Below are 115,343 nucleotides of genomic sequence, written 5' to 3'. Positions count from 1 at the left end.
GCTCTTCGCGGCCTGGTGGCGTGGCCATACCTTCGCGCCGGCAGTCGAATCGCGACTTGGGGTCGCCCCCTGGCCCGTCGTGCAAGGGCAGGTCGAGCCGCTCGATTGCGACGAGGCCGCCTACGGCTACATGGCTCGGAAGCTGGTGCAAGGTGATCGTCTCTACGCGGACCTGAGCGAGAACAAGCCCCCGCTGGGTTACTGGCTGTATGCGGCCTCGGTCGCGATCGGCGGGGCGAACGAATTGGCAATCCGACTGTTGCCGATACCGCTCGTGTTGCTCACGGTTTTAATGGTCTGGTGGATCGGTTCGAGGCTCGGTGGGCCGGTCGCCGCCGCGATCTCCGCATACCTGTATGTCTTGCTGAGCACGGATCCTTATGTCTACGGCAATGGCGCGCAACTCGAGCAGGCGATCAACTGTTTCGCCCTGGCTGCATTGGCGGCCGTCCTGAAGGCGGAGCAAGCGACGAATCGCCGGCTCGCGTGGCTCGTTCTCGCGGGAATCGCGGTGGGCCTGGCAACCGCGGTGAAGCAGGTGGCGGCCCTGCACCTCCTCGTGCTCGGACTGGCGATCGTCGCGATGCCCGGCCAGGCCGATGAGGGCCGGTCCCGGTCCTTCCAACGGTTCCGATCGCTTGTTGGTTTCGTCGGCGGATTCGCGGCGGTTGCCCTGGTGCTGATCGGGACGCTCGCGGCACAAGGGGTCCTCGACGACGCCTACGACGACATCGTCCTGGCCGGTCGAGCCCTGGCGACCGATGTCGAGCCCGAGCCGAACGCGCCGTCACCCGCGATCCGATGGCTCACGGGCAATGCCGACCCCTCGGGAACCCTGCCGCCGCCCTTCGGTTCGACCAGATATCTGGTCTGGTGGGGAAGCGGTTCCTGGCCGATCTGGCTCGTGGCCGTTCCGTCCTTGCTGCAACTCGCCGTCCGCCGACCCGGTTTCGGTCGCCTGGTCCTGATCGGCTGGACGATCTCGGCGATCATTCAGGTCGTGGCGCCACGATTGTACTGGGCCCATTACTACCTGCTCCCGACTCCTGGCGTGGCGCTGGTGGTGGGGATCACCCTGGCCGACCTGATGGCCGCAAGCCGCAAGACCTGGCGATCGCGGCTCGTCATCTTTGGAATGGGAATGGCAATCTTCGGGTTCACATTGATTCAAGTCAAAGACTATCTGCTCGTTCCCGCCGAGCAATTGACGATCCGCCATAAGGGGGGAGGCCAATGGGTCCAACTCCGAACGATCGGCAAGGACCTGGGCGAGCGAACCGCCGATTGGAGCGATCCCACCCTCCTGGTCTGGGGATGGCAAAGCCCCTTGAATTTCTATTCAAACATGGACGCCCCATCGCGACACTTCTTCACGAATAATCTGATGCGGGACTATGCCGATCGTCCCCACTCGGTGGTCACACCGAAGATCACCGAGCTCATGAGCGATCTCCGCGCAAATCGGCCGGAAATCGTGATGGTGGCGTATCCTCCATTTCCCGAGCTCAAGGAGTTCCTCGAAGGCGATTACCTCCCTGCGAGCCTCTACCGGATCCCGGTCTCGCCCGATGGACGAGGGCTCTGGGTGCGCAGGGACCGCTTCGCGGAACTCAGTCGAGCGGGCTCAATGCTCGGCCAACAGGGGTGACCGTCGGGACCGGCCCCTCGACGATTCGGGCATAACGCTCGCGGAGCGTCCCCATGATCTGCTCCCAACTCTGGGAGCGGGCATACTCGCGGGCGTTTTCCGCGAGCCGATGGCGGAGGGGAGCATCTTCTGCCAGGGTCAGCAGGGCGTCGGCGAAGCGAGACGTCGGAGCATCGGGAGGGATCGCCAGGCCGGTTTCACCGTGTTGCACGATCTCCGCCGGGCCGCCATCGGCCAGGACGACCGCGGGAAGTCCCGACGCGAGCGCCTCGAGCACCACGTTGCCGAACGTCTCGGTGCGGCTGGCGAAGGCGAAGAGATCGGCGGCGGCGTAGTGATCGGCCAGTTCCTCGCCGGATCGAAATCCGACACAACGCGCCATCGTTCCCAGCCGAGCTTCCACGAGCGATCGACTCGGGCCGTCTCCCACGATGAGCAGCCGAATCCGGGCACACTCAGACGCCGATTGGCGGAGCACCTCGGCCAGGTAGTCGATGTTCTTCTCGGCGGCGAGACGCCCCACGTAAGCGATGACCACGTCGTCCGGCCCGAATCCCAACGCCTTGCGCACGGCCGCACGGCCCGGACGGTCCGGGCGAAAGAGGTCGGCGTCCACCCCCCTGGGCCAAAGCACGAGGTTCTCGAACTCGCGATCCTTCAGGGCCTCGATGCTGGAACGGGAGGGAACATACGTTTCCCGAGTGCGATTATGGAACCAGCGAAGGTACCGCCAGATCAATCCCCGGGCCCAACCGACCTGGTAGTGGTCGGAATACTGATCGAAATTGGTGTGGAAACTGGAGACGACCGGCAGGCCATCCGCCAGGGCCCGTTGCAGGACCGCCAGCCCCAGCGTCGCCTCGGTCGCGATATGGATGAGATCCGGCCGAAATGTCCCGATCGCCCGGCAAACCGCCCGATAGGGGGGGCGAGGGAGACGGACCTCGGGGTAAAACGGGACTCGGAGCGAGGGGACCCGATAGCTGCCGCAGCCATCTTCTGAGACGGAGGGCGTCCCGTAATCCGGGTGAATCAGCTGAATCGTATCGCCCGAGGCAGTCAAGACCCGCACGAGTTGAGAGAGCGTCCGGGAGACGCCATTGACTTGCGGGAAATAGGTCTCGGTGACGATCGTGATCCGCATGCCCACGCCTCGCGTAACCCTTTTATTCAGAGGACAACCCGGACGCTGGCCCGTCTCGAGCGCCTCGATTCTCGGGGCTCCGGTATCATCGCATTCCATCGAGAGGGACGCCATGCCATCCGGTCGTTTCCGGAAAAAATCTCAATTAACATGTCGGCAATGATTGATAAAGTTGGCCGTCGGCAATCGGTGACTCCGCGTGGCGTTCGAGTCGTATTCTCGTCGTCGAGGCGGAGGGGTTCCGGGGAGCGTCCCCTCGAATCGTGGGACCGCCTCGGGTGGGCCGGGCCATCAACGGCTTGCCCGCCCAGGGGTACCGTGACAGACTGGTGCCTGATCCCCCGGCCGGTCGCCTCCTGATCGGCCCTGGGCACCACTTCGATCCTTCCGATTGGGGAGCAACGATCCGTGAAGCCTAACCCCGTCAAGCGGGCGCTTCGTGAGGGGAAGCCGCAGGTCGGTACCTGGTTGTCTCTCGGAAGCACCTTCGCCGCTCGATTCCTGGCGCGTACTGGACTCCCCTGGCTGACGGTCGACCTCGAGCACACGCATACCGACATCCAGACCGCGGCCTTGATGTTCGGCGCGATCGCTGACGCGGGTTGCACTCCGCTGGCGCGTGTTTCCTGCTGTCGGCACGACCTGATCAAGTCCGTCCTCGATTGCGGGGCCATGGGGATCGTCGTCCCCATGGTCATGACTCCCGAGGAGGCCCGGGTCGCGGTGGCCGCCTGCAAGTACCCCCCCCTGGGCAATCGGTCACTCGGCGGCTCGTTGCATGCCTTGAATTACGGCACGACGGCCGATCAGTACTATTCAGGGGCCGATGAGGAAGTCCTCGTCGTCATCCAGACCGAGCACATCGAGGCCGTCGAGCGCGCCGACGAGATTTACGCCGTTCCCGGCATCGACGCGATCTTTGTGGGTCCGAACGACCTGGCTGCCTCGCTCCGAGACGCGAAAGGGGTGACTCCCACCCCGCAGCGGGTCGAGGAGGTGCTCCTCCGGATCCGAGAGGCCGCGGCTCGACATCAGGTCCCCTGCGGGATTCACGTCAAAAACCCCGAGGATGCGCAGCGTCGGATCGACGAGGGGTGGCGCTTCATCGCCGTCGGGAGCGAACTGGCCATGATGCTCCAGTATGCCACTGCGCTGGCAGATCGATTCAACCAGGGAGAGGCCGCTTCGGCCCTGGCAAACTACTGATTCCGGGCCTGGCTCGCTCGCGAGGCGTGAGCTCACCGCGACCGGTGCCCGGGCGGGCCTTTTAGAATCCGGAAGCCTGGGAGATCGGTTCTTCTCAGAACCGGACCCCATTGGGGTTCGTTTGGTCTCGGGACCGATTTTGGGTTCGTTTGGTCTCGGAATCGATCAACGCCGGGAGTGTTGCGATGGCGGTCCTCCTGATCGGTACGCTCGACACGAAGGGCCGGGAACTGGGAGTCCTTCGTGATCGGCTCCGATCGGAGGGCATCAAAGTCCTGGTCATCGACGCGGGGACGGGCGATCCCGAAGCAATCGAACCGGATATCCCCCGACATCGCGTGTTCGAGGCCGCAGGATCGTCGATCGACGAGGTGCGTCGGCATCGCGATCGGGGCCGAGCGGTGTCCGCCGCGGCTCAAGGGGCCGCTCGCCTGGTCGAACAGTTCCTTTCAGAAGGAGGCATCGAGGGGATTCTTGCGATCGGAGGATCGGCGGGGACGACCATCGGCACCACCGCGATGCGGGCCGCCCCCTTCGGGCTTCCGAAGCTGATGGTCAGTACCCTGGCGAGCGGCGAGACCCGTCCTTATGTCGGCGGCAGCGACCTCATGATGCTCCCGTCGGTCGCCGACCTCGCCGGCCTGAATCGGATCACTCGCCGGGTCCTGATCAACGCTGCCGACGCCATGATCGGCATGGTCCGGGGTCAAGCCCGTCCCCGTCCCGATTCTACGCCTTCTGAGGCTCCTCTGATCACGGCCACCATGTTCGGTGTCACGACACCGTGCGTCGATCGGGCTCGGACTCGGCTCGAAGCCCAGGGGGCCGAAGTGATCGTCTTCCACGCGACCGGGGTGGGCGGCCAGGCGATGGAAGGCTTGATCCGTGACGGGCAGGTCGACGGGGTGCTCGACCTCACCACGACCGAACTGGCCGACGAGCTGGTCGGGGGCGTTCTCTCCGCCGGGCCAGACCGGCTGACCGCCGCGGTCGACGCGTCGATCCCGCAGGTTGTCAGCGTCGGGGCGCTCGACATGGTGAACTTCGGCCCCCTGGAAACCGTTCCCGAACGCTTCAAAGGCCGAACCTTCCACGTCCACAATCCGACCGTCACCTTGATGCGGACCCTGCCCGACGAATGCAGGGCAATCGGGGAACGAATGGCTCAGGCGCTCTTCAACGCTCGCGTGGAAACGATCGTGTTGATCCCGGAACAGGGGGTGTCCGCGCTCGATGCTCCTGGACAACCCTTTCACGACCCTGAAGCAGATGCAGCCCTGTTCTCGGCGATCCGGGACGGGCTGCGTGGAGCGACTCACACGAGGGTCGAATCGCTCCCCTTGCATCTGAACGATCCCAGGTTCGCCGATGCCGCGGTGGCTCGACTCTCGGACGCAAATACGAGGTACCGATCCAGTGACTCGTCAGAGCATCCTTGACCGCTTCCGGCAGAAGGTTGCCGAGGGGCGGCCCATCATCGGGGGGGGGGCCGGCACCGGTCTGAGCGCCAAGTGTGCCGAGGCGGGCGGAATCGACCTGATCATCCTCTACAACTCGGGCCGATTTCGGATGGCCGGGCGTGGGAGCCTTGCCGGACTGATGCCCTACGGCGACGCCAACGCCATCGTCATGGAGATGGCACGCGAGGTCTTGCCGGTGATCGATCACACGCCGGTCCTCGCGGGAGTCTGTGGGACCGACCCCTTCCGGATCATGGACCGGTTTCTCAAGGAGATCCGAGACGCCGGTTTCGCCGGGGTGCAGAATTTCCCCACCGTCGGATTGATCGACGGCCAGTTCCGGAGAGGGCTTGAGGAGACCGGCATGGGCTACGACAAGGAGGTCGACATGATCGCTCGGGCCCATCAGCTCGGCCTCCTGACTTGTCCTTATGTGCACAATCAGGACGAGGCCTCCGCGATGGCGAGCGCAGGGGCGGACGTGGTGGTCGCTCACGTCGGGCTGACCACGAAGGGGATGATCGGGGCGCAATCCGCTTTGGGCATCGACGAGGCGATCGGGCGCGTTCAAGCGATGGCCGACGCAGCCCACGCGAGACGGCCCGATGTCCTGGTCCTGTGCCACGGCGGGCCGATCGCCGAGCCTGCCGACGCGGCCGAAGTGCTGGCACGGACCCGAGGTGTCGTGGGCTTCTTCGGAGCAAGCAGCATCGAGCGGCTCCCGACGGAACCGGCGATCGTCGATCAGGTTCGGGCCTTCTCGGCGTTGCGATTGCCCGAGTCGTGAGCCGAGAGGACCGGCGGCTCTTGTTGGAGAAAGTCAGGACGCATCGCCGTCGTCAGCGGTCGGGCTGGGGCGGCCCCGGACCAGGGTTCGCGTCTGCCCTTCCTGCACCACCTCCCCCCGCTGGTTGAGAACCTGGCGGTTCCAGGTCACGACGCCTCGACGCCCTTTCGCGCGAGGTTCAAGCGACTCGACGCGGGTGATGACCCGGATTGTGTCGCCAATCGCGATCGGATTCCGAAACGACCAGGAGACGATCTCCAGGAATGCCATCGTCTCGACTCGGGGTGCGGTCGTCCCGAGCCCGCTGGCGATCGCCAGTCCGAGCAACCCATGAGCAACCGGCTGCCCGAACGGCCCCGTTCGGGCCGCTTCGTGGTCGACATGGAGCGCATTGAAATCGCCCGAGAGCCCTGCGAATAGCGAGATTTCCGCCTGAGTCACCGTTCGGGAGACACTCTCCCAGGACTCTCCAACACGCAAATCCTGGAAGTACAACACCTGGGGGACGTGGACGTTCACGGATTTCAAGCTCTTGGGTTTCGGCGGATCGGGCTCCAGGCGCCGTCCTCTCACCGCCGGGGGTGGGGACGCTCACGGTAGCGAGGCCTGGGATGAACGTCCAGCGACGGCCGATGACGGCCTATCTGGGCGCGTGATGAACGGTCGAACTCGAAGAATTCTGTCGAACGTCTCTTTGGCACGAGGATTGTACCGTGGTACGATCCTTCTTTGCAGCCTCGACTCAATCTCGTGACGAGCGACGGCGACCGACGAAGGGAGCTCATCGCAATGAAGGTGCTCATCGCCGATGATGATCGGAAGGTGGGGGCAAGCCTCCAGCAGATTCTGAGCAGAATGGGATATAGCGTCGCCGCGGTCGCAGAAGATGGCCAGCGTGCGATCGAGATGTGCCGCCGTACCTTGCCAGATGTGGCGATTCTCGACATCGAAATGCCCGGCCTTGACGGACTTTCCGCGGCTCGCCAGATTGCCCAGGACCCCGGAACACCCGTCATCATCCTGACCGCACACGGTCAGCCCGAGCTGGTCGAGGCTGCGATCCAGGAAGGGGCCATCCAGTATTTGCTGAAGCCGGTGACCGGCCCTGCCCTCAATGCTGCCATCCAAATGGCGGTCGCCAAGGCCCGGGAGCTCGATCAATACAAGAAACGGAGCGAAGAGCTGGAGGCGACCCTCCGCGACCGGAAGATGATCGAAAAGGCCAAGGGAATCATCATGTCTCGCAAGAACCTGACGGAGGCCGAGGCCTTCCGATTCCTGCAGCGCGAGAGTCAGGATCGCCGCATCGCCATGGCCAAGCTCGCCGAAACGATCGTCCATGCGCATGAATTGATTTGATCGCCCGATGATTCCGCCGAGCGGTCGGCCCGAAAGTCGTGATGCTCGACCCCGCGATGGTTGACACGACGGTCGGACCGACTGTAGCCTGACCATCGCAAGGGATCGAGGATTCCCGTCCGAGTGCTCACCGCTTGCCCCCCGTCGGACAACGTGAACCCCCACGTCCTGGGTGTTCCTCGAACGCGTCGCTGAGTCGCGATACCCGATCGATCCGCCCTCCCAGGCAATTGTTATGCATGGATGTGCTGACCCCGCCCCCTTGGATTTCGGAGGGGCCTTCAGGACGGTTCATGATGTTCCCGAGTTACGCGAGGTTCTTGCGGCGATCGGCGAACACCTCGAAAAACCCCTGATTGAGATTCGCAACGCGGTCGAGTCGCTCGGCCTCGACTCGACCGTGCCGGAGAGCGTCCAGCCCCACCTGGCCACCGCGGCGAGCATGTGTGATGACGTTGCGGTCCTGACCCAGCGCTATCTCGACTACCTCGAACAGGTGCAGGCGCTCCCCTCGCCGCGCTTCGAGGCCGTCCGGCCCGACGAACTGTTGATCGAGATCGACCGGCAAGTCATGCCCGAGGCGTTCGGGCGAGGCGTCGCCTGGAACTGCACGCTCGAAGGAGCGATCCGGCCGATCGTCACGGACCGCATGCTCTGCCTGGAGGCCTTGCTCGAATGGGCCGCCCTGGCGGTCGGATCGGCGAAGCCCGGCGACTCCGTGTCGTTGATCCTGACGTCCGAATCCTCGAAGGACCCCAAGATCAGCCGCCTCTCGATGTCCTCGACCTCCGAGGAATTGATCACGAACCTCACGAGTCTTCGCGAGGATCCCCTCTTCAGTCGGCTCGTCTGCCTGGAAGAAGTCGGGACCGACCCCGGTTCCCGGATTGCCTTGAGTCTGGAACGACTCGAAATGCTTGGGGCGAAACTCCGCGTCCAGGCATCGCCAAGAGGACTGATCCGCGCCGCGGAGTTCGTGTTTCCGGAAGCCCCTGTTCGTTCCCGGGACGAGCCGTTCGACGCCCGCGCCGATCGGTCACCCGAATGACCGTGACCGCCTATGAGCGGCGCTGGTTGCTGTAACTCATCCGCAGTACGGTTCCCTGGCCAGGCTTGCTGCGGATGGAGAGCGTGCCCCCGTGCCGTCGCCAAATGCTGTTGGCCAGACAAAGCCCGATCCCCAGGCGGCCGGGTTTCGTCGAGAAAAACGGGTCGAGCGCCTGCTCCTGGATCATCGCATCCATGCCGAGACCATTGTCCTCGATGATCAGGCTTGTCCACTCGGGCTCCTCGAACTGAGATCGGACCGAAATCTGGCCGCCCGTCGGGCGGAGTGCCTCGATCGCGTTCAGGAGCAGATACGCGAACATGGATCGTAGCTGGGCAGGATCTCCGGGGAGGGTCGCGACCGACTGACACTCGCAGACCCAGGAAACCTCCGGATAGGACGGCGAGAACTCGGACATGACTTCCCGGAGGATCTGGACCGGATCGACCGGCTGCTCCAGGGGCTGCGTCGAAGGACGAGTGAAATCGATCAGCCGACGGGCAACCCCCGAGGCCTTGACCGAGACGTTCACGATCACGTCCACCGTCTCCGCAAGCTCGGGATCCGCGTGTGAGTCCGAAGGGCTGGGGAGCTTCAGGATCTCGGCATTGCTCACAACCGCGCTGAATGCGTTGATGAGATGGTGGCCCACGCTCGACGCGAGGTGCGCGAGCTGGCGTTCACGATCGGGTCCATAGGGTGTCGGTATATTCTCTCGCATGGACCGAAGCATAATCGAACGTGAGTTCAGTTTCCAGCGACCGGAGGCTCCTCGTCGCCCAAGTTGCGGATCAGGCGAGCGTCGATCCAGGCGGCGTAATCACGAATGCCGCCCCCCTGCCCGAACTCGGTCGCAAGAATCAGGAACTGCCCCCCCGACACGTCGACATCGACCGCGATGGGATCGACGCCTGAGGTCACCGGTGGCGACGCATAACGCTCCTCGCCATCCACGAGGACGCGAAACACGACGTTCCCCAGCGGCCCGGCCAGGTCATCCAGGGCGATTCGGGCCTGGAAGCGTTGATCACTCGGCTGCAGCGGAAATGCCAGCAGGGATCGGCTTTGCGTCCCGAGCCCCCGGACGTAATGTCGGCCGTTGACGGTAATCGGGTCGCCGAAGACCGATCGATTGCTCTGGACGGGGCGGGCCGGGCCCACGTAGGGAACGGAGACCTCCCGGGCCGCTTCCTGGCCCGAGAGGTAGACGATCCGATCGTTCAACGCGTAGCAGGTGGCGATCCGGTCGATCGGAGCATCGATCTCGACGCCGAAGAGCGTCGTTCCCTTCAATCGACCGGCCTGGAGGGTCGGGTCGACCAATCGAAGCCGGCTCGCGTCGGTAAACAGGAAATCGAATGAACGATCCGGCACCTCGGGGACCTGGAGCAATCCCGGGTCGAGTCCCACCGCCTGGACCATTTCCTTGGGCAGTTTTTGCAAGCGATTGGCATCCAGGTAACTCACGTCCGACTCACCAAGTGCCGAGAACGTCACATCGCGCGCATCGCCATTGACCAGGAAGATGCGGTCGGATGCGAGTGTCGTGTCTCGAAGACTCTCGGCCGTGGCTGCCTCTGCCTGAGGATTGGGGGCGGGCAGGACGGAAAACCCCAGGATGCCCTCGAGCGGAATGGTCAATTCGCCAAAAACGGCCGACCTTAGCGCGAGGTCGCGTTCGTCGGCCTCATCAAGCTGTCCTCGGATCTGGTCGCCGAGCGGAAGGATGACCAGCGGGGCATCCGGGACCGATTGCGTCGGGACGGACCGCGACCTGGTCAGCTTGACCAGATCCTCGCCCGGGAGGATGTGGTCACGTCCCTCCTCGTCGACCAATGCCAGTTGGCCATCGGGGGCCATCGAGCGAATCCGACCCGTGATGATCGTGCCGTCGCCCAGGAGGGCATCGAAGATCGGGTCCGAGGGGAGCGGGTCGGGCGCGTCCTGCCGGGCCTCGGCGAGCCCGGCGGTTCCCAGCCAGCCTCCGATCGAGAGTATCAGCAACAGGATCGAGGGTCGGGTCGCGATCGTCATGGTCACGGTCATGCCTTTGGCAACGATCTCGCGATGCGATCGCGGCAGAGAATCGCGCGATCGACGAGATGCACGATGCGGAGGGGAGCATCTCCTACCGCTGGAAAATCGGCAGGCAACTGAACGGGAGCTGGAGGATGATGAGGGCCATGGCCGTCCCATAAGCCGGGCCGAACCCATCAGACCAGGACCCATCGGGTTCCTGGTCATTGAGCAGTTCGTCCCGGATGGCGGGGTACCATCGGTTCCAGTCGTCGCCCCCCCGGATCCACATGGCCTGGGCGGCATAGTAATGGCCGTAGAAGTAGTGGGGGAGCCGGCGGAGGAAGCGGTCATCGGGGCGGTGCTGCTTGAGATACTCGATCCCGTCGTCGACCGCCTGATCGTTGTAAACGGCGGCACTGTAGAGCGCGACGACTCCCGCGGCCGATCGAGGGAAGGCGCTGGAACCACCCCTCAACATGTAACGGAAGCCGCCATCGGGGTTCTGCGCCTGATTGACGTAGTCGATGCACTCCTCGACCGTCTCCTTGGGCACGAAGAGGCCGGCGTTCCGGGCGGCGCGCAGGGCGTTGATCTGACAGATCGTCACGGACAAGTCCGCGTCGTCCGGGACCGGCTGGTAGCGCCACCCTCCTTCGTCATTCTGCGTATCGATGATGAGGCGGACCGCCCGCTCCAGGATCGGTCTCAGTTCCGATCGGCGCGACATGCCGTAGGCTTCGGCCAGGAAGAGGGTGGCGAACCCGTGGCCATACATGGGATTGTTCGAGGGCGGCGGGCTGGAGACGAACCCGGACGCATCGGCACACGACATGACATAGCCGAGGGCCTCGTCGATGTTCCGGCCGTAGGGGCCTCTCCCGGGCGATGAGCCATTACCCATGAAGGCCAGGCCCGCAAGGCTCGAAATGGCAGCCCGATACGAACCGCTGCCGTAAGAGCCGTCGGGAGCCTGGTTCGCGGCGAGCCAGGAAAGCCCGTCATCGATCGCCCGAATCGTCCGGTCATCGACCAGCGCGGCCGAACCCTCGGGCACCTCACCGGTTCGGCCCTCCCGGAATCCCGTCTCCTGACGGCCGGAGACCGACGAGAGCGGGCCCGCGACCGATGCCCCGAACCCGAGCAAGGCGAGTCGAGCGAACCGCCGGCGCGACAACGACGTCGATCGCTCTGAGGGGTGATGACCCATGGTCGAGACTCCAATATCACGCGAGGTCACGGGACCTTCGGGTGAATCACCGTTCCACGCCCTTCTTCGCCACCGACAGGAAATAACGCTCGATCAATTCGCGGCGCTGGTCAAGCGGCATCATCCGGCTCACGTTGCCCATGACCTCCCGGAGCGATTCCTGGAGGTGGCCCCAGGAGTCCTTGGCGTTGACCAGCGCGGGATTCTGCTCGGGAGTTTTCGGAGGGGCACCGGTCTGCTCGCCGTTATTCTCGCCGTTCTGGTCTTGCCCCTGGTCCTGGGGCTGTTGCCCGGCCATCTCGGTTTGTTGCTGCTGCTGTTGCTGTTGTTGTTGCTGCTGCTGTCGAATGCGGCGGAGCAACTCGTCGAAATCACGGACGATCTGCTCCTGCTGTTCCCGGGTCTGGTCACCGGTGTCGAGTTCCGAGAGGCGTTTCTCGACCTCCCGCATCTTCTCCATGGTTTCCGAGAGCGGACCGCCTTCCTCGGAGGACTGCTGCCGCTGGTCGTCTTGCTTGGGCGGGTCGATGCGGCCGAGGAGGCGCCTGAGGTAATCATCGAAGGCTTGTTCTTCGCGATCAAGGTCGTCGCGGGCGTCGTCGCGGAGCTGGTCGGGACGCTCGGGCATGACGTCGAGCCCCAGGTCGGAGGGAGCCTGGCCGGCGGCATCGGGCCGATCGGACCGGGGACCGATCAGGCCTTCGAGGAGCTTGTCGACATCGGCCTCGGCGTCTCCCAGCGGGGTCGATGAGGGTTTCTCGGAGTCGCCCCGGGAGGGTTTCTCCGCCGGTTTCTCGCCCTCGGACGGCTTGGTTCCTTGCTGGATTTCGTCCAGCAGGCGATCGAGCGCGTCGTCCTGGGCGGAGGCCGTCAGGCCGATCCCGAGGACCAGGGCCAGCGTCGGGATCGAACATCGCATCGCGGGCATGAGTTAGTCCTCCAGACCGTCGGGTCGTCGGGGCCGAATGAGGTCTCGAAGCAGGTCGGCAATGGTGTGTTGGTCTTCTTCCAGGCGGACGAACTCCTGCTCCTGGGCTTCAGACAGGGGTTCGTCCTGCCGCTTCAGTTCGTCCAGCTCCTGGGTACGAAGATTGATATCCTCTTGCATCGCCTTGAGCATGCGGATCTGGGCCTCGGCGGGGATGCCGTCCCCCTGCCCTGCCTGGCCCTGGCCGCCTTGCATCGGGCGTCCCTCACCCTCCTGGCCGTTCTGAGGGTCATCGTCATCGCCGTCCTCGCCGGCAGGATTGAGCGATGCGACCAGGCGATCGAGCCAGCGAATGGCCTCTTCCTCGGCCCGTTGGGTCTCGACCCCCGTCTCGATCTCGGCGAGTTGGTCCGCCGCCTCGACCATCCGGGCCATGGCTCGTTCCAGGGAAAGCTTGAAGACCGGGGCACCATCGAGTCGCTCGGCCAGGGACGCGGTCTCATCCTTCAGGCCGGCCTGAGCACGCCCGAGGTTGCGGACATCGAAGCTGTCGGCCCGGGAGAGGCGCCCACCCCCGGCCTTTCGGCGGGCCTCGAACGCCTCGGTCTCCTCGAGCAGTCGCTTCTGCCGATCATTGTACGCGCGGAGCTGGTCCCGGATCTTCGCAAATTGCTCCATCAAGAGCCGATCCTCGGCCTCCTGAATGGCCTGATCGGTGTCGGCGATGGCCTGTTCGAGGTCTTTGAGGGCCTCTTCCTCGTCTCGGATCGCGGCTTCGCCCTCCCCTTCGTCGAGGTTCTGGCCGGCGTTCCCCATCCGGGACGCGGCCCGTGATCCGGCTCGGGCGGCCTGATCGGCCCGCAGTTTCCTGAGTTTCTGCAACTGACGACGCAGCTCCTGTTCCAGTTGCTCTTGCTCCTTGGCGAGTTCCTGGAGTCGGGCACGATCGCCTTCACCCTGATCCCCTTCTCCGGCTTGCTCTCCTCCCTGGGGCTGCTCGCCGCCCGGCTGCTGTTGACCGCCCTGGGGCTGGCCCCCCTGCTCTCCCTTCGCGCCCTGTGCCTGGCGGGTCCGTTCCAGCAAATCACGCTGCTGGCGCTGTGCCTGTGCGAGTTCCGATCGGGTTTCCTGGAGTTGCTTGAGCAGTCGTTCCAGGTCGTTCTCCCGGCGGTTTTTCAGGGTGTCGACGAGATCCTGCATGGCCTCCCGGGCCTTGTCCTGCGTCTGGCCCGCCGGCCCCATCTGATTCCGGTCGATCTGATTTGCGGCCTGGCCGAGCTCGGAGGTGGTGGCCTCGCGTTGAATCTGTTGAAGGGCGTCCTTCAACGCCTCCGCCGCGAGGGGATCCGTCTCGGCCAACCCCTCGGTCAACTCGCTCATCCGATTGGTCAGATCTTGCAACTCTTTAGAAACGTCACGCTGGCGATCGGCCAGATTCTGGAGATCGGCCTTTTGTTCGGCGTTCAGCTGGTCGGGGGTCTTGCCCATCAGGCCGGGGTCCGTCGCCCGCTGCTCGGTCTCCTTTTTGACGGCGTCCTGATTGTTCAGCAGTTGCTCGGCCTCGCGAGTCACCCCTCGGAGCGTCTCGAATTCGCTCAGGCCCTGAAGCATCGCTTCGAGTTCCCTGGCGATCGCCTGCTGACTCTGGCGCGATTCGTCGAGAGACTGGCGTGATCCGGCCGTCGCCGGATCGCCCTCGGGAGAGGGCTGGGCGTCACCTTCCGTCGAGGGGTTCGGCGAGGGCTCCTCGCCGGGCGGGGATTGTTCGGTCGGCTCCGCCGGGGGTTGTGAAGGTCGCGCCTCGGCCGCACCCTCAGGGGACTGGCCGGGATCCGCCCCTTCAGGGGCCGCATCACGAGGTTCCGCACCCGAGGGATTGCCGCGATTCTGCGCATCGAACTGGGGTTCCAGTTCGCGGATCGCCCGGGATAATCCCTGCTCCGCCGGCCGGAGGTGCTCGGCCCTGATGCGATCGACGGCCGCTTTCATCTGCTCCATCTGGTCGGTGACTTCGGGGTCGGGCATCCGAGCATTGTCCATGTCATCCAGGAAGCGCTGGATGCGATCGCCGAGCCCATTCCCGGATTCGTCGAGCCGACCGCCGACCTGGCGCTGCATGACGGACGCTTCTCGGAGCCGATCGCCGGTTTCTTGCTCAACCTGGCCGGCGGTGTCGAGTTCGTTGATCGCCTCTCGGACCGGCGGCATGGCCAGTTTCTGCATCTCGAAGATGCGTTCGATCTCTTCTCGGAGCTCGCGCCTGCGGTCATCGAGTTGCCCGCGATACTCGTCCTCGGAGATGACCCGAATTCGCACCGATCGGCTCCGGGTCAGATGAGGGCCGGCGTCATCGGCGCTGCTGAAGAAGTCTCGGGCCTCGCCGGTCACCGTGATGATTGAACCCGGGGTCACGTTGAGCGGTGCGAGTTCCAGCCGATGTTCGACTTCCTGGGCGAGCGAACGGCCGCCATCGATCTCGGCCTCCGCCGACCAGAGGGGGACCACGTGATCTTCCGCCTCGGCGGAATCGGGCTTGGTCACCGTGTAAAGCAGGCGGATCAGCTGCAGCCCGAAGTCGTCTTCGGCCCGAATCCGGAGTGGGACGGTCGCGGAGGCCGGCACCGAGACGTCGAACTGGGGCTCGACGATCAGGGCGAGCGGGGGGGTGTCGACAACCGTCCGCAATTCGTATCGGGTCGCCTCGGGGTTGGAGAAACCGTCCCGATCCCGGAGCGAGAACCAGTACGAGCCCGCCCCCTGGGCGTCGATCGACGCCAGAAGCCGCGCCCCATCCTCCTCGATCGAAACCGGGATGTCGGTCGACTCATCATGGACCATCAAGCTCGCGGCCTGGATGGGCTTGTTCGCCCGAGCGTTGAACCGGACGACCGAGCCTTGTAGTGCCCGGATCTGGGTCTGATCGGAGGCGAGCGTCTCGATGTTCGCCTCACGCTCCTCGTCGCTGGCGAAGGGCCGAGTGTAGGCGGGGGGGACGAGCTGGACCTGGACCTCGTCGAGCGAAGGCGGGGGCACGACGTCCACCTCCAACCAGTCGGTCGTGTCGTCTCCCGCGGCGACGTAGAAGCGGAACGACTGGTTGACCGAGTCGAGTCGGCCGTGGAACGTCCCCCGATCGTCCGGCCGAAGGGCCGAGTCGATCGTCTCGCCGTCCTCGAAGCGGTAGATGATCCGAGCCGATCCGGGCGGACGGCCCCTCAAGGCACCGTCGAACAGCTTCAGCGGCGGGGCGACGTGGCTCAGGACCTCGAACCAGGATCGGGGGGGGACCACCGGCAATTCTCGGCCGAGGCCGGCCTGAGCGGTGAGCTCGAAGGGCATGCCCCGAGCGAGCCTGGTCGGAGACTCGGCGATCTCCAGCTCCGTGCGCTTCGGCCAGGCAACCTCATCGAGGAAGAACCGCCGGGCGGCGATCGCCTGGAATTCCGGCGCGACGACCGATTCGAGCAGGAGCACCGCCACGACCCACCCCGCCATCGTCGCGGCGAGCCGGACCGGCCTCGGGTCGAGAATGCTCCGGAAATCCAGCGCTTCGATCTCGCGCATCGCTTGCGCGATGGTGAGTTCCCTCAGCGCCTCGGAGCCGTACCGACCGTCGGCGACGTCCGAGGCCCCTCGGGCCCTGAGGAACTCGATGGTGCTCGAGAGACGGTCATTGAGGTGAGGCCATCGACGCTCGATCAACAACGCGAGCCGAAGATCGTCGAATGGGATGAGCAGCGGCCGGACCAGTTCTTGCCAGGCGACCAGGGCGACGACGCTCCCCGCGAGGGCCAGGACCACGGCGCGGACGTTCCAGGTGAGCGGGACGAACCAGTCGATCCAGGTGACGGTGATGAAGGCCATCACCGCGGCGAAGATCGTCCAGCAGAGGCCTCGCAGGACAAGGACCCGGCGCAGGCGGCCTCGGAGTCCGGCGATCCGGTGATCGAGTGGTTCCATCATCGCGCCGCTCCTCTGACGTGGGAAAAGATCCGAATCGGGATTCCTGGGCCGCGTCGAGCCGTACTCATATCATTTGTTTGCGCTTACGCAAGACCCATTCCGTGGTCAACAGCCCGAGGAACAACGAGAGCACTCGCCAGTCGTTCCAGAGCGGGATCGGCGGGTCCGTGTCGAGTGGAATTTTACGGGCGGGGGGCAGGTCGTCGAGGAGATTCTCGGCCTCAAGAATCGAACGATATTCCCCGCCCGAGAGGGAGGCGGCCCGGACAAGCTCGGCCTTGTTGAGCTGGACCCGATCGCGTTCGTCGGCCGGCGGCTCGATTCGGAACTCGGCGGTCGGGATTTCCCCTTCCAGGACCGGCGGGGGAAGCAACCGCACGCGATAGTCGCCGGGGACCGGATTGGACAGGATTCCTTCGAAGGAATCGGCCGCGTCGCCGGTCGATCGCAGGACCAGGCGCTCCGGCGGGCGATCGCCGCGCTCCACCTCGACCGAGACTTCTCCCGACCGGGGGGCCAGCCCGGCGCTCAGGAATCGGGCGCGAACCAGGACGGGCTGATCGGATTGATACGTCGACCGGTCGGTCGCCAGCTCCGCGGGGCGGTCTCGACTCAGGCGAGAGCGGGCCATGAAGCGGATCATCTGGACCCAGAAGCGGCCGAAGTAGCGGTCGGCGGTGCCGATCCGCCAGCGCCACGTGTCGTCGAGCCCAAGGTAGAGGGCCTTCCCCGCCCCCACAAATTGATAGGCCACCAGCGGGACGGGGCCGTCAGCCCCCTCGGCCGAGGGGTGCTCGGCCAGCACGAAGGCGGCGGGTTGCTTCCGGGGGGATTCGAGGAACCAGTAATGCAACGGGAGGTTCTCCCAGACCTCCGCACTCACGGCCTCCTCGTCCGCGAGCCGGAAGATGGGACTCGCCCGGCCTTCCGCGGTGAGGTTCATCCGGAAAGGCTGGATCCCCTCTCCCCCTTGAAAGGCGTTGCGCGCCCCCGTGAGCTGCACGGGGATCAACGGCTCCAGCGGCGTCCCCTGGTACGAGATCGGATTGAAAAACTCGCCCGAGGCGAACACGAGCCCGCCCCCCTCCTCGGTCACGAAGTCGGCGAGCAGTTGGAGCTGCGAGGCGCTGAAATAAAGCGGGTCCGCGTCGCCGAGGATGACCACGTCGTAGCGGAAAAGCCCATCGTCCCCTTCCGCCGCGGTGGGAAAGTTGGGCAATGCGACAATATCCTGGGCGCTGTATTCGGGATCTGCGGTCTGCAACACCACCCGGAGATCGATCGATTCCGGCCGGCGCTCCAGGAATGTCTTCAGGTAGCGATACTCGTACCTCGGCTGGCCATCCACCAGCAGGACGTTGATCTTGTCCTCTCGGACCGCGATGGTCCGCCGCAGCCGGTTGTTCTCGACACCGTCTTCGCGGGGTTGTGCCTCGGCAACGATGACGTAATCGAACCGGCCGGTCTCCTGGGGGCGATGGACGATCTCGAAGGGCACCGCCTGGCCATCGGGGGGGGCCGGGACCTGGACCGAGGCGACCTCCCGGCCGGCGGAGAGGGCGTCTTCCCCCGAGTCGGGCGGGGTCTCGAACAGTCGGATGGTGATCGGGACACCCTCGAACCCTCGCGACGACAGCTTGGCGTCGAACCGAACGGCATCCTCCACGAAGACGACGTCGTCGACGACCAGATCCGACAGGGCGATGTCTCTCGGAGGGGTGTCGTCCCCGACGCCGATCGTATAGAGCGGGACCCCTTTCCTGGCCGCGAGCGAAGCGACATCGGAGAGGGACTCGCCTCGGGTCGACTGGCCATCGGTCAGGATCACGATCGCCGTGGGAGGGGCCCCCCGAAGCTCGGTGAGGACTTGCCGGACCCCCGTGCCCAGGAGCGACTGCTCTCCGGTCGGCTGGACCCCGTCGAGGGCCGTCAGGGCGGGGACGACGTCCTCGGGGTCATCCACCTCGGCCAGCTCGCGAGCAGACCCGGCGATCAGGTAGAGCCGGACCCGATGCTGCTCCTGCAGCGTCTCGAGCAGCGCCCCCTCCTCGCGGCCGAGCCAGGATCGGGCCAGGGCAAATCGGCTGGCGTCCGCCTGCTCGGATTCCGCGGCGAGTTGCGTCGCGCGCTCGACCGTCTCGGGGTCGGCATACTGGTCTTCACGGGCCATGCTCGCCGAATCGTCGGCCATGATCACCAGGTAGGGCAGGTCGACCCGCTCGACCACCAGCACCGCCTCGGCGATCAGGAACATGGTGAGCAGGAGCAATCCGATCCGCAGGCCGGCCAGGCCGAGTCGGTACGCGAGCGAGCCGCCGCGCTCGCTGAGGTAGAGCCGGAGGATCAGGAAGGAGCCGGCCAGCAAGACCAGCAACAAGAGGCCCTGCGACCAGGGACGCTCGAAGCGGAGAAAGGGGGTCAGCTCCTCACCGGGAGCGGCCGGAGAGGCACCCATCTGGAGCGCCAGGTTGCGGAGCAGCGATTCCATCGTCCCTTTGCCTTCCTTCGGCGCGTTGCGTCGCGGTCGAGACCCGAGCGATCGATCAATCAGAAGGTGTCAGCGGCGGTTGCCGAGCCACCAGGCCAGGGTTGATTCTCCCAGGAGAAGCCCCAGGACCAGCATCAGGAGACCTCGGTGGAGTTCCCCGCGCCGGCCGACCGCCGCGGCCTCGGAACGATCGACCGGCCCTCCGTCCCAGTTCGAGAAGGTCCACCGGGGAAAGAGGACCGAGAGGGTCGAGGCATCGACGCGAGACAGGTCGCTTTCGATCGGCTCGGGATTGACGGAGAAGGTCATTTCCCGGGCAACAGGGGGCCCGACCCGGGCCATGTAGACCCCCGAGAGATCCGTTCCGTCGAAGAGGAACCGCGCCCCATCCCCTTCATCCGCTAGTCGACCCGGCTCCTCCCTCCCATCGGGGCGGAGGACCGACGCCGAGGCGTTGAGCGTATTCGTGTCGATCGCCTGGTCGAGTGCCTGGCCGACGACCACGTTCCGCTGGGCCATCCGGCCCGAGGCCGCTGCGTAGGTCATCTGTTCCAGGACAGGGGGATAGCTCGGGTGCAAGGGCCAGGTGGTCCAGTCGTCATCCGCGGTCGTGGCAACCTGAATCACGGTCCCTCGGTGGCGGTCCATGGCGAGCATCGCGGGCCGACCATCGGTGAAATTCAGGACACGACGGGCGGTGGATCCCTCGGGCAGGATCAGGTCGTGCGATCGCCACGTCCGCACCGCCGTGAGCCCGGAAATGACCTGGGCCGCCGCCCCTTGATAAATCGAGATGATCGGGTGGTTAAAATCGAGCGGATCGAACTCGGGGGCCCCCGCGAGCTGCTCGCCGATCTCATCGCCCGAGGAGGAGACATCCCCGAACCGCGCGGGCAGGAATCCGGGGCCGTCGAAGGTTTCAGACCCCGGGATCCCCGCCAAAAGATTCGCGTTGTATTCGTCCGCTTGAACCCGATCCCCTCCGAAGAGGACGACGCCGCCGCCCCGCCGCAAGAAGCGATCGATCGCGTCGATCTCCCCCCGGCTGAATCGCGCGACATTGCAGAGGAAGATCACATCGTAACGCTCGAGATCGCGACGGGTCAGTTGCGACTCGGTCACGACCTCGACCGTGATGGGCGAGGGCGTCCGATCAGACCCCTCGGAAGGACTCAGCGCCTGGGCAAGGTAATCGGTCTCCGACTGGAACGGTTCCGGGTTGTAGTCGCCGTTGACGAGGAGGACTTCCAGGGACTCGCGGACCGGCACGGTCAGCCGACGGACATCGTCCACGGCGAGCCGATCCTCATCGATCCGGACCTCGACGACATGGTCGCCCGGGTCCTCGAAGCGGTAGGAGAAGGCGACCGGGACCACCTGACCCGGGGGCAGGTCGACCCGTCGTTCGGGCCCGAGCCGGCCGTCGATCACCAACTGAGCACCCACCCCGGTCTCGACGTCCGGCCCGAAGTTCGCCAGCCGGGCCGTGATGACCACCGGCGGCCCGTCCCGAACGACGATCGGGGCGTCGAGTGCCAGGTCGACCACGGCGCGGTTCGATCGGCTCGTGTCGCCCAGATCGACCACGACGCAGTTGGCCCGGGCTTCCTCCAGCGCGGCAATGTTCCGCTTCAGGGCCGCCTCCCACTCCGGATCGACCTGCCAGGTGGCGGCTTGCAGGTCACTGAGGAAGAGTACTTCCTTCTGGGGGATGTCCGAGGTGGCGAGGACCTCCCGGAGCTTGGTGAACGTGGCGTCGAGGTCTGCCTTGCCGTGCGTCGGCTGGAGCTGCTTGAGTTCCTCGCGGACCTCTCCGTGATTCGGGGACGGGGCGCCGATGACCACCTTCGGAGGGTTGCCGAGGATCAGGACGCTGATCGCGTCTCCATTGCGGGCCCCCTGGATGTAGGCATCGGCATACTCCGCGGCCCTCGCGAATCGGGAGCGTTCGGCGGACGCGTGGTTCATGCTCATCGTGCCGTCGAGGACGATGACGCGATGCGTGCGTTTCCCGGCGAGGAGCGGCACGGCCCCGATCGACTCCAGGAACGGCTGAGCCAGCGCCAGCACGACGCAGACGACCAGGAGCGTGCGAACGGCGAGCAGGAGCCAGTGTTCCAACCGAATCCTGCGCTGATTCTTCCGGATCGCGGCCAGCAGGAAGCGCATGGCCGCCCACGACTCCTCGCGGTATCGCCGACGATTGAGCAGGTGGAGCACCAGAGGCACGGCGGCCGCCGCAAGCCCCCAGAGCAAGAAGGGGTTGGCGAACCCGATGGCCAGCAGCGGAAGGTTCGTCACAACGGTCGTCCCGGGTCGAAGTTCGGTTCAGCGGAATCGAGCACGGATCGGACGTCACGGCCTTCGGGGAGGGCCGGATCAAGGCCCCTCACGCGATGTGTCATCCTACGAATCGGTCGAGTCTCAGGACAGAGGGCTGGGATGGTCCCGGGGTCAGACCCGCCGGGGGCCTTTGCGGGTCCGGGCGGATCGGGTCGCCAGATAGCCGGTCAGGGCCGTGTCGAGCGGCTGATCCGTCCGAAGGGGGACATAATCGATGTCGGCCAGGCGGCAGCCCTTGCGGACCGCCTCGGTGAACGCCGACAGCTCGGCGAGATAGCCGTCTCGCAGGGCAGCCGGATCGGTCAGCAGTTCTTCGGGGATCTCGAGGCCCTTGAACTTCGTCACCTGCCGGAACGGGAATTCGACCTCGGCAGGGTCGAGGACGTGGAAGACGACGACCTCGTGGCCCCGGTGGCGAAAGTGTTTCAGGCCGCCGAGCAGTTCAGGCGCGTCCCCGTCGAGCAGGTCGCTGATCAGGACCACGATCCCTCGCCGGCCGATGCGTTCCGCCATCTCATGCAGGACCGAACCGAGCCCGGTCCGCTCCCGGGCCGCCTCCCCGTCCATCACCCGGATCAGTTCTTTCAGGTGAGAGGGCTGCCCCGACGGGCGGACGTAGCGTCGAATGCGGTCGTCGAACACCGCCAGGCCCACCGAGTCCTGCTGCTGCAGCACCAGGTAGGACAGGGCCGCGGCGATGTACTGCGCGTAGCGAAGCTTCGGGACGTTGCCTTCCGATGCGTACCCCATCGAGGCGCTGGCGTCGATCAGCAGATACGTCAGGAGGTTCGTCTCCTCCTCGTATTGCTTCAGGTAGTACTTGTCGGTCTTCGACCAGACTTTCCAGTCGATGTGGCGGACGTCGTCGCCGGGAGCGTACTCGCGGTGCTGCGAGAACTCGACCGAGAACCCGTGATAGGGACTCTTGTGCATCCCGGCGACATAGCCTTCGACGATCAGCCGGGCCTGGAGCCCGAGCCCCTCGACGTTAGCTAGCGTCTGCGGATTTAAATAGTTTTGGTACTCGACCACTCTCGGACGCCTCACTCGGGTCGGCCGAGAGCGACGAGACCAGCCGGGCGATCACGTCGTCCGGCCGGAGCCCTTCGGCCTCGGCGTTGAAGTTGGTGACAATTCGATGGCGGAGCACCGGCCCGGCGACGGCTCGAATATCCTCGATCGAGACGTAAGGCCGCCCCATCAAGACCGCCCGGGCCTTGCCCGCCAGGACGAGATACTGACTCGCGCGAGGGCCGGCGCCCCAACTGACGAAGTCGCGGACGAACTGCGGCGAATCGCTCTGCGTCGGCCGGGTCAACCGGGCGAGCCTCACCGCGTAGCGGCCGACGTGGTCGGCGACCGGGACCTTCCGGACGATCTGCTGCATCTCCAGGATGTCCGCGCCCGAGAGGACCTTGTCGATCGACGGCGGCTTGGCCGAGGTGGTCACGCGGACGACCTCGAGCTCCTCGTCCTCGGTCGGGTAATCCACCAGGATGTTGAGCATGAAGCGGTCGAGCTGGGCCTCGGGCAGGGGGTAGGTCCCCTCCTGCTCGATCGGGTTCTGCGTGGCCAGGACGAAGAACGGGTCGGGCAGGCGGTGCCGCTCCCCGCCGACGGTCGCCTGCCGCTCCTGCATCGCCTCGAGCAGGGCCGCCTGGGTCTTCGGCGGGGTCCGGTTGATCTCGTCGGCGAGGATGAGGTTCGCGAAGATCGGCCCACGGAGGAATTTGAACTGGCGGACGCCGGTCGCCTTGTCCTCCTGAATGACCTCCGTCCCGGTGATGTCCGACGGCATCAGGTCCGGCGTGAACTGGATCCGATTGAAGCTCAGGTTCAGCGCATCGGCCAGCGTGTGGATCATGAGTGTCTTGGCCAGGCCAGGCACCCCAATCAGCAGGCAATGGCCCCGGGCGAAAATGGCGATCAGGAGTTCTTCCAGCACGTCCTGCTGGCCGACGATGATCTTCCCCATCTCCGCGCGGAGCTTCTGGAACGCATCGGTGAGACGCTCGACCGCGGCGAGATCCTCGTGCGGCATCGGCTGCGGATTCTCGGAATCAGACACGGGGACCTCCGTCCATCAATCGAATCAAATCGAGTCGAGGCATCACGGAAAGAAAACGGTTTTCAGGGTCGTCGCGAGCCGGAGCAGGCGACACGCCGATCGGCCGATCCTAGCACATCTCGACCCTCCGCGGGGGGCCCGGGCCGCACCGAACGCGACCGGAAGTGGATCCCGCCGATCAAGGCCCGGGATACTCACGCAAGGCTCCATGCACCTCGTGGGGTTTCCAGCCTGAAAGGCGGACCATGCCCTCGTCTCCCGCCACACTGATCCCGTCGGGATGGAGACGGACGCGGCGCCCAGCCCCCGCCCCCTCGACGATGAGCCGCTGGACCCGTTGGCCGGAGTCGCGACGCAGGAGGTTGAGGACCACCGGAGCCGTCGAGGCCGTTCCCGGCGTGCCATCGCCGAGGCGATAGACGAGGACGCAATCAGGCGTCAGACCGAGGCCCCACGACTCGTTCAGGTCTCCCGGAAGCGCGGCACTCCACAGACGATTTCCCCGGTCGAGCGCGAGCGCCGAGACGCGAAGTCCGGGACCGTCCTGCCCGATCACATAGACGGCATCGCTCCCGAGCACGATGGACTCGGCCCGTCGGTCCGACCGGAATCGGCCCAGGCGGGTCGACCAACGCACCTCCCCATTGCCCGGGTCGAGGCGCTGGAGCGTGTCGCCCCGGACCACGAGCAACCGCTCGAAGTCGCCCAGGACGAGGGGGTCCGTCGGCGACGGCCGGGGCGACGACGGCAGCGGAGAGGGTTCCCGAGCCTCCCAGATCACCTGGCCGGATTCAAGATCCATGAGCACGACCGAGGTGCCATCGGGCACAATCGCGACCCGATCCAGGGCCACGGAATGCGGCTCGCGACGCCAGGGACCGGCCGAGTCCTCCTGCGGGAACATCCCGCGCGTCCGGCCGTCGCGAGCATCCAGCACCACCACCGCGTGCGGGAGCCGGGTCTGGATCACGACGCGAGACAATCCCAACCCCAGGTGCTCATCCATGGAAACCGCCGAGGTGCGGTATGTCCACTGGGGACGCCCGGCAATCGGGTCGAAGCAGACGAGCTCCCGATCGCCTCGGAAGAAATAAAGCCGATCGCCGTGCAGCCGGAATCCTCGGAAACCGGCCGAAACCGGGGGTTGGTCGCGGCGTACTCCGTCTTCGCCCAGTTGCGGCCGATCGGCAGGGCCGAACGCGAGCTCGCCATCCTGCGACTCGACCTCCCATCGAGGTTCCCCGATCGCGGGATCGAAGCCGAGAATCCGGTCGGAGGTCGCGAGGATCAGATGGTCCCCGGCGAGGCCCGACCACGACGGTCGGGCCGTCAGTTCCGCCTCCCAGAGGATCCGGCCCGATTCCGGCTCGACGGCTCGCAACTGGCCCTGGCCAATCAGGACCGCGGGCCGCTCCCCCTCGGAGAGTGCCCGCGAGGTCGGGTCATCGATGGGCAGCAACGCGAAGTCCGAAGGCCATCGGTACGGACCAAGCAGCCCGAGTGGCGGGTGGATGGCCCTGGCACGTTCCTCGTCATGCTCGTCCTGCGACGACAAGCGCTCGTCGACGTAGGATTTCAGGGTCTGTGCCTTGCCCAAACGCTCGATTTCCAGGGATCCGTAGCGCAAATCGGCCAGCAAGTAGGCCTCCCGAGCTTCGGAATCCAAGTCGATCGCCTCATAGCATCGCGCGATTCCGAGCAGACCCAGCGCCCGTTGGTGATCGTCGACCGCCGAGACGAGGAGCTGATGATAGGCCCGGGCCGCCTCGGACCAATCCTCACGCTGCTCGGAGAGGTGCCCGATGGCTTCGAGGGCCTCGGGGACATGGCGAGACACCGGGTAGCGACGGATCACCTCGCCGAGTTGTCGCAGGTCGTCGTCCTCTCGCCCCTGGCGGAAGAGCGCCTCCGCCTCGTCCTCGAATCGCGCGTACCGTTCGGGGCCGGATTCCTGGAGCAGCCAGCGAAGGCGATCGACCAGCAGCAATTCGGCCCGAAGGCTCCGGTGCTCGTCCGCCGGCAGGTCGATCTGCCGGACCTCGGGGCGACTCAAGGCGGCCTGCAACACCTCGACCGCCCCGGCCGAGTCCCCGGCGGCATGACGGGCATCGGCGAGTTCCAGTTCGGCCTCGATGCGCGAGCGATCGTCGGGGGCCGCGGCGATCGCCTCCTCCAGGGACCTGGTCGCCTCGCCCGGCTCGCCCTCGTTGGACGACCGTGCCGCCAGCTTCATGTGGATCTTGAAGCGTTCGGCGAGGGCCGCGTCCACGAGTCGGCGGCCATCGATCCGTTCGGAGGGGCTGGCCAGTGCCGTCGCGCGATCGAGACTCTCGAGCGCCTCCTCGTCCTGCCCGAGCGCCTCGGCCGTGCGGGCGAGGCGATAATGGAGGTCGGCCTTCTCCGGCTCCCTGGCAATCCGTTCCCGATAGTAGCGGAGCATGCGGGTCGGCTTGCAGAAGACCCGCAGTTGATCCCGCTCGGCGATGAGGAGATAGCCGTCGCCGGCGACCAGATTCCCCCCGCCGCACCCGAACGCCTCGCGCAGGGCGACGGGAGGGCGATCGGTCGGGCGCCCCGACACCTGATCGAGGATGTACAGGGTGTCGCGGGTCGGCCAGTAGATTTCGCCCCCCGCCAGCAGCCCTCGCCCGTAACCTTGCTCCAGCGTCTGCCCCTCGGGCCACCGAGATCGGATCGCGCCGTCGTCGACGTCAATCGTCCAGACATGATTGCCCGTGACGACCAGCTTGCCCGACGCGACGCCCAGGAGGTGAGTCACGCGACCGCCCGGGTTCGCCTCCCAGACGAGCTGCCCGCTCAGGCGGTCGAACGCGAGCACCCGATCCGTGTCTTCCGGGGCGACGATGACCTTGTCCGCGTGGACGACCGCCGGATTATGCGTGACCGGCGCCCCCATCCCGGTCACCCCCTGCATCCGTCTCGGATACGAGGCGAGCCAGTTCATCCGGCCCGATCGCGCGTCGATCGAGGCGATCGCCCCCAGATCGGTCTGGTAGAAGATCGTGGCTCCTCCGAGCGACAGGAGCCGATGACCGAGCTCCGGGTTGACGATCATGCCGCGGTTTCGAGCCCCCGGGATTCGGCTGTAGCTGGCCGAGGTCCCCGAGCAAACGAACCGCACCCACCGCGTCTGCCCCGATTCAGGGTCGAGGCACGCGACCCAGGTCAGGGCCTGAGTCCCCGGCTTCAACAGCGCGACGTAGACACCGTGCTCGTCGACGACAGGCGCCCCGCCGAACGCCACCTGCCCGGCCAGCGCCCCCTGATTGTTCCGATCGGGGCCGGCCATCACCTGATCTGCGGTCCGGATCCAGAGCGGCGAGTCGGGCCGAGCCCGGTCGACCGCGATGATTGCCGTCGGCGGCGCGGTGGAAAGATTGCGGCCCTGGAAGGACGCCCCATGCGGGCCAAGTCTCGCATAAATCCGGTTGCCGAAGATCGTCAGGGTATGCCGCTCGACCCCGAATGTCGGCTGGGCCGCCGTCGGGGCCGAGGCAGGAGGGGCAGCCCGCCACGACGGGGCGGGCATGGTAATGCCGTCCGGGCTGCCTTCGAGCGGGTAGCCCAGCACCGATCGACCATCGGTCAAGAACACCTCGTCGCCATCGATGATCGGGAAGAACGAGGGAAAATCGTCCTCCGGCATCCCGAAATCCTGGCCGAACCTGCGCGGGCTCGCATCGAGATTCGCGCTGGCATCGAAGGGCGTGCGGAGCGGGAGCGACCAGACCAGGGCCCCCGGGTCGACCGGTTCGACCAGATCCTTCGTGCGGGTCGCGTCGCCGGCGAAGGTCGGCCACCGCGAATCGAGCGATGCGGGACGCTGGAGCTGATCCTCGGCCAACGCCGAGGCCAGGATGTCCGCATAGGCTCCCCGGCGCCCGGCCAGGTCACCGGAAGCGTCTGGATACGACTCCCCAAAGCTCCGCACATCCGCGTCCCCCGAGCGCTGCCCGAGCGCCTCGGTGCACAGGATCAGCTTGGCGGCAACCTTGGCGATGTCGATGTCGGGGTCCGGGTAGATCGACGCGAGTCGGGCGGCATCGGTCGTCGGGACCAACCGGCGATACAGTTCGAGCGCCTCGTCGAACCGCCCTTCCTGGAAGGCCAGGTCGGCGAGCAGCTCGGCCGCGTCATCCCCATACGAACTGCTGAAGAACGCGTCCACCACGCGCCGCAAGCGGATCGGATCGAGGCGATCTCGCCCCTGTTCGAACAGGTGACGCGCCTCCCCGTCGACCCGATTGCGATATAGTTGCAACGCCTCGGGCGGCAGCAGCGCAATCTGGCGTTGAGCGTATTCGCTCACGTTGACGAAGACGTCGACACCCGCATCCGCGTCTTCGCCCTCGATCGCCTGGTCGGCCGCCCCGGCCAGGGTCAAGGCCTCGGGGAACTGCTGGATCGCTCGCTGATAGAGCTCGACCGCCGAATCCCATTGCTGCCGCTGGACGTGAGACGCCGCCGTCTTGAGCAGGGCTTCGGCGGCGCTACTGGTGTCCGGGTGGATCGTGGAGGGGAGTCGTTGGAATCCCCAGGCCGGGGCAAGTCCAAGGGCAAGCGAACTCCAGATCAAGGCCGCGAGCAGCGGAACACGCAGGCGTCCGGGACGGGCAATAGGGCATGGCGCAAGAGAGAACATCGGCGCTCCTTCCGTGATTTGCCTGCCGAGCGTGCCAGCGGTTCCCCAGATGCGGAGCAGAGCGAGATGTCCCCACGATCTGGCCCTGATGCACTCGATCCGTGTTGGCTCGTGATCGGAACCGACGTCGCGTGCCTGCTGCTTCAAGTCGTGGACCCTTGATGCTGGGCCGTCTCAGATGAATGTCAGTCGCGCTCAGGAAGAGACCGGAGGCAAAATTTCACGCAATTCGCGTGCCTCCTACCTTTCTTTAAGATATGGGCGTCGACAGGTGCCCGGCAAGCCCTCCTTTTCCGAATCTTGCTCTCGAATTGAGCAGGCTCGCCGAGGGGAGGGGCAATCTCGCGTTGGATATGTGAGGCGGATTCCGGAATCGTGGAGAGCAGTCCCGTCGTAGACGGAGGAGGTCTGTTCGTTCATGGTGTCCAAGGTCGGAATGCTTCGCGATCCAGACCTCCCCCTGCTGACACGCGGCTTACTTCACCTGATTGGGGGCGATCTTCACGGGAGCCAGGGTCGTTTCCTTCCCGGAAGCGATGGTGACTTCCTGCCCTCGGGCCGCCCCGGCTGTCACATAGCCGACTTTCTCGTGCCAGATGACCACGTTCTGCGATCCCGCGGGGATCCCCTCGATCTCGAAATTCCCCTGCTCGTCCGTGATGGCGAAGAACGGGTGGTCGAAGACCATCACAAATCCCTGCATCCAGGGGTGAATGTCGCAGGCCATCGGCATCGGCCGACGCTCCGGAGACAGGGACCGAGGCAATTCACCGTTGGCGGGGAGCATGAAGTTCAACGAATTGCTAAAACCCTGCAGGCGGACATTGTGGGCCACGGGATCGCTCGACTTGAACAGCACTTGCTGCTGCTCGTGCGCCACCGCGACATGCGGAACGAACCGGCACGCCTGCTGGTCGACCACAACCTGGGGATCAGACTCGACCATCTGCTTCACCCGATCCGGATTCGATCCCTTGGGGCGAGACAGATAGACGATGCAGTACTTCACCCCGTTGCTGGACGGATCGACAACCAGGCTCTCGTCGGGGATCGGCTCGGTCGCGCACACCTGGGCATCCTTGACGTTCTCCCCGGCCTTGACCTTCGGCGGCAATTGGGGAGCTTGGGGGCCATCCCAAACCACCTGACCCTTCAGGGTTCCGTATTGGCCATGGGCTGCGCCCTGGTATCCGAGCAAGACACAGAAGCCAAGGCCCAGGGTCACCAGGCGTCGCGCCATCAGGAAGTCACGTCGCATCGGGGAAAATCCTCGCGGTAGGGAGTTCGGGAGGGAACGGTCTGGCAGGTACCGAGATCTCATCCTACCAGATCGAACGCCCCCGCGCAACCATCGGGAATGCGAACGATACGGCGGGAAAGGGCCCCGATCGCGCATGCTCCGGGGGCCTCATCGCTGCCGCCCTCGCATTCACGAAGCCCCCTCGGTCGCCTCACCCGACGCCGAGGTCCCCGGCTCCGGGACCACAACCGCGCCTCCGAGGTCCGGCTGGGGCTCGCCGCACCCAGCAAGCGGGACCGCCGCCAGAATCCCGAGCAACAGAACGATTCGACGGATGACGATACGAAGATTGACGTTCATGAGCATGCTCCAGGCCGCACTCGGAAACTCCATTGCTCTCACGAGTGTGTGATCGAGTATGAGGAACTCACCGCGTTCAAGATAACCAGGGGCCTCGAAGACGACGCGGCACGTCATTCGGGCTGGTCCCTCGATGCTCGACCGGTCGTGAAGGGAAGGCCCGGGATCGGTCCTGCTCAATCCTCCGAGGCGACCCGGAGAAAGCTGCCGGAATCGGCCCAATGGCCCAGTTCCTCCCGGAACGTTCGGCTCGGGTCGACGGCCACCTGCCCGTCTTCGTCGAGAATCAAACGATACCGCTCGAGTGCTCGAGCGTTGGAACCGGAGAGCGGCAGTCCCGAAATCGCGAAGCGATGCGTCCCCCCGGGGCACCGAAACGATCGAGCCTCCGCCGACCAGTCAACCCGCCCCCCATCGTCGGGGCAGACGCCTCGAAGCGCGGAGATCGTATCCAGGCCATCGTAGGTGCTCGATCGAACCACCCAGAGCGGCGGGGCCGCTGCCCCGATGGGAACCACCGTGTCGGGCTCGATCGTCGACGGGAGGCCAACCGAGATGACCGTCGACGCCGCGCTCGCTCCATCCGAGGAGAGCCGTCGCGCCACCATGACCCCCGTCATCCCGACCACGATGACCGCAACACTCGCGAGGACCCATCGCGCCGCCACCGACGTCAATAGCCCAGTCGATCTTCCCCCTTCTCCCAACCCCGGCTCCTCCGCCGCCCCGGGAACCGATGAAGCGTTCGGCGTCGTCCCGGCCCCTCGGGTGTCGGTGGAGATGGTCCGGTTCGATGGTGCGTGCCAGTCCTCGCCCGATCGGCGGAGCGCCGCCGCGAGTCGGTGAGTTTCGGAGGATTCTTCCCCATCGCGACGCCCCCGGGACGCGGGCTCAGCAGTCGGGCTTAATTCACCTACCGAAGCCCGCGATCCCGACGTTCCCTTCGGCGTCTCCTTCGAGGATTCCGTCGCCGGGCGTCCCCTGGCAGCGGCGAGTTTCTCCTGGAGGCTCAGGGCTTTCCCAACCGCGGCCGGACCGGGAGCGGCGGGTACCGGAGGAGACCCGGCGGCATCCGCTTCGGGACGATCGAGGTCCGCCTCTGCCCGCGATTCTCCGGGGGCGGATACAGGAGAAGGACCGGCGATACCCTCGGCCTGACTCGCTTCCGCCGGCCGGTTACGCGCCGCGGCGAGCTTCTCCTTGACCGACAACGGCCGTCCCGGCGAGGGCGGTTGTCCCTCGTTGCCCGATGGGGACTTCGGCGGTGTCCTGTCCTGGCTCGGGCTCGCGTCGGCCGGCCGGTTGCGGGCCGCGGCGAGCTTCTCCTGCAACGTCATCGGACGGTTCGCGGCGGGGGTCTGAGTGGCCGCTTCCGGCTCGGGGACGGAGGGTTCGGGTTCAACGGGTGCTCCCGGAGCCGTCGCGGCCGGTCCCGGCCGAACCGGATCGTCCTGGGAAGTGGGCGCGGAGGTGTCATCGCTCGACGCTTGATCGGGACGTGCCGGCCCCGCGGCGCGGACGGCTGCAAGGATCTCCTGGACATTCGGGCGATTGGCCATGCGGAAACGTCCCGTGCTTCAAGACTCACGCGGCAAGATCGAGGCTCAAGGAAGACCACCACTCGGATCGAGTGTCCCCGTCGCCACGGTCGGTCCGAGCGTGACGCGGCGGTCGGCGATCGCCGGGGCATCAAGGCGGTGGGGGGGGACTCACGAGGAGGGATACGGACCGAGCCTGCTCCGGCGACCGGCGCGATGATCTTCGGTGAAAAGCGTAACACCCCCTCGATCGCAACGCAATCGAGGCCGACGACTCGGCAAGTGTCCGTCGCGATCGCTCGCCCCCGTCGGGACGGGGGGGAGAAGGGGCCTAGGTGAAATCGAAAAGTTCCAGATCTCTCGAAATCTCGTGCAGTCGATCGGTCAAATAACGCCGGATCTCCTCGCGCGTCTTGAGCTGCAGGACCTGATGAGCGAACCGTTCCGCCTGGGGCGTGGACACCGACGAGAGTAAGGCCTTGATGGTCGGCACGAACGCCGGACTCATGCTGAACCGTCTCAGCCCCAACCCGAGCAGCACGAGAACCGACCTCGGCTGACCGGCCATCTCGCCGCAGAGCGTGGCGGGGGTCCCCGTGCGTCGGCAGGCTTCGAAAATCATGCGAAGCATGCGGAGGACGGCCGGGCTGAGGGGGTCGCACATGTGAGCAACCTTGGGATTATCCCGATCGGCCGCGACCAGATACTGGATCAGGTCATTGGAACCGATCGAGATGAAATCCGTCTCCTGCAGCAGCGCGTCGATGCACATCGCGGCGGCGGGCACCTCGATCATCACCCCGGTCTTCACGTCCTCTCCGAACGGGATCCCGGCCCGCTTCAGATTCCGGCGGGCCTCATCGACCAGCCGGTTGACGTGCCTGAGTTCTTCCAGGGTCGTGATCATCGGGAAGAGGATGCTCACCTTCCCGTGCCGGGCCGCCCGGAGGATCGCCCGGATCTGCACCTCGAAGAACTTCGGATGCTCGAACGAGAGCCGGATCGATCGCCAGCCCATGAACGGGTTCGCCTCGTGCTGGCGGCCGAGATACGGGACCGTCTTGTCACCCCCCAGGTCGAGGGTCCGGATCGTGGCCGTGCGATCAGGGGCCGCCTCGATCACGCGGCGGTAATTCTCGTACTGCTCGTCCTCGTCCGGCACGTCCGGGTGAGTCAGGAACAGGTACTCGGTCCGATAGAGCCCGACCCCCGAGGCCCCGACCGCCGAGGCCGTGGTGGCATCGGCCACCGTGTTCACATTGGCCAGCAGCTCGATCAGGGTCCCGTCCGACAGGCAGGCCGGCTGGTCGCGATTGATGACCAGCCGATCCTTCAGCTCGAAGAAATCGCGCTGCATCTTGCGATACGCGGCCAGGGTCTCCGGGTCGGGCCGGAGTACCACGATCCCGTCGCGCCCATCGACGACGATCGGATCCCCGGTCCTGGCCTGCCCGATGATGCCGGCGGCGCCGGAGACGGCGGGAATGCCCCGGCTCCGGGACAAAATCGCGGCATGGCTCGTCCCGCCCCCGACCTCCGTCACGATCCCATGGATGGGCATCTCTCCGAGGCTGATCGCCTGGCTCGGCAAGATCTCGTGGGTGACCAGGACGATCGGCTCCTCGTGGCCGAGCAGGTCGATGGCGGCGGTCGTGTTCGCGCTCACGTTCAGGTGCGTGGTGATCCTCGCGAACACGTCGCGCAGGTCCGTCATGCGCTCCTGGAAAAGCTCCTGGCCACTCCGGGCGAAGATCGAGGCATATTCCTTGAGCACCGATTGCAAGGCCGACGACGCCGTCAACCGGGCGCCGCGGATCCCTTCGTGGACCTTGGCGACCAGCGAGGGATCGCGGACCATCTGGCAATGCGACCGGAAGATGTCGGCCTCGTCGCTGCCGAGTTGCTGGGCGACCTTGGCGACCATCCCTTCCAGCTCTTCCGACGCCTTCTTCAGGGCCTCGTCGAAGCGGGCAAGCTCGTCGGGGATGCAGGATTCGTCAGCCAGTCGCTGCTCCTCGGATTGCCCCATCGGGCCTTCCAGGCAGTACGCGACGCCGACCACGACGCCCGGGCTGACCGCAATTCCTTTGTACATCAGATCACCGACGAGCATGCCAGGCGATTCCGATCAGTGGCCATCCGGTCAGAGGGCTCCCGACGACCGGGCCTCCCCCCGAGGCGGACGCGCATGGAATCGCAATGCCTCCATTGTGTCGGAAAAACGTCAGTGGGGCGAGTCTTCGTCGATCGAAATCGCGTCGCGCGCCGGATTCCTCGTCCCGGGCGATTCCAGGAGGTCGTGCGGATCTCCCGTGCTCGGAGGCCGCCCGAACCGCCCGATCGCCGTCAATACCAGCGCGATCCCCGCATACGCCCCGGCCCAGTGATACGGCGTCTGCATCCGAGAGGCCTCGTACCGGTCCTGTTCCCTCATCGCGTCGATCGCCCGATTCGGGAGCATCACCCGCTCGGCCACCAGGGGGGAGTGGATGACCCCGAACAGCGACAGGACCCCCGCGATCAGGAAGGTCAACGACGCCGACCGGAGCCGTCCGTCGATCAGCCGGGCCAGCGCCGTCGCCCAGAGCAGGCTCGTCAGGATGAACCCCCCCGCGAGCATCGACACGGTGCCGATCATCTGCCGGGTCGATTCCTTCAGGGAACCGAAGCCGACGCCGGCCCCCGCGAGGCTCGGGTCGAACAGGACGTCCTTGAGCAACAGGTTGACCAGATACGCCAGCGCCGGGACGACCGCCAATGCCAGTGCCGGGTAATGCCGCTTCGGGGTCGCGATGAACGACTGGGCCGTGATCTCCAGGCCGATGAAGATCAGGATCGGCGCCACCACCACCTCCGGGAGCAGCTGGAAGATCCAGACGAAATACCCGAGCATCCCGGCCCCGCCGATGAACAACGCCGTGGCAAGCGTGTAGGCCGCTCGGCCTCCCATGGCTTTATAGGCCGGATGGCCGATATACGGCGTGGTCTGGATCACCCCCCCGAATCCGCCGGCCAGCAGGGTCGCAAGCCCCTCGACGAAGATGATCTGCCCGGTCGGGTAGTCGTCTCCCGCGGCGGCGGCGCTCTCGGTGCAGTCGATCCCGCCGACGACCGTCGCCAACGCAAGCGGCAGGGCGATGGCCAGGAAGTTCAGGGCCTCGGCCCAGTTCGATTGGAACCAGGCCCACCAGGCTCCCATGGGCAGGGGCAATCCGGCGGCGATCGCCGGGTAGGTCTCCTCCGACCCTCCCAGCGGCGTCGGGAGGCCGAAGAGGCCCTCCGCCCCTCTCATCCCGTAGTAGACGACACAGCCGACGAGGACCGCCCCCAGCGCCCCCGGAACATTGCCCGGCAATTGCCAGCGGGCCGTCAAGGAGACCAGGATCACGGCCATCGCCACCAGGCCCGGGATCGGGTCGCCCAGGATCTTCAAGAGCGGCAGGAAGCTGATCACCACCAACGCGATCGCCATCAGCGAGCCGAGCAAGCCGGCCCTCGGCACGACCCTCCGGATCCAGCCGCTCATCGGCGCGCAGAGGGATTTGAACAACCCCGAGGCCAGGAGCATGCTGATCCCGATGAACCAGGCATGTCCCGCCGCCTCGTCCGGCTCCATCCCCCGATCGCGAGCCATGAGGAACGCCGGGCCGACGATCAACAGGCTCGTCCCGAAGATGCTCGGCGTGTCCAGCCCCAGCGGCATCGCCGTCACGTCCGATCGGCCCGTCCGGCGGGCCAGCCGGAAGGCCATCGCCGTGAAGACCAGGTCGCCGACCAGCACGCCCAGCGCCGTGCCGGGGATCATCCGGGTCAAGACGAATTCGGTCGGGAAGCCGAACACCCCCACGAGGAGCGAGGTGGTGATGATCAGGCCACTGATGTTATCCAGCATCAGGCCGAAGAACGCATTCACGTCTCCTCGAGTCGCCCACGCGTACCTCCGGCCCGATCGACTCGGCGTGCTGGCATCGTCCACAGGGGGCGGTCTCCGTTGACCTTCGAGAATCCGGGCGATCGCGAAACGATGGGTTCGTTGTTCAGTCAGGGCGAGGCCTGGGCGGCTTCCCCTCGCAAAATCCACGCCTCGTTCAACCGAGCATGGACGATGGTCGAGCCCTCGGGCCGTCGCCCGTGGGTATAGCTCACGTGAATCGAACCATCGCGGGCCTGCAAGATCGTCGGGTAATGAAACGCCTGGATCTCATCCGGGTCGACGGCGAGATGGCGTCGATGCGGCCAGGTTTCCCCTTCGTCGTCCGAGAGGGCGATGGCGAGCGAGTGGCGTCCCTTCACCGTGTCGTTGGAGACCAGCGCCCAGCGTCCGCTCTCGAGCCGAATCGCATCGACGCTCGTGCCGGGGTTGGGGATGTCGGATCGTTCGACCGGCGACCAGGTTTCGCCGTCGTCGAGCGATCGGCTCACGCAGACCGATTCCCCAGGCCCGTTGTTCCTCATGTAGGCGACGATGCCCCCGTCGTCGCGACGGACCAGGGCCGGCTGGATGTTCCCGTAGCCGATGAGCGGGGCGCTGAAGTGCCACGATCGGCCCTCGTCGTCACTGATGGCGATGATCGAGGCCGAGAACGTATCCGTGTAGAGCGGCAGCAGCCATCGCCCGCTCGGCAGCACCAGGGGACGCACCCGGGGCATCCACCCGAGCCGCTGATACAGCTCGTCGTCGGCCCGCTGGTTCATCAAGGTCACCAGCTCGGGCTTGACCCGGAGCCCGAGGTCCTCGACCCGGGCCATCGCCGCCCGATAGGCGTCCCCAAAGCCGGTCGGGGTGACATGCAGGACCCCGCCTCGCGACCACGAGGGAGGCCCTTCCCCTTCGCTCCGATCGCTCACATGGTACTTCAGCAAGGCCCCTTCCCAGCGATGATCGAGGATCGTCGGGTAAAAGAGCCAGAGCGAACCGTTCGGGGGCACGAACGTCACGGGGTTGCAATCGGGGTAATCCGGCGTGTCGGCCATGACGAATCGATCTTGCCACGCGGAGGCCCCCACCGGCTTCCGGGCGCCGAAGATCTGGACGTCGTCCGCCGTCCGCTCCCCCGAACCTCGATACCAGGTCACCAGCAGGCTGCCGTCGGCGCACTCGACGATGCAGGAGGAATGGTTGTGGATCGGCTCCGGAGGGAACACCTCCTGGAGCTCCAGGAACGGTTCCTCCGCCCGGGTCGTCGAGGCCAGCCCTCCCGCGCAGGCCAGGGTCAGGGCCAGGTTCAGCAAGCAGCAAGATCGATTCATGGCACGGTGCGTCTCGCTCGGTGTTGAGTTTCGACCGGCGATTCGTGCCAGTGTCGGCATCGTTCACTTCCCGGCCGGTTCGTAGCGACGGTCGTTGACGGTGCCGACGAGGATCCGCATCGGGTTCGGGACCGATCCCCCTCGACCATCGAGGGCCTGGTTGCTCCCGGTCGTGATGACCAGCTCTCCGGGATCCAGCGAAGGAAGCTGACCGACCGTCAGGGCAACCCGATCACCCCCGGGCCCGGGCGCCGCCGCCTCGGTCCACTCAAATGTATTACCCAAGACCGAGCCCGTGAGATAGACCCGACCCCTGTTCGATTTTTGTTGGGGCCCATGGTAGACGGCCACCAAGCCCCCCCGGCCCGAGTCGGTCACCCGGTTCGACTCGACCACCAGATCGAACTGCGGCGTATGCGACCAGGCATAATGAAACGGCGCATTCGTCGCATACGCCGACAGTCGGAACGCGTTCCCGCCCCCCAGCAAGCGGTTGCCGACCAGCCGGGTCCCGTAGTGGTTCCCGGTCAGCACGACCGGATGACCCTCGGAGCTCCCCCGACAATCGATGGTGTTCCCTTCGATCGACGTCCCGACGAATCCCGGAGTCACCGCGACGTCGTAGGACCCGGTCGGGAGCGGCCGATCGACCAGCATCACATGCCGGTCGAGGATCTGCTCGATCACCGCCCAGCGTCCGGCGTCGGGACCGGAAAGGACCGCCACCACTTCGCCGACTTCGGGATGCCTCCCCTGCGGCTCCGGTATCGCCACGACCCGGCCGTCGTCGGACACCCCCGCGTGCTTGCCTTCGAACCGAATCTGGTACGACTCGGTCAGCAGGATTTCCGGAGCGTTCGGGTGCGGACGCTCGTCGTCATCCATCGGGCCGACGCCGACCGCCGAGTTGTCTCGGACCGTCACCCCGTGCCCCCGATCCACCAGGACGACGAAGCGGTACAGCTTCCCGGCCCCCGGCTCCGGCCGAACCTCGTTCTCGACGATCGCGACGTCCTGGATCTCCCGGCCGGAGAGGAATGATCCGGCGAACGTCCCCGGCTGGGTTCCCCTGTGCCGGTTCTCCGCCACCCGCCAGGGGCCGTTGAAGATCATGATCGGCCCACCTTTGAGGGTGCAGCCCTCGATCACTCCCGAGTCCGTGTCGAGGAACCTCAGGCAATTCGGCGCCTCTTCCCAGTCGCTCCCGGCCACCGGGGCTTCCAGATCAAGCCCGGTCACCCCCACGTGGACCGGCCCACCCGGTCGTTTCCCGAGGTTCGGCACGCCCAGGATCGCTGCCCCCCAGGCCGCCCGGCGATCCCACCGCACCGGGCCTTCGAAGCGGACCTTCAGTCCCGAGATCGTCGTCCGGCCGGGTGCCCGAATGGCGATCGCCTCGGCCCAGGGGTCGTCATTCGGGGGCTGGCGAAACCGCAATTCAGCCCCAGGCTCCGCGACCAGCGCCGTCGGCTCCAGCAGTTCGAGCGGTCGATCCAGCTCGTAAATCCCCTGCGCCAGGCGGATCGTCCCCCCCCGGGCCGCCAGTGCCGCCAGGTCATCTCCCGGTCGAACCCGAGTCTCCCGGGCCTTCGGTGGCGCAAATCGCCTGACCGGATCGCACGCCTGCCCCGAAACGCGAAACACCGACGACCGGCCTTCGCCGTCGACCAGCCGGAGACTCATCCCCGAGCCGTCGAGATCGCGATACGGGACGAACGACACCAGGAACGAACCCGGCCGCGACCCCGGTTCGACCTCGAGTCGTCTCCGGCGATCGCCCACGAACGGCGAGCCGGCCAATCCACCCCCTCCCGAGGCCTCGAAGACCCAGGACCCTCGCACGCCATCACTCAGGATGGCCGTTCGCAGTTGACGGACGTCCGATTGATCGACCGCGATCGTCACGGCCCCCGGCCCGAGCGGCCCGCGGTCGTCCTGCCCGACCCATCGCACTCGGCCTGATCCCGCGGCCAATGTCGGCAGAGGGGATCGCCCAACGGCCCGATCCAGGGGGGCCGCCCCGGCCACCAGGACGACCCGATCGCGCGTGCCATTGCTATACGACAGGTCGATCCGGAGGCGTCTCCCTTCGAGGCCCGGCGAAGGACTGAGGTACACCTTGCCTCGCGTCCGGTCCTCCTCGGATCGGATCAACAAGGCGTCGTGGTGCCCTTCCGGATTGGGCCCGTACGCCCAGGACGGCCCTCGTTCGGCGAGCACCGTCAGTTCCCTCACGTCTGCGTCCGGGGCAAGACGGGCCAGTTCGATCGCGGCGTCCTCGAACCCGTCGGGCCCGACGGCGGGACCGGGACTCACCCGGTCCGATCCATCCGGCCCGACCCATCGGGCCGCGAGCTGGACCTCCGGCATCCGCGCGGCCAGGTCGGCACGCCCGCCCTGGACGCTCCTCGATAAGCGCTGCCCTCCCTCCAGTTCCACCTCGATGTCGAACCTGCGCCCTGTCTCGTCCTGGCTCGGCTCCACGGAAACCAGCGCTCGCGGCGACCCCGGTTCCCGGTGCACGTCGGCCGCCCAGTGCCCCCCGCTGTCCGGGTAGACCCAGATGTCTCGGCCGTACCCGCGAAGCGTCACCTTTTCGATGGCCCGGTTCGTCGGCAGGCCGTTCAGCTCGAACACCATGTCCTGGACCCCGTTGGGTCCAGCGGTGCCCGATCGCGAGACGCGATCGCTTCCCACCTGCCCCAGCCATCGCAGGGTCGGCTGAGCGTCCTGGCTCCGGCCCTGGGCCGACGTCGCAATCGTCACCGCAACCAGGACGAGCCATCGTCGAGTGAGAGTCTGCACCGATCGCCTCCTGCCCAATCTGCCGGGTGCAAGCCGATCCGCGATCCGTCACCGACGCCGCAATCCAACGCGAGCCCGGTCGAGGAGCCTACGGGAAGCCTTTTCTTCACACAAGCGCAAACAAAAACGCCGAGCGTTCCCCGGTCATGAACCAGGGCGCTCGGCGTGCATCACATGAAAAAAGTTGCACCGGTAGGAATCGAACCTACGACCTCCAGGTTATGAGCCTGGCGAGCTAACCGCTGCTCCACGGTGCAAGGATGATCCTATCAGAGTCCCCCCGGATTGCAAGACGCTGGCACCATTTCCCCCGGAAACTCCCCGTTTTTTTCCACTGACGTGGCATTCGTGCTCATCAGTTCGGCCCTCGATCCCCCGCCGTCGATCGGGACTCCGCCGGCTTGTTCAGCAGCACCACGTCGGGGCCGATGACCTCCAACCGCGCCGACCAGTGCCGGGCCAGCCAGACGAACGTCCGCTCCGCGAAGAAGGCGACATGCGTCGGGTCGTCCTTGTAGTGCCAGGTGCTGAAGGCCTGCCGGCCCCAGACGCGCTTGGTCATGATCCCCAGCCATCCGCCGGGCTTCAGCACCTGCCAGAGCCGTTCCAGATCGGTCCGGAGCGCCCGCAAATGTTCGACGACCTCGCTCGCGGTGATGAAGTCGTACGAGTGCTGCCAGGCCTCGGAGTCGGGCGCATAGATCGGGTCATAGATCCGGGTCGGGAACCCAGCCTCTCGCAACATGATCGAGAGGGCCGGCCCCGGCCCGCTGCCGAAATCGAGACCCGAGGCCCCCGGTGCAAGGCGCCGCATCATCGGCACCGCCAGGCGGCTCAGGAAACGCCGATAGCCCTCGTCGGCCGGGTCGTTCCGGTGAAGATCGTAGTATGCCTTCTCGTCTTCGCCGGACAGGAACGCATCCGCGGGCACGTGAACCAGCCCGCAGTCTTCGCAGGAGACATAGTGCCGGAGTCGATCCCGATGATAGGCGACCAGCACACTCCCGAGGCAGAGCGGACAGACGTGCTCGTGCTCATGCTCGTGACGGAAATGCGTCATCACGCTCGCCATCGACCCGATGGTGCCCGCAGGTCAGCCCTGCCGTCGCGAACGGTTCATCCATCCATAAAAAAACGCCAACCGCAAGGGTTGGCGTTTTCTCGGAATTGCATCGACCTCTGTCTCGAAATTGCGGCGGTAGGAATCGAACCTACGACCTCCAGGTTATGAGCCTGGCGAGCTAACCGCTGCTCCACGCCGCAAGAGGATTGTAACAAACCGGGCTCCAGAGTCAAACGAATCATCTCGAATTGACGCTGAAGCCCGTTCATTTCGCGGCGGACGCGGGCAAATGGTGCTCGGGTTGATCGTTCGCTCGATTGATCGGCGAGAATCCTAACGCTCCACGTTCTGCGTCATCGAGGGGGACGACCTCGCCGCATGGGGCGCCTTGATCGCCTTCGAGGACACCGCACCCGTCTTGCCGAGATCCCCCTCCACCTCCGCGGCGTGCCGGGTCTCATAATGCAAGACCGTCGCCGTCCCCACGAACAGGACCACCCCGGACCAGAAGAACATGCCGTAGAACAACGCGAGCTTGTGGCCGGTCCCGTTGGCGAACAGGCCTCCCACCTCGCTCGACGTCGTCAGCATGAGCAAGGACGAGAGGACGAGGCACCCGCCGACCATCGACCTCAGCAGGCGGGGCAGCGGATAGGCCCAGAGCCGGAAGATCAGGTACGTGTACGGCAGGAGGACCGTCACATAATGATGTTTCCAGCTTCGCTCGGAGACGATCAGCATCGTCAGGACGACCAGGCTGAACTCCCCGAGGAATCGGATGTTGTCCCGCCGCGTCGTGCTGGTCCGACAGAGCATCGCCAGCAGCCCGACCATGCCGATCGAGAGGGCCTTGATGGCGTAGACCACCAGATCCGGATTGAGCGAGAAGAAGTTCAGCCCCGAGTAGAGCGGGACGTATCGCCCGTCCCCCGACGCGTCCTGCTCGGTGAAATACCGCATGATCACACCGGCCATCGACTGGTTGATCTCGTGGTCCCCCACCTCATGCTCGACCACGAACGGCCGCAGCATCCGGTGCCACCACATCTGCAGGCATTCCCCGTTGAACTCGGGGCCGAGGATCGCGCTCGGGACGATCAGCAGGAACACGCCGAGCCCCAGGAACGTGGCCCCCACCACCCGCCACGATCGCTTGTAGAGGAAGTACGGGACGAACAGGGCCGGCGTCACCTTGTAGGCGATCGAGAGGGCCAGCGAGAGCCCGGCCAGCACGTCATACCCCTTGCGCCACGCATAGAGCGCCGCGACGATCAGGAACAGGATCACCAGATTGTTGTTCCCGTGGTGCAGGTCGCTGAGGATCGGCCGGAAACTCAGCAAGATCACCAGGAACAGGGCCCACCCCGGGATGCGCCTCGTGTCGCCCGAGGTCCGGGCCATCCTCAGGCAGAAGACGATCGAGAGGACCGTCAGCCCCGCCTTGAGATAATACCAGACCATCGAGGCCGCCAGCGGGGGCATGCTCGTCAACGGGTACAGGGTCAGCGGGAAGATCGGAGGATTCGGGAACATGTATTTGTCCCAAATGTTCACTCCGTCTTGCAACTGTTCGACCTGGTGCAGCCATCGGATGATGGCACTCCGCTCCTCGGCCGCCTTCAGGGAATAGATCCCCGATGCGACCAGGAACGTCACGGCCAACGAGATCCAGACGACGGACCTGACCCTTCGAGAGGAGTCGGGGAGGGTTTCCCCCGAAGTTGGCTCGGGCGGCACGGCAGACTCCTTCCTTGGAGGGGGCCTCGGGCGTCAAACAGCCCGATCCGTCGGGCGTCGATGGTTCCGGTGGCTCGGGCAACGATCAAGGGAACGCGTCCCATTCGATGGTCAGCGCCCCCTCGGGTCGAACCACTCCGATGAACGGCACGGGATCGCCCGGCTCCTCGACCTCACGAAGCAACCCCGGAGGATCGCTCCGGAGTCCTGGGACGGAGTGATACCGCAGCACGATCATCCCGTCAACGTCAACGGCGATCGGCTCGACCTCGAGCCGGCCGGCCTCGGCCACCACCCGGGCCTCGCCGCGGATGGCATCCCCCTCGAACCCCCGGACCTTCGCCACCAGCCAGGTCCCCAGATCCTCGACAATCTCGATCAGGTCCGGATTCGACCGGCAGAACTCCTGCGCGGCGGGCGACCAGCAGACGATCCCCTCCGGCCCATAGAGGCGACCGAATCGCTCGAACTCCGCCCGCCCCCAGGTCTCCAGGCCGCACAGCTTCCCCATGCCGAACTGCGAGAAGTTCTCCCGGACCGGGACATTCAGGAACGGCCCGCCGATGACCTCGACCCGTGCCAGGCTCGGCAGCAATCCCCCGTATCGATGGCCGCCGAAGGGGTCGGTCAGGTCGCCCCGCTGCTCGCCTCCCTCCTCGTAGAACAGGCGGTCTCCCGGCTCGAAGTGGGTGCGGACCTGATCCAGCAGCCAGTTCAGTTCCGGCGTCGGACGGCTCGACAGGAACGGCTCCTTCCCCGACGGACCAAACCAGCGGACCTTGGGGAGATCCCCCCCGTTCCAGACAAGCTCCGGCACCGGTTCGCGGCCCGTCCGGTACCCGATCGTCTGGATCATCGAGGGCAGGAACACCCGGACGCCGACCAGAACGACCGCCGCCAGGAACCAACGATCGAGCCGCACCGACGTCCGGCTCAGTTGTCGTCGCACGGCCGACCACCCCAGGCCGCTCGCCACGGCCGCGGCCGAGTAAACCGCATAGGTGTTCCGCCCCGGCTGAAGAAAGTTGAACGCAGGAAACCAGCCCGCGAAGTATCCCCAAAACAGACCCGCGGCGAGAAAGGTTCCCAACCCGATCGCCTGGAGCGGACACCGCTTCCGCAACGCCACCAGGCCGAGCATCGCCCCGCCGATCAAAATGATCTGGATCGGCGGCTGCGTCGGCACGTCCAACCCGAACACCTGCGCAATGCGACTGAAGACCGGCTCCGGATGCGAGAAGAAATCCGCCCCGTCGGGATCGCGCGTCCCCCGGAGCACGATCCCCGGGAGCCACCAGAACGCATTCATCGCCAGGACCGCGACGGGAATGACCAGCAGGCCCAGATGCCTCCCGACCGGGAACCGTTCGCCCGCCCTCCGGCCGCGCACGACCGCCGCGCCATAGGCCGCCAGCACCGCCGGGCCCACGGTCTGCGCCGCCAGCGGATGCACGAAGATCAAGATCCCCGATCCGACCGCCGCCAGGACCCAGCGCAGGACGCCTCCCGCCCGCAGGAACCCGACGATGAGCGCCAACGCCACCAATCCCAGCGGGACCACCAGCAGGAATGCCAGCATCCCGAACCCGGCGTACTCCAGCGGGAAATCGGTCCAGAGGTAGAGCAAGAATGCGAGCGTCCCCGCCACGACCGCGTCGAATCCCCCTCCCACGAGTCGGATCGCCAGGGCGATGAGCCAGGGGAGGAGGACCATGATCCCCAGCACCAAAAGCTTGTAAGCCCTGGCCGGTCGGTCCCGGCCGAACACGGCAATGACCACGTCGATCATCGTGCCGGACGGGTCGGAGACGATACTCTTGGCGTACCCCGACATGAAGTAAGGGTCGTAGCCGGCCGTCGTACCGTTCTGAACGAAATACGATCGGGTCACCAATGCATTGTGGTAATGCATCGGGTGGTCATGCCACGCCAACGGCCATCGACTGGCAACTTCCGACCACCCTCCCATGCAGGCCAGGCACAGCAGCGCATGGGACACCATCATCCCGACGAAGACGACCATGCGCAGGAACCGCCCCCAACGCGTCACCGATCGAGCGTGAGGCGGGTCATGGGGAGGAGCGAGCGGATGCTCCCCCTCCGCAAAGTGTTGCTCGGGGCCTCCGACGGGGACCGAGGGGGATCGATCGTCGGCGGGATGCTCGGCCAGCGGATAACCATCCATTGCGAGTGTCTTCGAGGGCGATCGATCGTCGGGAGTCGAGACGTGCACGCAAGCACGAGAGAGGAATGGCAGGGAAAAGGGTCGTGAACCAATGCGGCCCGCAGGATTCGAACCTGCAACCAAGGGATTCGAGGGCCCCCGCGTTTCCACGAGGCTCGGACTATCTCATCCTCCCCGCCGACCGATCCATTGATCTTGAGATCTGAGACACGATCGGAGAGGGAGGCCGGGCGCTCATCGGCGGGGATTATTGTTGGGACTCACCCCGCTAGTCTCTGAACCGTCCTGGCCACCAGTGCCCGACCAGGCTTGGCTGCGGATTACCCTGCCGTGCCGTCCCGATCGCTCGGCGATTCTTCACGGTTTAGGCTTCCCGCAATTCACCCGGTTCGCAGCCGGATGTTACCACCCGGTGCCACCATTCGGATTGATGAGTCCCCTGCTCTGCCGTTGAGCTAGGGCCGCTTCTGCACAGACCATCATGGCAACGGGCCGGATCACTTTGCAAGGTGATTCGGCCCGGGGCATTCTGGTATTCAGGTTCTCTGGCAGGCAATGGGCCGAACCGAGTCCGAGCAGGCGAGAGCGAGTCCAGCGGCCTGACCCGGACACACACACACACGCCGGTCGATTCCCGGGGGCCTGCCGACGTTACTTGGCGACCCCCACGGCGGCCTTCGGCTGCGAGACATGGGACCGCACCGGATGCGGCTCGTCGGAGGAGAGGACGCCCGACCCGCTGGCCACCGAAGGCTTGACCTTCGCCAGCTTGATCGAGTGCGCCAGGCCCACCCACGACATCAGCTTGACGGCCATGTAGGTCATGTCGACCTCCCACCACCGCAGGCCATGCCGGGCCGACGTCTGGAAGGCGTGGTGATTGTTGTGCCAACCCTCGCCGTAGGTCAACAGCGCGACCCACCAGAGGTTCGTCGAGGAATCGCGCGTGTCGTGCGATCGGTAGCCCCAGACGTGCGTGGCCGAGTTCACCAGCCAGGTCGTGTGCAGGACCAGGACCGACCGGACGAAGAAGCCCCAGACGAGGAACGGCATCCCGCCAACCGCGAACAGCAAGACCGCCAGGCCGATCGGGAAAATCAGGTGCCACCGGTCGAGCCAAACGTGCACCGGGTCTCGAATCAGGTCCGGCGCCCAGCGGGCGTGATAAGCCGGCGTGTGCTCCGAGGTGATGTCCGGGGTCATCCACCAGAACATGTGGGCCCAGCCGAATCCGCCGTGCAACGGGCTGTGGACGTCGTGCTCATCGTCCGAGTGCGCGTGGTGCTTGCGGTGATCGGCCACCCAGTGAATCGCCCCCCCCTCGGAGGCGGTGCAGCCGATCGCGGTCAAGACGTATTCGAACCACTTCGGACGGACCGCGAAGCTCCGGTGAGTCAGGAGCCGGTGGTACGTCATGCAGATCCCGATGCCACCGGAGAGCCAGTGCAGGAAAAGACAGACCGCCACCGCCTTCCAGCTGAAAAATCGGGGGAAAAACGCCAGCAACGCCCCCGCATGCAAGGCTGCGATCCAGACCAGAGGGGGCCAGGCGATTCTCGTCGCCCGGGACTTGGGCTGTGCCAAGGTCTCCATCGTCATGAGGTTCCTTTGACTGCCGTTTCGGGATCGTGGAGGGTCGGCTGCGCTCGCTAATCCGCGATGACTGAGCAACCTGGATCGAGCCCGGGGGCGGGAAACTTACGGAGATTCGGGGAAGGTACCGTCCAGCTCAGTGGACATCAAGCGCCCAGGTTCTCGCTCCGCGGAAGATTTTTTTCGGAGCAAGATCGGGAGAATCGGCCCCATCGCCGGCCAATTGGGACCCTATCATGGCGAATTGTCAAGACTCGGGATAGAGCAGATTCGACGCTCGTCGATCGCGGAACGCGTCCTCATCCTGCTTCCATCGCCTGCTCAGCCCCTCAAACCAGGCTTCCAGATCCAGGGCGTCGTCCCGGGCCGCCTGCTCGATTGCGATCCGCTCCTCGGACGATCCGAACAACAGGTCGATCGCGATCGGGGCCTCGATGAACTCGTAAGGCTCCGTCCGCCAGGCAAACCGCCCCGGGTCCGCCTGTACGGCCTTCATCAGCATCAGCACGTAGGTCCGGAGCGCCGAAAATGCCCGCGGATCGACCACATGCGGCTGGACGCCGAAGCAGGTCGTGCCGGCGTGCTTGTGGAAGACCGGCCGGAAGATGTTCGGTCGCAGGCAGACCCCCGGCTCGTCGTCCAGCACCTCGGCCATCTCGTGCGACGCCGAATCCAGCCAGGGTGCTCCCCAGTTCTCGAACGGTCGCGTCGTTCCCCGCCCCTCCGACAGGTTCGTCCCCTCAATCAGGCAGCCCCCCGGATAGACCAGGGCCGTCTCATACGTCGGCATGTTCGGCGAGGGAGGGACCCACGGCAGGCCCGTCTCGGGCCAGAAACACCCCCGCGTCCAGCCCTCGCAGGTCATGACCTCAAGATCGAGGTCGAGCTGCCGCTCCAATCGAAAGAGCCTGGCCAGCTCTCCGACCGTCATCCCGTGGCGGATCGGCACGGGATACGCGCCGACAAAGCTCTCGAACCCCTTTTGAATCGACGGCCCCTCCACCGCCAGTCCCCCCAGCGGGTTCGGCCGATCGAGGACCAGGAACGAGCATCCCACGCTCGCGGCCGTCTCCATCGCGTAGAACATCGTCGCGGCGAAGGTGTAATACCGAGCGCCCACATCCTGCAGGTCGAAGATCAGGCAATCGAGGCCGTCGAGGTCCTCTGCCCGCGGTTTGAGCGTCTCGGGGGTCGCCCCATAGAGGCTCACGACCGGCAAGCCGGTCCGGGAATCCGTCTCCGAACCGGCTCCCACCATGTCCTGCAACTCGCCCCGGAGTCCGTGCTCCGGGCCGAAGAGCCGGACCAGCTCGACGCCCGGGGCGGCGTGCAACAGGTCGATCCCGTGGCGGAGCCGCCGATCGACCGTGCTCTGGTTCGCGATCAGCCCGACCGTCCTCCCCTTCAATCGGGCGAAACGCTCCTCCACCAACCGGTCGAGACCCGTCGCCACTCGCGGTTCGAACCCGATCATCCCAATCCCCTCCTCGCCAGGATCACCGCCCCCAGCACCGGCTCGGCCACCGTCCCCAGGGGGCCGAGCCGACTCCCCAGCCCGTCCTTCACCAACCCTCGAAGCCGCCCCGCCCCCAGCAGGAACCCCCCTGCCATCGCCAGCGGAGGAGGACCACCCCCCTCCTCCCCGTCCCAACCGATCCCCCGACGAACCGCCTCGACCAGCGCCACCAGTTCCCCTGCCGCAGGCCTGAGGATCAATTCCTCGACCTCCCGGTCCTGCTCGGCCGCCTCGACCACCCGGCGCGCCAGCCCGGCAATCCGCGCCCGATCCCAGCCCGGGCCGTACAGCTGCGTCACGATCTCGCGAGGGGTCGGCGCCCCCAGCTCTCGGCAGAGCGTCTCGGTGAGCCGATCCGGCTCCGGCGGCGTCGATCGACCATCAAACCGCCTGGCGACCAACCTCAACCCGGCCAACGCCACCGCGTAGGCGCTCCCTTCATCGCCGATCAACGGTCCCCAGCCTCCCGACCGGCCAGTCCGACCCGTTCGGGAGCGACCGACCGCGATCGAGCCGGTCCCGGCGATGAGCGCAATGCCGAATCCCTCGGGCGTCCCTGCCGCCAGGACAAGATCGCCGTCGTTCGCGGGGATCAACCGGTTCGCCCAGCCCTCCTCCTCGCACCAGCGTGCCAGCAAGGCCCGCTCATCGGGACGATCGAACCCCGCCAGGCCCAGGCAGGCGACCTCGATCGGGGCTCCACCGGCCCCCGCCTCGGCCCTCGCCTCCGCGATCGCCTCGCCGAGCGCCGCCCGCGCCCGATCCGGCCCGATCGCCTTGGCATTCGACGGCCCCGCCGCCCCCCTCCCCAGGATCGTCCCCTCACCCTCGGCCAGCCAGGCGACCGTCGAGGTCCCTCCCCCGTCGACTCCCAGGACCAAGGGGGGCCGGCTCATGATGACTTCCCGCGAGTGGCCGCCTCGATGGCACCCCGGACCTGCCCTCCGGCGCCATCGAGCGCACGGCGGGCGGCCTCCGCGTCCACGCCGGCAATCGCCATCACGAGCGCCGCCTTCAGATGGCCGCCGGTCTGTTCGAGCAGTTCCCCCGCCCGGTCGTCGTCCACCTCGCCCAGTTCCCGGAGGATCCGCCGCGTCCGAATCCGCAGCTTCTGGTTCGTCGGCTGCAGGTCGATCATCCGGTTGCCGAACGTCTTGCCGATCAAGACCATCGCCCCGGTCGTCAGGGTGTTGAGCACCAGCTTCGTCGCGGTCCCCGACTTCAACCGGGTCGATCCGGCGATGATCTCCGGGCCCACCAGCAGGGCGATTTCGATGTCGACGCGATCGCCCAGCAGGCTCGGCCGGTTGCAGGCGATGCCGACGGTCGTCGCCCCGACTTCCCGGGCGCGATCGACCACCCCCAGTACATACGGGGTCCTCCCCGACGACGCGATGCCGACCACCACGTCCTGCGCCGACACTCCCAGCGCGTCCAGATCCGCCGCCCCTCGCTCCGGGTCGTCTTCCGCCCCTTCCACCGCGCGGGTCAACGCCGTCGGGCCGCCGGCGATCAGGCCCACCACCATCTCCGGGGGCGTGCTGAACGTCGGCGGGCACTCCGAGGCGTCGAGCACCCCGAGCCGGCCCGAGGTCCCGGCCCCGGCATAGACCAGGCGTCCCCCCCGGCGGAACCGGTCGGCGATCAGCTCGACGGCCCGGGCGATCGCCCGCTCCTCCGCCCGGACGGCGGCGATGACCTTCGCGTCCTCCTCGTTCATCACGCGAACGATGCCGAGTGCATCGAGCGTGTCGATCCGCTCCGATGCCGGATTCCGAGACTCCGTCAGCAAATGGTCTTCGAGGGGCATGATCCGTCCCGATCTTCCTTTTGGTTGCGTCGATCGTTGATGCCGCGCAATCGCCCGCGGCCGATCACATCCTACCGGATCATGCCCGGGTCCGGATTCCCCCCGACGCCCGGAATCAACCTTCGCCCTGCTCTCGGACGTTGAATTCCAGCTTCCAGCGCCCGGGCGATCGCGTCCCCTCGCACCAGAGTTCCAGCGTGCCCACCTCGGTCACGATGCTGTGCAAGGTCACCGGCACGACGTCCCCCTCCTCCCCTTCCTGATCGCCGAGCGCCATCACCAGCGGGGTCAGCTCGACCAGCTCGTCCGACGACCAGCGATCCAGGACCGTCCCGATCGCGTCGTCGCGCCGAACGGTCGAACCGAGGAAGCGGAATTCGGCCGATTCCCCCACCACCAGGCCCAGTTCCGAGCCGGGTACGTCCGCCTCGGTCCCCTCCTCCATCCCCATCGGCACGACGCAGAGCGCCTTGATCGGCGCCGGGATCCCCGGGACCGCCGGGGCCGAGGTCTCGATGCCGACGTAGTACGATCGCGGCACACCCCCTCGAATCCGGATCCCCTTGCCCCGCCGCACCATCCCGTAGTAGGCCGCCCCTCGCGCCACGGCCAGGTCCGGCTCCTCGGCGGCGAGGACCGTGATCGGCTCCCCTCCCCAGTCCGACAGCGTTTCCGAGATCCGGTCCCGCAAGCCCGCCCCTTGGAACACGCCCCCGTTGAACAAGACGGCCGAAGGCCGGGCGATCGACTCGGCCGAAGCGGTCGCCTGCCCTTGCCGGCTCAGGAAGCGGGCCAGGTGCCGGGTGATGGCCGGGTCGGCGGCGTACGGCAGGCCGATCTCCGTCAGGCCGATCCGCCGCCCCCGGGCGGGCTGGTCCGTCGCCTCGCACTTCGGGAAGAATCCGTCGAGCAGGACCGTCTGGAGCGTCTCCCGCGTCAACTCCGCCTTCAAGGCCCCGCCGATGACCTTCGACCCCCGGCCGAGCACCGAGACCGTCACCGCGCCGAGATCCGGCTTCGAAAGGAGCGTCTCTTTCGCGTTCCGGCAGGCGTAGGTCAACCCGACCCGCTGGGTCGGATCGAGCTTCTCCATGCCCCCCGGCAGGGTCGCCGCGACCGCGTGCGCCAGGGCCAGGTCCATGTTGTCGCCGCCGAGGAGGATGTGCTCCCCGACCGCGAGCCGGTTGAGGACCAGGTCCCCCTCCTGCTCCGCCACACCGATCAGGGTGAAGTCGGTCGTCCCCCCGCCGACGTCGCAGACGAGGATCAAGTCCCCCACCGTCACCCGCTTCCGCCACCCGTCGCCGAGGCCGGACAACCAGGCGTAGAAGGCCGCTTGCGGTTCCTCCAGCAAGGTCACCTGTTCCAGCCCGACGTTCTTCGCCGCCTCGACCGTCAGCTCTCGGGCCACCGCGTCGAACGACGCGGGGACCGTCAGATAGATCTCCTGCTTCTCCAGGCAGTCCCCCGCCGACTTCCCCGCGATCTGCGCATTCCAGGCATCGCGCAGGTAGCCGAGATAGGCGCTCGATGCCTCGACCGGCGAGACCTTCGGGACCTCCTCCGGGGCGTTCCAGGGCAGCAGCGCCGTCTCGCGATTGACCCCTTCGTAGCAGAGCCAGCTCTTGGCCGAACCGACCAACCGCCCCGGCACCTTCGAACCATGCTCGCGGGCGAGCACGCCGACCACCCGATCCGGCTTCTTCGACCAGGGCAGGTCGGTCGACCCGGTCGGGAAATCCTTCTCCGAAGGCAGGTACAGGAACGACGGCAACACCGGGCGTTCCGCGACGTCATTGACCGCCACCAGTTGCGGGATCGCCAGCGACCGGACCGGGGCCGTCCGGTCGTCGGCCGACTCCGAAGAATCAACATACGCCAGGGCGCTATTGGTGGTTCCCAGGTCGATGCCGACGACGTATCGGGACATGGAGATCGTTCCAGGCGAGCTCGGGGGACCGGGCGGCTCGATCGGCCCGGTCGACTCGTGACCTCAACAGGGCGTTTACACTTCGATTTCTGCGGGCGCAAGCACGGTTGATTCATCCCGGGCCGCGGGGATGTTCGGCAGCCGGGCGGCCGTCACCCGCCAGCCGTGGTGCTTCAACGTCCCCTGGTACGGCGGGTTCCCCGAGACGTTGCCGAGCAGCCGGATCGCGGCCGGGTCGAACTCGGCATCGACCGACAACGAGTCCCCTTCCTCCCTGGCCAGCACCGGCTGGATGTCCAGGTACTCGGCCAGCGCCTTGCGGCAGCCGCGATGGATGTCGCGCACGGCCGCGCCGATCTGATCGTCCGGGAAGCCTTCCAGATCTTCCTGGAGGAAGTCGATCAGGCGGCCGTCGCGCTGCAGCAGGGCGAGGATGCGGAGATCGGGGCCCGCGGCCGTCGGCGGCTCCAACGCGAGCGCGACCCGATCGGCCCGCTCCCGATCGGTGAGCACGTCCCAGAAGGCCCGAAACGATAGCAAGAAGCGATTCAAACCGCGTCCTCCCGCAGACTCAAACCAGGGCGATCCCGGTCGGCGCGATCGGCGCACCTGCCCGCCGCGCCGACTCCGTTTCCATCGGTCGTCCCGTTCAGTCTAGCGGCCTCGCCCCCTCAAGGGAACGGCTCGACGAGTCGGATCGGAACAGGCTCATCCGCGAGGCGCGGTCGGTCAGGGGGCCCGATTGCGCGACCTTCATCTCCTCGCGTGTCGAATCGGTGATCGCGACATCCACCCCCGGGGCCTGCACGCGGAGGCCCGGCTCGGGCCGGGGCGTCGAGGCCTTCGGGAAGAGGGGCTTGCCGGCGTTCTTCTCGAAGAATCCGGGGCGTTTCTGGCCCTGGGCGCATCCGGCCAGCACCAGCGCCATCCCCATCAATGCCACCGCCGCGGTCTTCGGGAGCACCCCCCGCCCTCGGCGGCGGACGCTCGGCCATCCGTTGCTCATCGGACCGACTCCTTCCGGGAGATCGAGAACACGAGACAGGCATCGAGCACCCTGGTACTCATCGAGAGATGCCGTAATCTGACGGATTCACCACCGTCGGTCTCAAATAGACCCAAGTCTATCACGCGAATCGGCGCCCGGGGGGTCAATCTCCCGGGGTTACGGCGGGGGGGCGTGCTCACCATCATCCCCTTCGGTCGAATGCGACGGACCGTTGGGATCGGCGCCTCGGTCCGATCCGGGATGCTCCGTCCAGCCGGACGCCGGGCCCGGCTTCGGGCCTCCGGGGGATGAAGTCCGCCGAGCCGGATCGCCGAACCTCTGGGCTAGACACCAGGCTCTGCCGCCTCGGGTGCCGCGATCGCGTCGCGGGCCCGAGTGGTTCGGATCGAAGGTGTACCGCGAGGGCGGCCATCGATCGGTCGAAGCGGCAGTCAAGGAGGGGTTCTTCCATGAATCGAGATTCCCGTCAGCAGATCAATCGCCCTCGTACCCACCGGGCCAAGGCCCGCGTGGGGCTCGAATCGCTGGAAACGCGCCAGCTGCTCTCGGGTGGGGGTGGACAGCTCAACCCGGACCTGATTCCCAGTCTCCTCTACAATCGCTCCACGACGAACTTCCCCGTCGTGGCCCGGCCTCACCCGATCGGGGACAGCCCGGAGCTCCAGACGCTCCTCGACAACGACGGCAAGGTCCTGATCGGACAGTTGCCCAACGGTGACCAGTTCTCGATCACCGTCACCGGCCCGGGCGTGGCCATCGTCACCGACGTCACCCCGAACGACGGCCTGCTCAACTCCGAGATCGACACGATCCAGCTCGTCGGCACCGACCTGCACCGGACCCGTGTCACCGGCCAGGTCAAGAGTTCCGACCGCGTCATCACCGACGGCCTGGTCGGCTTCAATCGCCTGATCGCCCCCGACGGCGTCGCGTCGATCGACCTCAACGGCTTCGTCCTCCGCGAGACGAGCCAGGCACCGACCGGGCCCCCGCGCATCGCCCTGCTCGGCGGGGTCAAGTCCCTCGCCTTCCACGCGATCGAGGCCTCCGTCAATCCCGAGGCCGACCAGCCGGTCGACGTGATCATCGGCGACCCGAGCACCCCCCTGCGGGTCCGGCCCAACATCCAGATCGGCCACATCTTCAACACGGCCTTCGATCCGGCGGTCGGGCCGATCAACAACGTGCCGCAGACCGACCCCACGGTCCGCCTGATCGTCAACGGCGACATCCAGAGCCTGGAACTCGGCTCGGTCACGGCCAACGTCGTCCCGGCCGACATCAACGCCATCCTCTCGCCCGTCGCCTACACCGGCCGCACGAACGTCGAGGCGCGCGGGGTCGAAGGGATGAAGGTCGTCGGCTCGGCCCGCAACCTCGTCCTCGCCCGGGGCGATCAGCCCTTCACCGACCGCTTCAGCGGCCTCGACCGGGTCGGCCACGCCTACTTCGGCGGCCCCGCCGACGCCGTGGCGATCGACGCCACCGCCGGCCGGATCGGCCAGTTGAAGTTCCTCCGCGGCCTCGGCAATCCGGCGAACACCACGCCCTCGCTGCTCGAGGCCGGCAACCCGATCGGCAAGCGCGGCTACCCGGCCTCGGGCCTCGCCGGCGGGGTGATCGCCGCCCGGGAAATCGGCTCGTCCTCCTTCGGCCCGGCCAACCTCGTCCGCCAGGTCCCCCCCGACCCGCGGACGATCCAGGTCAACGGACCCGGCACCATCAACTACGTCACCCGGCCCGGCTTCGCCCAGACGAACGTGACGATGGCCGCCAACCGCTCGATCGGCGACACGACGATCGTCGGCGATTCGCTCAACACGCTGGTCGCCGCCGGATTCGACTACCTCTCCTTCCGCCAGGGCCTGGATCCGATCCGGCAGCCGAGCCGCATCGGCTTCTACCAGCAGCGGGGCGACCTGGTCGACACGGTCATCGCCTCCTCGTACCGGCCGACCAACGGCGTCTACGGCACCCCGACCGATCAGGCGGGCAACGGCACCATCGCCGGCCGGTTCACGGGGAACCTCTACCGCATCACCGGCGACGAGGCCTTCGCGCCCCCGACCGGGCCCACCCGAGTCCAGGGAGCGGGCTTCTTCGCCCGCCGCCTGATCGGCGACCTGCCCTCCCTCGGCGGCCCCCAGGCCCCTGGGCCCCGGCGGGTCGATTCCATCCTGAGTCGGCTCTGAGAGCCCTCGGCGATCCGAGCCGAGCCGACGTGAGTCATCGCTCAGGCTTCGCCTCGGATCGCCCTCAACACGCAAAGGCCGCGGAGGACCACGTGGAGTCCTTCGCGGCCTTTCGTGTTCGCGATCGGCGCGTCCGGTTGGGGGCGGGACGCGGGACGGTCCGATCCCCCTCGGCCGATCAGTACCGCAGCAGCGCCGTCCCCCAGGCCAGGCCGGCGCCGAAGCCGGAGAGCAGCAGCAAATCGCCCGCCTGAATCTGGTCGTCGCGTCGCAGCTCGTCGAAGGCGATCGGGATCGACCCGCCCGAGGTGTTCCCGTACTTCTCGAGATTCTTGAACACCTTCTCGCGGCGGAATCCGAGCACGTCGCTGGCCGCGTGGATGATCCGGATGTTCGCCTGGTGCGGGATGAACCACCGGACGTCGTCGATCGTCTGCCCGGCGTGCTCCAGGACCGCGCTCGACGAGTCGGCCAGCATCCGCACGGCCCACTTGAAGACGGCCCGGCCATCCATCGTCAGGTAATGCAGCCCCTGCGTCAGCGCCTCGGCCGAGGGGGGCAATCGGCTCCCGCAGGCCGGCCGGTTCAGCAGATCGCCCCCCGACCCGTCCGAGCCGAGCTGGTAGGAGAGGAACCCCTGCTCCGGCTCCCCCGGGCCGAGCAGGACCGCCCCGGCCCCGTCCCCGAACAGCGGATAGCTCTTCTGGTCGCCCGGGTTGATGACCCGACTGTTGCAGTCCGCCCCGATCGCCAGCGCGCGCTTGCTCGTGCCGGCGGCCACGAACTGAGCGGCCGTCAGCATCGCGTACATGAATCCGGCGCAGGCGGCCTGGAGGTCGAAGGCCGGGCACCGCAGCTTCATCCGGTCCTGGATCAGGCAACCGGTCGAGGGGAAGGCCATGTCCGGGGTCATCGTGCCGACGACCAGCAGGTCGACCTCGCCCGGGTCGCACCCCGCGTCGGCCAGGCAGCGCTCGGCCGCGGCGATGCCGAGATCACTGGTGGCCTGGTGGGGCGGGGCGAACCGGCGCTCGTGGATGCCGGTGCGGTTGACGATCCAGTCGGGATCGAACCCCATCAGCTCGCACAGGTCGTGATTGGTCACGACCCGCTCCGGGACATACCGACCGCTCCCCAGGATTTGCACCCCGCGCAGCGAACGGATGGGGGCGTCGGTCTGCGATTGGCCTGTGCTCATGGGCGACGGCGTCGATCGGTATGATTCGGGAGGGGGGATGCGAGACGAGGTCAACCGTCTCGCCTTGCGGCTCGATTCGCTTCGGCCGGGGCACGCGGTCCGCCGCGATTCCCGTCCCGACACGCGCGGCGCGGCTCCACGACTTGGGCCACGCGGCGGCGATCGGATCCAGGGCTCGTCGGGAGGTCATGAAGCAGAACGAAGGGGATCGAAAGCGTACTGGCTCCAGACGACCGGGAAGTGGATCGACTATACTCAACCTCGCCGAACCTGACCATACCAAAGCGTAACCGCCGATGCCCGACCACCTGATCCGCCTCCGAGGCCCCTGGGAACTGCGATTCTCGGCCGATTCCCCGTCCGACGCCCGCCACGCGACCCGGATCGGCCTGCCGGCCGACGCGATCCCCGAGGACCCGCTCCCGATCACCCTCTCCCGACGCTTCGGCCGGCCGATTCGCGTCTCGCGGACGCAACCGTGCCGGCTTCGCTGCGCGTCCGTCCCGGGGTTGCTCGCGATTCGCCTCAACGGCGACCCCCTGTTCGAGCGACCTCCCGAGGCGGCCCTCGCGACCGATCCGATCGAGCTGGCGATCCCCGGGGCCCTCCGCGATCGCAACCTCATCGAGTTCACCGTCCTCGGCCTCGCGGCGCGTCTCGCCTCCCCGAACACCCCCTGGGGCTCGGTTGTCCTGGTTTTTCCCGAGACCGATGAATCGCCTTCGTGTTGACGAACCCGATCGCCCCGCGCGATGATGGCGGTTTCCGCCCCGCGCCGCCGCGGCCGTCCCCCGGGCCGCCTCCTCGGTTGCAACCATTAGGACCCATGCACGTCGAGCACCCATCGCTGGCACCTCGTTACTGGCTCTGCACCGCAGGGTTCTGGATCGCGGGCGCGGCCCTCGGCCTGCTCTGCCTCAGCGCCGCCCTGATGCTCTGGATCCTGCTGACCTGGGATCAGCGCCTGCTCGTGCTCCTCAGGCAACCCTGGTTCACCTGGACGGTCGAGCTGCCGATCACCGCCGGGGCCTTGCTCGGCTCGTACCTGCTCTGGGGCCGCTGGACCGACGCGCACTGGCAGCGCCGGGCCGGCCTGCTGGTGATCCTCAACCTGTTCGACTCGATCCACTGGGGCATCTCCCAGGCCGGCATGATGGGCCTCCCGGTCGGGGCGATGGGGCACGACTGGCTGCTGTACAACTCGGTCCTGATCTTCGGCTGGATCGAGTTCTACCTCTTCGCCAGCCTCGCGGCCGAGGTCGCCTCGCACCTCGGCATGAAGGCCGCGGCCGACGCCGGCCGGACCGCCCGCCAGTTCTCGATGGTCGGCCTGATCGTCTCCCTGATCTACTTCGTCACCCAGACCCGATGGGGAGCCGGCTGGCCCCTGATCGCCGGCCCCCGGCCCAATCTGGCCGAGGCCCTGATGTACCTCGGCGTGACCTTCCTCCGGGTGATTGCCGCGCTCCAGGTCGCGACCCTCTGCGTGATGGCCGGCATCGCCTGCCGGCGGACCGCCCGGGCGCTGGTGGCCGAGGAGGCCGAACAGCTCGAATCCGCGACCTACGACCCCTCCGGCCCCCCCGATCTCGATCGAGGCGGCTTCCCCGACGATCGCGACGCCTGGTGATCGGCCTCCTCCCGGTTTCCTGCTTGATCGCCCCGGACCGGCGTTTACCATAGACTCATCGGCGGCGTGCGTGTGAGCGACTGCCCGGAGGAATCGCCCCCGTGAGATGAACGGGGATCGGTCCTCTCCTGAAGGATGACGTCCGAGGGGGTTCCTGATGACGACGACGACACCGGCCCCCCCCCACCTCGCCTATTTCGAACGCCTCGTGCAGCTCGATCGGCCCGGCGCCATGACCCTGGTCGAGCGCTTCCTGGCCGATCGCGGGGGCGACGTGGCGAGCCTCTACGACGAGGTCCTCGTCCCCGCCCTCATCCACACCGGCCAGGAGTGGCAGGAAGACCGGATCAGCGTCGCCCACGAGCACTACATCAGCGAGGTCACGCGCGACCTGATCCTTCGCCATGGCCCCCGCCTCTGGGCCCGCTCCGACGCCGTGAACGGCACCGCGGTCGCCTGCTGCGCCCCCCGAGAACGGCACGTCCTGGGCCTGATGATGGCCTCCGACATCCTCCGGGCGGCCGGCCTCGAGGTCCACCTGCTCGGCGAGGGGGCCCCCTCGGAATCGATCCGGGACTTCGTCGCCGAGTTCCGGGCCAACGTGCTCGCCCTCTCCGTCTCCTTGCCCGAGCACCTCGACGAGGCCGCCTGGCTCATCGAGCAGAGCCGGGCCGTCAGCCCCTCGCTGCTCGTCATCGCCGGAGGGCGGGCCCTCTCCATGCTCGACGACCCCCGCACCCGGATCGGCGCCGACTTCGTCGCCTGCGACCTCCGGGCCTTGCACCGGGAGCTCCCCAACCTGCTCCGCGATCGGTTCGGATCGTCCTCCTGATCGTCGGCATCGCGCGGATCCTCCCGACCCGATCACACGCCCGATGCCCCCGATCCGCCCGCGGCCCGCCCGGCGTGATAGGCTTCCGACAGCTTCCCTCGCGATGGCCCCGAGACGCCTCGTGGTCATCGATGACGCCGACCTCCCCGCCCTCCTCCCGGCGGGGATCGGGACCGCGATGCACCTCAAGAGCCGAGAGACAGCCCCCATGCCCCGAAGCGGCATCCCCGTCGATCAACTGCTCACCGGCGACTGCGTCGAGTCGATGGCCTCGCTGCCCGACGCGAGCGTCTCCCTGGCGTTCGCCGACCCCCCCTTCAACATCGGCTACGAGTACGACATCTACCAGGACGCCCGCAAGGCCGACGAGTACCTCGACTGGTCGCTCCAGTGGGGCCGCCAGGTCGTCCGGCTCCTGAAGCCGACCGGCACCTTCTGGCTCGCCATCGGCGACGAGTTCGCCGCCGAGCTGAAGGTCCTCTTCCACCGCGAGCTGAAGCTCCACCTCCGCAGCTGGGTCATCTGGTACTACACCTTCGGGGTCCACTGCGCCCGGAAGTTCGCCCGCAGCCACGCCCACCTGTTCTATTTCGTGAAGGACCCCCGCCAGTTCACCTTCCACGACGACGCCGTCCGCGTCCCCTCGGCCCGCCAGCTGATCTACGCCGACCGCCGCGCCAACCCGAAAGGCCGGCTGCCCGACGACACCTGGATCCTCCGCCCCCAGGACGTCCCCGAAGGCTTCCAGCCCGCCTCCGACACCTGGTACGTCCCCCGCGTCTGCGGCACCTTCAAGGAACGCGCCGGCTGGCACGGCTGCCAGATGCCCGAGCAGATCCTCGGCCGGATCGTCCGCGCCTGCTCCTCCGAGGGCGACCTGGTGCTCGACCCCTTCGCCGGCAGCGGCACCACCCTGGCCGCGGCCCGCAAGCTCGGGCGCCGCTACCTCGGTTTCGAGCTCTCCCCCGAGTACGCCGCCCGCGCCGAGGCCCGCCTCGCCGGCATCCAGCCGGGCGATCCCCTCGAAGGCAGCGAGGAACCTTTCGTCACCCGAAAGCGCGTCCGAGTGCCCGCCGACGGCCGCTGATTTGGACGGTTTGGGCCGCTCGATGCCGATTTCGGGGATTTTTCTCGGTCCTTTTCCCTGATTTTGTGACTGGACCCTATCTTTCTTTCGATGATTAAAGGGAGCGGCGATCCTCGCGAGCCTCCTGCGCCCCGGCACGAGCCTCGCCTCGTCGGACGGGCACCTGCCCCTCTTCCTGGACGATCCCGCGACGCCGCGCGATCGTCCCGACGAGCTTCCCCGCCCATCGTTCGCACGCCCAGGTTCGGCACCTTTCTTGTGATTGGAACGATCATCATGGCTCGCACTCCAAAGCCCCAGCGTGACCCGTCCGACGGCGACCCCCGACCCCGGAAGCCTCGCCGCTCCCCCCGGGCCCGGCAGAAGACGGACCTCACCATCTTCCTCCACTACCCGCTCGGGTCGATGAACGACGGCGATTTCCAGGCGCTCTGTCACCAGATCCGCGCCCTGCTCGCCCCCCGGACCGACCTGGAAGAGCGCGGCATCGACATCATCCTCTGGACCTTCGAGCGGGTCCGACGCGCCTGCACCGCCCTCGACCAGGGCGTCCCCGGCGCCGATCAGTACCTCAAGGCCATGCTCACCTCGTTCCGAGAGCGGCAGAAGACCTTCGACCTGCTCCGCAAGATCATCGACTCCGACCCGGAGAACACCTCCCTGGCGTCGATCCTCGTCCCCGAGGCCCCGCCCAGGCCCGCGAACTCCATTTCCCCCGCCCCGCAGCCCCCCCCAACCCCCGAACCCGCTCCCGAGCCCGAACCCGAGCCGGCCCTCCCGCCCCAGGCCGCGACCGACGCGGACGACGACGACGAGATCGACGAGATCGAGGCCGCCGCGCGCGACTGGCGCTCCCGGATCGCCATGGTCCCCTCGTTCGACCCCCGATGGCCGGCCCTCGACCAGTTCAACCTCCGGGTCGACGACATCCTCACCATGCGCGACCACGGCGTCCCCGAGGACGAGATCCTCGAACGCCACCCCGGCCTGACCTACACCGACCTGGCCTGTTGCTACTCGTGCGAGGCCGACGGCTACCGGGGCCCCCTCGAACCCCCCTACCCCGACGACATCACCCTCGTCGAGGACGACCCCGAGGCCGACTGACCCGCCCCCTCCGGCGGCGAGATCCCCGGAGATCTCGCCCATCTCGGCGGCGAACCTTGCCGGTGGGCCGGTCTTCCGGCTAGAATCAGGCGATTTTCGGGCCGCGGCCCCTCGATCGAGCGGGATCGAAGCGAGGGGCCGCGGCCCGACGCGCGCCGCCCGTCCGTCCGTCCCCACGCCGCGTCCCTCCCGAAGCGAATCGAAGCGAGTCACCGCCCGTGCCCAAGCGCAAGGACATCGAGAAGATCCTCATCATCGGCGCCGGCCCGATCGTCATCGGCCAGGCTTGCGAGTTCGACTACTCCGGCTCCCAGGCCTGCAAGGCCCTCCGCGAGGAGGGCTACACGGTCATCCTGGCCAACTCCAACCCGGCCACGATCATGACCGACCCCGGCATGGCCGACCGGACCTACATCGAGCCGATCGTCCCCGAGGTCGTCGAACGGATCATCGCCAAGGAGCGGCCCGACGCCGTCCTCCCCACCCTCGGCGGCCAGACTGGCCTGAACGTCGGCCTCGCCCTGGCCGAGTCCGGCGCCCTCGATCGCCTCGGCTGCCACCTCATCGGCGCCGACGCCGACGCCATCCGCAAGGCCGAGGACCGCGAGCTGTTCAAGCAGTGCATGGACGAGATCGGCCTCGAATCGGCCCGATCCGGCGTCGCCCACTCCCTCGACGAGGCCCGCGCCATCCGAGACGAGGTCGGCCTCCCCTGCGTCCTCCGCCCCAGCTTCACCCTCGGCGGCTCCGGCGGCGGTATTGCCTTTAACAAGGACGAATTCGACCGCATGGTCACCTATGCGCTCGAACTCAGCCCCGTCCACACCGTCCTGATCGAGGAGAGCATCCTCGGTTGGAAGGAATACGAGATGGAGGTCATGCGAGACTGCGCCGACAACGCCGTCATCGTCTGCTCCATCGAGAACTTCGACCCGATGGGCGTCCACACCGGCGACTCGATCACCGTCGCCCCCGCCCAGACCCTCACCGACAAGGAATACCAGCGGATGCGCGACGCCTCGATCGCCATCCTCCGCAAGATCGGCGTCGAGACCGGCGGCTCGAACGTCCAGTTCGCCATCAATCCCAAAGATGGCCGGATGATCGTTATCGAGATGAACCCCCGCGTCAGCCGCTCCAGCGCCCTGGCGTCGAAGGCCACCGGGTTCCCGATCGCCAAGATCGCCGCGAAGCTCGCCGTCGGCTACCGGCTCGACGAGATCCGCAACGACATCACCCGAGAGACCCCCGCCTGCTTCGAGCCGACGATCGACTACGTCGTCACCAAGATCCCCCGCTGGGCCTTCGAGAAGTTCCCCGACGCCGACCCTGTCCTCACCACGCAGATGAAGTCCGTCGGCGAGGTTATGGCCATCGGCCGGACCTTCAAGGAGTCGCTCCAGAAGGCCCTCCGCGGCCTCGAAGTCGGCCGCTTCGGCCTCGGCTGCGACCCGAAGGACCGCTGGTACTCGGGCGACCGCCCCTCCGAGGACGACATCACCGCCAAGCTCGCCACCCCGAACTCCGAGCGCATCTGGTCGATCCGCGATGCCCTGCTCTCCGGCATGTCGATCGACCGCATCCACGCCCTGACCCAGATCGACCCCTGGTTCCTCCAGAACCTCGCCGAGCTCGTCGAGATCGAGGGGAAGCTCCGCGCCGCCGGCTCGCTCGACGCGGCCTCGGATGAGTTGATCCGCGAGGCCAAGCGTTCCGGCTTCTCCGACAAGCAGCTCGGCCACCTCTGGAACGCCTCGGAGGTCGAGGTCCGCCGCGACCGCAAAAGCCGCGGCATCGACGCCGTCTTCAAGCTCGTCGACACCTGCGCCGCCGAGTTCGAGGCGTACACCCCCTATTACTACTCCACCTACGAGGACGAGGACGAGTCCCGCATCGGCGACAAGCCCCGCGTCATGATCCTCGGCGGCGGCCCGAACCGGATCGGCCAGGGGATCGAGTTCGACTACTGCTGCTGCCAGGCCGCCTTCGCGCTGCGCGACGACGGCTTCGAGGTGGTCATGGTCAACTCGAACCCCGAGACCGTCAGCACCGACTACGACACCTCCGACCGCCTCTTCTTCGAACCCCTCACGGTCGAGGACGTGCTCAACATCGTCGACCGCGTCCGGCCGACCGGCGTCATCGTCCAGTTCGGCGGGCAGACCCCCTTGAACCTCGCCAAGGCCCTCGAAGCCGCCGGCGTGCCGATCATCGGCACCAGCCCCGACCGCATCGACGAGGCCGAGGACCGCGACCGCTTCCGCGCCGTCATCGAGCGCCTGGGCCTCCGCCAGCCCCCCAACGACACCGCCACCAGCGAGGACCAGGCCCGCCGGATCGCGGCCCTCATCGGCTACCCGGTCGTCGTCCGCCCCAGCTTCGTCCTCGGCGGCCGGGCCATGGAGATCGTCTACGACGAGGCGAGCCTCGACCGCTACATGGCCCACGCCGTCGAGGCCAGCCCCGACCACCCCGTCCTCATCGACAAGTTCCTCGAAGACGCCACCGAGGTCGACGTCGACGCCATCTGCGACGGCGAGCGTACCATCGTCGGCGGCGTGATGGAGCACATCGAAGAGGCTGGGATTCACTCCGGCGACTCCGCCTGCGCCATCCCCCCCTACAGCCTCCCCGCCGAGGTCGTCGCCGAGCTGAAGCGGCAGACCTACGCCCTGGCCGAGGCCCTCGAGGTCCGCGGCCTCATGAACATCCAGTTCGCCGTCAAGGACGGCGAGGTCTACGTCCTCGAGGTCAACCCCCGCGCCAGCCGCACGGTCCCGTTCGTCTCGAAGGCCACCGGCCTGAACCTCGCCCAGGCCGCCGCCCGCGTCATGGTCGGCAAGACCCTGGGCGAGCAGGGGATCACCGCCGAGCCGGTCCCCACCTTCGTCTCGGTCAAGGAATCGGTCTTCCCGTTCATCAAGTTCCCGGGCGTCGACATCGTCCTCGGCCCCGAGATGCGATCGACCGGCGAGGTCATGGGGATCGACCACGACTTCCCCTCCGCCTTCGCCAAGAGCCAGCTCGCCGCCTCGACCCGATTGCCCCGCGAGGGGACCGTCTTCGTCTCCGTCGCCCAGCGCGACCGCCCCGGCGTCGTCCCGATCGCCCGCAAGCTGATCGAACTCGGCTTCGACCTCATGTCCACCCCCGGCACCGGCGGCTTCCTGGCCGAGAACGGCATCCCCGTCACCACCGTCCGCAAGATCCAGGAAGGCCGGCCCAACATCCTCGACCACCTGGCCAACAACGCCATCGCCCTGATCATGAACACCCCCAGCGGCAAGGGTGCCCGCACCGACGAGGGCCGCATCCGCGCCTCCGCCGTCTCCCACGGCGTCCCCTGCATCACCACCCTCGCCGGCGCCCGCGCCGCCGTCGCCGCCCTCGACCGCCTCCGCGGCGACGAACTGGACGTCTACGCGATTCAGGACCTGTTGAACGCGAAGCAATGACCCGTCCCCGGGGGATGGCCCCGCCCCTGATCGCCCACGAGCGGCGGAGGCGTTTGCCATCCAACCGACATCCCGAATCGAGCGGCCGATGGCCACCCATCCTCCTCCCGCCACCATAGACGATCTCCACCGCGTCGAAGGCCGCGCGGAGCTGATCGCCGGCCGCATCCTCCGTTTGCCGATGTTCGGCGCCCTCCCGGCACGCGCCGTCGCGCGGCTCGCGCTGTCCCTCGATCGGCATTGCGAGCGGACGGGCCGCGGCGAGATGCTCACGTCAACGGTGGCCTATGCCGTCTCCCCCCTCCGATCGGGGCGGCGATCATTCTGCGCCGCCGTCTGCTTCCGCGACGGCCCCCCACCGACCGATCCCATGGGCTTCCGCGACGGCCCCCCCACCTTCGCCGTCGAGGTCCGCACCCTGGGCGAATTCGGCCCCGCCGCCGACCGAGCTTACGCCGCGAAGCGCAGCGATTATTTTGAAGCCGGCACCCTCGTCGTCTGGGACGTTCACCCGCTCGCCCAGGTCATCCGTTCCTACCGCCGCGACCGCCCCGCATCCCCGACAGCCTTCACCCTCGGCCAGATCGCCGACGCCGAACCCGCCATCCCCGCCTGGCGTCTGGAAGTCAATTCCATCTTCCCTCCCCGGCCCTAGCGAACCTTCGTTTGTACTGGGAAGGCAGCTCGGCCCGTTTCCGGGGTTCCCTCATGCCTCCTTCCCTCGCCACCTTCCACGAACAGCGTCACCGCCGCTTCGGCCGCTCCAACCCAGAGCGCATGCGCCTGGAACTCTGGGAGTGGATCGTCCGCGAGCGGCTCTACCCCGTCAAGCTTCGCAAGCACTATGGCCTCGACGTTTATCCCGACGACGGCCCCGACTGGTGCGCGGGCGATCTCGGCCAGCCCCGCGTCGAATTGCCCGACGGCCGCATCCTCCGGGTCGCCGGCGAATATGAGGACTATTACGACCCCGACTTCTGCATCTATAACCACGTCATCGTCCAGACCCCCGACGACGCGATCGAAATCTACGGCTACCCCCGCGAGGTCTTCCCGCCGACCGACTTCCACACCGCCACCCTCGTCGATGATCGGCTCATCCTCATCGGCAACCTCGGCTACCCCGACGAACGCCGGCCCTGCATGACTCCCGTCTTCAGCCTCGACCTGAACACCTACCGCATCGACCCCGTCGCCACCCTCGGCGACGCCCCGGGCTGGATCTCCAGCCATTCCGCCACGCTCGACCCCGGCGGATCGGCAATCACCGTCACCGGCGGCCGTGTCTGGCTCGCCCCCCAGCCGCGAGGCATCCTCGAACGCACGGTCAATCTCCTCCGGCGCAATCCGGCACCGCAAGGCATCCTCAAGCGTTCGTTCGATGACTTCCGCCTCGACCTCACCCGCGGCCGCTGGGAGCGCCTGACCGACCGGAGCGATTGGCGTGAATTCGTCATCGAGGTCCCCTGGCGGGTCCGCGTCCCCTTCGACAAAATCTTCGATTCCAACCTCGATGAAACGCTCGTCCCCTCGCGATTCCGCGGGGCGATCGTCCCCCTGCCCGACGAGGAGGGAGTCCTGTCGAGACGCTTCCTGGCCGAGGGCGTTCCCGTCCAGACCTCGTGGGAATGCGACGATGTCCAGATCCTGGTCGAGGGCCCGCTCCCGAATGACGCGCTCGCCCAACTGCTCGAAGATCTCCGACAGAATCTCATCGCGGTCACGGGACTGAACTCCTGGTCCGTGAAGGAACTCCGCTGAACCGCCCCACCCCCGGAGAATCGAGCCGAGCCGATGGATCTGATCCTCGCCAGCACGTCCCCCTACCGCCGCGCCCTGCTCGAACGCCTCGGCCTGCCCTTCCGCTGCCGGGCACCCGGGGTCGATGAAGACCAGTTCAAGGCCGTCGGACTCCCTCCCCGCGAACTGGCCGATCGCCTGGCGATCGCCAAGGCCGACGCCGTCGCCCGCCTCGAACCGGACCCCCGCTCCATCGTCATCGGCTCCGATCAACTCGTCGCCTTCGAGGGCCGGGTGCTGGGCAAACCGGGTTCGGTCGAGCGGGCCGTCGAGCAACTCCTTTCGCTTGCGGGCCGCGAGCACGAGCTGATCACCGCGATGGCCGTCATCCAGGGAACGAACGTCGTCCAGCACACGGACGTCGCTCGCCTTCGCCTGCGTCCCCTGAGCCGGGCAGAGATCGAGCGCTACATCCTGGCCGACCGGCCGATCGACTGCGCCGGCTCCTACAAGCTCGAAGCCCGGGGGGTCGCCCTGTTCGATCGGATCGTCTCCGACGACCACTCCGCCATCACCGGCCTCCCCCTGATCGCCCTGACTACCATCCTCCGAGACCTCGGCGTCAGCATCCCCTGATCCGATCGCCCGATGCTGCACCCCTTTGCGCTGTACGCCGGGATATTCGGTACAAATCCTCCGTTGCACGCTTGTCACCCGGACTGGTGCTCAGTACACTGATGCCGGATGTTCAGTTTGATCCGGATGCGCCGGTGCGCCCGGACCCGCCTCGACCGCTCGACCTGCTTCGCTGGATGCCGCACGGAGGGACAACGATGTCGAGTCTTCTGGCTCCTCGATGGCCGCGGACGACCGCCCCGCACCCGGCCCGATCCGCCCGCCCGTCGCTCCGGGAGGTCTGCCTGCTCGGATCGAGCCGACCCGCAGGGCCGGCGCCCTCCGGCCTTCCTTGCCCGTCGGCCGAGGCCACGGTCCCCCATCTCGGCCGCTTCTATCGCGTGACCGAGGCCCAGGACGCCCGCCCCCGCGACGCCCGGCAATACCTCCATCTGGCCGCGATCGCCCCGGAGCCGCCCCGGACCTGATCCGACTCCCGGTGCATCCCGCTACCCCCCGAGGGGGCAGAGGAGCGCCCGGGCCCCTGAGCCTCGGGCGGTTCGCGCCGGGCGTCGCGCGTTTCCGGCCTTCGAGCCCGACGGATGATCGGAGCGGTTCGGTCATGCCCTTGCCCGTCCAGCATCCCCCACCCCCGCGCACCGACGACCGGCCCCGCCGAGGCGTCCTCGATGCGCCCGCGTTCAAGTCCGTCGAACTCGCCCAGCGCGGCCGGATGATCCTCGACGTGGCGGAGGCCGACCTGGCGGCCTCCGAATCGATCCTCGGCCCCTTCCACGACACCACCTGGTTCTTCCGCCGCGCCCTGGCCGACGCCCGCGACTCCTGGGATCGCCTCCGCGCCCGCTTCGGCCTCCCCGTCCTCGAAGCCGCCCTCGACGAGCCTCCGGCCACCGTCCTGACCCTCGGCCGCTCCGCCACCCCCGATGCCGTCCTCGTCGTCATCGGCGGCACCACCTACGCCCTGCACCGCCAGCCCCCCTCGGCCGACGCCCCCCGCATCTGGCGACTCACCCGCATCCCCCCCTCCGACGACGGCCCCTTCCACGCCTGCCGACTCGCCGACGGCTCGACCCAGTGCGACTGCGCCCACTGGATTTTCGACATCGCCGACCGCTCCGACTCCTTCTGCAAGCACCTCGCCGCGCTCGACGCCCTCGGCTGGCTTTGACCCACCTGAACGAGAACCCTCTCCTCTCCTCTGCGTCTCCGCGACTCTGCGCCCCATCCCCTCCCCACTCTCATCCGCTCCTCCCCCACCACCCTCCTTGCCAAGACGCAGGCCGTTCCCCTAATCTCGACACCATCGGATCGCCCTGCTCGTCGTCCGCTTCGCGACGTCCTGGCGCGATCCCCACCCAGGATCATCACCATGCGCTGGCAAGGCCGACGACAAAGCGACAACATCGAAGACCGCCGCGGTGCCCCCACGCGCGGCCTCGCCATCGGCGGCGGCCTCGGCTCACTTGTGCTCGTCCTCGTCATGATCGCCCTGGGCATCGATCCCCAGGCCTTGCTCCAGCAAGCCCCCCCCGCCCCAGGCCCCGGCCCCGGAGGGGCGCAGCAGGCCCCCGCCGAACGCGAGGACGACCCCCAGGCCGATTTCGTCTCCGTCGTCCTGGCCGACACCGAGGATGTCTGGAACGAGCTGTTCCCCTCCCATTTCGGCCAGCGCTACGCTCCGCCCAAGCTCGTCCTCTTCGAAGGGGCCGTGCAGACCGAAGGTTGCGGCTTCGCCGGCGCGGCGGTCGGGCCGTTCTACTGTCCCCTCGACCAGAAGGCTTATCTCGACCTCGGCTTCTTCGACGAGCTGAGCAACCGCTTCGGTGCTCAGGGTGATTTCGCCCGCGCCTATGTCGTCGCCCACGAGATCGGGCACCACGTCCAGAACCTGCTCGGCATCTCCGACGAGGTCCGCCGCCTCCAGCAATCGGCCCGCACCGAGGAGGAGGCCAACCGCCTCTCCGTCCGCCTCGAACTCCAGGCCGATTTCCTCGCCGGCGTCTGGGCCTATCACGCCGACCGCATGAACCAGATCCTCGAACCCGGCGACCTCGACGAGGCCCTCCGCGCCGCCAACGCCATCGGAGACGACACCCTGCAACGCCAGGGCCAGGGCCGTGTCGTCCCCGACTCGTTCACCCACGGCACCTCCGCCCAGCGCGTCCGATGGTTCCGCCAGGGGTTCCAGACCGGCGACGTCGAACAGATCGACGCCACCTTCTCCACCCCTTACAACCAGCTCTGAGCCCCCCTCCTTCGAGCGTCACCCGACGGCACGGATGCCGTCCCCCTCCCCTCCGACTTGAGCCCGACTCGCCCCGACTCTTCCTCCCCGTCGCTCCGCTCGGTCTCCCCGTCATCGCAGGCAGAAACGCCCCGGTTTGTAGCATTTTCCCTGAACTCGGTTGTAAATCCGTCGAGGTATCCCGCGAGCCTCCTCCGGACCACCCCCTTCGAATCCCGACAATCCGCGCAACCCTGCGCGTAAACCCCGCAATCGCACAACTTTTCGCCATGAATCGGCGTTTGGCGCGGGGCTTGCCTTGTCTCCCCAGCATCTCCAGAGCACACACCTTGACTGATCGCAAGAGCGGGCCAATTCGGCTGTTCTTGCCCCTGCCGCAGACTCCTCACCCGACCGCCGGTTCCGAGGCCGAGCCTGAGCGATCCCCGCGCGGGATGACGCTCCCCGTGCGCCCTCAAGCCGGCCCGAACCCGACCCGATCCAGAGAGATGCCGATCCCATGATCATGACGACCAGAACCCTCGCGGCCGCCCTGATCCTCACGCTCACCGTCGCCGCCTTTCCGTCCTCGTCGATCGCCGCGGAACGCCCCGGCGCCTCCGTCCCGCTCCGAGACGACGCCCTCGGTCACGCCGTCCTCGACATCCTCCCCGACTTCGAACTCCTGAGCGAGCCGGAGCCAGAGTCTCAGCCAGCGCCTTCCGTCTCCATCCCCGCCGACTCCGGTTACGGCGATCCTTACGGCTTCTCCGCCATCATCAATAACTACCGCGCCTCCGCCGGGCTCCCCCCCCTGGCCTACGACCCGAACCTCGCCGCCTGGGCCTCGCAGAACAACGCCGCCCAGTGCTCCCGGGGACTCGGCCATCACATCATGGCCAACTTCTTCCAGAACTGCGGCTACAACCAGGCGTCGGTCCTCGACATCGCCATCAGCTGGATGAACTCCCCCGGGCACGCCCAGAACATGCTCGCCCCCTCGGCCACCCGCTTCGGCATCGCCTACGGACCCGGCCCCTACTGGACCATGAATCTGCAATGAGCCATCGCACCTGACCTGCGATGCCCGATCGACCCGGGCCGGCGACCCCTCCGCCGTCGGCCCGGGTCGGTTCGCGCGCGGATCCGACCCCGAGCCAACGTCGCTTGAACGCCGGTGTCTTCGGATGCTAGACTCGCTGCCGAACCGGCCGCCCGGCCGACACGGAACGACTGCGCGCCGACCGGAGTCTTCAACGCTCCCGATGTCGCCCGATCGACCTCCGATCCCTCAAGACCGTATCCTCTGGTCCTCTTGCTTCTCAGGAGAACGTCCACCATGTCCGTCGCCGCCAGCACCCCGAGCAAACTCGGCGCCACTGTCCTGCTCGGCCGGGGCCTCACGCCCGGCAAGCTCCGGGGTCTGCAACGCATCAGCAACCCCAACGGCACGCTGACGATGGTTGCCTTCGACCAGAACAGCTCCATGATCGACCTCGCCAAGAAGGGCCTGAAGGCCAAGGGCGAGGACCGCGACCCGACCTACGAGGAGATCGTCGAGGCCAAGCTCGACATGGTCCGCCACATGGCCCCGAAGGCCTCCGGCATCCTCATCGACGCCTACTACGGCGCCTGGCCGGCCATCGCCACCGGCGCCGTGCCCCCCGACCGCGGCCTGATCGTCCGTGTCGAGAAGTCCGGCGGACCGAAGAACAAGCGCGGCGGCCCGCTCGGCTCGATCGAGCCCGGCCTCTCGGTCGAGAAGATCAAGCTCATGGGCGTCGACGTCGTCAAGCTGCTCGCCCCCTTCGAGCCGACCGAGCTCGACAGCGGCCAGCACCAGTTCGACTTCATCCAGAAGATCTACGAGGACTGCCGCAAGTTCGACATCCTCCTGCTGCTCGAGCCGGTCGCCTTCCCCCTCGACGGCGAGAAGAAGACCGACGTCAGCTTCCTCAACCGCAAGGCCGAGACCGTCATCGAGTCCGCCCGCCAGCTCTCCCGCTGGTGCGACGTCTACAAGGCCGAGTTCCCCGGCACCCTCGGCCACGAGTCCGAGGAGCAGCTCCGCGACAACCTGCTCGCCCTCTCCGAGTGCAGCCAGACCCCCTGGGTCCTCCTCTCGGCCGGCGTCGACTACGCCGACTACGTCACCCAGGTCAAGATGGCCATGGACTGCGGCGCCTCGGGCATCCTCGGCGGCCGGGCCTTCTGGAAGGAATACTTCCAGGAAGACGGCGCCGACGCCCGCGCCCGCTTCGCCGCCGAGACCGGCGCCCAGCGCGTCGCCGAGGTCGATGCCATCGTCCGCGAGAGCGGCTCCCCCTGGTTCGCCAAGTACGGCCTGACCCAGGACGACTTCCTCAACATCCGGGCCGCCGAGGGCTGGCACTTCCGCTACGCCCCGCACGCCGAATCCGCCGTCGGCAGCTCCGGCCACGTCGTCCGCGCCGGCGAGGTCTACTGACCCTCCCCCTCCCGACGACGATCGCTCTGTCGCGCAACACAACCGGCCCCGGAGCCTCATCGCCCCGGGGCCGGTTGTCGTTCGGGATCGGGGTTCCGAACCCCTTTTGCCGCGTTAATTCCCCGTGAACCCCTGCCGCTCCATGTCGTTGCGGCCCGGCAAGCGCGGCTTCGGCCGTTCGGGTTCCTCCTCCACCTTCTCCTTCGGCGGCTTGACCGCGCCGATCCGGAAGCCCGAATCGGGCCGGAAGAAGATGCCCGAACCCGGATCGAGCAATTCGCTCTCCTCCGTCTTCGTGTTGTAGCGCAACGCCCGGGCGGTCGTCCGGCTGGTCGGCTGCCCGAACGACCCCTGGCTGGCGATCGTCACCGGGGCCGAGGCGCTCCCCCTCACGAAGAAGTTCGCCGTGTTCGAGTCATACGTAATCGTGTCGCCCAGCAGGGTCTTGCCGTCGGCCCTCGCCTGCGCCGCCCCGAACGCCTTCAGGAAATTCCGATCCGGAATCCCCGGCACCGCCGGGTTGTGCTCGACGTAGATCGTGTCCCCTTCGAGCATCACCGCGTCTGCCGGCGGCCGATCGAACTCCAGGTCGTCCTGATACTGCTTGACCCCGGCCCGGATCACCCGGGCATCCCCGCGGAACGAGGCCACCCGGTACCCGCCGCCCGCCGACCCGAGCTGCCCCTCGACCCCGTCGCTGAATTCGATCTTCGTCTTCGTCAGGGTCAACGGCCGGTTCGCCGCGGCGGGATTCCGCCCGTCTTGCGCACCGGTCGGGATCAAGCGTCGCGCCGGGTCGGTCCCCCCCGACGGCCCGCCTTCGAGCGTCGCCACCGACACGCTCCCGGCCCCGTCCATCCAGAACTTGTCGGCCTGGCGGTCGAACGTGACCGACTCCCCCCTCGACTGCCGAAGCTCCCGGATCAACTCCCGGTTCTCGGCATCCCGGACCAGGTTCCACAGCTCGACCTGCCCGGTGCCGATGATCGACGCGATTTCCAGCTCCCGATCCCCCGGGCGCTCCTCGCCGCTCGGCTGCGAGCCGGGCAAGGCCCGGTCGAACGAAACCGGCCGGTCGAAGACCGCCTCCATCTCCTGCGAGGCCGACCCCGCATCCCCGTTCCTCGCCTTCACGTCACCCAGGAACAACGCCCGGGCCGGCCCCGGCGAGCCGTCCGGTTCGGCGAACTGGCCGTGGAAGAACATCGCCTCCTGCCAGGTCACGATGAGCGGCTCGCGGTTCTTCGCCGGGGCCTCGTCCTGATTGTCCGACGCCAGCTCCAGCCGCCCCATGTTCGACCGTTCCGACAGGTTCCAGAGCCGACCCGGCCCCTGGATGAAGGCGTAGTCGTGCGACTGGTCGACCCCCACCACCACCTTGCCGTCGGCCTTCGGATCGGGGAACCCCTGGATGAACATGTCGTCCGAGGCGATCGTCACCGGCCTGGCCTCGCCGTGCGCGAACAGCTTCATGCGCCCCGGCCCGACGTTCTGCAGGTCGATCCCGTAATCGGCGTCGACGTGGAAGCCGGCATTCTTGCCGGGCGCCGGGTCCTGGTGGATCACCACGTTATTCCGGAACCGCGCCTCACGTACCTCCCGCGTGCCGCCCGAGCCCCCCGTCAGGTCGATCCCCGGGCCATTCCCCGTCACCTCGATCCGGGCCCAGACCATGTCCGCCTCGGCCGAGAACGGCGGCGACGGCGGCTCCGCATTCGCCGAGGGTGTCCCCTCCGGCCGATCGGCCACCGCCGGCCCGGCCGGTCCCTCGGCCGCCGCGTCAGGCCCCGCGGCCTCGACCACCTGCGAGGTCAACCGCACGGTCGGCCCCCCTCGATCGGCCCCACCGGCCATCACATCCGTGGCGGGCATCACCTCGTCGAGGTAGGTGAACACGACGTCCAGCTTCTCCCGGGCGTTCAGCTCGCGCCTCGGCTTGCGATCCCCGGCCACGACCATCCCGGCCGGCCCGTCGGTCCCCTCGGGAGTGACCAGGTGCACGTCGCCCACCGCCGAGATCCACTCCATCTGATATGAACGGCCCCCCGGCTCCTCGCCCGATCCTTCCGCCGGCGCCGGCCCCGCCTCCTGAGGCTTCAGGCTCACCACCACCTTCTCGCGGGCGGCCAGGGTCAACTGCCTCGGGTCGTTCAGGACGGGCCAGCCTTGCAGCGTGATGAACGTCCTCGGCGTCTCGTCCTGCGCGTTGACCGCGGCCAGCGAGGTCTCGATCACCATCTCGTCCCGCGCCGTGGCCGATCGCTCGACCGGCCCGTCGCGCCTCGTCCGCATCTCCAGCAAGACCGGCCCCCGGGTGATGACCGTCGATCGCCCCTGCTTCTCCGGGTCGCCGTGCAACGTCGCGTCGGCCGCCAGCACCGTCACGAACGAGGTCGGATTCCCCTGCTCGTCCACCTCCATCCGCTCGAACTCGATCTGCTGGCCCGGGTCGGCGCGGAAGTACGACACCTCCGGCACGTCGTTCCCCGGCTTCCGGTAGATCAGCTCGTTCCCCCGGCATCGCAGGCGTTCCGACTGCGACTCCAGCCAGACGACGTGCCCATCGACCCGCGCCTCGAGCAGGCGCAAGGCCCCCGAGCCTCCAGCGTCGACCGCCGCCGCCTCGCCCTCGGGGCCCTCAACCGGCCCCGCCGACGCGGGAGAGTCTCCCGGGACGAGGATCGCATAGAGGTGGTCGCCGGTGATCCGGTCCGGCTGGTCGGCCCCGCGCTCGATGACCACGTTCGTCGAGAACTCGGCGATCGTCGGCGCCGGAGGGGCGGGCGGCCCGACCGGGGCCGGCATCCTCGGCTTCGGCAACTGCAACCGCATCGACCCGCTGCTCAGCTTGCCCGGGGTCCTCGGCGCCTCGACCGCGTCGGCCGCCGCCACCTGCTGCTCGGGCGTGGCGTTGCCCGGCACGAATCCGGAGCTGCCGATGTCCTCCGACGTGATCTCGACCCCCTGGTTCAGCGTCACCACCTCGGCGCCGGGGAAGCCGCCCCCCCCGTCACCGGGCCGCAGCGAGATCACCAGCCCCTTGCCCCGCACCGTCACGTCGCCGTCGACCAGTTGCACCCGGTCGTCGCAGCGCAACTGCATCTGCTTCTCGAAGTATTCGACGTAGGGGACCGTCACCACCATGTCGTCCTGCGGCTCGGGGCTCCCCTTGTCGTCGAGGATCAGGACGTGCTCGTCAATCCCCTCGATCTTCGCGTGGACAACGTTCGGCTTCGGCCCGCCCCCGATGAAGGTGAACGGCTGGTCGAAGTCGATCACCGCCCGGTCGCCCGTCAGGACCTTCGTGCTGCCGTCCTTGTTCGAGCTCCAGATCACGGCGAACGGCGAGAGCACGATCCGCTTGCGGTCCTGGTCGTCCGGGAATTCGAGCGAGCTCCAGTACATCCAGTAGCCGCGCTCATTGTTGTAATACTTGGTCACGTCGCTGACGTTGCCGCTCGTCCAGTGGTGCTCGCCGAAGCTCCGCAGCGCCAGCTCCGTCGCCTGCTGCGCGCCGAGCGACATCGACGGCCGCAAGTCCAGCCGCGTCCGCTGCGCCGGCGATTGGGGCCGGACCCGCGCGGAGACGACCGCGAACCCGTGCTCGTAGCCGAAGTATCCGGCCAGCAGCAGGGCAAACGTGATCAGCGTTCGAACGATTCGGGTCATGACGTCGGTCCGCATCCGGTCTGCAATGCCGCGCTCCGGCCCTCGGTCGTGCCGACGCGGACCCATGACTCACGCCAATCGGGCCGCGAACGCCGTCGCGCCTCCGGTCCGCACCCCGGATCGGGGCCCGGGGATCGGGTCTGAAGCAAGGGCGGCTCCGACATGCGGCGGCCTCACGGTTCGAGGTCGTCGGCCTCCAGGCCGATCAGGTCGGTGATGTCCACCAGTCCCACCAGCCGACGATCCGCATCGACGACCGGCAACTCGCTCAACTTCCGCGACCGCAGCAGCTCGACCGCCTCGGCGATCGTCGCGTCGACCGGCACGACCACCGGGTCGGCCGTCATCACCGCGCCGATCGTCCGGTCGAGCCACGCCTCGCGCCTCAGCTCGAACAGCCGGGCCAGGTCGCTGTCGGTGAAGATGCCGAGCAGTCGCCCCGCCTCGTCGTCCACCACCAGCACCGCTCCGCTCCGCCTCCGGGCGCCGCCGAGCCGCACGAAGACCTCCCGGACCGTCTCGCCCGGGTGTGCCCTCCGCACGTGCGGCCCGGTCCTCATCAGGTCGGCCACCCGGCCCAGCTTCCTCCCCAGGCTTCCGCCGGGGTGGTAGCGGAGGAAATCCTCGGGCCCGAACGCCCGCATCCGGCTGACCAGGAGTGCCAGTGCGTCGCCGACGGCCATCATCGCGGTCGTGCTGGCCGAGGGGGCCAGGCCCAGCGGGCAGGCCTCGGCGATCGGCCCGAGCGTGATGCACAGGTCGGCCCCGCGTCCCAGCGAGCTGGTCGGGCTCGCGGTCAGGGCGATCAAGCCCGCGCCGAGCTGCCGGATCGACGGAATTAACCGCGTGACCTCCTCCGTCTCGCCGCTCTGCGAGAGCGCGAGCACCAGGTCACCGGCCCGAATCCTCCCGAGGTCCCCGTGCACGGCGTCTCCGGGATGCAGCGGGAATGCCGTCGTCCCGGTCGACGCCAGCGTGGCCGCGAGCTTCTGGCCGACCAGCCCGGCCTTGCCCATGCCCGTCACCACCACGTTCCCGGCGCACCGGAAGACGCGATCGGCCGCCTCGACGAGCGTCTCGTCGAGCTGCTCGCTCACCCGGTCGATCGCCTCGGATTCGAGGCGCAGGATCTCCCGGGCGAAGCCCAGGGCATCGCCGGCAGCGGCGGCCGGCGGGTTCGCGCTTGCGGTCGCGTTCGCGTCGAGGACGGTGGCCATCCGGTGCCTCCTTGCACGCCGATGGACCGGAGAAGTGATCGAGGTCCCCGGCTCCGGGCTCACCTCGGGATCGTCGGTTCGCCATCGGCCTGTCGGATCGGGATCGGCACCATAGCCCATCACCCTACCCCCGTCAACGCGACTCGGTCAGTCCTCCCATCCCCTCGTGTTGCATCGACCCGCGCCCCTCTTCAACTTGCGTCCCTTCCGCGCAACCGCATCGCCGCCGGGGGCGTTCCCCCGGAACGTCCTCGCTCATCGAGCCCTTCGGAGACTGCTCGGCCCCCAGATTGCCCGGATGAGCCGCCCCGCCCCCCGACCCGGTTCCCCGTCACCTCGACGCCTCAGCCACCGCGCCGGGTCGGCCACATCGGATTGTCCCGGTTCAGCCGGGTCTCCGAGAATGCCAGCCAGCTCGCCCCGTCATCCTCCGAGACCTGCGAGACCATCGACACCGATCCCCGGGAGTTCGGCTCCAGCACCACCTTCAGCGGCTGCACCCGGCCGCTCCGATGGATCAGGGTGCCGCTCAGGACCAGGGAGGCCCCCTCGCGCCGGCCGCGCAACCGCTGAATCCGCCCCTGGTTATCGACCCGATCGAGGCACCAGAGGCCGTCGGTCGGATCGAGGTAGAGCATCCCCCGCCCCGAATTCCCGGTGTATTCGCTCCACTGCTCCTGGTAGACGTGCCCCCCCTCGACGCGCTGGATGCTCAGGTGCCCGCGCGGCCTGCCGCTGTTCGGATCCTGGATGACCCAGTACCCCGTCAGGAAATCCAGCTCCCCCTCGCCCTCGGGCGGCGGACCCATCCGGTTGAGCAACCGGACGAACCGATCCAGGCCCCGGAGCGACTCCAGGTCCCCTTCCTGCTCGCTCCACGAGCGATCGCGGTAGCCGAACCGCACCGCCTCCTCCAGCGACGCCAGGGCTTCGTCGGCCCGGCCCAGGCGGGCCAGCGCGCAGCCGAGCTTGAACAGGGACGTGGTGCGGTTCTCCTCGAACCCGGCCGCCCGCTCATGCAGGTCCAGGGCCTCCTCGAAGCGCCCCAGTTCGTGCGTCGCATAGGCCAATCGGGCCCAGGCCTGGCCGTCGCCGGGCTTCTCGTGGACGATCGACCGGTAGAGCGAGGCGGCTCGTTCGTAATCGCCCTGGTAGAACGCCTGCTCAGCCTGCCTCTCCAGGTCGTCGGCCGTGGCGATCAGCGTGGGATCGGCCCCCGCCGGGCGCTCCAGGCCGGTCGGGTCGATCCCCGCCTGCGAACTCAGGAGCCACCAGGCCGCCACGCCCCCGACCACCCCGATCGTCATCACGAGAAATCGCATGGCCCCTCCGATCCTCCCGGTCTTCCCGGTCTCGATGTCCGAACCGGCACGACCGCCAGGGGACGCCCCCCGGCGACGGGCCGGCGGACGGCCCTAGTCCCCCCGACGCCCCGCCAGATAGGCGAGCAAATCCCGGAGATCCTGCTGCCCCAACGCTCCCGCCAGGCCGACCGGCATGATCGAGGTCGAGACCGGCCGGATCTCCTCGATCTCGGCCCGGTCCAACGCCGCTTCCTCCGCGTCGGCCCCGACGACGAGGATCCGGCCCACCCCTTCGGCCCGGACCACCCCCACTAGCACCCGGCCGTCCCGCATCGCCACGGTGTACGGCAGATACTCCGGCGCGATCACCGCGCTCGGAGCCTCGATCTCCCGGTAGAGCTCCGCCGTCGAGTGCCTCGTGCCGATGTCCGACAGGTCCGGCCCCACCTGCCCGCCCCGATCCCCGATCCGGTGGCAGTCGGCGCACTTCCCCTGCTCGCCGAAGAAGACCGTTTCCCCCCGGGTCGCGTCCCCGCCCGCCAGTTCCCCGGGCAGTTCGGGCAGCTCGGCCGGGGCCTCGATCGGCGCCGGCGCCCAGGGGAGAATCTGATCCGACTGCCCGATCGGCCTGGGCCCGTCGTCTCCCTCGCCTTGAATCGAGACGGTCAGCTCCGGGAGCCTCCCGTCCCACTCCGGGCCGGTCGGCACGACCAGGTACAGCTCGACCGGCTCGCCGAACGGCTCGACCACCCCTTCGGCCAGGTGGTTTGCATCCACGTCGAGCGGCACGTACATCAGCTCGGCCTCGAACGGCCGCTCGGCCTGGATCCGGACGGTCGATCCCCCCTCGGGCACCGCCAGCAGGGTCCGCAAGGTGAGCGACCCCTCCTGCCCCATCCGGTCGAATGCCTCTTGATGCTCGACCGACGCCCGCAGGCGATCGCGGCTGGCCGGCAGGTCCAGCCCCGGCAGCCACCCGGCCCACTCAGCCTCATTCCCGTCCCCGCCCGTTTTCGTCCAGAGGGCCTCGACCCCGGTCAGGTCGTACGAGATCGAGCCCAGGCCGCCCGGCAACTCCGCCCGGTAGACCGCCTCGGCCGGATGCGGATCGGTCAGCAGGATCAGGGTACGCCCCTCGTCCGCCAGAGAGACGCCGGCGATCCGGACCCGGCCCAGCGGATCATCCCCGGCCGCCGCCGCCTCCCGATCGCCCGATCGGTACGAAATCAGCCGCCCCTCGATCGCCGATCGCGAGGACTCGTCCACCGGCTCCGGCGACGCGACCCGCACTTCCAGCGGCCCGGCCGGCCAGGCAATCGGCCCCGAGGTGGCCGGCGGCGCCTCGGTCTGCGGGCCGGAGGCCACACACAACATCAACAGGGCGGCAAGCGAGGACAAGGACATGAAGGGTCGTCTCGGTCGAGGTTCGTGAAGGGTTGGTGTCTGAATTTTCAAGGTTTCATTATCATAGCCTCGCGGCAATCGGGCCGGCAATCAGGCCCTCCGGCGGCCTTTTACCCCGCCGATCGTACACCCCCGGCATCGAGTTCTTCGGATGGATGAGCCTCCCCTTGAGCCTTTCGACATCGACGAGGCCTTCCGACGCCTCCGAGCCGCCGTCGCCCCGTTCCCGAAGGCCGCCATGTTCGACCTCCGCGAGCAAGGCTACGACTCCCCCTTCGAGCAGCTCGTCGGCGCCCTGATCTCCGTCCGGACCCGCGACGAGACGACCCTCGCCGCCTGCCTCCGCCTCTTCCCCGAGGCCCGTACCCCCGAACAATTGCTCGCGCTCGACGAGCCCCGCCTCGTCTCCCTGCTCCAGGGGGTCGGCTTCCGCGAGGTCAAGGCCCGCGACCTGAAGGAGATCGCCCGCCGCATCCTCGACGAGCACGGCGGCCGGGTCCCCGACACCCTCGACGGCCTGACCGCCTTCCGCGGCGTCGGCCCGAAGATCGCCGCCCTGACCCTCGCCACCGGCTTCGGCCGGCCGGCCATCTGCGTCGACATCCATGTGCATCGCATCACGAATCGCTGGGGTTATGTCTCCACCAGGACCCCGGAGAAGACCGCCGAGGCCCTCGCCGAGGTCCTGCCCGAACGCTACTGGATCGAGATCAACGAGCGCCTCGTCCCCTTCGGCAAGTTCATCTGCACCGCGGGCCGGCCGAGGTGCTCGACCTGCCCGCTCCGCCCGATGTGCCGCCGGGTCGGGGTCGAGGCGTCCCGCTAATCCCGCGTCTCGGCGTCAGGCAATTCAGCCCTGATGCACCCGCACGCCCGCCTCGCCCAACTGGGCCACCTGCTCCTCGGGCACGTCCAACCCGCCCAGATACAGCTCCAGATACGGCGCGAATCGCTTCGCCCCCTCCGCGTCCGCCTTCGCCCAGCCGACCAGCGGCTCCAGGCTCTCGATCGGGTTCCCCTCCAGGAACAACATCCTCACATCCGTTTGCGAGGTCAACGGCGCGAGATCCTTGATCTGATTGTCCCTCAGATCGAGGGTCGAGATCCGCGTCACCTTCTCCAGCGGCGACAGATCCTCAATTTCGTTCCCGTCCAGGTACAACGACGACAGCCTCGTCAGCTCGGCCAGCGCCCCGATGTCCGCGATCGCATTCTCCGAGAGATAAAGCGACCGCAGGTTCACCAGGCCCGCAAGCGCCTCGATCGACTCGACCGCGTTGCCGCTCAGCTCCAGGTACTGGAGCTTCTCCAGCCCCTTGAGCGGCTCGACCGAGCTGATCTCGTTCCCCGACAGGTCGAGCGATTGCAGATTCTCGAGGCCGCTCAGCGGGGCGATGTCCTTCACCGCGTTGTCTTTCAGGTTGATCAACGCCAGGTTCGGGCACCGATCCAGGCCGGCCAGGTCGGCGATCTCGCGGCCGGGGGCCTCCAGGATGTACAAGTTGCGCAGGGTTTCGTCGGTCAGCTCGGCGTCGGCCCCCTGCTTCAGGGCCTTGCGGACGGCGGCCTCCAGGTTCGCATCGGGAAACGGCCCCTCGGCATCGGCGCGTTCGGCGACGGCCAGAGACAGGGTCAAGGCGGCCATCAGCGGCGCGAGGACGGTCGCGGCGCATCGGCTCATGGTGGTGGTCCTCCGAAGTCGGTCGTCTCGGTCCGGCGCGATCGCGCTCGATCGCCGACCGCCGGGGCGGCCGATCATCCCACCCGGATGACCCCGACCCCCCGGATACGTTCTAGGCTGCCGTCGATTCTCGCCCCGATCAAGGGGCCGTCGCCGTGATTCTCTCGGCCGATCGGTTACACTAAGACGCGCCCGAACCGTCGCGATCCCTCCCCCTCGATCCTCCCGAGGTCGTGCCATGACGCGTCCCGCCCCCGAGCCGATCGACCCCGGTCGCCTGCCCGAGCTGGCCCAGGCGGTCATGCTCGCCGCGAAGTTCCCCATGCTCGCCACCATCGACGGCGACCAGCCCCGCGTCCGGCCCGTCTCCCCGGTCCGGACCGACGGCTTCACCGTCTACGTCGCCAACCTCCGCGGCTATCACAAGACCGACGAGATCGCCGCCAACCCCCGCGTCGAGCTCTGCTACCTCGACCCCACCCACGACCAGATCCGCATCACCGGCCTGGCCGAGGTCCTCGACGACCGCCCGATGCTCGAACAGATCTGGGCCGAGAACCCCCTGCTCCGCAACTACCTCGGCTCGATCGACAACCCCAACCTCATCATCTACCGCATCCGGCCCGACCGCGTCCGCTTCATGCGCGAGTGGGCGCTCGACTACCACGAGGTCCCCCTCGCCGACGCCTGATCCCGCCCATCACCCTCACGAGAATTCCCAAGCCCCATGCCCCTGCTCGGCCTGATTTCCGACGTCCACGGCGACCCCATCGCCCTCGAACTGGCCTGGGCGCACCTCACGGTCCTGGGGGCCGAGTCGATCGTCTGCGCCGGCGACCTGGTCGGCTACGGCCCCTTCCCCGACCGCGTCGTCGCCTTCCTCCACGACCGCCAGATCCCCTGCGTCCGGGGCAATCACGACCGCTGGGCCGTCGAGCGCCCCCCCCACGAACCCGACGAATTCGGCGGCGGCACCCCCTCCCCCGAGTCCCGCGCTTTGCTCGAGCGCCTGGAGCCGAGCCTCGTCCTCGAACGCGCCGGGCGGATCATCGTCGTCGTCCACGGTTCACCCCGCGGCGACATGGACTTCATCACCCCGACCACCCACCCGCCGTACGTCCTCGACGGCTACCTCGCATCGCTCGATGCCGACGTGCTCATCCACGGGCATACCCACCGCCCGATGCTCTACCGCACCCCCCGCGGCCTGATCGTCAACCCCGGCTCGCTCGTCTCGATGCCCGTGGTCAAGACCTCCCGCACGTTCGCCCTGCTCGACCTCGACACCCTCGACGTCCAGTTCTTCGACGTCGAATCCGCCGATCCCGTCCCCATCGACCCCTGGCCCGGCTCCGACGCCCCGCCCCCCCCTCCCCCTCGCTTCTCCCCGTAACCGGCCCCGGCTCGCCAACCCTCGGGTGCCCGCGGTTGCTTTCCCAACCGGGACGGCTCAGCCGTACGAGGCTACGGCTACGCAGGGTGCCCCCGGTTGCTCCCCAACCGGGGCGGCGCAGCCGCGAGAGGCCCCACGAGGCGCCCGCGACCCCGATCGGCCCGAACATCCCGGCCGAGCCTGCCCGTCTGGCAAACCCCTCGCCGCGTCCCGGTCGACTCCCGGGCCCGCCCCACTGACCTTACTGCACCACCTTCAACGCCGACTCCGGCAGCAGTTGCCGCAGCGTCTTGGGCAAGGGGAAGGTCACGTCCTCGTCCCGGATCGTCTCCTCGGTCATCGTCGCGCCGTAGCGGTCCTGCAAATGACTGATGCACCCCTGCACCACGTCCTCCGGAGCGCTGGCCCCGGCGGTGATGAGCACCGTCTCGACCCCCTCGAACCACTCGTCCCGGATCTCGGCCGCGCCGTCGATCAAATGCCCGGGCACGCCCATCGTGGTCGAGATCTCCGCCAGCCTCATGCTGTTCGAGCTGTTCTGGCTGCCGAGCACCAGCACCAGATCCGCCTTCGAGGCCAGCTTCCGCACCGCGTCCTGCCGGTTCTGGGTCGCGTAGCAGATGTCGTCCTTCGGCGGGTTGGCGATCTGGGGGAACTTCTGCCGCAGGGCGTGGATGATCACGTTCGCGTCATCGACACTCAGCGTCGTCTGCGTCAGATATGCGATCTTCTCCGGGTTGATGTCGAGCCGCTCCACGTCCTCGACCGACTCGACCAGGATCATCTGCTCCGGGGCCTCCCCCATCGTGCCGATGACCTCGTCGTGCCCCTCGTGGCCGATGAGGACGATCGTGAATCCCTGCTTCGCGTACTTCACCGCCTCCAGGTGCACCTTCGTCACCAGCGGGCAGGTCGCGTCGATCGCCCGCAGGTTCCTCGACTGCGCCTCCTGGCGAATCTGCGGCGAGACCCCGTGCGCGCTGTACAAGACCGGCGACCCTTCGGGCACCTCCGCCAGGGTCTCCACGAACACCACGCCCCGCCCCTTGAACCGCTCCACCACGTGCTTGTTGTGCACAATTTCGTGATAGACGTACAACGGCGTCCCGAACAGATCCAGGGCCCGCTCCAGGCTCTCGATCGCCATGTTCACGCCCGCGCAAAACCCGCGGGGATTGGCCAGGATGATCTTCATCGCGGCGCGTACCTCTCTCGCTCAGGTCCGGAAAAGCTCCGCCTTTACTCTATGCCGAACCCCCCCCTCCTGGGAACCCCACCGCCCCCCCAGCGAATCAAAGGGGAGGGACCTCGCGCAGAGCCGCGGAGGCCCGGAGAAGCAAAGGAGAGTAAGGCATCTGGCCCCCCCTCCTCTCCCCTCTCCTCCGCGGCTCTGCGCGAGGTCCCTCACCTCCTCCGAATTCCCTGACCGCCCGACCCCCTCAATCCTTCTCCACCCTGATCGACCCGTTCCCCGTCCTGATCTCCACCTCCGCCTTGCCCGACTCGCCCGGCTCGTACCCGACCGGGATCACCCCCGCCTGGCTCCTCACCGCTCCCGTCGGGAAGTCCGAAACCACCCGCCCGTTCCCCGACGTCGCATCCACCACCAGTTCTTGTGATTCCGGAAGCTCCAGGTTCACCGACCCGTTCCCCGTCCGGAACCGCGAGATCCCTTCCGCCAGCGACCCCTCGAACTCGATCGACCCGTTCAAGGTGCTCGCCAACACCAGAGAATCCCTGGCATCGACCTCGATCGAGCCGTTCTTCGAGTCGAGCACCAACGGACCCGACGCCCCCTTCACCTCGATCTTCCCCAGGCCCGACCGCGCCGCGACCGACCCTTGCACGTCCGTCACCAGGATCCTGCCCTTCCCCGTCACCACCCTCACCTGAGCGTCGGCCGGCACCTCCAGGCGGACCACCGCCTCCCCCGGCCCCGGCCCGTGAGCCTCCATCCCGCCGATCCGCACCGACACGCCGTCCCCGGTCGCCCGCATCACCGGCTTCAATCGCCCGAGCGACCGACCCGCCTCCATCGGCGAGACGCCCCGGCCCTCGGTCTCCACGCGGCAGCGCACCTCCCAGTCCGACCCGCGCAGGACCCGGACCGACCCCTGGATCGCCTCGACCTCGATCCTCGGCGCACGGTCCACGTCGAACCGTTCCTCGTACACCTCCCGGACCGCGATCTCCTCCTCCTGTGCCGCCTTCCAGGCAATCCCCCCCGCCACCACCGCGAGGAACGCCATCAGCCCCACCGGCCATTCCTTCTTCTTCTTCTTGGCGGACTGCCCGGTGTCCTGCGGCGGCGGAGTGGTTGGCGATCCGACCGGCTCGGGAGTCTCATCCAGAAATCGGATCCCGTCCCTGAAATTCTCCGGTGTCCTGGCCATGGCCCTTTCCCCTTCCCTTTTGCGCGGGATTCGATTGCCTGCTGCATCATCTTCGGATCACGTCCGCCCGATCGCCGCCGGCCCCTTCGTCCGCCCTCGGCATTCGATCGGCTTTCAAGGATCTTCGATTCCGGGCCCCGGATATTGATCGCCAACCCCCGCCCGTTCGCCCGCCGCTCCGTGCCTATGTGCCCTGGCCGCCCTCTCCTGGCCATGCCAATCGCCCCAAATCGTCCAGCGCCCGTGGCATCAACCGATGGCCGGGGCGGACGTCCACCGTCCCCCCGTAGAATCAGCCTCCGGTCCGGCCCCTGCTCGCCTGGTGCCCCGGCCACACCCACGGACGTGGAGATGGAGCCGGGGCGCACGCCCGACCCGTCTCGGACGTGTGGCCGGGGCAAAGCGTAGCGTGCCCCGGTGTCGAGCCGGACTCAACCGGGGCACGCTACGCTATGCCGGGTGCCGGGTGCCATGCCCACGTCCTCGTGGGCATGAGTCCGCTCCCTGCCCGCCGGGTGCCGGGTGCCATGCCCACGTCCTCGTGGGTATGCGAGTGTGGGCGGGGTAGCCCGGGACCTGCCATCCCCGATCTCGCGAACGATGAGCACTCCCCGACGGGGTTTGACACAATCCCGTTCATCCCCTCGCACCCACCGCCCTATCGCCCCCCTCCTCAACCTCTTGCGTAGCCTCCCCAGGCCATCAAATCCCCGTCGTCCCTAAATTTTGTGACTAAGGCTCCCTATTTTCTTGATGTTATCGACAGGGCCTTTTCCCCCGATGCTCCCCCGCGACCCACCCTTCGACCCGCACCCGGAGTGACCCGCCATGCCCAACTCGACCGAGCTACGCGACGCCGCCAACCGCCTGAACGCCCTCCGCTCGACCGGCCCGACCAGCCCGGAAGGCAAGGACCGCTCCCGGCGCAACCGCCTCCGCCACGGCCTGGCCGCCGAGGCGGTCGTCACCGACGACGAGCGGGCCGCCCTGGCCGAATCGCTCGACGCGCTCAACGAGCTGTTCACCCCCGACCACCTCGTCGAGGCCGACCTCGTCCGCCGCACCGCCTTCGCCCGCGTCCGCCTCCGGCGCTGCGAAACCGCCCGCGAGTCCCGGCTCGACGGCGACGCCCGAGACGCCCTCCGCTCCTGGGACGAGAAGCGCCGCAAGGCCATCCGCCGCCGAGCCCAGCGCCTTGCGGCCCGCCCCGCCGCCACCGTCGACGCCCTGGAGTAATCCGCCTTCGGCTGCGACTGGCTCATCGGCCACTGGCAAGCCCTCGACGCCCCGCTCGCCGCCGGCCACACCTGGACACCCGATCAGACCGCCCGCGCCTTCCACCTCCTCGGCGCCTCGCCCGACCCGACCGCCCCAACCAACCCCTTCGCCGAGCAGCTCCGATCGCTCCTGACCCCCGGCTCGACGCCCCGAGTCTCGCCGTCTTCGGCCGATTCCACTCCCTTCGCCGAACTCCGCGCGATCGTCGCCGATCGCCTCGATCGCCTCCATGACCTCCGCGACGAACTCTGGACCGCCGTCGACGGCCCCGAGCGCGAGGCCGCCCGCCTCGACGCCCTGGCCGATGCCGGTCAATCGCACAGAGCCCGATCGGCCCACCGCTACGAACGCGAGGCCGAGCTGAGCTACCACCGCAACCTCAACATGATCATGAAGATCCGCGCCGAGAACCGCCGCGCCGCCGAGGCCGCCCGCAAGGAATCCCAGGCCGGCCGCTGCGTTTCCTCGCCCTCCCCTTCGTCTTCCTCCCCCTCCCTCGGCGGCTGGTTTCGCGACTCCAGCGCACCACCGAATCGCCCGGCCGTTCCCGTCACCGTGGAGGGCGCACCGCCACGGAACGAAGCCAAGTCGTCAAACCCGGCGATCGATCCGCGTTCACTCAACGCTCAATCACCGAACGACTTCCGTCACGAACCGCTCACCCCGTCGCCGCGAATCCCCGCCCCGTCACCGGCGCACCCTTCGGCGCACCCCGGCGCACCTTCGCGCCCCTCGGCGTCCCCTCCGAGCAGCTCTGGCCCCGCGCCGACCGCACCCTCGGCCCCCTCAACGGCCACGGGCCGACCCCAGGCAACGGACTTGCCCGAGAATCGGCCCGTGACGCATTCCGATCCCTTCACGCCGCCGGTCGATCCCCGCCAGGGGACCACCATCGCGGCCCACTCCGCGACCACCCCGCACTCAGGGCGTCTCGTCCCCCTCGGCCGGGGCGGCCTCGGCGGGCTCGACGTCGACCTCAGTCTCGGCCGGGGCCGGCTCGACGGCGATGACGTCCGACTCGACCTCCCCCTCGACGACGGCCGCGGGCTCCGCGTCGGGGTCGATCTCCGGCTGGGCCGGCTCGGGGACGAGGTACATCGAGGCGATGAAGGCCAGCATCGCCAGGGTGACGGCGACGAACGGGATGAGCCAGAACTTCCGCCAGTCGGTCGTCCGCACCGGCGGCTCGCCGGCGACCGCCGGGGCCACTTCCGTGGTGTACCGCTGGTTCAGCCAGCCGGCCAGCTCGGTCCCGAGGTACATGCCCAGCCCGTAGACGACCACGCCGTACAGCGCCTGGCCGCTCGCCCGGATCGACTCGTCCGCGAGGTTCTCGACGTGGATGAACCCGGCCGCGAAGAAGAAGTCGAAGCAGAGCCCGTGCAGGGCCACCCCGAGCAAGACCAGCGGGAAGTACTTCCCTCGCCCCGCGACTGAGAAGAACCCGAACCGCAACGACCAGGCCGCCACCCCCAGCAGCAGCACCGCCTGAATCCCCAGGTCATTGATCACCAGGGGCAGGGCCAGCATGAAGAAGACCTCGACCGCCTGGCCGAGCGTCATGATCGGCCCGACGTTCTGCGACCGGACACCCGACTGCTGCTCGATGAACAGGGCCGCGAAGGCGAAGTAAATGCCCATCGCCATCGAGACGATCAGGGTCACCCCGAAGAAGATCGCCGCCCCCGGGTCGGCCATGATGCTCAGGGCCTTGACCATCGGCAGCATCCCGGCATCGGGGTCGACCTGCGGCACCGTCTCCGGCACCTGCAAGAGCGTGTAAATCCCCAATACGAGCGACAGCCCCCCCGCCAGCAAGAGCGGCTTGTTATCGACCGGCCGATCCGGCTTCAGGAGCAGCTTCAGGGACAGCCCGGCGGCGATCCAGCCGACCGTCCCGAACACCCGGATATACGGGAAGGTGTTCTGATTGGGCAGGTGCGTGAACGCGACCGCGTTGACCAGCGAGAGCGTCGGCGAATAGACCAACGCATACAGCAGAGTGACCCAGAAGAAGGTCGCCGGCCGCTTCATCTGGGCCATCACGACCAGCAAGACCGCGCCGATCAGGTGCGACGCCCCGATCACGATCTCGGTGTTGAAGTACTTGTCGGCGACCGTCGCCACGATCAACGGCGAGAAGATCGCCCCCAGCGGCATCGTCCCGTAGATCCGGCCGATGATGGGCCGCGAGAACCCCTTGGCATTCAGGTAGTTCCCCAGCACCACGATCCAGGCCCCCCAGATCGCGAACTCCAGGAAGAACAGTACCATCAGGGGCCAGTACTTCGGGTCGCCCCAGACCGTCAATAATTGCTTGAATTCGAGCGCAACCCTGGTCAAGAAGTCCGGGGCTTCTGCGAGGTTCGCCTCCTGGGCGAACAGAAGCAACGTGCCGTATTCCATGTACTCAGTCCGATTCGTTCCGGGGGGTCGAGGCGCACCAGCGACCGGGGCCTTCGTGGTGTGAAGGCTCCAAACATCCGACGCGAAGGCCGCGATGTCAAGTGGCCAGCCCGGCCGACCGCGGGCGCATCCCGATCGGCTCGGCGGGGCCGGGACGGAGGGCGTCGAGCAGGCGGCCGACCACCCTCCGGCACGAGTTCGTCCGGGCCAGTTCCAGCCGCCGCCACTCCCGACCGTCGTCGAACTGGAGGAAGCTCAGCGAGGCGATCGCGCCGAGGAAGTCGTCCGTGTCGGTCGCCACGTCCATCACCCCGGCATACAGCCGGCACTCCGGCAGGTTGGTCGCCACGATCGGCCGGCCGCTCCCCATGAAGTCCATGATCTTCGTTGGGCAGCAGACCTGATTGAACGGATGATCCACCCGATACGGGATCAGGCAGGCATCGAAGCCCCGGACGTATTCCCCGATCCGCTCCTGCGGCCGGAACCCGACCGCGTGCACGTTCGGCATCGCCAGGCACCGCCGGGCCGCCTCGAACCAAGCGCCCGCCCCGTCCTTCGGCTCTTTCCCAATCAGGACAATCGACGACTCGGGGAACTCCTCCGCCACCCGAATCAGCAGCGGCCAGTCGACCCGGTCCTCCAGGCCGCCGACGTAGCCGAGCAAGGGCCTCGGCAGGTGGTCCAGGTCGCTCGGCGCCGGGCCGGCCTTGCCCGTCACCTCGTCGGACAGGAACGCCTCGGGGGTCCCGTGCGGCAGGTGGCGGATGCGGGCCGCGGCCTCGGGCACGTCCCTCCGCAGTTGCTCGGCCCGGGCCTGGGCCACGCAGGCGGTCAGATCGACCTCGCCCACCAGTTGCCGCTCCAGGGCGCGGACCTCCTCCGCCTGATTCGGCCAGTACAACGCGTAGTCGTCCAGGCTCAGGTACACCTGGATGTCGGGCCGGACCAGATCCCGCAGGTACCGGTAATGCGGATACGTCATCACCAGGGCCAGCGGGCCGTCGACCGCCAACGACCGTCGCCACCGGTCGATCGCCCGGCGGATCGGCCTCATGCCGAGCCTCGGGTACCGCTTCATCCACCCCGGGGGCAGGACGACCTGCTGGGTCCACTGGTTCGGGCCGATCGGCTCGGGCCTCTGGCCGAACCAACGCCAGGGGGGGATCCCCTTCTGCCTCGCGTTCACCACGTCGCAGCACTCGAGCAAGAGCGACTTGACGTTCGGCCGGTCGATCGCCCGAAACAGGTTGCCCGTCGTGTGCCAACCGGCGTCGGCCACAACGAGCGCCATCGGCTCCGTCGAACCCGGCAGTTCGGCCTGCCAACCCTGCGAGAGAACCTGCGACATGGGTGCACCCTCCATGATGATTCCAAGGCGATGTTGCGGCCGGGGCCCGGTCCCGATCACGGGAGGATCGGGACCGCCAGGTTCAGGGGACGACCGTCGCGAAGGCGGTCAGCCGCACCGGCGGTTCGTCCGGGTGATCGGTGCCGATTTCGAGGATGGCATGATACGCCCCGGTCGAGCTGGGCGGCGTCTCGATCGCCACCTTGATCTGATGCAACGGCCGGCTGGCGTCGGGCGCCTCCCCCGCCACGGCGATCGCACCCTCTACCGCCTTCGTGTCCGTGACGCGGAAGGGGGTCGAGCCCCGCAGCAGGACCGTCCGCTCGACCCGCTGCCCCGCCCGCACCGAACCCAGGTTCAAAACCGCCGGCGAGAGCGAGACCTCCGACGACACCCTCGCCACGACCGACAACGGGATCGTCTTCCGCTGCTCGTCGTTCGTCACCAGCGTGATCTGGTCCCGGAAGCTGCCGTTGCGGAGACGAGCCGGATCGAGCTTCGCCACCAGGCGATACTCGACACCCTCCTTCGACGTCGCATCCGACGGGGCGACCTGCTGCAGCTCGGCCGTCAACGACGAATTGGCGTGCCTCATGTCGATCACCCGCCAGTCCTTCTGACCGCCGAGGTAGCGGAGCGTCACCACCTTCTCGGCCGTCGCCCCGCGCTTCAAGTCGCCGAAGTCGAGCACGCCGGGGCTGACCTGAATCTCGTCCTGCACGAAGGAGGTGAGGGAGTAATCGATCGTCCGGGAGCCGGGCTGTTCCAGGTAGAGGGTCAACCCGGTCGCCTTGTAGCCGGAGAACTTGGAGGAGTCGAAGACCACCTCCAGCGTCGTCTGGGCGCCCGGCGGGATGACCTGTGCCCCGAGGTTCACGTCGGTGCAGCCGCACATCGGCTTCCAGCCCGAGATGCGGACCTCGCGGTTCGTCCGGTTCGTGATCTTGAAGTTGTGCCGCAGCACCGACCCCTTGGCCACGGTCCCGAAGTTGTGGCTCCGCTCGGGGAAGACGGCCTCGACCCAGTCGTCGGCCGACTGCGCCTGCACCCGACTCGCCATCGCCGACACCAAGAGCAACCCCAGGATCGCCCCGGCGATCCCGATGACCCCTCGACGCCCCAGGTCGGCGCGATCGCGTGCCCGTTCCATGTGCCCTCCTGGCGATTCCACCCGTTCCGTACTCGACCGCGATCGAACGAGAGGCTCAAGCAACGCCCCCCTTTCAATGCGCGGACCTTCCTCCGGAGGATTCGACCAGCCATGATAATGCAACCGATCGTCCTGACCAGTGCAATCGGCCCCCGGCGCCTCGAAGTTGAGCCGAACCGCCGGGTGACCTGTTCGATTTGCGAGCGAGGGTCACTGCCGGGTCTGATTCGCCGACCGGGCCGCGACCTCGGCCTTTTTCTCCTCCAGGTAGTCGACGACCGAGACCGGGGCGCCTCCCCGGCGCTTGCTCTCGTCGGCCGCCTCCATGAAGGCGAACATCTCGACCGTGTCCTTGAGCGGGACCGGCGGCTCGCCGCCGAGGAAGGTCTTGCAGACCTCGACCAGCATCGTCTCGTAGCCGCCGCCGACGGTGATCGTCTCGATCTTCTCGGAGCCGAAGACGGTGGCGCCGTAGCCGGCCCGACCGTCTCGGATGCCGCGGAAGGTGCCGACCCGGCCGTCCTTCCAGACGCCGGTGACGACCTCGGTCCCGTCCGTCTGGACGCGGCTGACCGTCTCGCAGCCGGGGCCCATCAGGGCGAAGAGCATCTCGACGCCGTGGACGCCGTACCAGAAGAGGTCGGGGTGGTGCTCCTCCAGCGAGCACGGCCCGTAGGTGAACGCCCCCACGATCTCAAGCTTCTTCGCCGCCTCGATCTGCGGCTGGAATCGCAGGCTCGACGACGACCAGCAGGGGACGCCCGCCTCCTCGGCCAGCTTGGCGATCTCGACCGCATCGGCCAGCGATCCGGCCAGCGGCTTGTCGATGAACAGGGGCTTGCCGGCGGCGATCACCGGGCGGGCCTGCTCCAGGTGGGGCCGCCCGTCGACGCTCTCCAGGAAGACGACGTCCACCTTCTCCAGCAATTCCTCGATCGAATCGACGATCTCCACGCCGTATTCGTCCCGGAGCTGGTTGGTGAAGCCCTCGACCCGATCCCTGCTGGACGGGATGTCGGAGCTACCCCCGGGATACCCGGCGACGACCTTGACGCGGGCCAGCGGGCCTTCGGCATCCTCGGCGTTCAGGACCCTGGTGAAGGCGACGACGTGCGAGGTGTCCAGCCCAATCATGCCGGCCCGCAAGACCGGCTCGTCGTCCGCCATCGCGGCGGGATTCGACGCCACCAGCGCGCCGACCATCGCCAGCGACCCGAAGCCGAAACTCAACAAACGTGTTCCAATCCTCATCCGAAGAACTCCTCAAGTGATGGAATGCAGCAAAGGCAGGTCAGGGGTTGGTCTCGATCGGACGCCGCACGTCATTCGGGCGGGGGTCGTCCGGGACGGCCAGTTCGTCGCGGAGCCGGGCCAGCTCGGCCGTCAACTCCTCGCGGACGTCGGCGTATTGCGGGTCATCGTAGCAGCTCCGCAGCTCGTGCGGATCGCGGAGCAGGTCGTACAGCTCCCACTCGCCGAGGCTGTAGAAATGAATGAGCTTATATCGATCGGTCCGCACGCCGTGGTGCCGCTGGACGGAATGCTCGGCGGGGAACTCGTAATAGTGGTAGTAGAAGCTCGACCGCCAGTCGTCGGGCGTCTCCCCCTTGAGCAAGGGGACGAGGCTCCTCCCCTGCATGTCCTCGGGAATGGCGACGCCGGCGACGTCGAGGAACGTTTCGGCGAAGTCGAGGTTCGAGACCAGGCGATCGCTCGTCGATCCCGGCTCGACCACGCCCGGCCAGCGGACGAGGAACGGGGTCCGGAGCGATTCCTCGTACATCCATCGCTTGTCGAACCAGCCGTGCTCGCCCAGGTAAAATCCCTGGTCCGACGCATAAAGGACGATCGTGTTCTCGGCCAGCCCCGACTCATCGAGATAGTCGAGCAAACGGCCGACGTTCTCATCGACCGAGTCGATGCAGCGGAGGTAATCCTTGATGTATCGCTGGTACTTCCAGCGCACCAGGTCGTCTCCCGACAGGCCGAGTCGCTCGAACTCGGCGTTCTCCTCGGCGTAGGCGTCGTTCCACTGGGCGAGCTGATCGTCGGTCAGGTTGTTCGGGGTGGTGAACTTCAGGTCGTTCGGCGTCAGGGTGTCGCGGATCGTCATGTCCTGCGTCCGGGCCGGGGTGCCGCGCCCCTCGTAGTCGTCGAAGAGGGTGGGTGGCTCGGCGACCGGAGCGTCCTTGTAAGCGTCGAGGTACTTCGGACCCGGCTGCCAGTTGCGGTGCGGGGCCTTGTGCTGGGCCATGAGCAGGAAGGGGCGGTCGGGGTCGCGTTCGGATTTCAGCCAGTCGAGCGTCAGGTCGGTGATGATGTCGGTCGTGTAGCCCTCGTGGCGGACCCGCTCGCCGTTGCGGATCATCGGCGGATTGTAGTAGGCCCCCTGCCCCGGCAGGATGTGCCAGGTGTCGAAGCCGGTGGGGTCGGTCTCCAGGTGCCACTTGCCGAAGATCGCCGTCTGATAGCCGGCCTCTTGGAGCAGCTTCGGGACGGTCGTCTGCGAGCCGTCGAAGCGGTCGCCGTTCTGATAGAACCCGTTCAGATGACTGTATTTCCCCGTGAGGATCGTCGCCCGGCTGGGGCCGCAAATCGAGTTCGTCACCAGGCAGGCGTCGAACCGCATCCCTTCCCGGGCCAGGCGGTCGATCTGAGGGGTTCGATTGATGGTCGATCCATAAGCGCCGACGGCCTGATAGGCGTGGTCGTCGGAAAAGATGAACAGGATGTTCGGTCGATCGGCGGTCTCTGGGTCGTTTACAACGGCCATGGCTCCAGACGGCCCCACCGCGAGCGCGACCAGAAGGGTCATCGCCAGTCGGAAACCGTGGCTCGACGTTCGGAAACGCAGCATGGTCAGGCAACTCCGGAAGTCTCGAACGGTGTGCGATCGTTTCGGGAGGGACCGATTGCGGAGGATCGGGTGGGGAGTCCGGGGCGGCGGTTCGACCCTCGGCCGTCGTCGCCCGGGCAGCCCGAGCGACGAACCGTGCCGGAGCAGACTATCCCGGGCCGTTCCCTTCGGATCGTACCTTACTCGTGGATCGGCCGGCTTTCCAGGGCTTGCCCGGGGGTGAACGGGGCGATCGCCCCGACGTGGGGTGCCTGTCGCAATCCGGGATGCCTTGAAACTCCTCGCGATCCCGAGAATCGGGCAGATCGGCTGAAGTGGTCGGGTTGCGGTGGTCGATCCCCTCTGGCGGCGATCCGTCTCGACGGCTGCCGCCGTGCCGTCCCGGAGGAACCCGGGGCGATTCCGAGGGCGCCGAGGCCCGTCGAACGAGGGCGATGGACCGTGCCGATGCCTCGATTGCTGGTGATGGTCGGGATCCTCCTGATGGGGAGCGCCCCCGTCGAGGGGCGTCCGACCCGATCAGGCGGAGGCGGGCGTACGGCCGAGGCCTTCGACGTGCCGATCACCTCGGGAGTCGCCGCGTTCGACCTCCCTCCGGATTGCTCGGAGGAGGAGGTCGTGCTCATCGTCTCGGCGATGAGTCACGACGGGACCTTCGCCGCGGAGTGCGCCATGACCCCGGCCGGGGAGGGGATCGGGCTGACTCCCCTCCGGTCGATCGGCACCGGGGTCCCGGCCGGCGAGGCAATCAGCCCGGACTCGACGGCCCGCCCGCGGGAATCGGTGCAAGGGGTGCGCCCCGATCGCCCCGTCCCGACCGCTCATCCCCTGCTCCGCCGCGGCTTCTCGGTCCGAGTGCGACCGGGCGACCCGCGATCGCCGAGCAATTACGACCTGATCGACGCCCGGCTCCGCGCGGTCGGGGAACGGATTCAGGTGTTCGTGGATGATGATGACCTGGCGGTCGTGGGGGACGACGTGCTGCGCACGATCGTGTCGAGCTTCGACCGGGTGATCGAGCCTCGGCTCTCGGCCCGAATCGGGCCGGTGCGGGACGTGGACCGGGACGGCCGATTCACGGTGCTCCTCTCCCGACGGATTCGCCTGCCGTTCCCGGATCGGTCGCACGTCGACGGCTACTTCCGGTCGACCGACTTGGACCAGGATCTCCCCCGTCCGCTCAGCAATCGGGCCGACATGGTCTACCTCGACGCCGGGATCCAGGCGGGCCCGTACCTGGAAACGGTGCTCGCGCATGAATATGGGCATGCCGTCCTTGAATCCCGCCGCCGGGACCTGGGGCCCCCGCTCGTGGAGGAGTCGTGGCTGGACGAGGCGATGGCCCACCTCTGCGAGGATCTGGTCGGCCGATCGACCGAGAACCTCGACTACCGGGTCAGCGCGTTCCTGTCGGAACCCCGGCGCTGCAGCGTGCGTGTCGAGGACGAACACCGGCCGGGGCGGTTCCGAAGCCACGGCAACCGAGGGGCGTCTTACCTGTTCCTCCGCTGGTGCGCCGGGCGCTCCGACGGCGATTTCCTGCTGAGGCTCTGCTCGCAGGGGGCCGTCGGCGTCCCGAACCTGGAGCGCGCGGCCGGCCGACCGTTCGACGAGCTGTACCGCCAGTGGAGCGTGACGAACGCCCTGGAGAGCCTCGGCGCCGGGACGGATTCGGGGGGATCGTTTCACCTGCTCGGCACGATGGGCGACTGGCCGATGGCAGGTGTTCGCTTCGCGACGATCGACCCGGAAACGCCTGAGCACTCCTTCACGCTTGAAGCGACGAGCAGCCAGTATCTGAGGCTCGCACCCGATCCCGAGACGCCCGCCCGGGTGGTCGTGCGGTGCGACCCGGCCGCCCGGCCGATCGTGACGCTGGTCCGCGTCCCTCGGAGGCATCCCGACCTGCGGTTCGAGGTGCGGGTCAAGGAGCTCGGGCCCGACGTGGCGACCGTCGTCGCTCGGGTCGAGGAGCGAGCCGGCCTGAACACGTCGCTGGAGCGGCTCTCCTGGGAGCCGAATCTCGCCGCGGCGTCCGCCCCACGATCTCGGCTCTCGGCCCATACGCTCGATGGCGACGCGTTGCGATCCCTCTTCCCCGAACCGGCGCTCGCCCCGGGCGACCACCTGACCTCCGCCCCCTTCCAGATCCCCAGCGACCAGCTTGCCCTGTCCCCCCTGGTCTTCCGCCTGTCGGCCCGGACCGACGACGGCCGACGCGGTGTCTCCTGGGCCGAACTGATCCCCCCCCCTCCCGGCCTCGCCCGGCCGTCTCGCCCGCCCTCGCTCGAACCACCGCCGGGCAATCCACTTGGGTCGAACCCCGCCGCCCCCTTGACGCGGCGTCGCTGAGACGATAAATTTTCTCTTGTCGGCCGGAGTGGCGGAATTGGCAGACGCGCTAGCTTGAGGGGCTAGTCCGCTTCATCGCGGGTGCAGGTTCAAGTCCTGTCTCCGGCACTGGTGAGATTCAAGGGGTTGCGTCGAAAGACGCAGCCCCTTTCTTCGTGTGCGTTGGGGAGGATGTGGTTGGCGGGTCAGGGGCGAGGATTGAGATGGGGATCCGGGCCGGGGGGATATGCCAGGGCGTGCCGGGGAGTCATGGGGTGGGCAGGTGTTCCTCGGGGCGGTCGGGACGAAGCAGCTCGATGAGGGAGGCGCGAAAGGAGTCGAGGAGAGGCTGGCTGGCGGGCATGACCAGGTTGGTCTGCTCGTTCGGGTCGCTGCCCACGGCGTAGATCTCTTCGAAAGGCCTGTCCGGACGCTGCGTGCGGATGTATTTCAGTTGCCGGTCGTCCATGATCGAGATCATCGGACCTCCGAACACGGGGGATTTTCCCTCGTTCGGGAGGAACATGTCCGGGCCCGGGACCGAGGCCACGGCCGGAGAGGGCTGGGCGGACTCGGGGGAGGAGCCCGGCGCGGACGACTGATCGTCGGCGAGGTTCCAGAGCGGGGCGAGGGAGGTGCCGGGGAGGGGAGAGCCGGGGTGGCCTGCGAGGTCGAGCAGGGTCGCCGGGACGTCTCGGAGGCTGACGACCCGGTCGACGACCGTCCCGGGGGGGGCGAGACCCGGGGCGATGAGGAGGAGGGGGACGTGCAGTTGGTCCTCGTAGAGGCTGACCCCGTGGCCGAACAGGTCGTGCTCGCCGAACGCCTCGCCGTGGTCCGAGGTGACGACGACGATCAGGTCGTCGAGGAGGCCGCGGCGGTCGAGCTGGTCGAACAGCTTGCCGAGCTGATGGTCGAGGGCGGCGATGCACGAGTCGTATCCGTCGATCAGCAGCCTCTCCTGCTCGGGAGAGATGGCGGGCTTCTCGGGGCGGAGCCACCAGTCTTCGAGGAAGGCGCGATCGGCCGGGTCGGTCGGGGGCGTCCCGAAGCGGTGCTCGGCCCCCGGGGGGACGAGGTACGGGTCGTGTGCGTCGAAGTAGTTCAGGAAGGCGAAGAACGGTCGGGCCTCGGGCCGGTCGCGGTCGAGCCAATCGAGGAACCGGCGGTTGATGGACTCGGCGTCGATCCGGTCGAATCGGCGTAGCGGGGGAGGTTCACCGGGGCGAAGGGAGGCGGAGAGCTCGCCGATCAGGTCGACGAGGCGCCCGCCGACCTCGGTGCTGGCGAGGGCCGTGGCGAGGGTGAAGGGGAGATCCTCGTAGCGGGCGAATCCCCGGGAAAGCCCCGTCGCATAGGTGGTGTAGTAGGTGTTCGCGACCAGGCCGACGGTGTCGTAGCCGAGCTCGGCCAGGCTCCCGGCGAGGGTCGGGCCGGCCTCGGACGTCGGGCTGAACCGATCGGGGCAGACGTCGAAGGACCATCGGCCCGTCATCAGGCTGGCGTGAGAGGGGAGCGTCCAGGGGGCGGTCGCTCGGGCGCCGGTGAAAGTGACCCCGCGGCCGGCGATCGCCCGGAGTTCGGGCGAGGTCGGTCGATCGGCCCCGGAGCCTGGGAGGCTGAGGTGATCGGCCCGGACCGTGTCGAGGACGATCAGGAGGATGTTCGGCCCGCGGGCCTCGGCCTCTTGCGGGGCGGGGGGCGACCGATCGAAGTGTCGCCAGGCGGCAAGCCCCGGGATCCCGAGCACCAGCACGGGCAGACTCCACCGGACCAGCGCCGCACAGGCGTTGGGGAAACGCCGAGCGATCGGGACGACGAGCGACGCCAACCCCAGGGCGAGCAGGAAGAGGGCGCCGAAATAGAGGCCGGGCGCGAGGATCAGGAGGGTCGGCATGAAGGCGAGGGCCACCAGCACGAGCGGCCCGACCCGGTGGCCGAGTCGGGGTCGGATCGCCGTCAGGGCGGCGATCGGGAGGGCGATGCCCAGCAGGAGGGCGGCGTTGACCGTGGGGATCGTCCAGGGGTAGGCCCGGATTTTCCCGAGGTACGGCCAGACCTCGCCGGATCGGGCCCGGATGAGCAGGAACGCGGCCAGTTCCGCGGCCCCGGCCAGGATCCCGAGCCAAACAGCCAGGCCGAGCAGGCCCATCGGCCCCGGCCCGGGATTCGGCCCGGCCTCCGGACGATCGGGACGCGGCAGCGGCGGTTCGGGGGACGATTCGGTTGCTGGGAGACTCATGGTTCCGCTCGGATCGTGCCTCCCGCCGGGCGGGGCGACCGCTCCATCCGAGTCGACTCCTTTTCGAAAAGGTGAGCCAATCGACCACGCGATGACGCTTCTTACAGTTCAAGAGAGCGTCAAGGACTCGACGTTTGGCCGCATCCTGATCCTGGTTCATGGTCGCTTCGGGATGCATTCGCCTGCCTGCGTGAACGTATCATTCCCCGACTCGGGGAAATGCTCACCCGAATCTGCAGGAATCTGCTCCGAATCCGGGGCGGCCGGGTTCGTTGTTTCCCGATGGCGATGATCGCGACGTTGAGGTGCCCATGTTCGAATCGATTCTGGTCGCATACATCGGTCCCGAGACGATGTTGCCGCTCGGCTCCGTGGTGGCGGGGGCGGTGGGGGTGGCGATGATGTTCGGGCGGAACGTGCTGCGCGGTGTCGGCAGGATCTTCCGGAGGCCGCCGGGCGCGGACTGATTCGACGGCTGCTGCCGCTCGCCTGGTGTTCCTGATCGGCCCGGGCCGGCCGGAATCGGAGCCGGCCTGGCCCGAGGATCGCGGTGCGCACGTAAGGAGTCAGTAGGGAGTGGGACTGCCCGGGATCGCTCGCGTCATCATTGTGGGGCTCGACGGGCTGGACCCGACGATCCTCGACGAACAGTTGGCCGCCGGGGCGTTGCCGCACTTCGCGGCCCTGCGCGAACAAGGGGGCTATGGCCGGGTGGCGACCACGCTCCCGGCACAGACGCCGGTGGCCTGGTCGAGCTTCGCCACGGGGACGAATCCGGGCGGTCACGGCATCTTCGATTTCGTGAATCGGGATCCGAAAACGTATCGACTTGAACTGGCCTTGAACCGTTACGAGCGGCCGGGGGTCTTCCAACTCCCCCGCGTGGTGAACCTTCGGCGCGGGGTCCCCTTCTGGAGCGCCCTTTCCGAGCGGGGGATTCCGTCCTCGGTGATCCGCTGCCCCTGCACGTACCCGCCGGACGAGATCGAGGGGCGGATGCTCTCGGGGATGGGGGTGCCTGACCTGCGGGGCGGGTTCGGCACGGGGACTTACTACACCTCGGCGGGTGGGGTGGTTGCGGGCGAGGCCGAACGCGTGGTGCCGCTGCCGGGGACTGGCCCGGGGCCGATCGAGACGGTGATCCTCGGCCCGATCCACCCGAGGACGCGGGGCGAGACCCGGGTGCCGATCGTGCTCGAGGACGCGGCAGAGGAAGGCCGGATGATCCTGCGATCCCCGGGCGACCCGGAGAGCCTGGTCCTGGAGCGGGGGCGTTGGAGCGACTGGCTCCGTGTGACATTCCGCATGGGATTGCTGCAGTCGGTGCGCGGGCTGGTGCGGTTTCTGCTGGTGGAACGGGGGCCGGATCGCGTTGCGCTGTATTGCTCTCCCATCCAGTTCGACCCGGAGGCCCCCCCCTTCCCGATCAGCCACCCCGACTCGTTTGCCGGCGACCTGAGCCGAGCAATCGGCCCATTCCACACGACCGGGCTGCCCGAAGACCACGCGGCGCTGAGTAACGGACGGATCAGTGAGTCGGCGTTCCTGCATCAGTGCGAGGACCTCTGGCGGGAACGGGAGGCGATGTTCGAGCATGAACTGGGTCGGTTCGAGTCGGGCATGCTCTATTGCCTGTTCGGGATTCCCGACCGGATCCAGCATCTGTTCTGGCGCTACCGGGATGCCGGGCATGCGGCGAATCGCGGTCGGCCGATGGTCGCCGAGCACCGTCAGGCCATCGCCGAGGCGTACCGGAGGAGCGACGCGCAGGTCGGCCGCGCGCTCGAGGCCGCCGACGACAGGACGTTGGTGATCGCCCTGAGCGACCACGGGTTCGGTTCATTCCGCCGCGGGGTGGACTTGAACAAATGGCTCTATGAGAACGGTCTCCTCGCCGTTCACGACGGCGAGGAGGCGGGGGATCCGGAGGGGCCGCCGCTCGGTCGGATCGACTGGTCGAGGACGAAGGCGTATTCAATCGGGCTGGGCGGGATTTTCCTGAATCTCCGCGGCCGGGAAGGCGAAGGGGTGGTCGACCCGGAGGAGGCCGAGGCGCTGAAGGGGGCGATCGCGGACGCGCTGGGGGGATTGGAGGACCCGGTGACCGAGGCGGTCGCCGTCCGGTCGGTGGTGGCCCGAGAGCGGGTCTACTCGGGCCCGTTCGTGGAGGAGGCCCCGGACCTGCTCGTCCGCTTCGGGAGCGGTTACCGGAGTTCCTGGGGGTCGGCCATGGGGCACGTGGGGGACTCGGTGTTTGAGGACAACGTCAGGATCTGGGCGGGCGATCACATCATCGATCCGGTGCTCGTCCCGGGGATCCTCCTGATGAATCGGCCGTTCCGGTCGGACGACGCCTCGTTGCTGGACCTGGCTCCGACGGTGCTCGATGCCTTCGCAATGGCCAGGACCTCGGAGATGGAAGGGAGAAGCCTGCTGCGATGAGACTCGTCGTGATTGGAGTGGAGGGAATCGGATCCGGACACTTGCTGGACGATCCCCGGCATGTTCATGTTCAAGCGCTTCGAGGCGAGGGGATTGCGGGGCGTTTGATCGTCGATGCGTGCGACGGGGTGGAGACGCTCTGGTCGGCGATCGCCGGGAGAAGACCCGCGACGGTTGCTGACCTGGGGGACGAGTCGGGGTTTCGGGCGGGGATCGAGGGATTCCGGGCTCGCCTGAGGGATCACGATCGGGGGGATGCGGCGATCGTGGTGCGGTGGCCCGATTCATCGGGGAAGGGAGCCGAGGATGGCGCGATCGACCCCTGGCTGGCAAGGATTGACGAGGTCCTTCATCAGGCCGTCGAGCTGCTTCTCGATCGGGGCGAGGAGGTGACGATCCTGGTCGTTGTCCTGGACCGACCCAGCGAAGCGGACGCGTCGGAACGGGACGATTGGGGAGGAGGCGGGGGCTTCGTGATGACCTCGTCGAGGGGGTTGCCGGCCGGGGAGATTCCGGACGCCGTTCGATTGATCGACCTCGCGGCGACGCTGTTGAAGCTGGCAGGCAGGCCGATCCCGGAGCAACTGGGGGGGGCGCCCATCGCGCTGGAGACGTTGGTATCCCGCGTCGAGAACGACGAGCGTGCGGTCCTGGAGCGGCTCAGGGGGCTCGGGTATCTCTCCTGAAGCGGCCGCGTAACGGCGTTGTGGGATCAAGGCGCGGACGAGTCTGGGGATGCGATCGGCCGGACGATCGGCCCGTAGGTATCGGGGCGTCGCTGCTGGCGATTTCGGCTGTTCTGCCGAGCCTGCCGCACCCGGTCGAGGTCGATGGTCGCGGTGATGTAGTCTTCCTCAGGGTCGGCGCAGGAGGCGAGGATCTGGGCGGGCCACTGGCCGATCATGGTCCCGGCGCCATAGGCCTGGTTGGTGGCGATCAGGGCCACCTCGTTCTGGAACATCGCGGATTTGACGATGAAGTCCTCGACCGATCCCTGACGGCCGTTGATCCAGACAAGGATCTCGGCACCGTTGAGCGAGAGGGCCCGGAACGACTCCGGGAACCATCCGTCGTAGCAGGTCAGGATGCCGACCCGCCCGAAGTCGAGTTCGAAGACTGGGAACCCCTGGCCGCGTTTCATCCTCCACTCGGGATCATGGGTCAGGAACCAGGCATCGTCCTTGCCGCCGGGCGGCTGCGACCAGGGGGGCTGACCCTCGAAGTGGTCGACCGCGGCATGGACCTTGTGGTACTTGCCGATGATCTCGCCCGAGCGGCCGAACACCAGGGCGGTGTTGGCGAACGACTCGTCATCGAAGACTTCCCAGCAACCGACGATCACATGGATGTTCCCCGAGTCCGCCGCCCGGGCGATCCGGTCCGTCTCGGGCCCGGGGACGGAGATCCGGCCGAGGTAATACTCGGGGAAGACGACGAGCTGCGCGCCGTCGCGGGCCGCGCGGTCGATGAAGGGGATCATGGTGGCGGTGGGGTCGAAGCCGGGACGAGGCAAGTCGGTCTTGTCATAGCCGAGCGACTGGACCGCGGCGACCTTGACCAGTCCCGGTCGGTCCGGGGCGTCGCCCCGAGCGATGATCGGGCAGAGCAAGGGAAGGATCAGCACGGCGAACGGTCGGGACGTCATGCATCGCATCGGGAATTGTCCTCTCGCCCGGGGTTCGGCTCGACCGGGGGTCATACGTGCCGTTCGATTGAGTGGGTGCTGGTCAGGACCATTGTGATTGGGAGTCGATCGTAGAACAGGTTTCGGGCAGTGGCCTGGCGTGGTTCTTCGACGGTGCCGGGCCCTCCGGCCGAGTGACGCCTTGACGTGCTCAGGATAGTTTCAGACGGCCGGATTCGCAATCCGATGGGTGTCGCGGGGCACGCGATCGGGCAAACCCCGATGCGCAATCTCGGGCGCGGTTGACGACAACGGGCTTGATCTTCGCGAGATGCGGCGGTCAACTCATGATCGCCATCGATCGAGCCGCTTGGCCATCCGTTCCGATCGTCTCGCTGATCGCCCCCAATCCATTTCAGTCCCTCGCGTTGTTATCGACGCCGATTCGTGACAGGGCACCGATTCACGTCATTCGCTCGATGATTGAATCAGGGCTTGATGCATGGCCGGTGCGCGGGGAGCGACTCCGTCGCCCCGGTGCGTATTGAGGACTTACCGAGACCGACACGTTCCCAACCCGTTCAAGAGGCTCCGACCATGCTGCAGAGGTGCGTCTTCGCGCTGTTCGTCATGATCCTTCCGGAGGCGGTGCTCGGTGGCGAGCAACCCGACGGAGAGGCGCCGTTTGGTCTGAAGGAACGCTTGCCCTGGAACGACTCGCGGGTGGTCGGATCGCCGGAACCGCCGCGACCGTACAAGGTGGTCCGCGCCTTTCCGAAATTGTACGAGGCGTATCCGCTGAGCCTGACCCCCGAGCCGGGGACCAATCGGCTGTTCATGCTGCTGCACCTGACACCTCGGTCGGGCCCCGGAAAGTTGGTGGCGGTCGAGGATGACCAGGGGGTGAGCGAGGGGGAGACGCTGCTCTACATCGATGGCCTGGCGGTCGGCCTGGCGTTTCATCCCGATTATGAGCGGAATGGGCACGTGTTCATCGGGTTGAACGGGCCGGAGCGGAGCCGATCGAAGACGACCCAGGTGGTGCGCTACACGGTCGACCGATCGACGCGTCGAATCGATCCCGAGTCGAAGGCGCTGATCATCGAATGGGCCTCGAATGGGCACAATGGGGGCGACCTGGCGTTCGGCAATGATGGGATGCTGTTCGTGTCTTCGGGGGATGGATCGAGCGATTCGGATGCGTACTTGACCGGCCAGCGCCTCGATGATTTGCTGGGGGCGATCCTGCGGATCGATGTCGATCACCCTGATCCCGGCCGGAATTATTCGATTCCTCCCGACAATCCCTTCGTCGATCGGCCGGATGCTCGGCCGGAGCTGTGGGCCTATGGACTCCGGAATCCCTGGCGATTGACGTACGACTCGACCTCGGGCCAGCTCTGGGCCGGGAACAACGGCCAGGACCTCTGGGAGCAGGTGTATCTGATCGAGAAGGGGGCCAATTACGGGTGGAGCATCACCGAAGGGATGCAAATCTTCCACGCGCAACGCGAGCAAGGGCCGGACCCGATCTCGCCGCCCGCCGCCGACCACCACCACAGCGAGGCCCGATCGCTCACCGGGGGCCAGGTGTACCGGGGGACCCGGCTGCCCGATCTGGTGGGGGCCTATCTCTATGGAGACTGGTCAACCGGCAAGGTCTGGGGGATCAAGCACGACGGGACCCAGGTGGTCTGGAATGAGGAGCTGGTGGATACGCCGTTCAACATCACCGGATTCGGCACCGATCATGAGGGGGAGATCTACGTGATTGATCAGATCACGGGATTCTATCGCTTGGAGCCGACCACCGAGGCGGATTTACCCCCCCATCCGTTCCCGACGCGGCTCGGCGAGACGGGGCTGTTCGCATCGGTGCAGGACCATGTTCCGCATCCGGCGGCGTTGCCATTCGACGTGGTTGCGCCGCAGTGGGCCGACGGGGCGAGCATGGAGCGGTTCGCCGCCCTGCCGGGCCTGGATCGGGTCGAGCAACGGCCGCAGCTCAACGCGGGGGGCGCCTGGACGCTGCCGAATGGGTCGGTGCTGGTGCAGACGTTGAGCCTCGATGTCGTCGACGAGGGGGGGGACGTCGTTCGCAAACGGATCGAGACTCGGCTGCTGAACCGGCAGGGAGGAGAATGGAGCGGGTTCTCCTACCGCTGGAACGACGAGCAGACCGATGCCGAGCTGGTTGGGCCCTCGGGCGAGGTCGCGTTGCTTGAGGTGCCGGACGACCAGGCTCCTGGGGCGACCCGAGAGCAGGCGTGGCGCTTCCCCGCGCGGTCCGAATGCCTGGTGTGCCATTCCCGGGCCGCGGGATTCACGCTCGGCTTCTCGCCGCTTCAACTCGATCGAACGCGCGATTACGGAGGCGTTGTCGATCATCAGTTGCGGGCGCTGGAACACGTGGGAGTGTTCGAAGGGGACTTGCCGGCCCGGCCCGAGGATCGTCCTCGGCTGGTGAATCCGTACGACGAGGATGAGACGGTCGAGGCGAGGGTGCGGTCATACCTTCATGTCAACTGCTCGACCTGTCACGTAAAGGAGGGCGGGGGGAATTCCCTGATGGAACTCGGCCTGGGGACCCCGATCGAGCGGATGAACGTCATCGGCGAGGTGCCGCAGCACACGCAGTTCGAGATTCCGGGAGCCCGGATCATTGCCCCCGGATCCCCGGAGCGTTCGATCCTGTATCAACGCATGAACCGGAGATTAACGGGGCAGATGCCACCCTTGATGTCGACCGAAATCGATCGTGAAGCCGTGGAACTGATCGCGGAGTGGATTCGGTCGATGCCGGAATCGGAAGGAGCGTCGGATGAGTGAGTCCAGGAGACAGGGATGAGGACACGACGCCCTCTCTCCCCCGGAGGATGGGGAGAGAGGGCGGCACGATCGGGAGGGAGTTTCGCCCGGCCTGGAACCCGAGCGGGTCACGACGCGGCCGGGACGTCGGCGAGTTCCTGGGGTTGGGAGTCCGGCCGGGGATAGGAGAGGGGTTCGAGGGTCCAGTCGATCGCGTTGCGGAGCAACTGGCGGAAGGCGGGTTGCTCGAAGTCGCCGCGGTGACCGAGCGACGTGTAGAAGACGCGGGAACCGGTCGGGCCGAGGTTGGTCCAGGCGACGGGCTCGGGTTCCTGGCCGGGGATGGTGCCGATCAGCAGCGGCGTCGCGGATGAGGCGAGGGGGCGGACCTTGTAGAGGGAGCCCTTGCCGATCAGGGCTGGGACGTCGACATCCTTCAGGATCGGGTGAGCCTGGGCGGAATCGGCCACGGCGATGGCCGACTCGATGCCATTGGGGTGGTGGTTGGTGTAACTGCCGCCGAGGACCCGGGCATCGAATTCGGGCCAGGAGGCGACCCCTTCGGAGAGTTCCGGGTTGCCTCGGAGGCTGAAGGCGTGACTGGCGGTGCGGATGCCGCTGACCGGCTTGCCGCGGGCGACGTGATCGCGGATCATCTCCAGGTGTCCCGCCCGAAGGGGGCGACGTCGCATGCTGACGAACATGAGGTCGGCATCCTTCAGCACGTGCAGACCTTCCAACGCGTGCGGGTCATCGTCGTCGCCGAACACGAAGCTCACCCGGTAGTCCTGGCCGAGCGATTCCTCGGCGAAGGGGGGGAGGGTCTGCTCCGTCTCGTATTCGTCTTCGGCGATCAGGAAGACGACGTGCGGCCGGCGGTCGTCCTGGAAGCGGAAGGCCCGGCCGCCGATGAGCTGGTCGCTGGTGATCGTGGGGCACACGAATTTCTCGATATGCTCGACGATGCGGTCGGTCCCGGTGTAGTGGCTGACGAAGGGGGGGCGAGCCGGATTGTACATGGTGTCGGTCATGTCGCGCATGAGGACGACGTTCTTGCCGTTCTTCGCCATCTGACGCAGGCCGAACGGGCGGCCGAGGACGCACATATTGGTGTGAACGCCGAGGAGGATGACGTTCTCGATCGACCGGTCCTCGAGAATGCTCCAGATCTCCTCGCCATCGTCGCTAACATAATCACGCTCGGGGTCGATCCGGAGTCGATCGGTCTGGGCCTTCCAGGGGGAGCGGGGGTCTCGGCCCATCGAGGCGAGTTTCTCGGCCCAGGCGGCGTGTTCGACGGGGTCGTCATCCTCGCCCCCGTCCGTCTGATCGATGGGATAGTCTCCGCCTTCCTCGGCGGGGATCCGGTCGCACCACTGGTCGATGTCGGGGGGGAGGGAGCGGGATCGCGGGGTCTTCAGCGCTCGATCGCGGGCGGGATGCCCCTCATATGCGGCCATGCAGCCGCTGGGGGCGTGGATGATGGTCGCGCCGCGACGGCGGGCCTCCTCGAGGACCTCGTCCATCCGTGGTGCCAGCTCGGCTCCGCGGCGGGTGGCGTTCAGGCAGTGGTGGAGGTCCCACATGTCGCAGACGATGACGGCGGTCCCCTGGGGATCCCAGCGTTCCTCACGCTCGACGGCCCGAGCGACTCCCTCGGCCCCTGCCAGCTCGACGCGGGAGCGGAGGCTCAGTTCCAGGAGCGGGCCGGCGTCTCCGTCTGTCAGCACCTGAGAGGGGGCGGGGATGGCCAGGGCCATTCCCGTTAGGAAGGCGAACATGGGGATCACCCGGGCCGATCCAGGTGGGGTTCGCAGGGTGCTTCTCATGGTCGGACCTCTCCAGCGTCAAAGAGGGGCTGATGGTTCAAGATCGATCGCCGCCGGTCGAACAGCGTGTGCGAGGCGTGCGGGGGGGCGCACGTCCGCCTGAACCGCAGAATATCGAGCGATTGGTCGGGAGACCAGGATCTCGGCGCGGAAATTCCATGCACCGGCTCGTCTCACACTCGGGGCTTGGTGTGATTGGGCCCAGGTGGAGGGCAAACCCATAATTGGATCACTTGTAAACACGATTTACTTTTTATCTATTTCGAATGGCTGAAATGTAGGCCTCGAAGGGCGAATCCCGTCATCGAGCACTACCCAGCCGACGATCGGGTGCAATCATGAGGATCATGCGACATTTCATCGCACCATCTTCGACAAATCGTGTGAGTCGGCGATTCGTAGAAATTGTGCGGATCCTTGCACGACGAGGAGAACGGCGCAATCATGATGAGCGTTGGCTGGAGACGTGGACCAGGTGCGTCTCTCGCGTGAGGATCGTGCGGGACGAGCTCTCGGGTCGCAGTCTCACTGTTCAAGGATCGCTCAGATGAATCATCGGTTTGCTTGCGTGCTGATCGCAGGTGTCGGGATGCTGTCCTCGGGGCATCATCTGGCCGCTTCAGACCGGATCGACCCGAGCCAGGCGAGGGTCAATCCGGAGGACTCGACACGCTGGTATGATGTCCGGCTGCTGGGGCTTGAAGGGCAGGGTTGGACGGAAACGAAGGCCCCGTTCGACCGGCTGCCGGCCCGCGCCGAAGGGGTGGTTCGCGATCCGGTCTGGGGCCTGAGCCGTCATTCGGCCGGGATCTGCGTCCGGTTCGTGACCGACGCCCCGACGATTCAGGCACATTGGACGCTCACTTCCGATCGACTGGATATGCCGCACATGCCGGCCACGGGAGTCAGCGGGCTGGATCTCTATGGAAGACTCGGCGACGGTTGGCATTGGGCCGGCGTCGGATTCCCTCGCGAGGTGACGAATACCGCGACGCTGGCCTCGGGGCTCACCGGGGAGCCTCGCGAGTACCTGCTGTATCTCCCGCTCTACAACGGCGTGACATCGGTGGAGATCGGCCTTCCGGAGGGATCGTTCCTCGCCAAGGCCCCCTCGAGGCCCGAAGGGCACGAGAATCCGATCGTCGTGTACGGGACATCGATTACGCAGGGAGGGTGCGCCTCGCGACCGGGCATGGTGCATACGGCCATCCTCGGCCGGCGCTTCAATCGCCCCGTCGTGAACCTCGGATTCTCCGGCAATGGGAAGATGGAGCCGGAACTGGCGGGGCTCCTGGCCGAGATCGATGCGGCAATGTATGTGATTGATTGCCTGCCGAACATGGACGCCGCGGAGGTGGAATCCCGCGTCGAGCCGTTCGTCCGGATCCTCCGGGAGGCCCGACCCGAGACGCCGATCGTGCTGGCCGAGGACCGATCGTATACCAGCGCCCCGCTCATCGCGACGCAGCGGGAGCGGAACCGAGCCTCGCGAGCTGCCCTGAGCGCGGCATACGATCGATTGGTCGAGTCGGGGATCGAGGGACTGACTTACTTGCCCGGCGACCCGCAACTGGGGGACGACGGCGAGGCGACCGTCGACGGATCCCATCCGACCGACCTGGGCTTTCTCCGTATGGCGGATGTCTTCGAGCCGATCCTACGGCCCCTCCTGGATCGATCCGATTCCGGTGAGGCCCGTGATGAGGTCGAGACGGGTGAGCTGAGGTTGCCCGCGACGCTGAGGAACTCCTTCGGCCCGCCGGCCGAATTTGCAGATGATCTGGAGACCTATTCCTCCCCGCTGATCTTCAATGATGGCCGGGCGGTGCGGCTCGCCTCGGACTGGACCGAACGACGGCGAGAGATCCTCGAATCCTGGCATGCCTTGATGGGGTCCTGGCCGCCGCTCGTCGAGCAACCGCGCACCGAGCTCCTGGGGGTGGTCCCTCGGGATGGTTTCGAACAACGTTCGGTGCGGGTTGAGGTCGCCCCCGGAGGACGGATGCTCGGGGGTTACGCGCTCGTTCCGGAGGGAGAGGGCCCCTTCCCGGCCATGCTGGTCGTGTTCTACGAGCCGGAGACGGCGATCGGGGAGGGAAGCCCCCTCCTCGACTACGCTCGACAACTCGCGAAACGAGGCTTTGTCGCGCTCTCGCTCGGAATCGATCCGAGTGCGGTCATCCCGGAGGCGAGCGAGCTGGGGGTCCAACCGCTCTCGTATCTGGCCTTCCTGGCGGCCAACGCCCGCAACGCGATGGCCCGGATGCCCGAGATCGACGCGGACCGCATCGGGGTGATGGGGCATTCCTACGGCGGCAAGTGGGCCCTGTTCGCTTCATGCCTGTATGAGCCGTTCGCGTGCGGGGTGTGGTCTGACCCGGGGATCGTCTTCGATGAATCGCGGCCGAACGTCAATTACTGGGAGCCGTGGTACCTGGGCTGGGAAGCCGATCGATCGCGTCCTCGAGGGGTGATCTCGGCCGACCGGCCTCGGACCGGGGCCTATGAGCGGTTGATCGAGGACGGACACGACCTGCACGAGTTGCATGTCTTGATGGCACCGCGCCCGTTTCTCGTCTCCGGGGGGTCGGAGGATCCTCCCGAACGCTGGAGCGCATTGAATCATTCCCTCGCGGTCAACGCACTCCTCGGACACGACCATCGCGTCGCCATGACCAACCGGCCGGGGCACCGTCCGACAGCAGAATCGAATGAGCAGATCTTCGATTTCCTGGAATTGGTGCTGAAGCCTTGAGGTGGACGCGGGGAGAGGGTCGAGACCAACGCTGGTAACGCGTGCTCAAATGGCGAGGCGATCCGTGCGCAATCAGAATCAAGGTCACATCTGGGCCGCCATCGTTCCGCGGGTGTTTCTTCTATCGATGGGTCTGGTGCTCGCGCCTGTCCTGAATCTCGCGAGGGGGGGCGAGACTGAGCTCGTGATGGAGGGGCTTGAGGCGCCGGTGGAGATCCTCAGGGACTCGTGGGGGATCGCGCACATCTACGCCCAGACCGAGCACGACCTGTTCTACGCTCAGGGTTTCAACGCGGCGCGCGATCGCCTGTTCCAACTGGAACTTTGGAGGCGACGGGCGACGGGGACGATGGCCGAGCTTCAGGGGCCGGAGGCGTTGCAGGGGGATATCGGGGCACGACTCCTGAGATTCCGGGGGGAGATGGCCGAGGAGCTTGCCCACTACCATCCGAGAGGGGCAGCGATCATCACGGCGTTCGTCGAGGGGATCAACGGCTATCTCGACCTCACCGCCCGAGAGCCGGACCGTCTTCCGCTCCCCTTCCGGATTTTGGGGATTACGCCCGGCCACTGGACGCCCGAGGTGGTCGTCTCTCGCCACAACGGGCTGTTTCGGAATGCGACCCAGGAGGTTCAGTATGCACAACTCGTGAGCCTCCTCGGATCGGATCGTGCGCGATCACTCTTGAATCTGAAGCCAGGCGATCCCTCGTTCGTCCTCGATGAAACCGTTGACGCGGGGCAGATTTCCGCGGAGATCCTGGGTCGCTATGCCGCCTCGCGGGCGGGGGTCCGATTCGCACCGGAGGACGTCGAGCCCGAATATCGGCGAGCCGGAGATACGACAGACGAACATGAGAATGAGCTGACTTCGGAATTTTCGTTCATCCCGGAGCTTGAGAATCATCCCGGTATCCTGGGCAGTAATAACTGGGCGGTCTCGGGCGATCGCACCCTGTCCGGGCGGCCGATCCTGGCGAACGACCCCCATCGGAGCATGCAGATCCCCTCGCTCCGATACTGGGTTCATCTGGTCGGGCCTGGCTGGGACGTGATCGGTGGCGGAGAGCCGGCGTTGCCGGGGATTTCCATCGGTCACAATCGTCGAGGGGCCTGGGGCCTGACGATCTTCCCGGTCGACCAGGAAGATTTGTACGTTTATGAGACGAATCCTGACAATCCCCTCCAGTACCGCTACGGTTCCGGATGGGAGTCGATGAGGGTGGAGCCCGAGACGTTCGCCGTCAAGGGGGAGGGAGAGACGACGGTCGACCTCAAATTCACCCGACATGGGCCGGTCCTCTTCGAGGATGAATCCCGGCACAAGGCGTATGCGTTGCGGGCTGCCTGGCTTGAGGTCGGCACGGCTCCCTACCTGGCGAGCCTCCGGATGGACCAGGCTTCAACCTGGGAGGAATTCCAGGAGGCATGCCGATATGCTCGGACTCCTTCGGAAAACATGATCTGGGCGGATGTCGACGGCCATATCGGCTGGCAAGCGGTCGGCCTGGCACCCATCCGGCAGGGGTGGAACGGACTCCTCCCCGTGCCAGGGGACGGACGCTACGAGTGGTCCGGCTTCCTCCCGCCCGACGCGTTACCGAGTCGGCTTGACCCGCCAGAGGGCTGGGTCGGGTCGGCCAATCAGTACAACGTCCCATCGGAGTTCCCTCACAGGATCGGATTCGTCTGGGCTGATCCGTTTCGATATGCTCGGATTACGGAGGTCCTGAGTTCGGGGCGACTCCTTGCGCTGGGCGACATGGTCCAGTTGCAGCACGATGAGCATTCGATTCCCGCCCGGCTGCTCGTCCCCCTGCTTCGAGGGCTGGCGACCGACGACGGCCGCACGCAGGAGGTGCTTGACCGGCTCCTGTCCTGGGACTTCACCCTCGACCGTCACTCCGTGGAGGCTGCGATCTATACAACCTGGGAACGACGCCTCAAGGAAGCGGTCGGCCGGCGGCTTATCCCCGAGGACGCATGGCCGATCCTTCCGCCACACTCCATCTCCACGGAAAAGCTTGTTCATTGGATGACGTCTCCCGATGGAAGGCTCGGCCGGAATCCGCTGGCGGAGCGCGATCGGCTGCTGATCGAATCGCTCCGAACCGCACAGGACGACCTGACGGGGCGATTGGGGGGCGATATGAGTCGGTGGCGATATGGCCAGCCCGGGTTGAAGCACATTCGGCTGAATCACCCCTTGAGTCGAGCGGTGGATGACCAGACCCGCGCACGACTCGATCCGGGCCCTCGCGATCGGGGTGGGAACGGGGACACGCTGAACAACACGTCGAATGCCGCGAATCAGGCATCGGGGGCATCGTTCCGGTTGGTCGCCGTGATCGGTGACTGGGATCGATCATTGGGATCGAATGCCCCCGGCCAATCGGGGAATCCGGAGAGTCCCCATTACGCAGACTTACTCGATCCATGGTCGGAGGGGCGCTCGTTCCCCGTGATTTCGTCCCGATCGGGCGTCGAGGCGGTCACCGAGTCGACATTGAAGCTTGTCCCGAATGGAAGCAAGGCTCAGGGGGCTCGTCCCCCGGCGATCAACGAGACGAGATGATCCTGGGGTCATCGCAGTCGCAGGAAAGGTCTCCCGATGACGATATCTGTGATCGGAATCATCCCGTTGATTCTTGGGTGTGTCATCACCGAAGAAGGCTTGGATGCAGGCACCATGACGGTGGGGCATCGCGGACTCCTCAATCACGCACCGGAAAATTCGCTTGCCGGGTTTCGCGCCTGCGTTGACTTGCGGGTCGGGTTTGAACTGGACGTGCGGCGCACGAATGACGGCGCATTGGTCTGTTTGCACGACGAGTCGGTCGATCGCACGACCGACGGCACCGGGGCGGTGGAGGATTATTCACTCGCACGTATCACATCACTGGATGCCGGGGCCTGGTTCGATCCCGCCTTTGCCGGCGAATCGGTCCCCATGCTTGACGAGGTCTTTCGACTCCTCGGAGGAGTGCAGGGAGACCGAATCCTGGTCGCTGTCGATCTGAAGGATGATGACACGACGATGGCCGAGGACGTCGTCGGGATGGCCAGGCGGATGGGGGTCCTTGATCGCCTGGTGTTCATCGGACTCGCGATCGACCGTCCTGACCTGCGGCGTCGGATTCGGGATGTCGACTCACGGGCCCACGTTGCTTCCCTCGCAGAGTCTCCCGCGGCCTTCGAGGCCGCTCTGGTCGATCCTGACGCGGATTGGGTCTACGTCCGGTCTCTCCCGACGTCAGGGCAGGTCGACCGCGTTCATGCGATGGGCAAGAGGATCTTCCTGGCTGGCCCGAAGGTCGCGGGATTGGAGCCGAGCAACTGGCGACTGGCTGCACAGTCGGGAGTCGATGCCGTGCTCACCGACTTCCCGTTGGAATTCCGGAGCACGCTCCGCGCGGGTCATCGTGATCAGTCGGCGCGTGACGGCACTCCCTGAGTCGAAACGCTGGTGAACGCGCGAACCGAACACCCTGGGATCGCTGCGAGAAGGAGCCTGCTGATGGCCAACGAGACGCCTCGGATAATGCTCATCGGCGCTCATCCCGATGATGTCGACATCAAGGCCGGTGGCACGGCGTCGAAGTGGGCGTCGATGGGTTGCGAGGTGCTTCTGGTGAGCCTGACCGACGGTCGGGCGGGCCACCACGAGATGGCTGGACCGAGACTTGTTGAGCGCCGGAAGGCAGAGGCAAAGGCGGCGGCGGATGTGATCGGGGCATCGTATCACGTGCTCGATTGGCCCGACGGCGCATTGAACGATCGCCTCGAGTATCGGCACCAACTGATCCGCATGATCCGAGCGTTTCGCCCGGACGTTGTCATTACGCACCGCACGAATGATTACCACCCTGATCATCGGTTCGCCGGCTTGCTCGTCCAGGATGCGTCGTACCTGCTCACCGTTCCTGCTATCTGTCCTGATGTCCCGCACCTCGCAAGATCACCCGTCATCCTCCTGTTCTCGGATGCGTTTACACGACCCTGCAGGTTCGAACCTCATGTTGTCGTCGATATCGAGGACGAGTTTGAGCGGGTCGTCTCCATGCTCCATTGCCATCAGTCTCAGTTTTACGAGTGGCTCCCCTACAATTCCGGACACCCTGACGACGTGCCGGACGACGAGGCGTCTCGGAGAGCCTGGTTGGCCGATTCGTTCCGTCGGCGCATCGCCCCTCTCGCCGACCGGTACCGAGAGCAGGTGATCCGGGTCTATGGCCCAGACGAAGGGCCTCGCGCCCGTTACATCGAGGCATTCGAGGTTTCAGAGTTCGGAGCCCCCCTCGACGGCAGGACCTGGCAGCGGATTTTCCCCTTCTTGCCGCCGGCACCTGAAGTGGGGATGAGCCAGGTTTCGAGACGATGGGTCGATCTTCCGGGAGGGTCATGACTCTAGGCTCAGTCGAGGCAACTTCACCTGTTTGGATTCGCCTCTCATTCCGATTGAATGCCGAACACGTGATGTTACGATTTCCTCGACAGCGTCATTTGAAGAAACGAGGAACTCCATCGCGGTAGAGGCAAACGTCCTGTCAGGCGCATGGGCCAATGCTGACGAAGGCCCGTATCAGACAAGGGAATGTGAGCCAGACTCTCCCGACGATTGACATTGCCACGATTGATCGGCTGCTGAGCCCACGCAGATCGTAACATTAGGAACGGCCTATCAATTCAAGATTAAACAAGGACTCGTGCGAGTGCTAGCCGAAATGGAGTATCGTCTTCAGACACAATTGCGCCATCAATTCGATTCATCTGTGGCATCCCATCGGCCGATGCCATTTCGATTGCTCCGCAGAACCGCGGGCAGATCGGAAGCGGACCACCGCTGATGGCCTGATCGGAACTCTGGTGTCTGCTTTCTTCCCGGATCGCGATCATGAGGGCACTGCAGTCGAAGTCCTGGTCTGCCATCGATCCCTGGAAAGCAAGCCCAGGATTGTTTTTCCACCGAGGAGGTTTAGAGATCATATGATCCGGTCACGAGATTTTCGCCTCGTTTTCGTGATGTACGTCTCGATGGCGTTCGTCCTCCAGGGACTGGCATCATCTCCCGCTTGGGCGGTGGAGGGCCCCGGGACGGTTCGTTCAAAAGCCGATTCGACGGTTCGCGTGGCCGCGGCGCAGCCGATCAACCGGACCATCGCGTTCCAGGTGTCGCCCGTCGACGCGCTCGAGCGCGTCGACGAAACCCTTGTCGCGCTGGAGCAACTTGTCGCTCAGGCCGGAGCGAGAGAGTGTGACGTCCTGGCGTTTCCGGAAGACACGCTCGGCCTTCTCCACTGGGAGGCGGCCAATCCGGAGATCATCGATCAGGTGCTCCCGGTCGCCGTGGATCGCATGCTGACACGACTCGGGAAGGCGGCCGCAAAACACAACATGTATCTGGTTGTTTGCAATGACACGATCGACGGGGATGGCCGGCTCTACAACATGGCGTTCCTGATCGGCCGCGAGGGGGACGAGATCGGCCGCTATCGGAAGGTCAATTTGCCGATGACCGAGCGGTCTCGAGCGCGAGGCACGAGCTTCCCGGTCTTCCCGACTCCGGATTTGGGGACAGTTGGGATGCTGATTTGTTATGACATGGTGTTCCCCGAATCGGCGCGTGCCCTCGCGTTGCAGGGTGCCGATCTGGTCTTCCATCCGACCCTCGGTGGTGCCGCGATCGGCGACGAGGATATCAGCCTGGCTGCATTCCGCACCCGAGCGGTCGAGAATTTCGTCTACCTGGTGGTGGCCAACAGGGGTCAGGGGAGTATGATCATCGCCCCATCCGGGAAGATCCTCGCGACCGCGGATGGCCCGGATTCGATCGCGATCGTCGATATCGACCCCCACGGCGGTCGCGAGGCGGGCGATGCCATGAATCGGCAGGCGGACATGCGAGGTCGATTGTTTCGCGAACGCGTTCCGGAGGCGTACCAGATCCTCACCGAACTCGAACCGCCGGTCCTCGACAAGGTGTCGTCGAACGTGACGACCGAGGAGGCCATTCGGATCATGGAGACCGTGCTCACCACAGGCGAGGCACGCTTCAACGAGGCCATGGCGCTTTCCCGGTCAGGCCGCACCGAAGAGGCAATCCGGTTGTTCGAGCAACTGTGTAACGAGTGCCGGACCTCCTGGATCGACCGAGCCTCCCGGATACAGCTCGACAAGCTCAGGGGACAGATCTCACCTGCGAGACCGTGATCCGCATCGCGATCGCGGCCGGAGGCGATCAGGTGGATCAAGGCCGATCATTGGATCGGACCGT

80 protein-coding genes and 4 tRNA genes (1 of these 84 running past the window's edge) are annotated in these 115,343 nt (G+C 67.1%); 37 read left to right on the top strand and 47 right to left on the bottom strand.

The genetic code is table 11. The features are described 5' to 3' along the window. On the top strand, window positions 1–1,648 hold the 3' portion of the coding sequence (locus AB1L88_RS08535) for a phospholipid carrier-dependent glycosyltransferase (protein ID WP_367096220.1). The gene continues 65 nt to the left of window position 1, outside the view; only the last 1,648 of its 1,713 coding nucleotides appear in the window; the start codon falls outside the window, past its left edge; the stop codon is at window positions 1,646–1,648. Here the strand turns inward: AB1L88_RS08535 and AB1L88_RS08530 are convergent. Beyond that, window positions 1,611–2,792: a glycosyltransferase family 1 protein gene (locus tag AB1L88_RS08530; RefSeq protein ID WP_367096219.1), complete on the bottom strand. Its 1,182-nt coding sequence runs from the start codon at window positions 2,790–2,792 to the stop codon at window positions 1,611–1,613. The two genes, AB1L88_RS08535 and AB1L88_RS08530, sit on opposite strands and share 38 nt — an antisense overlap. A gap of 408 nt (window positions 2,793–3,200) precedes the next feature. On the opposite strand from AB1L88_RS08530, the gene AB1L88_RS08525 reads away from it, so the two are divergent. The 3 genes from AB1L88_RS08525 to AB1L88_RS08515 all read left to right on the top strand — a co-directional run bounded on the left by AB1L88_RS08525 (window position 3,201) and on the right by AB1L88_RS08515 (window position 6,245). Then, a complete protein-coding gene (locus AB1L88_RS08525; protein ID WP_367096218.1) occupies window positions 3,201–3,998 on the top strand; it encodes an aldolase/citrate lyase family protein in 798 nt (265 codons plus the stop codon). Between the two features lie 185 nt (window positions 3,999–4,183). Next, window positions 4,184–5,437, top strand: a complete 1,254-nt coding sequence (locus AB1L88_RS08520) for a Tm-1-like ATP-binding domain-containing protein (RefSeq protein WP_367096217.1) — start codon at window positions 4,184–4,186, stop codon at window positions 5,435–5,437. Beyond that, a complete protein-coding gene (locus tag AB1L88_RS08515) occupies window positions 5,367–6,245 on the top strand; it encodes a phosphoenolpyruvate hydrolase family protein (RefSeq protein WP_367096216.1) in 879 nt (292 codons plus the stop codon). The genes AB1L88_RS08520 and AB1L88_RS08515 overlap by 71 nt, the downstream gene beginning before the upstream one ends. A 33-nt stretch (window positions 6,246–6,278) precedes the next feature. Here the strand turns inward: AB1L88_RS08515 and AB1L88_RS08510 are convergent, their stop codons facing one another. Beyond that, a complete protein-coding gene (locus AB1L88_RS08510) occupies window positions 6,279–6,764 on the bottom strand; it encodes a MaoC/PaaZ C-terminal domain-containing protein (RefSeq protein WP_367096215.1) in 486 nt (161 codons plus the stop codon). Window positions 6,765–7,034: 270 nt separating this feature from the next. Here AB1L88_RS08510 and AB1L88_RS08505 point away from each other — a divergent pair, with 270 nt between their 5' ends. Together AB1L88_RS08505 and AB1L88_RS08500 are read left to right on the top strand one after the other, a co-directional pair. Next, entirely contained in the window at window positions 7,035–7,604 is a 570-nt protein-coding gene (locus AB1L88_RS08505; protein ID WP_152050158.1) for a response regulator, read from the top strand. Window positions 7,605–7,866: 262 nt separating this feature from the next. Further along, window positions 7,867–8,652, top strand: coding sequence for a hypothetical protein (locus AB1L88_RS08500; protein WP_367096214.1), 786 nt, complete (start codon window positions 7,867–7,869; stop codon window positions 8,650–8,652). Window positions 8,653–8,662: 10 nt separating this feature from the next. On the opposite strand, the gene AB1L88_RS08495 is transcribed toward AB1L88_RS08500, so the two are convergent. The 12 genes from AB1L88_RS08495 to AB1L88_RS08440 all read right to left on the bottom strand — a co-directional run bounded on the left by AB1L88_RS08495 (window position 8,663) and on the right by AB1L88_RS08440 (window position 30,048). After that, window positions 8,663–9,373 (bottom strand): HAMP domain-containing sensor histidine kinase, encoded by a 711-nt coding sequence (locus tag AB1L88_RS08495; protein WP_367096213.1) that lies wholly within the window; start codon window positions 9,371–9,373, stop codon window positions 8,663–8,665. 26 nt (window positions 9,374–9,399) lie between these two features. Beyond that, entirely contained in the window at window positions 9,400–10,686 is a 1,287-nt protein-coding gene (locus AB1L88_RS08490; protein ID WP_367096212.1) for an NPCBM/NEW2 domain-containing protein, read from the bottom strand. A gap of 94 nt (window positions 10,687–10,780) precedes the next feature. Further along, entirely contained in the window at window positions 10,781–11,725 is a 945-nt protein-coding gene (locus AB1L88_RS08485) for a prenyltransferase/squalene oxidase repeat-containing protein (RefSeq protein ID WP_367096211.1), read from the bottom strand. A gap of 199 nt (window positions 11,726–11,924) precedes the next feature. After that, window positions 11,925–12,806 carry a hypothetical protein gene (locus AB1L88_RS08480; protein WP_367096210.1) on the bottom strand — a complete coding sequence of 294 codons (882 nt, stop codon included), beginning with the start codon at window positions 12,804–12,806 and terminating at the stop codon, window positions 11,925–11,927. A 3-nt stretch (window positions 12,807–12,809) separates the two neighbouring features. Further along, window positions 12,810–16,769: a DUF4175 family protein gene (locus AB1L88_RS08475; protein ID WP_367096209.1), complete on the bottom strand. Its 3,960-nt coding sequence runs from the start codon at window positions 16,767–16,769 to the stop codon at window positions 12,810–12,812. 64 nt (window positions 16,770–16,833) lie between these two features. Next, a complete protein-coding gene (locus tag AB1L88_RS08470; protein ID WP_367096208.1) occupies window positions 16,834–19,257 on the bottom strand; it encodes a VWA domain-containing protein in 2,424 nt (807 codons plus the stop codon). Window positions 19,258–19,326: 69 nt separating this feature from the next. Beyond that, entirely contained in the window at window positions 19,327–21,558 is a 2,232-nt protein-coding gene (locus AB1L88_RS08465; RefSeq protein ID WP_367096207.1) for a BatA domain-containing protein, read from the bottom strand. A 153-nt stretch (window positions 21,559–21,711) separates the two neighbouring features. Next, entirely contained in the window at window positions 21,712–22,632 is a 921-nt protein-coding gene (locus tag AB1L88_RS08460; protein ID WP_367096206.1) for a DUF58 domain-containing protein, read from the bottom strand. After that, entirely contained in the window at window positions 22,589–23,641 is a 1,053-nt protein-coding gene (locus AB1L88_RS08455; RefSeq protein WP_367096364.1) for a MoxR family ATPase, read from the bottom strand. Before AB1L88_RS08455 ends, AB1L88_RS08460 begins: the two co-directional genes overlap by 44 nt. 205 nt (window positions 23,642–23,846) lie before the next feature. Continuing rightward, window positions 23,847–28,331 carry a PQQ-binding-like beta-propeller repeat protein gene (locus AB1L88_RS08450; protein WP_367096205.1) on the bottom strand — a complete coding sequence of 1,495 codons (4,485 nt, stop codon included), beginning with the start codon at window positions 28,329–28,331 and terminating at the stop codon, window positions 23,847–23,849. A 475-nt stretch (window positions 28,332–28,806) separates the two neighbouring features. Then, window positions 28,807–29,589: a carboxypeptidase regulatory-like domain-containing protein gene (locus AB1L88_RS08445; RefSeq protein ID WP_367096204.1), complete on the bottom strand. Its 783-nt coding sequence runs from the start codon at window positions 29,587–29,589 to the stop codon at window positions 28,807–28,809. A gap of 171 nt (window positions 29,590–29,760) precedes the next feature. Next, entirely contained in the window at window positions 29,761–30,048 is a 288-nt protein-coding gene (locus AB1L88_RS08440; protein WP_367096203.1) for a hypothetical protein, read from the bottom strand. 438 nt (window positions 30,049–30,486) lie between these two features. Here AB1L88_RS08440 and AB1L88_RS08435 point away from each other — a divergent pair, with 438 nt between their 5' ends. Further along, entirely contained in the window at window positions 30,487–30,777 is a 291-nt protein-coding gene (locus tag AB1L88_RS08435; protein WP_367096202.1) for a hypothetical protein, read from the top strand. A gap of 1,023 nt (window positions 30,778–31,800) precedes the next feature. Here the strand turns inward: AB1L88_RS08435 and ptsP are convergent. The 17 genes from ptsP to AB1L88_RS08350 form a co-directional block, all read right to left on the bottom strand. Continuing rightward, the gene (gene ptsP / locus AB1L88_RS08430) at window positions 31,801–33,582 is read right to left on the bottom strand and encodes a phosphoenolpyruvate--protein phosphotransferase (RefSeq protein ID WP_367096201.1); all 1,782 of its coding nucleotides are present in this window, start codon (window positions 33,580–33,582) and stop codon (window positions 31,801–31,803) included. Between the two features lie 111 nt (window positions 33,583–33,693). Continuing rightward, complete coding sequence (locus tag AB1L88_RS08425; RefSeq protein WP_367096200.1) at window positions 33,694–35,382, bottom strand: permease; 1,689 nt, start codon at window positions 35,380–35,382, stop codon at window positions 33,694–33,696. A gap of 128 nt (window positions 35,383–35,510) precedes the next feature. Then, on the bottom strand, window positions 35,511–36,719 hold the full coding sequence (locus AB1L88_RS08420; protein WP_367096199.1) for a sialidase family protein: 1,209 nt from the start codon (window positions 36,717–36,719) through the stop codon (window positions 35,511–35,513). 63 nt (window positions 36,720–36,782) lie between these two features. After that, window positions 36,783–39,524, bottom strand: a complete 2,742-nt coding sequence (locus AB1L88_RS08415; RefSeq protein WP_367096198.1) for a hypothetical protein — start codon at window positions 39,522–39,524, stop codon at window positions 36,783–36,785. 184 nt (window positions 39,525–39,708) lie between these two features. After that, window positions 39,709–39,781, bottom strand: a tRNA-Met gene (locus tag AB1L88_RS08410). 98 nt (window positions 39,782–39,879) lie between these two features. Next, window positions 39,880–40,584, bottom strand: a complete 705-nt coding sequence (locus tag AB1L88_RS08405; RefSeq protein ID WP_367096197.1) for a class I SAM-dependent methyltransferase — start codon at window positions 40,582–40,584, stop codon at window positions 39,880–39,882. 130 nt (window positions 40,585–40,714) lie between these two features. Further along, a tRNA-Met gene (locus AB1L88_RS08400) sits at window positions 40,715–40,787 on the bottom strand. 133 nt (window positions 40,788–40,920) lie between these two features. Beyond that, the gene (locus AB1L88_RS08395; RefSeq protein ID WP_367096196.1) at window positions 40,921–42,243 is read right to left on the bottom strand and encodes a glycosyltransferase family 87 protein; all 1,323 of its coding nucleotides are present in this window, start codon (window positions 42,241–42,243) and stop codon (window positions 40,921–40,923) included. Window positions 42,244–42,409: 166 nt separating this feature from the next. Further along, window positions 42,410–44,509, bottom strand: coding sequence for a hypothetical protein (locus AB1L88_RS08390; RefSeq protein WP_367096195.1), 2,100 nt, complete (start codon window positions 44,507–44,509; stop codon window positions 42,410–42,412). Window positions 44,510–44,604: 95 nt separating this feature from the next. After that, a tRNA-Arg gene (locus AB1L88_RS08385) sits at window positions 44,605–44,665 on the bottom strand. A gap of 495 nt (window positions 44,666–45,160) precedes the next feature. Then, complete coding sequence (locus AB1L88_RS08380; protein ID WP_367096194.1) at window positions 45,161–46,108, bottom strand: fatty acid desaturase; 948 nt, start codon at window positions 46,106–46,108, stop codon at window positions 45,161–45,163. Window positions 46,109–46,349: 241 nt separating this feature from the next. Beyond that, window positions 46,350–47,576, bottom strand: a complete 1,227-nt coding sequence (locus AB1L88_RS08375; protein ID WP_367096193.1) for a DUF1343 domain-containing protein — start codon at window positions 47,574–47,576, stop codon at window positions 46,350–46,352. Continuing rightward, complete coding sequence (locus tag AB1L88_RS08370; protein ID WP_367096192.1) at window positions 47,573–48,514, bottom strand: BadF/BadG/BcrA/BcrD ATPase family protein; 942 nt, start codon at window positions 48,512–48,514, stop codon at window positions 47,573–47,575. Before AB1L88_RS08370 ends, AB1L88_RS08375 begins: the two co-directional genes overlap by 4 nt. After that, window positions 48,511–49,428, bottom strand: a complete 918-nt coding sequence (gene murQ / locus AB1L88_RS08365) for an N-acetylmuramic acid 6-phosphate etherase (protein WP_367096191.1) — start codon at window positions 49,426–49,428, stop codon at window positions 48,511–48,513. Before murQ ends, AB1L88_RS08370 begins: the two co-directional genes overlap by 4 nt. 115 nt (window positions 49,429–49,543) lie before the next feature. Beyond that, window positions 49,544–51,358, bottom strand: a complete 1,815-nt coding sequence (locus tag AB1L88_RS08360; RefSeq protein ID WP_367096190.1) for an Hsp70 family protein — start codon at window positions 51,356–51,358, stop codon at window positions 49,544–49,546. A gap of 75 nt (window positions 51,359–51,433) precedes the next feature. Beyond that, window positions 51,434–51,910: a DUF2760 domain-containing protein gene (locus AB1L88_RS08355; protein WP_367096189.1), complete on the bottom strand. Its 477-nt coding sequence runs from the start codon at window positions 51,908–51,910 to the stop codon at window positions 51,434–51,436. Window positions 51,911–52,007: 97 nt separating this feature from the next. Then, window positions 52,008–52,364, bottom strand: coding sequence for a hypothetical protein (locus AB1L88_RS08350; protein ID WP_367096188.1), 357 nt, complete (start codon window positions 52,362–52,364; stop codon window positions 52,008–52,010). 452 nt (window positions 52,365–52,816) lie between these two features. On the opposite strand from AB1L88_RS08350, the gene AB1L88_RS08345 reads away from it, so the two are divergent. Next, window positions 52,817–54,559 carry a hypothetical protein gene (locus AB1L88_RS08345; RefSeq protein ID WP_367096187.1) on the top strand — a complete coding sequence of 581 codons (1,743 nt, stop codon included), beginning with the start codon at window positions 52,817–52,819 and terminating at the stop codon, window positions 54,557–54,559. A 178-nt stretch (window positions 54,560–54,737) separates the two neighbouring features. Here AB1L88_RS08345 and AB1L88_RS08340 read toward each other — a convergent pair whose 3' ends face one another. Then, entirely contained in the window at window positions 54,738–55,757 is a 1,020-nt protein-coding gene (locus AB1L88_RS08340; RefSeq protein WP_367096186.1) for a beta-ketoacyl-ACP synthase III, read from the bottom strand. A gap of 296 nt (window positions 55,758–56,053) precedes the next feature. On the opposite strand from AB1L88_RS08340, the gene AB1L88_RS08335 reads away from it, so the two are divergent. The 14 genes from AB1L88_RS08335 to AB1L88_RS08270 all read left to right on the top strand — a co-directional run bounded on the left by AB1L88_RS08335 (window position 56,054) and on the right by AB1L88_RS08270 (window position 70,935). Continuing rightward, complete coding sequence (locus AB1L88_RS08335; RefSeq protein WP_367096185.1) at window positions 56,054–56,488, top strand: hypothetical protein; 435 nt, start codon at window positions 56,054–56,056, stop codon at window positions 56,486–56,488. Between the two features lie 95 nt (window positions 56,489–56,583). Then, on the top strand, window positions 56,584–57,387 hold the full coding sequence (locus AB1L88_RS08330) for a hypothetical protein (RefSeq protein WP_367096184.1): 804 nt from the start codon (window positions 56,584–56,586) through the stop codon (window positions 57,385–57,387). A gap of 157 nt (window positions 57,388–57,544) precedes the next feature. Further along, window positions 57,545–58,219, top strand: a complete 675-nt coding sequence (locus AB1L88_RS08325; RefSeq protein ID WP_367096183.1) for a cobalamin B12-binding domain-containing protein — start codon at window positions 57,545–57,547, stop codon at window positions 58,217–58,219. 208 nt (window positions 58,220–58,427) lie between these two features. Then, window positions 58,428–59,306 carry a site-specific DNA-methyltransferase gene (locus tag AB1L88_RS08320; protein ID WP_367096363.1) on the top strand — a complete coding sequence of 293 codons (879 nt, stop codon included), beginning with the start codon at window positions 58,428–58,430 and terminating at the stop codon, window positions 59,304–59,306. A 276-nt stretch (window positions 59,307–59,582) separates the two neighbouring features. Further along, window positions 59,583–60,413 (top strand): hypothetical protein, encoded by an 831-nt coding sequence (locus tag AB1L88_RS08315; protein WP_367096182.1) that lies wholly within the window; start codon window positions 59,583–59,585, stop codon window positions 60,411–60,413. A gap of 218 nt (window positions 60,414–60,631) precedes the next feature. Further along, a complete protein-coding gene (gene carB, locus AB1L88_RS08310) occupies window positions 60,632–63,868 on the top strand; it encodes a carbamoyl-phosphate synthase large subunit (RefSeq protein ID WP_367096181.1) in 3,237 nt (1,078 codons plus the stop codon). Window positions 63,869–63,956: 88 nt separating this feature from the next. Then, the gene (locus AB1L88_RS08305; RefSeq protein ID WP_367096180.1) at window positions 63,957–64,523 is read left to right on the top strand and encodes a Uma2 family endonuclease; all 567 of its coding nucleotides are present in this window, start codon (window positions 63,957–63,959) and stop codon (window positions 64,521–64,523) included. Between the two features lie 53 nt (window positions 64,524–64,576). After that, the gene (locus AB1L88_RS08300; protein WP_367096179.1) at window positions 64,577–65,629 is read left to right on the top strand and encodes a hypothetical protein; all 1,053 of its coding nucleotides are present in this window, start codon (window positions 64,577–64,579) and stop codon (window positions 65,627–65,629) included. Window positions 65,630–65,662: 33 nt separating this feature from the next. Further along, complete coding sequence (locus AB1L88_RS08295; RefSeq protein ID WP_367096178.1) at window positions 65,663–66,244, top strand: Maf family protein; 582 nt, start codon at window positions 65,663–65,665, stop codon at window positions 66,242–66,244. A gap of 197 nt (window positions 66,245–66,441) precedes the next feature. Further along, complete coding sequence (locus AB1L88_RS08290) at window positions 66,442–66,711, top strand: hypothetical protein (protein ID WP_367096177.1); 270 nt, start codon at window positions 66,442–66,444, stop codon at window positions 66,709–66,711. A 134-nt stretch (window positions 66,712–66,845) separates the two neighbouring features. Continuing rightward, window positions 66,846–67,412: a hypothetical protein gene (locus AB1L88_RS08285; RefSeq protein ID WP_367096176.1), complete on the top strand. Its 567-nt coding sequence runs from the start codon at window positions 66,846–66,848 to the stop codon at window positions 67,410–67,412. Between the two features lie 201 nt (window positions 67,413–67,613). Further along, window positions 67,614–68,489 carry a neutral zinc metallopeptidase gene (locus AB1L88_RS08280; protein WP_367096175.1) on the top strand — a complete coding sequence of 292 codons (876 nt, stop codon included), beginning with the start codon at window positions 67,614–67,616 and terminating at the stop codon, window positions 68,487–68,489. A 505-nt stretch (window positions 68,490–68,994) separates the two neighbouring features. Continuing rightward, complete coding sequence (locus tag AB1L88_RS08275) at window positions 68,995–69,531, top strand: CAP domain-containing protein (protein WP_367096174.1); 537 nt, start codon at window positions 68,995–68,997, stop codon at window positions 69,529–69,531. Between the two features lie 276 nt (window positions 69,532–69,807). Continuing rightward, window positions 69,808–70,935: a tagatose 1,6-diphosphate aldolase gene (locus tag AB1L88_RS08270; RefSeq protein ID WP_367096173.1), complete on the top strand. Its 1,128-nt coding sequence runs from the start codon at window positions 69,808–69,810 to the stop codon at window positions 70,933–70,935. Window positions 70,936–71,049: 114 nt separating this feature from the next. Here the strand turns inward: AB1L88_RS08270 and AB1L88_RS08265 are convergent, their stop codons facing one another. The 4 genes from AB1L88_RS08265 to AB1L88_RS08250 all read right to left on the bottom strand — a co-directional run bounded on the left by AB1L88_RS08265 (window position 71,050) and on the right by AB1L88_RS08250 (window position 78,529). Next, on the bottom strand, window positions 71,050–74,604 hold the full coding sequence (locus AB1L88_RS08265; RefSeq protein ID WP_367096172.1) for a hypothetical protein: 3,555 nt from the start codon (window positions 74,602–74,604) through the stop codon (window positions 71,050–71,052). 173 nt (window positions 74,605–74,777) lie between these two features. Further along, on the bottom strand, window positions 74,778–75,821 hold the full coding sequence (locus tag AB1L88_RS08260) for a KpsF/GutQ family sugar-phosphate isomerase (protein ID WP_367096171.1): 1,044 nt from the start codon (window positions 75,819–75,821) through the stop codon (window positions 74,778–74,780). Window positions 75,822–76,165: 344 nt separating this feature from the next. Next, window positions 76,166–77,143: a tetratricopeptide repeat protein gene (locus AB1L88_RS08255; protein WP_367096170.1), complete on the bottom strand. Its 978-nt coding sequence runs from the start codon at window positions 77,141–77,143 to the stop codon at window positions 76,166–76,168. A 93-nt stretch (window positions 77,144–77,236) separates the two neighbouring features. Further along, entirely contained in the window at window positions 77,237–78,529 is a 1,293-nt protein-coding gene (locus AB1L88_RS08250; protein ID WP_367096169.1) for a hypothetical protein, read from the bottom strand. A 151-nt stretch (window positions 78,530–78,680) separates the two neighbouring features. On the opposite strand from AB1L88_RS08250, the gene nth reads away from it, so the two are divergent. Beyond that, window positions 78,681–79,355 (top strand): endonuclease III, encoded by a 675-nt coding sequence (nth, locus tag AB1L88_RS08245; RefSeq protein WP_367096168.1) that lies wholly within the window; start codon window positions 78,681–78,683, stop codon window positions 79,353–79,355. A 24-nt stretch (window positions 79,356–79,379) separates the two neighbouring features. Here nth and AB1L88_RS08240 read toward each other — a convergent pair whose 3' ends face one another. Continuing rightward, window positions 79,380–80,210 (bottom strand): leucine-rich repeat domain-containing protein, encoded by an 831-nt coding sequence (locus AB1L88_RS08240; RefSeq protein WP_367096167.1) that lies wholly within the window; start codon window positions 80,208–80,210, stop codon window positions 79,380–79,382. A gap of 238 nt (window positions 80,211–80,448) precedes the next feature. Between AB1L88_RS08240 and AB1L88_RS08235 the strand changes: the two genes are divergently transcribed. Then, window positions 80,449–80,901, top strand: coding sequence for a pyridoxamine 5'-phosphate oxidase family protein (locus AB1L88_RS08235; RefSeq protein ID WP_367096166.1), 453 nt, complete (start codon window positions 80,449–80,451; stop codon window positions 80,899–80,901). A 36-nt stretch (window positions 80,902–80,937) separates the two neighbouring features. Further along, entirely contained in the window at window positions 80,938–81,603 is a 666-nt protein-coding gene (locus AB1L88_RS08230; RefSeq protein WP_367096165.1) for a YfcE family phosphodiesterase, read from the top strand. 241 nt (window positions 81,604–81,844) lie between these two features. Here the strand turns inward: AB1L88_RS08230 and ispH are convergent, their stop codons facing one another. Both ispH and AB1L88_RS08220 read right to left on the bottom strand, forming a co-directional pair. Next, window positions 81,845–82,798 carry a 4-hydroxy-3-methylbut-2-enyl diphosphate reductase gene (gene ispH / locus AB1L88_RS08225; RefSeq protein WP_367096164.1) on the bottom strand — a complete coding sequence of 318 codons (954 nt, stop codon included), beginning with the start codon at window positions 82,796–82,798 and terminating at the stop codon, window positions 81,845–81,847. 244 nt (window positions 82,799–83,042) lie between these two features. After that, window positions 83,043–83,996, bottom strand: a complete 954-nt coding sequence (locus tag AB1L88_RS08220; protein WP_367096163.1) for a hypothetical protein — start codon at window positions 83,994–83,996, stop codon at window positions 83,043–83,045. Between the two features lie 828 nt (window positions 83,997–84,824). Here AB1L88_RS08220 and AB1L88_RS08215 point away from each other — a divergent pair. Further along, a complete protein-coding gene (locus tag AB1L88_RS08215; RefSeq protein WP_367096162.1) occupies window positions 84,825–85,232 on the top strand; it encodes a hypothetical protein in 408 nt (135 codons plus the stop codon). A gap of 963 nt (window positions 85,233–86,195) precedes the next feature. On the opposite strand, the gene AB1L88_RS08210 is transcribed toward AB1L88_RS08215, so the two are convergent. The 5 genes from AB1L88_RS08210 to AB1L88_RS08190 all read right to left on the bottom strand — a co-directional run bounded on the left by AB1L88_RS08210 (window position 86,196) and on the right by AB1L88_RS08190 (window position 92,954). Continuing rightward, the gene (locus tag AB1L88_RS08210) at window positions 86,196–87,680 is read right to left on the bottom strand and encodes an MFS transporter (RefSeq protein WP_367096161.1); all 1,485 of its coding nucleotides are present in this window, start codon (window positions 87,678–87,680) and stop codon (window positions 86,196–86,198) included. Between the two features lie 97 nt (window positions 87,681–87,777). Continuing rightward, the gene (locus tag AB1L88_RS08205; protein WP_367096160.1) at window positions 87,778–89,031 is read right to left on the bottom strand and encodes a glycosyltransferase; all 1,254 of its coding nucleotides are present in this window, start codon (window positions 89,029–89,031) and stop codon (window positions 87,778–87,780) included. Between the two features lie 82 nt (window positions 89,032–89,113). Then, window positions 89,114–90,181: a DUF1573 domain-containing protein gene (locus AB1L88_RS08200; protein WP_367096159.1), complete on the bottom strand. Its 1,068-nt coding sequence runs from the start codon at window positions 90,179–90,181 to the stop codon at window positions 89,114–89,116. A 210-nt stretch (window positions 90,182–90,391) separates the two neighbouring features. Further along, on the bottom strand, window positions 90,392–91,432 hold the full coding sequence (locus AB1L88_RS08195; RefSeq protein ID WP_367096158.1) for a Gfo/Idh/MocA family oxidoreductase: 1,041 nt from the start codon (window positions 91,430–91,432) through the stop codon (window positions 90,392–90,394). A gap of 40 nt (window positions 91,433–91,472) precedes the next feature. Next, entirely contained in the window at window positions 91,473–92,954 is a 1,482-nt protein-coding gene (locus tag AB1L88_RS08190) for a sulfatase (protein WP_367096362.1), read from the bottom strand. A 531-nt stretch (window positions 92,955–93,485) separates the two neighbouring features. Here AB1L88_RS08190 and AB1L88_RS08185 point away from each other — a divergent pair. Together AB1L88_RS08185 and AB1L88_RS08180 are read left to right on the top strand one after the other, a co-directional pair. After that, on the top strand, window positions 93,486–95,390 hold the full coding sequence (locus tag AB1L88_RS08185) for a hypothetical protein (RefSeq protein WP_367096157.1): 1,905 nt from the start codon (window positions 93,486–93,488) through the stop codon (window positions 95,388–95,390). 22 nt (window positions 95,391–95,412) lie between these two features. Next, window positions 95,413–95,498: transfer RNA gene (locus AB1L88_RS08180), tRNA-Leu, on the top strand. A 139-nt stretch (window positions 95,499–95,637) separates the two neighbouring features. Here AB1L88_RS08180 and AB1L88_RS08175 read toward each other — a convergent pair. Then, complete coding sequence (locus AB1L88_RS08175) at window positions 95,638–97,611, bottom strand: sulfatase (protein ID WP_367096156.1); 1,974 nt, start codon at window positions 97,609–97,611, stop codon at window positions 95,638–95,640. A gap of 311 nt (window positions 97,612–97,922) precedes the next feature. Between AB1L88_RS08175 and AB1L88_RS08170 the strand changes: the two genes are divergently transcribed. From AB1L88_RS08170 to AB1L88_RS08160, 3 genes are all read left to right on the top strand, one after another. Then, window positions 97,923–98,078 (top strand): hypothetical protein, encoded by a 156-nt coding sequence (locus AB1L88_RS08170; protein ID WP_367096155.1) that lies wholly within the window; start codon window positions 97,923–97,925, stop codon window positions 98,076–98,078. Window positions 98,079–98,187: 109 nt separating this feature from the next. Further along, on the top strand, window positions 98,188–100,053 hold the full coding sequence (locus AB1L88_RS08165) for an alkaline phosphatase family protein (RefSeq protein WP_367096154.1): 1,866 nt from the start codon (window positions 98,188–98,190) through the stop codon (window positions 100,051–100,053). 41 nt (window positions 100,054–100,094) lie between these two features. Continuing rightward, complete coding sequence (locus AB1L88_RS08160; RefSeq protein WP_367096153.1) at window positions 100,095–100,739, top strand: hypothetical protein; 645 nt, start codon at window positions 100,095–100,097, stop codon at window positions 100,737–100,739. A gap of 26 nt (window positions 100,740–100,765) precedes the next feature. Here the strand turns inward: AB1L88_RS08160 and AB1L88_RS08155 are convergent, their stop codons facing one another. After that, complete coding sequence (locus AB1L88_RS08155) at window positions 100,766–101,707, bottom strand: carbon-nitrogen hydrolase family protein (RefSeq protein ID WP_367096152.1); 942 nt, start codon at window positions 101,705–101,707, stop codon at window positions 100,766–100,768. A 567-nt stretch (window positions 101,708–102,274) separates the two neighbouring features. On the opposite strand from AB1L88_RS08155, the gene AB1L88_RS08150 reads away from it, so the two are divergent. Then, a complete protein-coding gene (locus tag AB1L88_RS08150) occupies window positions 102,275–104,506 on the top strand; it encodes a PQQ-dependent sugar dehydrogenase (protein ID WP_367096151.1) in 2,232 nt (743 codons plus the stop codon). A 107-nt stretch (window positions 104,507–104,613) separates the two neighbouring features. On the opposite strand, the gene AB1L88_RS08145 is transcribed toward AB1L88_RS08150, so the two are convergent. Then, entirely contained in the window at window positions 104,614–106,314 is a 1,701-nt protein-coding gene (locus AB1L88_RS08145) for a ThuA domain-containing protein (protein ID WP_367096150.1), read from the bottom strand. Window positions 106,315–106,861: 547 nt separating this feature from the next. Between AB1L88_RS08145 and AB1L88_RS08140 the strand changes: the two genes are divergently transcribed. The 5 genes from AB1L88_RS08140 (at window position 106,862) to AB1L88_RS08120 (ending at window position 115,279) form a co-directional block, all read left to right on the top strand. Continuing rightward, window positions 106,862–109,069 (top strand): SGNH/GDSL hydrolase family protein, encoded by a 2,208-nt coding sequence (locus AB1L88_RS08140; protein WP_367096149.1) that lies wholly within the window; start codon window positions 106,862–106,864, stop codon window positions 109,067–109,069. 187 nt (window positions 109,070–109,256) lie between these two features. After that, the gene (locus tag AB1L88_RS08135; RefSeq protein WP_367096361.1) at window positions 109,257–111,644 is read left to right on the top strand and encodes a penicillin acylase family protein; all 2,388 of its coding nucleotides are present in this window, start codon (window positions 109,257–109,259) and stop codon (window positions 111,642–111,644) included. A gap of 36 nt (window positions 111,645–111,680) precedes the next feature. Beyond that, window positions 111,681–112,523: a glycerophosphodiester phosphodiesterase family protein gene (locus tag AB1L88_RS08130; protein WP_367096148.1), complete on the top strand. Its 843-nt coding sequence runs from the start codon at window positions 111,681–111,683 to the stop codon at window positions 112,521–112,523. A 63-nt stretch (window positions 112,524–112,586) separates the two neighbouring features. Continuing rightward, the gene (locus AB1L88_RS08125) at window positions 112,587–113,474 is read left to right on the top strand and encodes a PIG-L family deacetylase (protein WP_367096147.1); all 888 of its coding nucleotides are present in this window, start codon (window positions 112,587–112,589) and stop codon (window positions 113,472–113,474) included. Window positions 113,475–114,055: 581 nt separating this feature from the next. Next, window positions 114,056–115,279 (top strand): carbon-nitrogen hydrolase family protein, encoded by a 1,224-nt coding sequence (locus AB1L88_RS08120; RefSeq protein WP_367096146.1) that lies wholly within the window; start codon window positions 114,056–114,058, stop codon window positions 115,277–115,279. Window positions 115,280–115,343 lie beyond the last annotated feature (64 nt).

This window comes from Tautonia sp. JC769, assembly GCF_040717455.1.
In the GTDB taxonomy this organism is placed as follows: domain Bacteria; phylum Planctomycetota; class Planctomycetia; order Isosphaerales; family Isosphaeraceae; genus Tautonia.
This window is presented reverse-complemented; position numbering and strand designations above follow the sequence as displayed.

Excerpts from the sequence above, each read along its gene's own strand:
- AB1L88_RS08530 (WP_367096219.1), bottom strand. The coding sequence starts at position 2,792 with ATGCGGATCACGATCGTCACCGAGACCTATTTCCCGCAAGTCAATGGC.
- AB1L88_RS08520 (WP_367096217.1), top strand. The coding sequence starts at position 4,184 with ATGGCGGTCCTCCTGATCGGTACGCTCGACACGAAGGGCCGGGAACTG.
- AB1L88_RS08515 (WP_367096216.1), top strand. The coding sequence starts at position 5,367 with ATGCCGCGGTGGCTCGACTCTCGGACGCAAATACGAGGTACCGATCCA.
- AB1L88_RS08505 (WP_152050158.1), top strand. The coding sequence starts at position 7,035 with ATGAAGGTGCTCATCGCCGATGATGATCGGAAGGTGGGGGCAAGCCTC.
- AB1L88_RS08495 (WP_367096213.1), bottom strand. The coding sequence starts at position 9,373 with ATGCGAGAGAATATACCGACACCCTATGGACCCGATCGTGAACGCCAG.
- AB1L88_RS08490 (WP_367096212.1), bottom strand. The coding sequence starts at position 10,686 with ATGACGATCGCGACCCGACCCTCGATCCTGTTGCTGATACTCTCGATC.
- AB1L88_RS08480 (WP_367096210.1), bottom strand. The coding sequence starts at position 12,806 with ATGCCCGCGATGCGATGTTCGATCCCGACGCTGGCCCTGGTCCTCGGG.
- AB1L88_RS08475 (WP_367096209.1), bottom strand. The coding sequence starts at position 16,769 with ATGATGGAACCACTCGATCACCGGATCGCCGGACTCCGAGGCCGCCTG.
- AB1L88_RS08470 (WP_367096208.1), bottom strand. The coding sequence starts at position 19,257 with ATGGAATCGCTGCTCCGCAACCTGGCGCTCCAGATGGGTGCCTCTCCG.
- AB1L88_RS08455 (WP_367096364.1), bottom strand. The coding sequence starts at position 23,641 with ATGCCGCACGAGGATCTCGCCGCGGTCGAGCGTCTCACCGATGCGTTC.
- AB1L88_RS08450 (WP_367096205.1), bottom strand. The coding sequence starts at position 28,331 with ATGTTCTCTCTTGCGCCATGCCCTATTGCCCGTCCCGGACGCCTGCGT.
- AB1L88_RS08445 (WP_367096204.1), bottom strand. The coding sequence starts at position 29,589 with ATGCGACGTGACTTCCTGATGGCGCGACGCCTGGTGACCCTGGGCCTT.
- AB1L88_RS08440 (WP_367096203.1), bottom strand. The coding sequence starts at position 30,048 with ATGACGTGCCGCGTCGTCTTCGAGGCCCCTGGTTATCTTGAACGCGGT.
- AB1L88_RS08435 (WP_367096202.1), top strand. The coding sequence starts at position 30,487 with ATGACCGTCGACGCCGCGCTCGCTCCATCCGAGGAGAGCCGTCGCGCC.
- ptsP (WP_367096201.1), bottom strand. The coding sequence starts at position 33,582 with ATGCTCGTCGGTGATCTGATGTACAAAGGAATTGCGGTCAGCCCGGGC.
- AB1L88_RS08420 (WP_367096199.1), bottom strand. The coding sequence starts at position 36,719 with ATGAATCGATCTTGCTGCTTGCTGAACCTGGCCCTGACCCTGGCCTGC.
- AB1L88_RS08405 (WP_367096197.1), bottom strand. The coding sequence starts at position 40,584 with ATGACGCATTTCCGTCACGAGCATGAGCACGAGCACGTCTGTCCGCTC.
- AB1L88_RS08390 (WP_367096195.1), bottom strand. The coding sequence starts at position 44,509 with ATGGATGGTTATCCGCTGGCCGAGCATCCCGCCGACGATCGATCCCCC.
- AB1L88_RS08380 (WP_367096194.1), bottom strand. The coding sequence starts at position 46,108 with ATGACGATGGAGACCTTGGCACAGCCCAAGTCCCGGGCGACGAGAATC.
- AB1L88_RS08375 (WP_367096193.1), bottom strand. The coding sequence starts at position 47,576 with ATGATCGGGTTCGAACCGCGAGTGGCGACGGGTCTCGACCGGTTGGTG.
- AB1L88_RS08370 (WP_367096192.1), bottom strand. The coding sequence starts at position 48,514 with ATGAGCCGGCCCCCCTTGGTCCTGGGAGTCGACGGGGGAGGGACCTCG.
- murQ (WP_367096191.1), bottom strand. The coding sequence starts at position 49,428 with ATGCCCCTCGAAGACCATTTGCTGACGGAGTCTCGGAATCCGGCATCG.
- AB1L88_RS08360 (WP_367096190.1), bottom strand. The coding sequence starts at position 51,358 with ATGTCCCGATACGTCGTCGGCATCGACCTGGGAACCACCAATAGCGCC.
- AB1L88_RS08350 (WP_367096188.1), bottom strand. The coding sequence starts at position 52,364 with ATGAGCAACGGATGGCCGAGCGTCCGCCGCCGAGGGCGGGGGGTGCTC.
- AB1L88_RS08345 (WP_367096187.1), top strand. The coding sequence starts at position 52,817 with ATGAATCGAGATTCCCGTCAGCAGATCAATCGCCCTCGTACCCACCGG.
- AB1L88_RS08340 (WP_367096186.1), bottom strand. The coding sequence starts at position 55,757 with ATGAGCACAGGCCAATCGCAGACCGACGCCCCCATCCGTTCGCTGCGC.
- AB1L88_RS08335 (WP_367096185.1), top strand. The coding sequence starts at position 56,054 with ATGCCCGACCACCTGATCCGCCTCCGAGGCCCCTGGGAACTGCGATTC.
- AB1L88_RS08330 (WP_367096184.1), top strand. The coding sequence starts at position 56,584 with ATGCACGTCGAGCACCCATCGCTGGCACCTCGTTACTGGCTCTGCACC.
- AB1L88_RS08325 (WP_367096183.1), top strand. The coding sequence starts at position 57,545 with ATGACGACGACGACACCGGCCCCCCCCCACCTCGCCTATTTCGAACGC.
- AB1L88_RS08320 (WP_367096363.1), top strand. The coding sequence starts at position 58,428 with ATGCCCCGAAGCGGCATCCCCGTCGATCAACTGCTCACCGGCGACTGC.
- AB1L88_RS08315 (WP_367096182.1), top strand. The coding sequence starts at position 59,583 with ATGGCTCGCACTCCAAAGCCCCAGCGTGACCCGTCCGACGGCGACCCC.
- AB1L88_RS08305 (WP_367096180.1), top strand. The coding sequence starts at position 63,957 with ATGGCCACCCATCCTCCTCCCGCCACCATAGACGATCTCCACCGCGTC.
- AB1L88_RS08300 (WP_367096179.1), top strand. The coding sequence starts at position 64,577 with ATGCCTCCTTCCCTCGCCACCTTCCACGAACAGCGTCACCGCCGCTTC.
- AB1L88_RS08295 (WP_367096178.1), top strand. The coding sequence starts at position 65,663 with ATGGATCTGATCCTCGCCAGCACGTCCCCCTACCGCCGCGCCCTGCTC.
- AB1L88_RS08290 (WP_367096177.1), top strand. The coding sequence starts at position 66,442 with ATGTCGAGTCTTCTGGCTCCTCGATGGCCGCGGACGACCGCCCCGCAC.
- AB1L88_RS08285 (WP_367096176.1), top strand. The coding sequence starts at position 66,846 with ATGCCCTTGCCCGTCCAGCATCCCCCACCCCCGCGCACCGACGACCGG.
- AB1L88_RS08280 (WP_367096175.1), top strand. The coding sequence starts at position 67,614 with ATGCGCTGGCAAGGCCGACGACAAAGCGACAACATCGAAGACCGCCGC.
- AB1L88_RS08275 (WP_367096174.1), top strand. The coding sequence starts at position 68,995 with ATGACGACCAGAACCCTCGCGGCCGCCCTGATCCTCACGCTCACCGTC.
- AB1L88_RS08270 (WP_367096173.1), top strand. The coding sequence starts at position 69,808 with ATGTCCGTCGCCGCCAGCACCCCGAGCAAACTCGGCGCCACTGTCCTG.
- AB1L88_RS08265 (WP_367096172.1), bottom strand. The coding sequence starts at position 74,604 with ATGACCCGAATCGTTCGAACGCTGATCACGTTTGCCCTGCTGCTGGCC.
- AB1L88_RS08260 (WP_367096171.1), bottom strand. The coding sequence starts at position 75,821 with ATGGCCACCGTCCTCGACGCGAACGCGACCGCAAGCGCGAACCCGCCG.
- AB1L88_RS08255 (WP_367096170.1), bottom strand. The coding sequence starts at position 77,143 with ATGCGATTTCTCGTGATGACGATCGGGGTGGTCGGGGGCGTGGCGGCC.
- AB1L88_RS08250 (WP_367096169.1), bottom strand. The coding sequence starts at position 78,529 with ATGTCCTTGTCCTCGCTTGCCGCCCTGTTGATGTTGTGTGTGGCCTCC.
- nth (WP_367096168.1), top strand. The coding sequence starts at position 78,681 with ATGGATGAGCCTCCCCTTGAGCCTTTCGACATCGACGAGGCCTTCCGA.
- AB1L88_RS08240 (WP_367096167.1), bottom strand. The coding sequence starts at position 80,210 with ATGAGCCGATGCGCCGCGACCGTCCTCGCGCCGCTGATGGCCGCCTTG.
- AB1L88_RS08235 (WP_367096166.1), top strand. The coding sequence starts at position 80,449 with ATGACGCGTCCCGCCCCCGAGCCGATCGACCCCGGTCGCCTGCCCGAG.
- AB1L88_RS08230 (WP_367096165.1), top strand. The coding sequence starts at position 80,938 with ATGCCCCTGCTCGGCCTGATTTCCGACGTCCACGGCGACCCCATCGCC.
- ispH (WP_367096164.1), bottom strand. The coding sequence starts at position 82,798 with ATGAAGATCATCCTGGCCAATCCCCGCGGGTTTTGCGCGGGCGTGAAC.
- AB1L88_RS08220 (WP_367096163.1), bottom strand. The coding sequence starts at position 83,996 with ATGGCCAGGACACCGGAGAATTTCAGGGACGGGATCCGATTTCTGGAT.
- AB1L88_RS08215 (WP_367096162.1), top strand. The coding sequence starts at position 84,825 with ATGCCCAACTCGACCGAGCTACGCGACGCCGCCAACCGCCTGAACGCC.
- AB1L88_RS08210 (WP_367096161.1), bottom strand. The coding sequence starts at position 87,680 with ATGGAATACGGCACGTTGCTTCTGTTCGCCCAGGAGGCGAACCTCGCA.
- AB1L88_RS08205 (WP_367096160.1), bottom strand. The coding sequence starts at position 89,031 with ATGTCGCAGGTTCTCTCGCAGGGTTGGCAGGCCGAACTGCCGGGTTCG.
- AB1L88_RS08200 (WP_367096159.1), bottom strand. The coding sequence starts at position 90,181 with ATGGAACGGGCACGCGATCGCGCCGACCTGGGGCGTCGAGGGGTCATC.
- AB1L88_RS08195 (WP_367096158.1), bottom strand. The coding sequence starts at position 91,432 with ATGAGGATTGGAACACGTTTGTTGAGTTTCGGCTTCGGGTCGCTGGCG.
- AB1L88_RS08190 (WP_367096362.1), bottom strand. The coding sequence starts at position 92,954 with ATGGCCGTTGTAAACGACCCAGAGACCGCCGATCGACCGAACATCCTG.
- AB1L88_RS08185 (WP_367096157.1), top strand. The coding sequence starts at position 93,486 with ATGCCTCGATTGCTGGTGATGGTCGGGATCCTCCTGATGGGGAGCGCC.
- AB1L88_RS08175 (WP_367096156.1), bottom strand. The coding sequence starts at position 97,611 with ATGAGTCTCCCAGCAACCGAATCGTCCCCCGAACCGCCGCTGCCGCGT.
- AB1L88_RS08170 (WP_367096155.1), top strand. The coding sequence starts at position 97,923 with ATGTTCGAATCGATTCTGGTCGCATACATCGGTCCCGAGACGATGTTG.
- AB1L88_RS08155 (WP_367096152.1), bottom strand. The coding sequence starts at position 101,707 with ATGCGATGCATGACGTCCCGACCGTTCGCCGTGCTGATCCTTCCCTTG.
- AB1L88_RS08150 (WP_367096151.1), top strand. The coding sequence starts at position 102,275 with ATGCTGCAGAGGTGCGTCTTCGCGCTGTTCGTCATGATCCTTCCGGAG.
- AB1L88_RS08145 (WP_367096150.1), bottom strand. The coding sequence starts at position 106,314 with ATGAGAAGCACCCTGCGAACCCCACCTGGATCGGCCCGGGTGATCCCC.
- AB1L88_RS08140 (WP_367096149.1), top strand. The coding sequence starts at position 106,862 with ATGAATCATCGGTTTGCTTGCGTGCTGATCGCAGGTGTCGGGATGCTG.
- AB1L88_RS08135 (WP_367096361.1), top strand. The coding sequence starts at position 109,257 with ATGGAGGGGCTTGAGGCGCCGGTGGAGATCCTCAGGGACTCGTGGGGG.
- AB1L88_RS08130 (WP_367096148.1), top strand. The coding sequence starts at position 111,681 with ATGACGATATCTGTGATCGGAATCATCCCGTTGATTCTTGGGTGTGTC.
- AB1L88_RS08125 (WP_367096147.1), top strand. The coding sequence starts at position 112,587 with ATGGCCAACGAGACGCCTCGGATAATGCTCATCGGCGCTCATCCCGAT.
- AB1L88_RS08120 (WP_367096146.1), top strand. The coding sequence starts at position 114,056 with ATGATCCGGTCACGAGATTTTCGCCTCGTTTTCGTGATGTACGTCTCG.